Annotated in this window: 72 protein-coding genes, 1 tRNA gene and 2 pseudogenes (1 of these 75 only partly in view); 41 read left to right on the top strand and 34 right to left on the bottom strand. The window is 46.6% G+C overall.

Translation table 11 applies throughout. The annotated features are described in order from the left end of the window. Positions 1-340 precede the first annotated feature (340 nt). The 4 genes from VNN20_15740 to VNN20_15725 all read right to left on the bottom strand — a co-directional run bounded on the left by VNN20_15740 (position 341) and on the right by VNN20_15725 (position 3502). Positions 341-1192, bottom strand: a complete 852-nt coding sequence (locus VNN20_15740; GenBank protein HWP93643.1) for an HAD family hydrolase — start codon at positions 1190-1192, stop codon at positions 341-343. Positions 1193-1663: 471 nt separating this feature from the next. Next, positions 1664-1735, bottom strand: a tRNA-Met gene (locus VNN20_15735). Positions 1736-2245: 510 nt separating this feature from the next. Then, a complete protein-coding gene (locus tag VNN20_15730; protein HWP93642.1) occupies positions 2246-2665 on the bottom strand; it encodes a polymer-forming cytoskeletal protein in 420 nt (139 codons plus the stop codon). A gap of 6 nt (positions 2666-2671) precedes the next feature. Further along, positions 2672-3502 carry a M23 family metallopeptidase gene (locus VNN20_15725; GenBank protein ID HWP93641.1) on the bottom strand — a complete coding sequence of 277 codons (831 nt, stop codon included), beginning with the start codon at positions 3500-3502 and terminating at the stop codon, positions 2672-2674. A gap of 505 nt (positions 3503-4007) precedes the next feature. Between VNN20_15725 and VNN20_15720 the strand changes: the two genes are divergently transcribed. Further along, a complete protein-coding gene (locus tag VNN20_15720) occupies positions 4008-4661 on the top strand; it encodes a response regulator (protein HWP93640.1) in 654 nt (217 codons plus the stop codon). A gap of 230 nt (positions 4662-4891) precedes the next feature. Further along, positions 4892-8221, top strand: a complete 3330-nt coding sequence (locus VNN20_15715) for a response regulator (GenBank protein HWP93639.1) — start codon at positions 4892-4894, stop codon at positions 8219-8221. Positions 8222-8271: 50 nt separating this feature from the next. On the opposite strand, the gene VNN20_15710 is transcribed toward VNN20_15715, so the two are convergent. Together VNN20_15710 and VNN20_15705 are read right to left on the bottom strand one after the other, a co-directional pair. After that, the gene (locus VNN20_15710) at positions 8272-9423 is read right to left on the bottom strand and encodes an RNA polymerase sigma factor RpoD/SigA (GenBank protein HWP93638.1); all 1152 of its coding nucleotides are present in this window, start codon (positions 9421-9423) and stop codon (positions 8272-8274) included. 361 nt (positions 9424-9784) lie between these two features. Beyond that, positions 9785-10399, bottom strand: coding sequence for a superoxide dismutase (locus tag VNN20_15705; protein HWP93637.1), 615 nt, complete (start codon positions 10397-10399; stop codon positions 9785-9787). Between the two features lie 293 nt (positions 10400-10692). On the opposite strand from VNN20_15705, the gene VNN20_15700 reads away from it, so the two are divergent. Then, a complete protein-coding gene (locus VNN20_15700) occupies positions 10693-11448 on the top strand; it encodes an ABC transporter ATP-binding protein (protein ID HWP93636.1) in 756 nt (251 codons plus the stop codon). 14 nt (positions 11449-11462) lie between these two features. Here the strand turns inward: VNN20_15700 and VNN20_15695 are convergent, their stop codons facing one another. The 6 genes from VNN20_15695 to VNN20_15670 all read right to left on the bottom strand — a co-directional run bounded on the left by VNN20_15695 (position 11463) and on the right by VNN20_15670 (position 17718). Continuing rightward, positions 11463-11939, bottom strand: coding sequence for a hypothetical protein (locus VNN20_15695; protein HWP93635.1), 477 nt, complete (start codon positions 11937-11939; stop codon positions 11463-11465). Between the two features lie 27 nt (positions 11940-11966). Then, a complete protein-coding gene (locus VNN20_15690; protein HWP93634.1) occupies positions 11967-14300 on the bottom strand; it encodes a DNA internalization-related competence protein ComEC/Rec2 in 2334 nt (777 codons plus the stop codon). A gap of 101 nt (positions 14301-14401) precedes the next feature. After that, positions 14402-14884 carry a 2-C-methyl-D-erythritol 2,4-cyclodiphosphate synthase gene (gene ispF / locus VNN20_15685; GenBank protein ID HWP93633.1) on the bottom strand — a complete coding sequence of 161 codons (483 nt, stop codon included), beginning with the start codon at positions 14882-14884 and terminating at the stop codon, positions 14402-14404. A gap of 266 nt (positions 14885-15150) precedes the next feature. Further along, positions 15151-15867, bottom strand: a complete 717-nt coding sequence (ispD, locus tag VNN20_15680; GenBank protein HWP93632.1) for a 2-C-methyl-D-erythritol 4-phosphate cytidylyltransferase — start codon at positions 15865-15867, stop codon at positions 15151-15153. Between the two features lie 71 nt (positions 15868-15938). Further along, positions 15939-16946 carry a PIN domain-containing protein gene (locus VNN20_15675; protein HWP93631.1) on the bottom strand — a complete coding sequence of 336 codons (1008 nt, stop codon included), beginning with the start codon at positions 16944-16946 and terminating at the stop codon, positions 15939-15941. Between the two features lie 226 nt (positions 16947-17172). Beyond that, complete coding sequence (locus VNN20_15670) at positions 17173-17718, bottom strand: hypothetical protein (protein ID HWP93630.1); 546 nt, start codon at positions 17716-17718, stop codon at positions 17173-17175. A 144-nt stretch (positions 17719-17862) separates the two neighbouring features. On the opposite strand from VNN20_15670, the gene VNN20_15665 reads away from it, so the two are divergent. From VNN20_15665 to VNN20_15635, 7 genes are all read left to right on the top strand, one after another. Continuing rightward, positions 17863-18615 carry an MBL fold metallo-hydrolase gene (locus tag VNN20_15665; GenBank protein HWP93629.1) on the top strand — a complete coding sequence of 251 codons (753 nt, stop codon included), beginning with the start codon at positions 17863-17865 and terminating at the stop codon, positions 18613-18615. After that, positions 18612-19919, top strand: a complete 1308-nt coding sequence (gene purB, locus VNN20_15660) for an adenylosuccinate lyase (GenBank protein ID HWP93628.1) — start codon at positions 18612-18614, stop codon at positions 19917-19919. The genes VNN20_15665 and purB overlap by 4 nt, the downstream gene beginning before the upstream one ends. Before the next feature lie 88 nt (positions 19920-20007). After that, positions 20008-20457 (top strand): hypothetical protein, encoded by a 450-nt coding sequence (locus VNN20_15655; GenBank protein ID HWP93627.1) that lies wholly within the window; start codon positions 20008-20010, stop codon positions 20455-20457. A gap of 44 nt (positions 20458-20501) precedes the next feature. Next, positions 20502-21491, top strand: a complete 990-nt coding sequence (locus tag VNN20_15650) for a thioredoxin domain-containing protein (GenBank protein HWP93626.1) — start codon at positions 20502-20504, stop codon at positions 21489-21491. Positions 21492-22078: 587 nt separating this feature from the next. Further along, positions 22079-22762: an RDD family protein gene (locus VNN20_15645; GenBank protein ID HWP93625.1), complete on the top strand. Its 684-nt coding sequence runs from the start codon at positions 22079-22081 to the stop codon at positions 22760-22762. Next, positions 22763-24034 carry a glutamate--cysteine ligase gene (gene gshA / locus VNN20_15640; protein HWP93624.1) on the top strand — a complete coding sequence of 424 codons (1272 nt, stop codon included), beginning with the start codon at positions 22763-22765 and terminating at the stop codon, positions 24032-24034. Between the two features lie 145 nt (positions 24035-24179). Further along, positions 24180-25049, top strand: a complete 870-nt coding sequence (locus tag VNN20_15635; protein HWP93623.1) for a hypothetical protein — start codon at positions 24180-24182, stop codon at positions 25047-25049. A 34-nt stretch (positions 25050-25083) separates the two neighbouring features. Here the strand turns inward: VNN20_15635 and VNN20_15630 are convergent. The 5 genes and pseudogenes from VNN20_15630 to VNN20_15610 all read right to left on the bottom strand — a co-directional run bounded on the left by VNN20_15630 (position 25084) and on the right by VNN20_15610 (position 27720). After that, positions 25084-25407: pseudogene (locus tag VNN20_15630) on the bottom strand (site-specific DNA-methyltransferase). A gap of 565 nt (positions 25408-25972) precedes the next feature. Beyond that, positions 25973-26179, bottom strand: coding sequence for a CBS domain-containing protein (locus tag VNN20_15625; GenBank protein HWP93622.1), 207 nt, complete (start codon positions 26177-26179; stop codon positions 25973-25975). 15 nt (positions 26180-26194) lie between these two features. After that, positions 26195-26503, bottom strand: coding sequence for a CBS domain-containing protein (locus VNN20_15620; GenBank protein HWP93621.1), 309 nt, complete (start codon positions 26501-26503; stop codon positions 26195-26197). Between the two features lie 16 nt (positions 26504-26519). Then, positions 26520-27506, bottom strand: coding sequence for a chloride channel protein (locus tag VNN20_15615; protein HWP93620.1), 987 nt, complete (start codon positions 27504-27506; stop codon positions 26520-26522). Positions 27507-27552: 46 nt separating this feature from the next. Then, positions 27553-27720: a hypothetical protein gene (locus tag VNN20_15610; protein HWP93619.1), complete on the bottom strand. Its 168-nt coding sequence runs from the start codon at positions 27718-27720 to the stop codon at positions 27553-27555. Positions 27721-27950: 230 nt separating this feature from the next. Here VNN20_15610 and VNN20_15605 point away from each other — a divergent pair, with 230 nt between their 5' ends. From VNN20_15605 to VNN20_15560, 10 genes and pseudogenes are all read left to right on the top strand, one after another. Then, positions 27951-29252 (top strand): cation:proton antiporter, encoded by a 1302-nt coding sequence (locus VNN20_15605; protein HWP93618.1) that lies wholly within the window; start codon positions 27951-27953, stop codon positions 29250-29252. Next, complete coding sequence (locus VNN20_15600; GenBank protein HWP93617.1) at positions 29249-29743, top strand: ATP synthase F0 subunit B; 495 nt, start codon at positions 29249-29251, stop codon at positions 29741-29743. Before VNN20_15605 ends, VNN20_15600 begins: the two co-directional genes overlap by 4 nt. Before the next feature lie 5 nt (positions 29744-29748). After that, positions 29749-30297, top strand: a complete 549-nt coding sequence (gene atpF / locus VNN20_15595; GenBank protein HWP93616.1) for a F0F1 ATP synthase subunit B — start codon at positions 29749-29751, stop codon at positions 30295-30297. Next, positions 30285-30827: an ATP synthase F1 subunit delta gene (atpH, locus tag VNN20_15590; protein HWP93615.1), complete on the top strand. Its 543-nt coding sequence runs from the start codon at positions 30285-30287 to the stop codon at positions 30825-30827. The genes atpF and atpH overlap by 13 nt, the downstream gene beginning before the upstream one ends. 256 nt (positions 30828-31083) lie before the next feature. Continuing rightward, positions 31084-32601 carry a F0F1 ATP synthase subunit alpha gene (gene atpA / locus VNN20_15585; GenBank protein HWP93614.1) on the top strand — a complete coding sequence of 506 codons (1518 nt, stop codon included), beginning with the start codon at positions 31084-31086 and terminating at the stop codon, positions 32599-32601. A 54-nt stretch (positions 32602-32655) separates the two neighbouring features. Beyond that, on the top strand, positions 32656-33540 hold the full coding sequence (gene atpG / locus VNN20_15580) for an ATP synthase F1 subunit gamma (GenBank protein ID HWP93613.1): 885 nt from the start codon (positions 32656-32658) through the stop codon (positions 33538-33540). A gap of 105 nt (positions 33541-33645) precedes the next feature. Continuing rightward, positions 33646-35070, top strand: a complete 1425-nt coding sequence (atpD, locus tag VNN20_15575; protein HWP93612.1) for a F0F1 ATP synthase subunit beta — start codon at positions 33646-33648, stop codon at positions 35068-35070. A 251-nt stretch (positions 35071-35321) separates the two neighbouring features. Then, positions 35322-35723, top strand: coding sequence for an ATP synthase F1 subunit epsilon (gene atpC, locus VNN20_15570; protein ID HWP93611.1), 402 nt, complete (start codon positions 35322-35324; stop codon positions 35721-35723). A gap of 286 nt (positions 35724-36009) precedes the next feature. After that, positions 36010-36207, top strand: coding sequence for a DNA-binding protein (locus VNN20_15565; protein ID HWP93610.1), 198 nt, complete (start codon positions 36010-36012; stop codon positions 36205-36207). Continuing rightward, positions 36207-36591, top strand: a pseudogene (locus VNN20_15560) (type II toxin-antitoxin system death-on-curing family toxin). Before VNN20_15565 ends, VNN20_15560 begins: the two are co-directional and overlap by 1 nt. A gap of 56 nt (positions 36592-36647) precedes the next feature. On the opposite strand, the gene VNN20_15555 reads toward VNN20_15560, so the two are convergent. From VNN20_15555 to VNN20_15540, 4 genes are all read right to left on the bottom strand, one after another. Beyond that, positions 36648-38003, bottom strand: a complete 1356-nt coding sequence (locus VNN20_15555; protein HWP93609.1) for an inositol-3-phosphate synthase — start codon at positions 38001-38003, stop codon at positions 36648-36650. A 74-nt stretch (positions 38004-38077) separates the two neighbouring features. Beyond that, positions 38078-38470 carry a 30S ribosomal protein S9 gene (gene rpsI / locus VNN20_15550; protein ID HWP93608.1) on the bottom strand — a complete coding sequence of 131 codons (393 nt, stop codon included), beginning with the start codon at positions 38468-38470 and terminating at the stop codon, positions 38078-38080. An 8-nt stretch (positions 38471-38478) separates the two neighbouring features. Further along, positions 38479-38907, bottom strand: coding sequence for a 50S ribosomal protein L13 (gene rplM, locus VNN20_15545; GenBank protein ID HWP93607.1), 429 nt, complete (start codon positions 38905-38907; stop codon positions 38479-38481). Positions 38908-39184: 277 nt separating this feature from the next. Continuing rightward, positions 39185-40510 (bottom strand): hypothetical protein, encoded by a 1326-nt coding sequence (locus tag VNN20_15540; protein ID HWP93606.1) that lies wholly within the window; start codon positions 40508-40510, stop codon positions 39185-39187. A gap of 216 nt (positions 40511-40726) precedes the next feature. On the opposite strand from VNN20_15540, the gene tsaD reads away from it, so the two are divergent. Beyond that, the gene (tsaD, locus tag VNN20_15535; protein ID HWP93605.1) at positions 40727-41761 is read left to right on the top strand and encodes a tRNA (adenosine(37)-N6)-threonylcarbamoyltransferase complex transferase subunit TsaD; all 1035 of its coding nucleotides are present in this window, start codon (positions 40727-40729) and stop codon (positions 41759-41761) included. Between the two features lie 37 nt (positions 41762-41798). On the opposite strand, the gene VNN20_15530 is transcribed toward tsaD, so the two are convergent. The 4 genes from VNN20_15530 to gltB all read right to left on the bottom strand — a co-directional run bounded on the left by VNN20_15530 (position 41799) and on the right by gltB (position 51965). Further along, entirely contained in the window at positions 41799-43613 is a 1815-nt protein-coding gene (locus VNN20_15530) for a sulfatase (protein HWP93604.1), read from the bottom strand. Between the two features lie 146 nt (positions 43614-43759). After that, positions 43760-45670 (bottom strand): sulfatase-like hydrolase/transferase, encoded by a 1911-nt coding sequence (locus tag VNN20_15525; GenBank protein ID HWP93603.1) that lies wholly within the window; start codon positions 45668-45670, stop codon positions 43760-43762. A gap of 42 nt (positions 45671-45712) precedes the next feature. Continuing rightward, positions 45713-47197 (bottom strand): glutamate synthase subunit beta, encoded by a 1485-nt coding sequence (locus VNN20_15520; protein ID HWP93602.1) that lies wholly within the window; start codon positions 47195-47197, stop codon positions 45713-45715. Between the two features lie 169 nt (positions 47198-47366). Further along, positions 47367-51965, bottom strand: coding sequence for a glutamate synthase large subunit (gene gltB, locus VNN20_15515; GenBank protein ID HWP93601.1), 4599 nt, complete (start codon positions 51963-51965; stop codon positions 47367-47369). Positions 51966-52181: 216 nt separating this feature from the next. Between gltB and VNN20_15510 the strand changes: the two genes are divergently transcribed. From VNN20_15510 to fmt, 3 genes are all read left to right on the top strand, one after another. After that, positions 52182-53297, top strand: a complete 1116-nt coding sequence (locus VNN20_15510) for an AAA family ATPase (GenBank protein HWP93600.1) — start codon at positions 52182-52184, stop codon at positions 53295-53297. Then, entirely contained in the window at positions 53297-54622 is a 1326-nt protein-coding gene (gene rimO / locus VNN20_15505; protein HWP93599.1) for a 30S ribosomal protein S12 methylthiotransferase RimO, read from the top strand. The genes VNN20_15510 and rimO overlap by 1 nt, the downstream gene beginning before the upstream one ends. Positions 54623-54772: 150 nt before the next feature. Beyond that, entirely contained in the window at positions 54773-55699 is a 927-nt protein-coding gene (gene fmt, locus VNN20_15500; protein HWP93598.1) for a methionyl-tRNA formyltransferase, read from the top strand. A 264-nt stretch (positions 55700-55963) separates the two neighbouring features. On the opposite strand, the gene VNN20_15495 is transcribed toward fmt, so the two are convergent. The 3 genes from VNN20_15495 to prfB form a co-directional block, all read right to left on the bottom strand. Further along, complete coding sequence (locus tag VNN20_15495; GenBank protein HWP93597.1) at positions 55964-56332, bottom strand: hypothetical protein; 369 nt, start codon at positions 56330-56332, stop codon at positions 55964-55966. Continuing rightward, on the bottom strand, positions 56313-57182 hold the full coding sequence (locus tag VNN20_15490; GenBank protein HWP93596.1) for an NAD(+)/NADH kinase: 870 nt from the start codon (positions 57180-57182) through the stop codon (positions 56313-56315). Before VNN20_15490 ends, VNN20_15495 begins: the two co-directional genes overlap by 20 nt. A gap of 669 nt (positions 57183-57851) precedes the next feature. Beyond that, positions 57852-58974, bottom strand: a protein-coding gene (prfB, locus tag VNN20_15485) for a peptide chain release factor 2 (protein ID HWP93595.1) whose coding sequence is annotated in 2 segments (ribosomal slippage) — positions 57852-58925 and positions 58927-58974 — 1122 coding nt in all. Because the reading frame shifts where the segments join, the coding sequence is not laid out codon by codon here. Positions 58975-59289: 315 nt separating this feature from the next. Here prfB and VNN20_15480 point away from each other — a divergent pair. Both VNN20_15480 and VNN20_15475 read left to right on the top strand, forming a co-directional pair. Then, a complete protein-coding gene (locus VNN20_15480; GenBank protein ID HWP93594.1) occupies positions 59290-60429 on the top strand; it encodes an alanine--glyoxylate aminotransferase family protein in 1140 nt (379 codons plus the stop codon). A 162-nt stretch (positions 60430-60591) separates the two neighbouring features. After that, positions 60592-61836: an exonuclease SbcCD subunit D gene (locus VNN20_15475; GenBank protein HWP93593.1), complete on the top strand. Its 1245-nt coding sequence runs from the start codon at positions 60592-60594 to the stop codon at positions 61834-61836. 134 nt (positions 61837-61970) lie between these two features. On the opposite strand, the gene VNN20_15470 is transcribed toward VNN20_15475, so the two are convergent. Further along, positions 61971-62888, bottom strand: a complete 918-nt coding sequence (locus VNN20_15470) for a cation diffusion facilitator family transporter (GenBank protein HWP93592.1) — start codon at positions 62886-62888, stop codon at positions 61971-61973. Positions 62889-62980: 92 nt separating this feature from the next. On the opposite strand from VNN20_15470, the gene amrB reads away from it, so the two are divergent. The 5 genes from amrB to VNN20_15445 all read left to right on the top strand — a co-directional run bounded on the left by amrB (position 62981) and on the right by VNN20_15445 (position 66761). Continuing rightward, complete coding sequence (amrB, locus tag VNN20_15465; protein HWP93591.1) at positions 62981-63793, top strand: AmmeMemoRadiSam system protein B; 813 nt, start codon at positions 62981-62983, stop codon at positions 63791-63793. 119 nt (positions 63794-63912) lie between these two features. Then, on the top strand, positions 63913-64536 hold the full coding sequence (locus VNN20_15460) for a PhoU domain-containing protein (GenBank protein ID HWP93590.1): 624 nt from the start codon (positions 63913-63915) through the stop codon (positions 64534-64536). 105 nt (positions 64537-64641) lie between these two features. Continuing rightward, the gene (locus VNN20_15455; GenBank protein HWP93589.1) at positions 64642-64833 is read left to right on the top strand and encodes a LapA family protein; all 192 of its coding nucleotides are present in this window, start codon (positions 64642-64644) and stop codon (positions 64831-64833) included. Positions 64834-64985: 152 nt separating this feature from the next. Then, positions 64986-66062: a cyclic dehypoxanthinyl futalosine synthase gene (gene mqnC, locus VNN20_15450; protein HWP93588.1), complete on the top strand. Its 1077-nt coding sequence runs from the start codon at positions 64986-64988 to the stop codon at positions 66060-66062. A gap of 174 nt (positions 66063-66236) precedes the next feature. Beyond that, positions 66237-66761, top strand: a complete 525-nt coding sequence (locus tag VNN20_15445) for a hypothetical protein (GenBank protein ID HWP93587.1) — start codon at positions 66237-66239, stop codon at positions 66759-66761. A 97-nt stretch (positions 66762-66858) separates the two neighbouring features. Here VNN20_15445 and VNN20_15440 read toward each other — a convergent pair whose 3' ends face one another. From VNN20_15440 to VNN20_15425, 4 genes are all read right to left on the bottom strand, one after another. Beyond that, positions 66859-67245: a hypothetical protein gene (locus tag VNN20_15440; protein HWP93586.1), complete on the bottom strand. Its 387-nt coding sequence runs from the start codon at positions 67243-67245 to the stop codon at positions 66859-66861. Positions 67246-67344: 99 nt separating this feature from the next. Beyond that, a complete protein-coding gene (locus tag VNN20_15435; GenBank protein ID HWP93585.1) occupies positions 67345-68772 on the bottom strand; it encodes a DUF6600 domain-containing protein in 1428 nt (475 codons plus the stop codon). A 115-nt stretch (positions 68773-68887) separates the two neighbouring features. Continuing rightward, positions 68888-70369, bottom strand: a complete 1482-nt coding sequence (gene glgA, locus VNN20_15430; protein HWP93584.1) for a glycogen synthase GlgA — start codon at positions 70367-70369, stop codon at positions 68888-68890. Between the two features lie 37 nt (positions 70370-70406). After that, entirely contained in the window at positions 70407-71015 is a 609-nt protein-coding gene (locus tag VNN20_15425) for a bifunctional 4-hydroxy-2-oxoglutarate aldolase/2-dehydro-3-deoxy-phosphogluconate aldolase (protein ID HWP93583.1), read from the bottom strand. Positions 71016-71136: 121 nt separating this feature from the next. On the opposite strand from VNN20_15425, the gene VNN20_15420 reads away from it, so the two are divergent. The 4 genes from VNN20_15420 to VNN20_15405 all read left to right on the top strand — a co-directional run bounded on the left by VNN20_15420 (position 71137) and on the right by VNN20_15405 (position 77184). Continuing rightward, entirely contained in the window at positions 71137-71589 is a 453-nt protein-coding gene (locus tag VNN20_15420; GenBank protein HWP93582.1) for a transcriptional repressor, read from the top strand. A 696-nt stretch (positions 71590-72285) separates the two neighbouring features. Beyond that, a complete protein-coding gene (locus VNN20_15415) occupies positions 72286-72885 on the top strand; it encodes a TetR/AcrR family transcriptional regulator (GenBank protein ID HWP93581.1) in 600 nt (199 codons plus the stop codon). A 185-nt stretch (positions 72886-73070) separates the two neighbouring features. Continuing rightward, positions 73071-75749 carry an AMP-binding protein gene (locus tag VNN20_15410; GenBank protein ID HWP93580.1) on the top strand — a complete coding sequence of 893 codons (2679 nt, stop codon included), beginning with the start codon at positions 73071-73073 and terminating at the stop codon, positions 75747-75749. A 97-nt stretch (positions 75750-75846) separates the two neighbouring features. Continuing rightward, positions 75847-77184 (top strand): MFS transporter, encoded by a 1338-nt coding sequence (locus VNN20_15405; protein ID HWP93579.1) that lies wholly within the window; start codon positions 75847-75849, stop codon positions 77182-77184. A gap of 51 nt (positions 77185-77235) precedes the next feature. On the opposite strand, the gene VNN20_15400 is transcribed toward VNN20_15405, so the two are convergent. Beyond that, positions 77236-77364 (bottom strand): hypothetical protein, encoded by a 129-nt coding sequence (locus VNN20_15400; GenBank protein HWP93578.1) that lies wholly within the window; start codon positions 77362-77364, stop codon positions 77236-77238. A gap of 558 nt (positions 77365-77922) precedes the next feature. On the opposite strand from VNN20_15400, the gene dnaA reads away from it, so the two are divergent. The 6 genes from dnaA to gspN form a co-directional block, all read left to right on the top strand. After that, complete coding sequence (gene dnaA, locus VNN20_15395; GenBank protein HWP93577.1) at positions 77923-79425, top strand: chromosomal replication initiator protein DnaA; 1503 nt, start codon at positions 77923-77925, stop codon at positions 79423-79425. 215 nt (positions 79426-79640) lie between these two features. After that, positions 79641-80741 (top strand): DNA polymerase III subunit beta, encoded by a 1101-nt coding sequence (gene dnaN / locus VNN20_15390; protein HWP93576.1) that lies wholly within the window; start codon positions 79641-79643, stop codon positions 80739-80741. A 219-nt stretch (positions 80742-80960) separates the two neighbouring features. After that, complete coding sequence (locus VNN20_15385) at positions 80961-81614, top strand: ComF family protein (GenBank protein ID HWP93575.1); 654 nt, start codon at positions 80961-80963, stop codon at positions 81612-81614. Positions 81615-81727: 113 nt separating this feature from the next. Further along, positions 81728-83221 (top strand): pilus assembly protein PilM, encoded by a 1494-nt coding sequence (pilM, locus tag VNN20_15380; protein ID HWP93574.1) that lies wholly within the window; start codon positions 81728-81730, stop codon positions 83219-83221. Beyond that, a complete protein-coding gene (locus tag VNN20_15375) occupies positions 83222-83812 on the top strand; it encodes a hypothetical protein (GenBank protein HWP93573.1) in 591 nt (196 codons plus the stop codon). It abuts the gene before it with no gap. Position 83813: 1 nt separating this feature from the next. Further along, positions 83814-84671, top strand: partial view of a type II secretion system protein GspN gene (gene gspN, locus VNN20_15370; GenBank protein ID HWP93572.1) — the 5' portion only. Its footprint extends 51 nt past the window's final position; the window shows 858 of its 909 coding nt (coding positions 1-858); it begins with the start codon at positions 83814-83816; its stop codon lies off the right edge, out of view.

Below are 84671 nucleotides of genomic sequence, written 5' to 3'. Positions count from 1 at the left end.
CCAGGTGAGGCTTTTTTGGTCGATTTGAACCCCTTCGCGCTCAAGTAAGGTTAGAATGGCGTCCACTGCTTCCTGTGCTGAATAATCCCCGTACTCTTGCCTGAAATTCATCTCTCCGTACCTCCTTAATTACCAACTCCGTGGCTCAAATACTTTAGGAACTATTATCCTAGGCCTATCTGTATATGCTTTATATAATTTATCGGCTTTTATGTCAAGTCTTATTTCTGCTTAAGACTTTTGCACAGTGATATTGGTAAAAAGAATGAAATGAGGTATATGTTTGGTTAAACGATTGGGTTGAACGATTTTAATCCCTACTGTAAAGCAAAAACTTTCATTATTCAGATTCAGCTTGAACTCTTTTGAGTTTCACTTGAGCGCACCTTTCAGCTACAGCGGCTCTAATAAACGATCCTAGTTCATCTTTTTTCCCGTATTTTGGGCTATGACTACTTATAACCCTAGAAGTTTTCAAAAATTGAATTAAAGCAGTCTTTGCTGATTTTTTCTTAGCAGGATCAAATACTCCAAAAGGCAAACCACCATTATTTTTTATTAAACTAAAACAGGGTATATCCGTAAGCCCATCACCAACGTATATCATATTTTTAAAAGGGATCGGTCGACTTTTTTCCGGAATATTCTTATTCACCAAATATGGGTTTTTAATAGTATCCTTTGGATCTATCCCTTTATTTATTTCAAAAAGATATCGTGTTTTTTCTGTAAAGGTCACGCATCTTTTAATATACTTTAGAATGCCACTATCTTTATCCCCAGCTAGTTGGCATCCATATACAGCTGTAAAATAATCTTGGATAATGCCACAACCCTCAATTATTTCTTGCAAGCCACCCGAAATCACGAAGAACTTAATTTCCATTCCTGTACGTTTGGCAATTTTAGTAAGGTCTTCGAAAAGTTTTGGTAGCCCAGAATAAAAAAGCTTATTTATCTTATTTTTACCAAAATCAGCAAGATCTCCGTTTGTTAATTCACCGAAAGGTTTATCTTTTCCTATATTCTTAATTAAAAGATTAAGATATGCGTGCGCAGGATCATATCCAGATAGAACTAACTTTTTTACTTCTTTCTTCCAAAAAACGTTTGGGTTAATGCCATATTCCTGCAGAAGCGAGGATGTTGTATCAGGAGCAAGAGTGTCATCAAAGTCAAAGATTAATGCCAATGTTGAGCACATCTAACAAATGCCCTTCACCATGATCAATTAAATTCCGCTTGGATTGAATGACCTAGAACTCAAATATCAGACTTCGATTCGATAAAATATCAAACTGAATGATTATTCATCTTGCTTGGAATGATTAGCGGCCTGCTTAGCTCTAGATTTGTCAATTTGGATTGTTAAACTAATAAGTTTTCTTGTGATTGAATTCAACATTTTAGGGGTTACTACACTTATTGTTCTAGCAGAAACTTTCCTAGAGGAGGCCTTTACAGATGCTTTCACAAGAGATGTTTTAGGCATAGATAACCCTCCTTACAGTTTTGAATGTGGATTGTATTACAAACAGGCAATTTCGTCAATAAATTTTTTCTTCTGCTATTATTACACGCTTAAGGTCAGTTTCTAGTAGTTATTGCAATACTGCTTTAAATTTCTTTAAAATATCTTGTTTAAGATATCTGCAAATAAGAATGGCGGCGGAGGGAATCGAACCCCCGACAAAGGCCTTATGAGAGCCCTGCTCTACCTCTGAGCTACGCCGCCGAATTTCGCCTGTTTAGTACATAGCTTAAAATTTTAAAATCTTGGGGTGAAATACATTAAGTACTAGTAGTGGAGATTATATCACGGAAGGTTCAAGCTTCAAGCTGGCCTAATAGCAAAAAGATGCAGGTTTAAGATACCTAAAAACTGGCGATTTGACTCGGCCGGTCTGACTATTAAAATTTTTAGAAGATAATCACTCTCATCAAACCTAAACTTGAAAGAATTTTTCGAATATAAAAAATTCCTCTTGACAATTTAAGTAGAATACTTTATTTTTATATTAAAAGTTAAATTTAGCACTTATAAATCATCCTCCATCCTCCTTTAAGATGGTGGGAATGTTCCCCGGAGCGGGGACATTCCCACTTATTTTTTTATTATAACTGTAATTGACTAAACACCCTTTCGATAGATTCTGTAAACTCGGCTTTTAGGCCGTCCTAGGAATATTTGGGCTTGGGTTAATTCTGACGCCTTTTTTGTGACAATAAAGGGCTTAAGCTTTATTTAGTTTGCCTGGGTAGATTCCAGCTCGGCCTTAGAATTGGCCCCTAACCTGATTTTCGAAGACGCCTCCATAGCACACTTTCCGTTGTAAGTTCCGCCGTCTTCTATAATCAGGGATTTAGTAGATACATCCCCGTAAACGCTTCCGCCTTTTTTAATCTCCATTCTCTCCGACTCGACGTTACCCTCTACTTTCCCATACACTATGACCTCGCTCGCCCTGACCTCGCCCGAAACCACCCCCTTATCCCCGATAATAAGACTTCCTTTTCCCTTGATGTTTCCTACTACATTCCCGTCCACCCTGGTGGATGAAGGAGAGGTGATATCTCCCTCGAATAAGCAGCCTTCGCCTATCAAGGTAGTAATCTCGTTTGATTTGGTAGTGGCATTTTTCATGTTCTTATCCTTTCCAAACATTTTCTGCTACCTCAAGGACAAATATTTCTCCGGGTTTAAATTTTTGCCGTTTCTTATCACCTCGTAGTGTACATGTGTACCTGTAGACCTCCCAGTAGAGCCGGCATAACCAATTATATCCCCGGATTTAACCTCTTGTCCTTTCTTTACCTCTATCTCCGATAGATGCCCATAGAGCGTTTCATACCCATCTTTATGCTTAACAATAACCGTTTTCCCGTAGCCCTTTTTCCAGTCGGCATGGCCCACCACCCCATCCGCAGTGGTAATTACGGCTTGTCCAGGCTTGGCTTCTATATCGATACCTGAATGAAAAGCCAACCTATGGTTAAATGGGTCTTTTCGATAGCCGTAAGTAGAGTTGACCTCTCCAGACAAGGGTTCGCCCACCGGGAAATTTGCCATCACGTCAAATAAATCGTCAATATCATCGTCTATAAAATCGACGTAGGACAAATTCAACCCATCAGCCGCTATATAGCTACCGCCGACTGATAATTCCCTTTTTATTCCCTTCTTGGCCAAGAGCTCTTGCATCTCTATAAGTTTTCCCTCTATCTCCATAAATTTTTCCTCTAACTCCTTCTTTGCGAGTTCGCTTTCGTCCAAATTCCGGCTTAAAAAGTCAATCTCGATTACAAGCCGTTTTGAAAGCTCTTTTTTCTGGCTTGCTTTCTTGTAAAAGATATAGCTGGTCATAAAAGAAGTCATAGAGAGTAAGGTTAACCCTATCAAAGTAAAAAAGGCTATCTTCACCTGAAAGAGCCTCACGGTGATCGATCTTACGTCCTTTCTATTCGGGGTAACCATCAGAATGGTCATGCGCTCCTTTTCCATAGCACCCTCCTTCAAGAAATCGGTTATTTGGTAGTAACTCTGCCGAGAAAGTTACTTCTTTTGGATTTAGAACTACGGGCGAAAGTAAAAAGCCGCATCCATAATGCCTAATTCCCTCGGAAAGTGCAATAGCCGGAGAAAAAGTACGGAACACGGCCTAAGTATGGTAATTATCCCCTTTTACGGTACCGATAAATGACTCAGGGAGTTTTTTCGCGGTGCAGACAAAATGCATAAGACTTTAGTTTGGTAATATATGGACCTAAGCCGAATGCTCGACAGGAGCCCAAAAAAGATAAGCTGATTGTTTAAGAGACCTAGCCCGGTTAATGCGGTATTCCTTCGGGCGTAATTGTATTCCAGCCCAAGGTCTAATAATATCTCTATTTATTTTTGGTATATTATGTTAAGTTTTGAGTCGATTAATAACTCGGTTTGAATTGAACTCACTAGACAGGGCAGGGGATAATTCGGTTAGAATATCTCTTGCTCAGGGGAGGAGATAATGTGCACTAAAAGGATTCTCATCGTAGAGGATGACGAAACCGTAGCCAATCTAGAAAAGGCGATTTTAGAGGGAGAGGGATTCAATGTAGAAATCGCCAGAGACGGTGTAGAAGGATTGGAGATGATTAACCACGATGGCTACGAGGTGATAATCTCTGACTTTACAATGCCAAGAATGATGGGAGACGAATTCTATCTCCGGGTAAAAGAACTGAACCAGGACCTGGCCAAAAGAATCATATTCGTCACGTCGGCCGCGAATGATTTCATGAGGTCAACCGGTAATAGATTACTGGAGAAACCTTTCTCAAACCAGCAACTGATTCAGACCGTAAAGGATTCCTTTGAATCCATGGTTAATCGACCGGAATCCACTAAAATCGACCTCTTACATTTTTTCCTCGGTGCTAAGGAGGCGACCATAGGGAAAGCCATAAAGGAATTTTCCTTCAAGACTCCAAAAGTAGAAATAATAGATGAAAAAGAAGACCTAATCAAAGCGTATGTAACCACCAGTGAAGGCAGCGATTTCCCGGTTACACTCTCTCCAAGAGCCCAGACCTGCGGCTGTAGGGATAGCTTTCAGAAGGGTGAGGTGTGTAAGCACGTTATAGTGCTGGTTTTTCACCTACTAAGGGAGAGGAACAACTAACTTCCTTGAGCCCTTAGCTTGCCCCACTAACCGAATATAGACATTCTCAATTTAAGGAATATTTGACAAATTTTGTTAAGTTTTTAATGCCCTAGGCAAGACTATTTTAAATTTAGCCTAAAAAGGTAGTGATTAAGGCGGATTAATTATAGAGAATGTGGCATCGTTTTTGCCAACATTTAACCCGGAGTTTGAATTACGCCATAGGAGCAAGCAGGAGAGATAACGAAATGTCCACCGAAAAAGTATTAGTCGTCGAGGATGAAGAAAACCTGGCTCAGTATATAAAGTTCACCCTTAATAACCTGGGATACGACGTCCCGGCAGTGGTATCCTCGGGTGAGGATGCTATTCAAAAAACAGGAGAGCTCAAGCCCGACCTGGTGCTGATGGATATTGTGCTCAAGGGAGAAATGGACGGCATCGAGGCGGCTGAGCGAATCCGCACCATTTTTGATATCCCGGTTATATATCTTACCGGCTATACCGACACCAAGACTTTAAAGCGGGCAAACATAGAAGAGCCATTCGGTTACCTCCTCAAGCCTTTCCAGAAAAGGGAGCTGCACACGGCCATAGAGACGGCAATCTATAAACACCGCATGGTGCGTAAATTAAACGAGAGCCAAATGCAGCTTGCGTCCATGCTCGAGATTCTGGAGGACGGAGTGATCGTAAGCGATAAAGGAGGGTATATAACTCTCGTCAATGCTGTCGCTGCATCGATGATCGGAGGGAACAAGAAAGACATCATCGGCAAAAATCTGGGAGAGATATTCCAGTTCCGTGACCAAATGGGCCGGGATATAGGCGATGGCTACCTTACATCCCTGGTCGATGATAATGAAGCGAACGGCGGGAAACTCAATCATGCCGTACTCACCAGATCTGACGGCCTGGAGAAAGAGATGAGATATAGAGCCCTATCGACTAAGGACGAGAAAGGCGATGTGACCGGATTTTTTATAGTACTGCCCAAGTTTGCCGAATCAAATCATTCGAGCGATGAACTATTTAGAGAACACGAAGAACTGAAAAGACGGCTTCAAGAATTATCCGCGGAGCTTGAAGAGGCTAAAGACGCTTTGCAACTCGAGATGAACGAACGTATTCGAGCCGAAGAGGTTTTCAGGCAACACTTTGCTGAATTGTCCAGAAAGAATAAATACCAAACCCTCATCAGTGCCATAACCCACAGCATCCATAAGTCGGTGAAAGTAGAAAAGGTTTTGGAGAGTACCGTAGAGGTCATCAGTAATAGCCTGGACAATGCGGATTATGTGGCAATTTTCCTGGTCGAGGGGCAAGACGCCGTCCTTAAGGCTCATAAAGGTTACCCCGATTCTTCCTTGGAAAGAATGAGCAGAATTACCTATCCCAAAGACACTACCTGGAAAACTATTATAGAGGGAAAGGCTCTATATCTTGCCGACCTGGAACAGGAAATGTTTTCCAATACCGAAAGAAAAGAGCTGGAAGCAAAAAGCCTTATATCTCTACCCATTTCCTCAAGGGGAACGGTCATCGGTTGCATTAATGTTCATTCCACAAGGGAGAACGCCTTCAACGGAGAAGAGCTAAAACTTCTCGAGGCCATATCCAAACAATTAGAAATAGCGATCGACGACGCGGAATGGGCCGAGGCTCTAAGGCAATCGGAAGAGCGCTACCGTATGTCGTTCAATCAGTCACCCATTGGGCTTCTACTTTTCGATAAAGAATTCAAGATAACCCACTGCAACGAACGGCTGTCGGAGATTATTCACTATCCCCAGGAAAAGATAATAGGACTTGATATGCGGAACCTAGAAGGGCTAAGCTCGCCCCCTGAAATGAATAGGATATTCGAGGGAGAGTCATCCCGGTTTGAAGCTATCTTTGAAGCAAACACGGCCTCAAAGTTGTGGCTATCGATGTCTCTATCCCCTCTACGCGGTAATGATGGAGAAATCATGGGCGGCTTAGCGGTTGTAGAGGACATTACCAACCGGAAGGTTATAGAAGATGCCTTTTCCCAGGAGAAGGAGCGCTTATCGGTGATCCTGCAGTCAATTGCAGACGGGCTAATAGTCACCGATACAAGAGGAAAGATTGTTATAATGAATAAAGTCGCCGAAGAGATCACCGGATGGAACAAAGAGGAGGCCCTTAATAAGTCCGTAGAAGGGATTTTTTTGATAATAAATAAGAGGACGCGCAAGCTCTCTGAGAATCCGGTAGACAAGACGATAAAAACAGGCTGGACTGGGGGGCTCAATAAGGATACGGTACTTATAACCCGGAATAAGGAAGAGAAATTCGTCTCCGCCAGCAGCTCTCCCATTCGAGATAAAGAAGGGAAAATTATCGGCGTGGTACTGGTATTTCGGGACATAACCGAACGGAAGAAAATAGATGAAGAACTACTTAAAAACCAGAAGATAGAATCCTTGAGCACGCTTGCCGAGGGTATAGCGCACGATTTCAATAACATCCTGACCGGTATTCTGGGAAACGTCTCCCTTGCCAAGATGTATGTCAATCCCAGCGATAAGATCTATAAAAGACTAACTGAAGCAGAAAGATCGTGCTTCAAGGCCGCGCACTTGACCAAACAGCTCATCACCTTTTCAACGGGTGGGACTTCTACTAGAAAAGTAACATCCGTGAAGGAACTTCTGAAAGTCTCGACCAGCTTTGCACTCAGGGGCTCCAACGTGAAGACTGAATTCTATCTGCCTGAAGACCTATGGTCGGCAGAAATAGACGAAAGGCAGATAAGCCAGGTCATATACAACCTGGTGATAAACGCCCAGCAGGCTATGGATGACGGAGGGATAATAAAGGTAACTGCGGAGAATTTTACCATGGTATCGGGGAGTGAACTCCCGGTAAGGGAAGGCAGATATGTGAAGATAACCATAGAAGATGAGGGAGTAGGGATATCAGAAGAGAATCTCTCCCGGGTCTTCGACCCATATTTCACCACAAAGCATAAGGGAAGCGGGCTGGGCTTGGCCACGGCATACTCCATAGTCCGGAACCACGACGGGTACATCGGCGTGGAGTCCAAACTGGGGGCAGGAACAAAGGTTTACGTCTATCTGCCGGCAACCGAGGAGGCCATACCGCTAGAAGAGGAGATAATACCGGAAGGCTCGACCGAAAAAGCACCATACGGTAACAAGGCAAAAATACTAGTGATGGACGACGACGAGATAATAAGAAAGGTAGCTGCAGAAATAATAAGCCATATCGGATATGAAGTAGAGTTGGCAAAAGAGGGCGGTGAAGCTGTAGAGCTATATCGTAAAGCCAAGGAGATGAACGAGCCTTTCGATTTGGTCATATTGGACCTTACAGTACCCGGCGGAATGGGGGGCAGGGAGACTATAAATAGGCTTTTGGACCTAGACCCGGGAATAAAAGCGATAGTCTCGAGCGGATATTCAAACGACCCGGTAATATCAGATTTCCAGAAATACGGGTTTATGGGAGTCGTCAACAAGCCGTATAGCATCGAGGAATTGGGCAAAAAGATACGCGGGGTGATCGGGAGAGAAGACTACATCACGAATTAAAAGGCTTTGATCCTTCTGGAACTATGCTCAGGTTTGCCGGGCTATAGTATTCAGGAATCACTAAGGAAACTCTTCAATATATCTTCCATACCCGAAGTGGCCATCTTCTTTAGAGCGCCTTTCTCGATCTGTCTTATCCGCTCACGCGTAAGATTAAACCTTTTGCCAATCTCGTCCAGGGTGTTTGTACCCTCCTGGTCAATCCCAAACCTTAACTTGATTATCTCTCTCTCCCTGGGCGTCAATAGTGATAAAGCCTCCCTAATCCTCCCTCCCAGTGCCGCCTTGGCCATTAAAGAATCAGGAGACACTGAATCCTCGTCCACTACGAAATCCAGGAGAGTCGCTTTCTCCCCTTCCAGTATGGGAGAGTCTAGACTGGTAGTGTCATTCTGCGCTTTAAGAATCCTGTTAACAATTTCTGGGGAGATCCCACACCTCCTAGCAATTTCTTCGGGCGTAGGCTTTCTCCCCAATTTTTTGCTGAGCACCGAGGCCACCCGGAAGACCTTATTTGACTGCTCCAGCAAATACACCGGTACTTTGATCGTCCTGGTCTGCTCCTGAAGCGCCCTAAGCACCGCCTGGTGTATCCACCACGAAGCATAGGTCGAAAACTTAAATCCTTTAGTATGGTCGAATCTATCCACCGCCTTCATCAACCCGGAATTCCCTTCCTGGATCAGGTCAGATAATGGCAGGGCTTGCCCTCTATATCTATTGGCTATGCTGACGACCAATCTCAAATTGGCCTTCACAAATCGGTCTTTTAACTCCTTCGCCCTGTCTGTGTAAGCCCTCATCAAGGCATTTAGCCTTTCTACTCGCTTTAGCGGGTATTTCCCCCTACCGTTCCGACCGGGCCTTCCCCCGCGCTTGCCGGTATCCATTTCTGATAATTTTTCCAGAAGAGAACTTATTTCCCTGGCCTTGGCCTCACACTTCTTTATCTTTGCAGAGATCTCTATTTCTTTTTTTGAGTTAAATAAGGGCTCTACCGCCATGTCCTTGAAATAGGCGTTGAGCAACCGGAAACTCTCATCAGGAACGTATTGTTCGTCCTCCCCCTCAACTCGATGTGCCTGCTCTTCAACAAGCCCGCCCCTCTCCTCATCAACTACCGGGTTGTCCTCTACATCAAGTGGGAAGTAAGACCCCTCCTCCAGCATTTCTTCATCAAATTCCATGTACTTTACTTCCATACCCTTTCCCTTTACTGATAATGTAAATTCTGATTGTTAGATAGATTTCAATCCATCTAAGATTCAGGTTATCAGTGTATCCATAATTGAATATTAAGAAATCTACCCGCCCCTTACTGTCTCTAAACCCTTCTCCGTGTTAAAATAATCATTCCGTTTATAGGTTTCAAGTAAAACGCCGTAATTGGTCTAGCTTTCAGATAATTAGAGCAAATTATCATAATCCGACCGGGCGATAATGGAAAAGTGGAAAAAAACAGCGGTACTCCGTATAGTCAAGTATCGAGCAACCCCAACTCCTTTTTACGAGCCAATTAACCCCCCTACCGGTTGCCACTGCTATAGGCGAGACTCGTAAGTACTACTTCTTGGCTGAGGAATAGTTTTTTGCTACCTGTTCCCAATTTACAACATTCCACCAGGCGGCTATATACTCCGGGCGGCGGTTCTGGTATTTAAGATAATAGGCGTGCTCCCAAACATCTATACCCAGAATAGGGCTGAGTCCATCGGAAACCGGGTTATCCTGATTGGGAGTAGAGGTAATAATCAACTTCCCTTCTTTATCCACACACAGCCAAGCCCATCCGCTCCCAAAGTGACCGGCTGCAGCTTTAGAAAACTGGTCTTTGAAACTTGCGAAACTGCTAAAAGCAGAATTAATAGCCTTGCCTAGCTCTCCGGAAGGCTCGCCTCCTCCATTCGGGCTCATCATGGGCCAAAACATGCTGTGATTAAGATGGCCACCGCCATTGTTTCGCACCGCGGTACGGATACCCTCCGGCACTGCGTTTAGGTTTTTTATCAGGTCCTCCACACTTTTCTTCTGCAGGTCGGGATACTTCTCCACCGCGGCATTAAGGTTATTTACATATGTTTGATGGTGTTTTGTGTAGTGAATTTCCATAGTGCGTGCATCAATGTGCGGTTCTAAAGCATCATAAGCATAAGGTAGTTTTGGCAATTCGTAAGCCATTTTTGCACCTCCTTCTAAATTTTCGTTGCCCAGAGAGTTGGTATCGACTCCTAAGACCCAAAAAGTAGTTACCGTGTAAATACCCAGTTTTAAAAACTCCCGTCTCCTGTCGCCCAAGCTCGATATGCCTTTGTATTCAGCCATAACTCTTAGAGAATCAAGAGAGTTTAAGTATAATGTATAAGACAAGTAAGTAGGCAAATAGCCAGTAACCAAAAAATATTATAACTTTTTAATACAGTAGTGTCAAAATAATAATAACTAACAGCCAGTTAGCTTATTCAAAATATTAAATGAAGGAAGACTACATAATAGAACTCAAGGATGTACACAAATCCTTTAACTCAAAAAAGGTACACACCGGCGTTAGCCTGTCCATTAAGAGGGGTGAGAATATAACCATACTCGGTGGCAGTGGTTCGGGAAAAAGCGTCCTTCTCAAAGAGATCACCGGACTCATAAAGGTGGATAGGGGAGAGGTTATCATAGAAGGTGAAAACATTGTCCCGATGAGTGAAGAGGAGCTTATCCACGTGAGAAAAAAAATAGGGATGCTTTTCCAGGGGGCGGCCCTTTTTGACTCACTCACCGTCGCCGAGAATATCGCCTATCCTATCCGGGAGCACTTCAAACACACCGAAGAGGAGATAAGGGATATCGTAGCAAAGAACCTGGAGCTTGTAGGACTCCCCGGAATCGAGGACAAATACCCCTCCGACCTGAGCGGCGGCATGAAAAAGCGGGTAGGACTGGCTAGGGCAATGGCTATGGAACCAAAGATTTTGCTCTATGACGAGCCTACTACCGGGCTAGACCCGCCAAACATAAGCAGGATCAATCATTTGATAAGGAATATGCAGGGGAGGTTTGGAATAACCGGTGTGGTTATCACCCACGACGTGGTGAATAGCGCTTTTCCGGTCTCAGATAGAATCGCCTTCCTTTACCGGGGGAAAATCGTATTCGTAGGAACTGTAGAGGAAGCCAAAAACACCAATATCAAGGAACTGAGCGATTTTATCCACGGAAGGCTGGACGAGGAAGACTGAGCCTTTTGTGAAATTCAAAATTCACCGCCCGCTTCTTCTAAACCTTCCACCTTTACAATCTTCCAGCCGGACAGCCTGGATTTTTTTAAAGTAACAGTAATATTAGAACTAGAGTCCAAGTCCCCCAGTATCGGCGTCGGGATACCCGACTTCATACCCCAAACTTGGATATCCAGGTTTGCTACCCCCTGCTTTTCTCCCCCTTCGGTTTCGTTAATCGAAGCCTTCAGCCGAGAATATTTGCCGTCAAAGCTGTCGAACTTATCAAAGTAGGTTTTAACGATGTTTTTCACTACTGGGTAACTAGCCCCGTATTCATCTCTATAGTTCAGGGAGAAATGCATCATTACCCCGTCCAGGTCCTTTTTCTTTCCGGACTCCAGGGCTTGGTCGAGGAGGGCCGCTACCTCTCGGGTATCATCGCCAGAGGGATAAAAAAGGTAGGTTAAAATTACCGCTACGACCGCTATGAAAATGAGGTACTTTTTCATGTCTATATTTGAGGGCTTATTCCTTAATCACATGAATGTCTTGACTCTAATGCCGCTTCCATCCGTAAGGACCGTTACATTGCCGTATATATCGGTCGGCATCACCCGCATCCCCTGGTTTTTAGCACCTCGAAACCGGGTTAAGAAGCTTGGATAACGGCTCGTCACCATAAACTTAGGAGAAACAGAATAGATGAAATCCACGGCCCTGATCCCGTATATTCCCGGCAAGTAAATAACGCTACTTGCTATCCTTTCCCTGTAAATTTCTAAAAGTTCGGTTTGGACAGCATCTTCGGCTATGCCTTCCCCAAAAATAAAACTTACCCGGCCAAAAGTCAACTTTAAAAGGAGCGGATAGGGTCTTGACGAGTCCTTAATCTCGAATTTCCCTCGCGGCTTTATGAAGTCTAAGCGTACCCCCTCTATCTCGAATGTTTCTACGTCATCGAGCATGTTTTTCCAACTTACCCTCTTTTCCCTTATTATTTCCCATAGCTTACCGTCAAGTCTTGACCCGTTAGTCCATATCCTCTCTATCTTCAACTTCTGAAGTAGGCTCTTAGCGCCCTCCAGATGCTCCTTATCCAGTGAGGTCAGGATCAGGTAGTCAATCCTGGTACTTCCCGACTCCAGGACAAAAGGGATAACGACGCTTCTTTCGATGTATCCCCCTCGTTCGTAATAGGAAAATCCACCGTCAATTAGGATCGTCCTTTCCTGGGGGAGCCTAGCAAACACTATATTTCTTTCCCCGGCGTCGAGGAAATTAACCTCCAGAAGCCCCCTGTTTGGTTTATTCAGAAACCCGTAGCCGGCAGTAGCAATAAAACCGACGATGCAAAGGGGCAAGATAAACCTGAGCCTCGGGTGAATCTTCCAAAGAAGAAGGGGTATTAATACCAGTGCGTAGAAAAACCAGCTCGACATCTTAACATACGGGATGGTCAAAGAGGAAAGGGGGATGCTTAAGAGCCGTTCCGTTCCCCAGAGGATCGACTTAATCAGCATGACATCCACGAACAGAAGCGCCTCGGCCAGTGCTCCAGATAAAAGAAAGGCCAAAAAAGAAAGAAGCCCGACCGGGACGACCAAAAACTCCACAACCGGTACGAAGATGAGATTTGCCGGTATAGACACGAGCGGAAGGACTCCAAACGAGTTTATGATCAAGGGAAGGGTGACGAAGGAAGCTGCAGCAGTCGTCTTCATGCTTGTTAAAAATTTATTTTTAAAGGTGTTCAACTTGAATGGGTAAAACCTGTGCATAAGGAGTATCCCTAGTACTGAACCAAAGGATAGTTGGAATGATAGCTCGAATAGCGCCCCTGGGTGCCAGAGGAGTATGATAAAGGCGGCAACGCCAAGGGTATTGAACTTATTCTCATCCCGGCCCGCAACTACCGAGACCAAGTACACCGACGCCATTATGAATGCCCTCACCACCGGGTGGTCAAACCCGGCTATAGCTGTATAGAGAAAGATGGGTATGATTGTGAACGCAGCGGCGAGCCTCGGAACCTGGAACCTTAGAAGAAGATAACGAGAGCGCTTTAGAACCCACTTGGTCAGTACATAGAAAACAAGGGCTACCGCCCCTACATGTAACCCGGATATGGACAAAAGATGAGCGATCCCTGCCTCGGAAAAGAGGTTTCTCAAATGGGGAGGCAACACCCCTTGGTCCCCAATTACCACCGCATTTATAATCTCGCTTTCTGGAAAGGCGGTTTTATCTCTCACAAACTGTCCGAATCGGCCCCGGAGTTTATCGAGGTAGTGTAGGAAGAAATTAGAAGAGTTATCCCTCCCGAATGATATAACCTGCTCATCTCCGGGGACGAACCCGGTAGCATAAATGCCCTGCCTTTCATAGTAGCCCTTGACGTCAAAACCTCCCGGGTTTTTAAAGTTCTTGATGGGACGAAGCTTGGTACCGATCACCCTTATCCTATCCCCGTAGCCTACCCCCACCATTCTTTCTTCCGAAGTTATTATTACCCTCCCGGATACCTCCTTCTCTTCTCCCTTGATAAAAACACTTTTGACATCGATAAAGAACCTCGACCCCCTCTCTCTGCTTTCTGGAGACCTGAACACCACACCCTCGACATCGATACGCTCTTCGGTAAAGTGAGATACATGATTTTCCGGAAGTACTGTTTTCGCAGAGAATAAAATGCCCAGCGGGATAAAAACTAAGAAAATAAGCTGTGGCCTAAAAATAGATATAGCCCCAAAGACGGGTGAAAGAATAGAGATAAGTAGCCACCCGTCTCCGACCCATTCTTCGAGCAGTATTCCCAGGATAAATCCAAGGAGAGGAGGAAGAATTTTATACTTTGAGAAAAGCAAATCCATGTCTTCACTGATTCGAGTTCGAAGCCAAGAGAAAAAGCTAAACCTAAAACCCATAGCCCTAGGCTGATTGCAACAACTTGCTTACAGCTATGCCCAACAGACTAGGGTTCCTCCCGCCTGACTAAAACCACGGCATAAGCGGCTATGCCTTCCCCTCTACCCGTAAATCCCATACCGTCCGTCGTGGTCGCTTTAATTCCCAGACATTCCTCTGGAAATTCAATCACCGAGGAGAGTTTCTTCTTAATTTGAGGAATGTAGGGTGAAAGCCTGGGCTTCTCACACACCAAAACGCTGTCTATATTTTCAATCTTAAGACCTTTAGAACCTGATAAAGCTAGGGTTTCCTTAAGAAGAACTAGACTCGATATTCCTTGATATCTGGGGTCGCTATCCGGAAAATGAGTGCCGATGTCTCCTTCTCCGATTGCTCCCAGCACAGCATCGCAAATTGCATGTGTCAGCACGTCGGCATCCGAATGCCCTTCCAGTCCTAGCTCATACGTAATCTCCATTCCTCCTAAAATGAGCTTTCGTCCTTTTGAGAATCTATGAGCATCAAACCCGATACCTACTCGGTACATTATCCCCCCTTGACCAGGCCTCTCATCCGTCATTGCAGGCAATTCACAGAGCCAGCAGCGAGAAGACCAAATGTGCTCAGTGTAAACTCTGCGAAGCAACCACTTTTTTCGCTCATTTGTCATGTCGAACGCACGTGAGACATCTAGATTTCTCGTTTCACTCGAAATGACTCCGCGTCGGATTGCTTTATCGCGGACCCTTCTCTGAGTCTCACGAAGGGCCCTGGCAATGACAACTATTGCCGGTTATGTAATTTCACTAAATTCTATTCGACTTCGTTTTTGTAGATTCCTTCTTTCAAAATCAATTCTCCCAATAACAGGTCCTCTTCGGTGGTGATTTTTATGTTAAGTAAAGAGCCCTTGACTAGTTTAACCCGTACGCCGACCTCCTCGACCAATGAAGATTCATCTGTAAATTTAGAGGCTCTACCTTTTATTCTCCCGTAGGCTTTCTTCAAAACGTCATACCGGAAGGCTTGAGGGGTTTGTGCAAGCCAGATGAATTCTCTGGGGATAGTACTCTCGATAAAGCCGTCTGCTGAAGTCTTTTTCACGGTATCCTTAGCCGGCATAGCGATTATTGCCGCACCCGACCTTGCTGCCTCTTTGATTACCGCATCTATCAATTGAAGGGTGACAAAAGGACGGACGCCGTCGTGAATTAATACCAGGTCAACATCCTCAGAAACAGAGTTAAATCCCTTCTCCACCGAATCCTGTCTTTCCTCTCCGCCCGGAACGACCTTGGTAACCTTTTTAAACCCAAATTTTTCCACTATCTCTTTTCGACAGTAATCGATGGAATCTTCGGGTGCCACGAGCACTATTTCCCCTACTGAGTCGGATTTTTCAAAACACCCTATCGAATGAGCGATGACCGGCTTTCCGGAGAGCAGTTGAAACTGCTTCTTTACCCCTACTCCAAATCTTTTTCCCTTGCCGGCGGCTACTATTATTGCCGTTGTTTTTAAACACGCCATAAATTGTCTTTCTGCCGGAGAGGGCACTGGGCTCAAGTCCATCAGTGTCACTCAGGAGGTATTAATGCCGTCTATCCAGCTATATCAGAAATGACCCCTTCTTCTTTAACCCGCGAGAATATCATCCTGCCCGTAGGGGTCTGAAGCACGCTGGTTACGGATACCTCGATATCCCTCCCCAGATATTTTTTGGCATCATCTACCACCACCATAGTGCCGTCTTCGAGGTAACCGATGCCCTGATTCTCTTCCTTGCCCTCTTTCACCACCCGTATATTCATAGTCTCGCCGGGAAGCACAACCGGTTTAAGCGCACTGGAGAGCTGGTTGAGATTCATAACTTTTACACCATGAAGGCCGGCAACCTTGTTCAAGTTGAAGTCGTTGGTTATGATGATTCCCTTGAGCCTTTTCGCCAGCTCGACCAGCTTCAGGTCCGCCTCCCTTATGTGAGAAAAATCATGGCTGGTGACTTTAACTACGACATTAGGTATGTCCTGCTGCATACGCTTGAGCACGTCGAGCCCTCTTCTTCCCCTCACCCGTTTTATCGGTTCTGGGGAATCGGCGATGTACTGGAGTTCCTTGATTATGAACTTGGGTACTATCATCACCCCCTCGATAAACCCGGCCTCGGCGACGTCTGCTATCCTCCCATCTATGATCACACTGGTGTCGAGTATCTTAGGATTGGCGTACTCACTCCTTGGGGTGGGTTTTCTGGCTGATTGATCCACTTCAAAACCGTTTTTTATCCCCAACGTTATTCCCAGATAAAAAAGGGCTATGAACACTATCAAATTTATATAGGGTATTGCATAGCTCGGAATATCGAAAACCTCTATCATCTCCTTGAACGCCAGGAATGAGAGAGAGGCCACACCTGCCCCTATCGCCCCTCCGATTATTGATTTCGTGGGAAGAGTACCGAACCGTGGTTCGAGCCCCCATAAAACCACCACGGCCACAGCCCCGAAAGCCACCCCCACCGCCGACGCAGTTATAACGTTGTAAAAAGGGTATGTTATGCAAAAGCCAAGAGCTGCCGTAAAGACCGATAAAATAATTTTAAGTTTCATAGCTACCTCTCCCCTTTCCCTACCCTTTGCTCGAAGTAATGTTAAGTATTAGGTTTTAGCTCGGTCCCGATTGTTTGAGCCACATCCATCTGTCCTTCTAATTCCGTTCCCGTTCTGAAATCTTCGATTAGCCATTTTCCTTCATCCTGTTACTGGGCCTAATAGATAACGACTACAAACCGGTATGGCAAAGGCGATAGGGTAATTTTATTTTTAACCTAATTTCTTATGATTTTTTTCCGTTCGCATTCTCTATAAGGTTCACTATCTCATCCACGACCCGGACATATCTGCTTTTTCCATATCCCGGCTTTGTAGCCCTTCCCTCTATGCCGGCATCGGTTATGGTATTGCCGGTAGCTTTATCAATTAACTTTACCCACACCGACACAGAGCCCTTTCCCTTATCGTTAATCCCGAGTGAAAACCACTCACAGAACTTGCAGCCCCGTTTGAACCCGGTCACAGTGCCTCTCACCAGAAGAACCCGGTTCGAGGATGTGTCGTCGGATTCCGAGCGGATGATTTCTCTGAATTGGTTCGTGCTCCTCAGCCTTTCCGCCAGCATATCCGGAATCTCCGTATAAGAATCATAAGGAACCCACTCCTTATCGGTCTTATCGAAGTTGGGAATCTCGATGGTATCATACCCGGTAACGGCGCCTTCCGGCTGTTTATAGATGATTGTATTAGTTGGTGCACAGGCGTTAAATATGAAAAAAAACAATATTAAAACAGGTACTAAACCCGCCTTTAACTCCGAGCGTATCATATTTATCCTCCTTTTTATTATTAGCCATAATTTTATACGAATTTTAAATTAACTAAAGTGCGCCATGGACAGCGCAATGGACAGGGTTGACAAGTAGAGTTCAGTCCACTCATACTACTATCCGTAAAGGCCTCGCCAGGACTGATGATAATATGCACTCTCGCCAGCGGTAGCTCGGGGAACTGTCTTCTGGTTGCCACGGAGAAGACCAGTATTCTTGTGGACGCCGGTATAAGCCTCAAACAGATTATAGCGAGGCTCGACACCCTAGACCTAAAGATGTCCGATATCGATGCAGTAATTATCACACACGAGCATACCGACCACGCTGTGGCGCTTCCCTTCATCGAGAAGCCAGTTTATGTAGCCTCGGCCACAGTGTCTATCTGGAAGGATAAAGTCAAAGACCTAAGGGAATTCGAGGCCGGTTCCCCCTTCTCTTTGAATGACCTTTTAATCTCTTCATTCCCGGTCCCGCACGACGCCCTAGACCCGGTGGGATTCACCGTCGAGACAGACCATAAAAAGTTGGGTATAGTAACCGATATCGGGTCTGTAACTTCATTGGTCAGAGAGAGGTTAAAGGGGTCGGATCTCCTTTTACTAGAGTTTAATCACGACGAGAGAATGCTCCTTTACAGCTCCTATCCCTGGGATTTAAAGCAGAGAATAAAGAGCCGCCTGGGCCATCTCTCGAACACCGAGGCGGCCGGACTACTCAAAAACCTGATACACGACGGACTATCCCATGTCATACTCGCTCACCTTAGCGAGGTAAACAACAGGCCTAACATCGCCCTTCAAGCCGCTTCATCCACACTGTCCGGTAACGGGGCGGTTGATGTAATGCTCTCAGTAGCCCCAAGAAAAACCCGGGGAGAGGTTATAAGGATTTGATTTCCAGATATTCACGACCAGAAATGTCAAAGATCTGGAGCGACCAGGCCAAGTATGAAAACTGGCTAAGGGTGGAGATCGCCGCGTGCGAGGCTTGGGCAAAACTAGGCAGAATACCACTCGACGCTTTAGAAAAAATTAAAAAAAGTGCGAGATTTGATTTAGAGCGCATCAACGAACTCGAGAGGACCTTGAAGCACGACCTGATAGCCTTTCTCACCGCAGTGTCCGAGCATGTAGGGAACGAAGCGCGATATATCCACCTTGGACTTACGTCCTCTGACGTTCTGGATACCGCTTTTGCACTGCAACTGAGAGATTCGGGAGACATAATAATCGATGATATAAAAGGAGTGATCAAAGTTCTAAAGGAACTGGCCTTTAAGTATAAACACACTCCCATGATTGGCAGGACACATGGGATCCATGCAGAGCCGACTACCTTGGGTCTGGTATTTGCCCTCTGGTACGACGAAATGAAAAGGAACTTGGACAGGATGGAAAGGGCACGGGAGGTTATAAGCGTGGGGAAGATTTCAGGAGCGGTGGGAACCTTCGCAAACATCACACCCCTTGTCGAGGAAGAAGTTTGCCAGCTCCTCGGACTCAAACCGGCCAAGATTTCTACCCAGATAGTCCAGCGGGATATACACGCCGAGTATTTCCTCACGCTTTCTATCATAGCCTCGACAATCGAGAAGATAGCCCTCCAGATCAGGCACTTTCAAAGAACCGAGGTGTTGGAGCTGGAAGAGCCTTTTACCGAAGGGCAGAAGGGTTCATCGGCCATGCCCCATAAGAGAAACCCTATACTTTCGGAGAACCTCTGCGGCCTCTCCAGGTTAGTACGTTCTTATGCCCTATCCGCGCTCGAAAACATAGCCCTCTGGCATGAACGGGACATAAGCCACTCCTCCGTGGAGAGGGTAATAGGGCCCGATGCCAATATCCTGGTAGACTTCATGCTGGATAGGCTAAAACATGTGCTCGAATCCCTGAATATTTATCCCGAAAACATGGAAAAGAACATCTGGCTTACCGGTGGTCTTATTTTCTCCCAGAAGGTGCTTCTTAAACTGGTGGACAAAGGGCTAACCCGGGAGGAAGCTTATGAGCTGGTGCAGAAAAACGCCATGAGAAGCTGGGAAAGAAAGGAGAACTTTAAGCAATTACTCTTGAATGACCAAAACATCCGGAATTTTATGTCTCCTGAGGAGGTAGAGGAGTGCTTTGACCTGTCCAATGATTTAAAAAGCGTTGATTATATCTTCGATAGGGTGTTCTCTAAAACCGGTAAAAGGTGAAAGGATTTTCCAATACGTTTATTTAAATCTTTTGATTTCCATAGCATCAGTGGTATAGTTTAAGCTTATAAATTTGAGGGTTGAATCAATGAGGATAATTTTAGCGCTTATAATGCTTTTTAGTTTTGCCGTTTTGCTGTCCGGAGTTAAGGCGGACGCCGAGACAATACCGGGCGAAGAAGCCAAAAGGCTTGAAGCCTTTTTCCGGAAAACCCTGGACACAAAGATGCCCAAAGATGCCAAGATTTCAGTAAACGGATACCAGGAAAGCCCTATTAACGGCTTTAAAAAGGGGGATTTTGTGATCGAGGCTTCCGGTAAATCCGGAAACATTCCGTTCCTCATTAGCCAGGACGGCAGGTACATAATCATCGCCGAGTCGATAGACACAAAAACCTTTACCGATACCGGGGTGGGAGGACTGAAGAAGGGGGCAATACCCATAGGACGTCAGCAAATTCCAGTGTTGATGAGCGCAGATGGGAGATACCTCATGCTTGGGGAATTAATCGACTTTAAAGCCAGTACACCTAATTAATTGTCAAAATTCCAAAACAAAATAAAATTCCAAGGAGGAAAGAAATGAGCTTAAGACATTTAAGTATAGCCTTTCTACTTTTATCGCTTTTCGCCGTGGATACCCAGGTATTCGCCCAGAAGGTATCGCCGGAGGAGTCTAAAAAACTCGAACTCTTCATAAAGAGGAGATTGGGGGCGCGCCTGCCCGCGGATGCTAAAATACAAATAAGCGGCTACGAACAAAGCCCGATCAAAGGATTCAGAAAAGGGCGCTTTGATATACAAACGAGCAGGGGCAACGCCGACATCCCTTTCATGGTCAGCCAGGACGGCAGATACGTGATCCTGGGAGAGCCGATAGACACTACAAAGTTTAAGGATACCCAGGTGGCCGACATAAAGACGGGGGAGCTGCCTTTCGGACGTCAACCCCTTCCTGTCCTCATGAGTAAAGACGGAAAGTATCTGATACTGGGCGAGTTGGTTGATTCTACGGTAAATCCTCTCGAAGAGACCATGAAAAAGATTTCTCTAAAAGACGTCCCGATTAAAGGGGAGGAAGAGGCAAAGGTTACTATTGTCGAGTATTCGGACTTTCAGTGTCCGTTCTGCAAAAGGGCCACGGATATGCTTCCGCAAATCTTAGAACAGTATAAGGGTAAGGTGAAGCTCGTTTTTAAACAGTTCCCACTGCCCAACCACCCTTGGGCCATGGACGCAGCCATAGCATCGGTATGTGCTTATCAGCAGGGAAACGACAATTTCTGGGAGTTTCACGATAAGGTGTTTGAGAAGCAAAAAGAGATCACAGTGGAAAAATCAAAGGAGCAATTCAAAACCTACGCCAAAGAAGTAGGGCTAGACCAGGGAAAGTTCGAGGCCTGCTTCAGCTCCCAGGAAATTGCTAGCCGGGTTCAGAGCGAGATTAAGGAGGGTCAGTCCGTCGGGGTGAACTCGACCCCTACCTTTATCGTCAACGGTATGCCGGTGCCCGGAGCTAATGCAGAGGGCCTAAAGGCGGCTATAGAGGCGAGCTTGGCCGGAGAATCCTGATAACTCACTTTTCTATACCTAGTTTATCTGCCACCTTAGCTAGTTTAACTTTTCGAGAGTAGGGGCAATTGGTGAATTGCCCCTACCAGTAAAATCGATATACGTCGATAATCGAGTCAATTAAGCAGGACTTTTTTGTAATACCCATCTCGACTTGTCCAAACTAAGAGATTGCTTCGCGGGATCTGGGGTAGCGATGAAGAGGGAGGGACTTCCGGGAACCACAACGCTCGCAATGACGGGAAGGGTAGGTAATCGCGAGTAGTGAGAGTTGAGAGTCGGGATACCTTTAGGTGTGGATTGCGAGGAAGTCCTTCGTCAGTTTATCGAAGGGCTCATGGTTCAACTGAGTTTATCTTAAGCGTAGCCGAAAGGCTCACCATGAAGAAGGAGGATAAAGCTCACAGTAACATCCCTTCACCCTGAGCGGAGACGAAGGGTGACCGGACCGAAGGGATAAATTCCACGACCGAAGCAATCCCATTTCTAGAAGCTTTCATATGTCATTTGAACATATATGATTTGGGCTCATACTAATTCTTTAATTGCCATTTTCACTAGGTTATACTTCTCAGTCAGTAAAAAAGATGAAGTGCCCAAAATGCGGTTACCATACATTTGATTACGCTGAGAGTTGCAAGAAATGTGGTCGCACCCTGAATGTAAAACCGAGATATAAAACCATCTACGAACATGCCCTGGAATCAGGCAGGGAGAAGACTGCTAGACGACAAAAGGAGGAAACTATCGACGATAGCATACAACAGCCGCCACTTTTTACATCTCCTAGTTACGAGACCCTTTTCGCCGAGCCTACAGAATCTCCAGTGGAGGAAGAAATACTCGACCTCGACTTGGCCGGATTTGCCTCGAGAGGGGCGGCGTTTTTAATCGACTTAATAATACTCTTCGGCATTACCACCGTCACTCTGGCGGCCGGGCTATACTTCGCCGACAGCGACGTAGAAACGGGCTTTGCCGGTTTTATTAACCTGGTGATGACCGTTTATCTGGTTTTGCTATTCCTGAGCTCTACCTACTTCGTTTTCCTCCAGGGGTTCGGGGGAAGAACTATTGGTAAAATGGTCTTGGGAATTCGGGTCATCCGGGAAGACGGAGAATCGATCGGATTAAGGGAATCTTTTATAAGGTGGGTCGGCTATATCGTATCCACTATTTTCCTTTTTATCGGGTTCATCTGGGCCCTTTTCGACCAAAAGGGCCAAACCTGGCACGATAAATTCGCCGGAACATATGTGGTGAGGGAATAAATGGTTATGGAATTTCTGGACAAGGTCAATCAAAGCATCGACGCAAAAAGTAACCAGATAGAAGAATGGATAGAGGGGCACTGCCAGAGAATTATCGTTCCGCTCTATACTTCGGTTGACCTCCGGGTCTCCGGGCACAAAATCACACCGGTCGATACGAACATATTTCCGGCCGGGTTTAACAACCTTTGCCCGATCTTTAGAGAGCGCACCGCCAGCCTCTTTCACGACTATTTCCTTCGCAAGTATCCCCGGGTGAAAAAGATACTCATAATCCCGGAGCTTCATACCAGGAACCTTCATTACTGGGAAAACATCCACGTGCTGAAAGGGATCCTGGAAAGCGTGGGATATAAGGTCGGTGTAGGACTGGTAAGCGACGAGCTATACCAAGAAGAAGTGAAATTCGATACAGCGAGCGGCCAGGAAGTTATCGGCTTCAAAGCGAAAATGGAGAGACACAAGGTCTTTATCTCCGGGTTTGTCCCGGATCTGCTTCTGATCAATAACGACTTCTCGTCGAAATGCCCGAAAATCCTCAAGGACATAATACAGCCGGTGGAGCCGCCGGTAGAGATAGGATGGCACACCAGGAGGAAAAACATTCACTTTGAGTTTTACAACAAGCTGGCTAAAGAGCTTGCCCAAATACTGGAGATCGACCCTTGGATAATCTCCATAGAAACCATGCCGGAGATAGACGTTGATTTTGACAACCCGGAAGACCGGGAGAGAGTAGCTTCATCCTTAGACATGATGCTTGAAAAACTCAGGAAAGAACATGAAAAGAGGGGAATCAAGGAAAAACCATTCGTATTCGTGAAAAGTAATTCGGGCACCTATGGGATGGCGGTGATAAGCGTTCCCAGTGGAGAAGAGATAAGGACGCTCAACGCCGAGGGAAGAAAGCGTATGAGGGTGTCCAAAAGCGGGAAGCCGGTAAGGGACGTGGTAATCCAGGAGGGAATACCCACCACACTCCGGTTTAAGGATAACATTGTAGGAGAACCGGTTGTTTATCTTATCGAAGCTAAGGTGGCGGGGGGTTTTCTACGGATAAACAGGGGAAAAAGTGAATTCGATAACTTAAACGCCAAGGGCATGGAATTCTCCTGCATCTCTTTCGAAGACAAAGAAGCTTGCCGGAATAAAGAATGTGATAGGTTCTTTCCACCCGCCTATCAACTGATCTCGCGCATCGCCAGCATCGCCGCCGGATACGAGATCGAGAAGATTCTCAAAGAGGGTGGCTGCAAGGAGGAAGCAAGTTAGCCTAATAAGTCACTACAGGTCCTTATGCTTAAATCCTACTAATGCCTATATCGAGACTTGACCTCAACATATAACTTGCCAAATCGATAACTATAACTGTTTATGATAATATGAAATTTAATTATCTAGCGATTTTTAGAAATAAATGTCAAAGAAGATAGAAGATTTATATCGACAAATTCAAAAAAATCTCATAAAAGATATCAAATCTACCAGGGTTAGCGATGTATTAACCGACATTTTTATTGAATCGACTAAATTTTTGGATAGTTTTAAACGCTGCGAGCTTAACTCTAAAATACCAGGTAAAAAATACTTCGCCTTTCAATATAAAAACAAGATTAGCAGAGCCATAAACAACACACTATACAACCCATCAATTGACGACTGGTTTGCCCTATTACGCGCTCTTAGAACCGGCGATTTTAGTTCGCTTTCCGTCAAAAGAATATCAAATGTCATATATTGCTTGGCGATAAGTTTTTCTGCTGCGATCGATCTTACAAAATCTGGTGATCAAAAAACTCCTGGTACTTTTTTCGAGTATTTAATTGGTCATCTTTTTGCAGCCCGCCTTGGAGTTAATCCGATTACTCGATTACCTGTACTAAATCTTGACATGAATACAAACTTGCCAACAGATTATGTTTTCGATCTAGGCCCTAATCAAGCTAAATTTCACCTTCCGATCAAAACATCCACGCGTGAGCGTGTTATCCAAGTATGGGCACACCAACGGGTTCTCGATGGTGTCTATGGCACAGGCAGATTTCTCGGAACTCCGGTAATTCTTGCAGAAACAAAGACTGATACTAAGAAAAGAGAAGTTATTGAAATATGCCTACCGGACCAGTGGCGAATTTATCAGATGCACATTGCGCAACTTAAGCGTATTTATTATCTCGACGTCCCCGCTTCTTATGCACGACTGAATGAGGTTTTCCCTCCTTTAAGTGTAAGGCCATTTGGTGAGTTCTTCCTTGAGGTTGATACTTTGATTTCATCGCCTTCCTAAAGACCAAGAAATAAGAATGGTTTTTGCGAGCGTGAACTTGCTTTAGGACCCGACTTACTCCGGGCTTATTCCTTCTAACAACAACGAATAAATCCTCAACTACGAAGCCTTTTCGTGTTAACTCATTTATGATTTCCACATGAGTAAGTCTTTGTCGGTTGGCGCAAACCTCATCTTGACACTTGATTATATAGACTCCATCCCCACGGAGAATCCTCCATGCCTCATTCGCGGCAGTGAAATAAAGGTCGAGTACTGCCTCATGATACTTTTTGGTTGAATTGCTGCTCCAATTATTCTTATAGTAATCCTCATAATTCTGATGACCATTATGAGCGGTTCCGCCGGGTGTATGCATGTAAGGGGGGTCAAAAACTACAGCATCAAAACTATTATTGTCATATGGTAATTCTCTACAATCGATTCCGTCCTTAATATCTGATGGATAAAAGTCATAATCTTTTGAGTTGACTCGCTTCCAAAATACCCCTTTGCCGAATGTAACATCAGCTACTTTACTGCCCTTTGGCACATAAAGGCATAGAATTTGTGGAAATACCTCGTCATTTGTACCCACATGAGCTGAAAAGATCAATTCGTTGGTGGTAACTCCCCTGGCAACCCTATTTGTTTTCTTTTGTCGAAGCTTTGCGTTGTTGGTTGCTACCATTATGCCTCCTATTCTTTCGTTCATAGGATTCGAGTCGAAGTTCTATAGCCTTGAGAATCCATTCGTGTAAAGTCTCATCAGCATCAAATGATGCATGCTTCATTCTTCGATGCATTTCAGGGGTTAGCTGTAGAGGAAAGGTCTTTTTCATGATTGATCTAATATTATACAAGTAAGTTCACTATGTCAAGACATAGTAGTAAGTTTACTAAGAATCGCAATTCCTAGATTTCTTGGAAAGAGATTCTAAATCCTAATCAAGTGTTTTCTTTGATAGGGCTTTATTGTAGGCGGCGATTACATCTTTTCGGGAAAGCACACCCACAATCTTTTTAGAACTACTTGACTCGACCACCGGAAGAATCTCCACAGGCTTCTTCTCCCACTTCTTAAAAACCTTATAGAGCGTATCTTCAGGCGTTACTGTTATGACGTTCAAGGTGGCCAGTTCCTTCACCACAACCAGGTCCCTGATTCATTCCTCGAATATCCACCCTCTAAAATCCTGTATCGAGATTATGCCCGTAAGATTCCCTTTCTCATCCACGAGCGGGAAAGTGGTGTAATGGCTCTGGGGAATATACTCTATCAGTTTTCGAAGGGTCATCCCCTCGGGTATAGTTTCCACGTCACCGGTCATTATATCTTTAGCCTGGATTAAATGTATAATGCGACCCTCCATCTCTTCCTCGATGTTTATCCCCGCTTTACTCAGTTCTAGGCTCTCAAGCGAGCCCCCCACGATAAGCCGAGACACCACGCTCCCCAGGACCGAGCTAATCATTATGGGGATAACCACCTTATAGTTTTGAGTCATCTCGAATATCAGAAATATGGAAGTGAGAGGTGCCTGGGTCACCGCCGCAAGAAAGGTGCCCATCCCAACCGTTGCGTATGCACTGCTTAAGGACACCGGCCTCGACAGTATAAAATCGACCAACTTTCCGAATGCGTTTCCGGCCACAGCCCCTATAAAAATAGCGGGTGCAAATATCCCTCCAGGCCATCCGGATCCGAGGGTTATTGATGTGGCCAAGGGCTTTAGGATAATTAATCCCAATATCACCAAAAGGGGAAGCTGGTCTTGAAGGGCCTTCTCCACTTGGTCGTAGCCGTTTCCAAGAACATAGGGGAAAAATATCGCCATAAAGCCGACTATTAATCCTCCCAGAAGCGGCTTTAACCGGGAATGGGGTTTTAAATCTGGAAAACCTCTCCTCAGCCAGCAAAAAAAGCTTGATAAACCCGGACGCAAAAACCCCTAAGAGCACCCCGAATGCGGCATAAAAGAAAAGCTCGTTGATATTCACAAACTCATAGGGCGGTACCCGGAATACAGGCTCGTTTCCCCTTAAAGCGTGGGAAACGACTGTGCCGACCGCCGAGGATATTACGATCGGGAGAAAGCTCCCGACCTTGAAATCCCTAAGAAGGGCAATTTCCTCGGCAAAGAGTACGCCGGCCACCGGAGCGTTAAAGGTTGCCGCTATCCCTGCAGCAAACCCGCAGGCCACAAATACACGTATCTTACCCCTCGAAACCTTGAATATCTGCCCTATAAAGCTGCCTACTGCGCCCCCTAGCTGGGCAATCGGGCCCTCCTGACCTGCTGACCCCCCAAACCCCAGGGTCACACAGGAGCCTAGCGCCTTGGCTATTGTTTCCTTGGGTCTTAGTATGCCGCCCCTCAGGTTTATTTTTTCTAAAAACTTTGGAAAGCCGTAGCCGATAACCTCGTCATGGAAAAGGAAGGAGAGAACAACGAGCAGCACGCCGCCGCTTAACACCGGAATTATTACGTAGGGAGAGCCCCAAAAAGGCAGAATTACTCTTTTATATATAGCGATAGACTTCTACGAAGGCAAAGTTCGCCAGCCCGGCAAAAAATCCAATAAAAATGGCTATGATTATAAAAGACGTGTACTCATTGGAGAAAAACGAATAAATTGAATTCTTGATAGAATGAGAAACGGGGCCGGGGTCTTTGTGTGAGTCTTCCATAATAGCCTAAGTACCGGTCATGAGGGGGTTTCGTTCATGACAAAGAGGACCAGGAGAAACGGTACTGGAAATGAAATCCTTTTCTCGTCTTGCTATTATAAAGTAGCTTTAAACATACCTCAAATTAATAATTCTAAGAGCCCTTGGTCGGTTTGACAGCTCTGGGTTTTCATGTTAAAAACTTGAGTTTTCTTTTTAGATTTTCTATCCTAAGGATACTCTAATCGTAAATGACGGTTGAAGAAGTAGGCGGGTTTTCAGTTGAAAGGCTTCTCCTTGCCCTGGCCTTAGTTCTTATTGCATCAAAAGCATTTGGAGAGTTGGCAGAGCGCATAAAGCAGCCTGCTGTATTAGGAGAGCTACTTGCCGGGGTCGTTCTTGGAGGGAGCGTCCTGGCCATAGTGCCGTCGGTGGCCGGGCAGCCCGGTTACGAGACATTTCATCTCCTTGCCGAGGTCGGGGTGGCTATTCTACTCTTTGAAATCGGGCTAGAGACAAACCTGAAGGACCTGATCCGAGTGGGAATCGCCTCCACTATGGTAGCAGTGGTCGGCGTGGCTGTTCCTTTTTTTCTCGGCTTTGTAAGTGTGATGGCATTCGAGAAATTTGGTCTCATCGGGAATATTAACCCCGCTTTTACTACACTAATAGCCATAACCGCCGGAGCCACCCTTACCGCAACCAGTGTGGGAATCACGGCCCGGGTGCTCTCGGATATGAATCGCCTCCAGAGCGAGGAGGCCAGGATAGTGCTGGGCGCGGCGGTGATCGACGACGTATTGGGCTTAATAATATTGGCCGTGGTAAGCGGCCTCATTCAAGCAACCAAAGAAGGAGCGGAAGGCGGTATCTCGGCTGTCAATGTGGTCATAATAACGCTAAAGGCATTTGGATTTCTTTTTATCGCTATTTTAATAGGTAACCTGGCTTCTCGAAGATTATTCGACCTGGTCGACAAAATGCGCGTCCGCGGCGTGCTTCTCCTAAGCGCTCTCTCCTTTGCTTTCATCTTCGCCTACCTGGCAAAATTAGTGGGACTCGCCCCTATAGTGGGCGCCTTTGCCGCCGGCCTGGTGCTGGCAAGGATAAACCAGTTCAAACTGGTCGAAGAGCGCATTAAGCCGGTATCCGACTTTTTCACCCCGATTTTTTTTATAATGGTAGGCGCCGCCGTGGATGTACGCGTATTCAACCCATTCATCGAAGAGAATATCCCCATTCTCCTCATCGCCTTGGTGCTCTTCGTCGTGGCTGTGGCCGGTAAAGTGGTGAGCGGCTGGGCGGTTTATAAAAAAGACATAAAGAAGATCGTTATCGGGGTGGGCATGATTCCCCGGGGTGAAGTAGGGCTTATCTTCGCCCAGATGGGGCTTATATCCGGTGTTTTTGACACGAGGCTATTTTCAGCTATAACAGTAATGGTGATGCTCACCACCTTCATCGCTCCTCCGCTCCTTAAGATGGCTTTTTCTTACGGTGAAGTGGAACCTTTGGAAGCCGAGGTCAAGACTTCGGGAGGTCACAGCAAGTGAAAACCCTAGCCCTTACCCTGATAACCGTCATCCTGTCTATCCACCAGGCCAATGCTGCCGAGGATATATTAAGCGTGGATAAAACCGTTGTAATTCAGATGGTTATATTCTTAGCCTCTATATTCATACTGAATTCGCTACTTTTTAAGCCCCTTCTCGGGCTTGTAGATAAGAGAGAACAGCTTACCACCGGGACGATCGAGGAAGCCAAAAAGCTCGAAGAAAAGGTAGGCCAGATAATAGAGGAATACAATTCTAAACTAAATGAAGCACGGGCCCGTGCCTTGGAAGAAAGAAACGAGACCAGGCGTCAAGCGCAGGTCCTGCATGAGGAGATGATAAAAAAGGCACGGGAGGAAGCCCAGGCGCTATTGGAAGAAGCCAAGCATAAGCTCGAGTTAGAAACGAGTGAGATTAAAGGGAAAATCCGGTCCGATGTAGAGACAATCGCCCGGGACATGGCTTCACGTATTCTGGGCAAGGAGGTATAGTTTTTGTGAATTTAGACTTTTTAAGGCTCGTAATCATAACCGCCACCGAAAAGGGACAGGGTTTTAACTGGACCTTTGTGGGCGAACACACGGTGAATTTGATAATACTGCTCGCGGTGCTCGCCTATTATCTTAAAGACCCCATAAGGAATTTTATGGTCGAGAGAAGAGGTATTATTGGAAATGAGATAGAGGAAGCCAGAAAGACCATAGAAGAAGCCAGAAAAAAGTACCAGGAATATTCCGAGAAGATCAGCAAGATGGAAGATGAGATTAAATCCCTAGAGGAGACGCTTCGCAAAGAAGGGGAGGTGGAAAGGGAAGAAATAGTGAGACAAGCCCAAGCTGTTTCCCAGAAGATAGGGGAAGAAGCTAGGGAGACCATAAAGCTGGAAACAGCCAAGGCCAGGAGGGAGATACAGGCCGAAGCCGCTTCGCTGGCTGTCGAACTTGCCGAAAGTATAATAAAGCAAAATTTTAAGGACTCTGATGAGAGACGTTTCATGGAGGACTTTATTAAAAAGGTAGAGGAAGAGGGAAAATGGCATCAGTAGCAACACTTAGGGATTTAACCGAGGCGCTCATCCAGTCAGCAAAGGACGAAGGGAAGCTCGAAAAAGTCACGGCCGACCTGGAGGCATTTTTCAAGATCAATCACGACCAGGAACAGGTCAAAAGCATACTGGCGAGCCCGGTTTATGATCTGGCCGAGAAAAAAGCTATAGCTGATGATATTGGAGAGAGAACAGGCTTTGATAAACTAACCATAAATTTCATAGCCTTGGTAATCGAGCTTGGAAAACTCAAGGCCCTCGTCAAGTCCGAAGAGCCCTTCATGAGCAAACTCAGAAAAGCATCTGGCAAAGTCAGAGCAGAGATAACCACCGCTTCAAGCCCTTCGGAGTCAGACCTGAATAGAATTAAGGAAGTTCTCAAGAGGCTAACTAAGAAAGACGTTGAGGTCATCATAAAGATCGATCCATCAATAATAGGGGGAATAGTAGCAAAGGTTGAGGATAGGGTGTTTGACGGGAGCGTTAAAAATCAACTGGAGAGAATACGCCATATCCTCTCCGTAACCTGAACACTTTTTCAGCCACGAATTGACACTGACACGAGCAGTATTTCATCCGCAGTGTGGATGAAATGGAAATAAATAGGCACGAATGAATATAAGTAGGATAGAAGATGCACGATGCAAGACGCATGATAAACATGACTTTATGAATCATGCATCGCTCGACTGAGCTCACTACTAAGTCTTGGATCGTTTTTTGTGCATATTCGTGTTCATTAGTGGCTAATAAATAAAGAATTCTAAAGAAGGAGTCGGTGAAAAGATGGAAGGACTAAGGATAGAAGAAATCGGCGAGATTTTAAGAAACAGAATCAAAGGATTCGAGCAGAAGATCGAGACGGCTGAGGTGGGGACCCTGATCTCGGTTGGCGACGGTATTGCCCGCGCCTACGGACTGGACCAGGCTATGGCCGGCGAGCTGGTGGAATTCCAGAGCGGGGTCATGGGCCTCGTTTTAAACCTGGAAGAGGACAACGTGGGTATAGCTATATTCGGCGAAGACACACACGTCCACGAAGGGGACATAGTGAAGAGAACGGGCCGTATCGCCGAAGTGCCTGTGGGAAATGACATGAGAGGAAGAGTGGTTAACTCCCTGGGGCAGCCCATAGACGGCAAGGGTGAGGTCAAAACGGATGAGTACAGAAAGATCGAGATAAAAGCACCGGGCGTAGTTTTTCGTCAGCCCGTTCGTGAGCCGCTTCAGACCGGAATCAAATCCATCGACGGGATGATCCCCATAGGAAGGGGACAGAGAGAGTTGATTCTGGGGGACCGCCAGACCGGAAAAACCGCCATCGCTATCGATACCATTATTAACCAGAGGGACCAGGACGTCTACTGCATCTACGTAGCCATAGGCCAGAAGCAGTCAACCGTGGCCCAGGTGGTAGATAAATTAAAAGAGTTCGGAGCTATGGACTATACCACCGTCGTAGCCGCTACGGCCAGCGACCCGGCACCATTTCAATTCATCGCCCCCTATGCCGGATGCGCTCTCGGTGAATACTTCCGGGACACCGGCAGGCACGCCCTGGTAATTTACGATGACCTGACAAAACACGCCTGGGCATACCGACAACTTTCCCTGCTCTTAAGACGCCCCCCCGGACGAGAGGCTTACCCGGGCGATGTATTCTATCTTCACTCTCGGCTACTAGAGCGAGCGGCAAAGATGAGAGATGAAGAGGGCGGCGGGTCATTAACCGCCCTTCCCATAATCGAGACACAGGCCGGAGACGTTTCCGCGTACATACCCACGAACGTTATATCCATCACCGACGGTCAGATCTATCTCGAAAGCGACCTCTTCTATGCTGGCGTGAGGCCCGCTATTAACGTCGGCCTCTCCGTTTCCCGAGTCGGCGGCTCCGCGCAGATCCGGGCGATGAAGCGGGTTGCCGGAAGGCTGAGGCTCGAACTGGCCCAGTATAGAGAGGTAGAGGCCTTTGCCCAGTTCGCCTCAGACCTGGATAAGGTCACCCAAGCCCAGCTTGCCAGAGGAAGCAGGCTGGTTGAGGCTCTGAAGCAAGACCAGTACCAGCCGCTACCGGTGGAGAAACAGGTGCTCCTGATATTCGCCGTCACCAACGGATATGTTGACAGATATCCAACAGAAGCGGTTAAAAAATACGAGAAAGAACTCTACGTCTTCTTCGAGGCAAAATATCAAAACCTCCTCGACGAAATAAAAACCAAAAAGGACATTTCGGATGACCTAGCTCAGAAGATAAGGAAGGCTCTTGATGAGCTTGAAGAAAAGCTAGGAGAACTGGCATAGAACGATAGGGCGACAGAGCGGGTCGCCCCTACATATGATAAATACGGAGAGCACATGCCCAGTCTGAGACAAATAAGAGGAAAGATAAGCAGTGTCAAGGGAACCCGAAGGATTATGAGTGCGATGAAGCTGATCTCCGCGGTCAAGCTTCAGCGTGCTCAGGGACTTCTTATTAACTACCGTCCCTATTCCAACGCATTCCAAGAGATTGCCAGGAGCTTGGCTACAAAATGCGACTCAAAGTGGCATCCTCTTCTTAGAAACCCCGAAGAGAGAAAGAAGCTTCATCTGGTGTTCATGACCTCGGACCGGGGTCTATGCGGAAGCTTTAACAGCAACCTCATCCGTAAAATCGAAACATACCTGGTCACGGAAGCGAAGGTGTACGAACAGGTCGTATTCAGCTTTCTGGGAAGGAGGGGCCGGGATCATTTCGCCAAGCGAAAGGTTCAGGTTGCAGGTAGTTACATCGGTATAAACGAAAGAAATTTCAGTCAAATAGCCGGTGAGATTGCCCCTAATTTGGTGAAGGAATTCACCAAGGGCGAAAGCGACGAGGTAGTCCTGGTTTATAATTACTTCAAATCAGCGCTTTCCCAGGTCCTTACCTTTGAAAGGCTACTTCCCATCGAGCGGGATGAAACCGGAGACAAAGATTCCGCTGCTATTGACTATATCTACGAGCCGGAAAGAGAGGATGTGCTCAAGTATGTTTTACCCAAATACGTCGAGGTGCGCCTGGAGAGAGCTGTTCTTGAATCGATAACCAGCGAGCACGGGGCGCGGATGACAGCCATGGAAAATGCTACTCGGAACGCCGAGGATGTGATAAGGAGACTCACCCTTTTATTCAACAAGACCAGACAGGCAATCATTACCAAGGAACTAATGGACATTGTAAACGGAACCGAGGCATTAAGAAAAGGAGACACCGATTAAAAACGATGTATGATACAAGATGCAAGATACAAGATACATAACGAGAATCATGAATCGTGCATCATGCATCCTGTATCCTGAATTAAGAAGGAGGTATCGATTAGGATGGAAGCAAGTAACGGAAAGATAGGCAAAATCGTTCAGGTGATGGGACCGGTCGTTGACGTCGAGTTCAAGGATGGTGAGCTGCCTTCGATCTATACCGCGGTCAAACTGACCAACCCGCTCTTGAACGATAAAAAGTGGAACCTGGTGCTAGAAGTAGCCCAGCAGCTAGGTGGGAAACGGGTTCGCTGTATTGCTATGGATTCTACCGATGGTATTAAAAGAGGAGAAGACGCGCTGAATACCGGAGAGGGAATAACCGTGCCGGTCGGAAAGGAAGCCCTGGGAAGGCTGATCAACGTCGTAGGAGAGCCGATAGACGAAGCGGGTCCTATAGACACGAAGGAGCGCTGGCCTATTCATCGTCCCGCCCCTGAGTTTGTGGAGCAGAGCACACAGCTTGAGGTATTCGAGACCGGAATTAAAGTGATTGACCTTCTGGCCCCTTTCCTCAAGGGCGGAAAAATCGGTCTATTCGGTGGCGCAGGCGTGGGAAAGACGGTTCTCCTGATGGAGCTAATCCACAACGTGGCCAAAGAGCACGGCGGTGTTTCTGTCTTCGGTGGAGTCGGAGAGAGAACCCGTGAGGGGAACGACCTTTGGCTTGAAATGAAAGAGTCAGGAGTCATCAAGAACACCGGAATGGTTTTCGGACAGATGAACGAGCCGCCGGGGGCCAGGGCACGCGTGGGTCTTACCGCCCTTACCCTTGCCGAATACTTTAGAGACGTAGGCGGGCAGGACGTACTTCTATTCATCGATAACATATTCCGGTTTACCCAAGCCGGTTCGGAAGTATCCGCCCTTCTCGGAAGAATCCCATCGGCGGTCGGTTATCAGCCTACCCTGGCCACAGACTTAGGAGAGTTACAGGAGAGAATTACCTCCACTGTCAAAGGCTCGATCACATCGGTGCAGGCCATATACGTTCCGGCGGACGACCTTACCGACCCGGCACCGGCCACGACCTTCGCCCACCTGGACGGAACTATCGTTCTTTCACGACAGCTAACCGAGCTTGGCATATACCCGGCCGTAGATCCCCTCGATTCCACCTCTCGAATCCTGGACCCCAGGATCGTTGGAGATGAGCATTACAAGATCGCCCGCGAGGTTCAAAGGATACTCCAGCGCTATAAGCAACTCCAGGAGATCATAGCCATTCTGGGGATGGACGAGCTTTCCGAAGAGGACAAGCTCATAGTAGCCAGAGCAAGAAAGGTGCAGAGGCTTCTTTCACAGCCATTCAGCGTTGCCGAGCAATTCACCGGGACACCTGGTAAATACGTGCCAATCAAGGAAACCATCGAGGCATTCAAAGAGGTAATAGCCGGAAACATGGACGAGGTCCCGGAGCAGGCATTTTACATGGCTGGAAATTTGGAGGAGGTTTACGCCAAGGCCAAACAGCTTATATCGGGATAAGATTAACCACAGAGAACACAGAAGCTGGCGAGAATTAATTGAATCAAATTTTTAAATTTTTATCTCTTTGTACTCTGTGCCCTCCGTGGCTAAAGTTAAACTTGAAAATGCCGTTTCCTCTCCCCCCTGCGGGGGTGCGGTATACGAAGTGTGCATCATATGGAAATAAAAGGTCGGGATAGGGGGTAAATAATCCCCCCACCTTAATCCTCCCCCACAAGGGGGAAGGAAATTCCGAAGGGAGAAAAGAATTGGCGGAAAGACTGGAACTCAAAGTGATCACCCCATCAAGGGTAGTAATAAGCGAAGAGGTGGATGAAGTCATAGCGCCCGGAGAGTTGGGAGAGTTCGGAGTCCTTCCCGGGCATGTCCCTTTTATCACCCTTCTTATGCCCGGTGAGCTTAAGTACAGGAAGGATGGAACTGAAAGAAGGTTTATAGTTTGGGGTGGTCTTTCCGAGGTCAGAGACGACAAGGTCACCGTCCTCACCGATAACGTCGAAGACCCCAGGTTTGTAGATTCCGAAGCTGCGCAAAGAGAGGCCGAGGCCCTGCTAGAAGAGCTTAAGAGCTTCAGCGGTAAGACCAGAGAATTAAAAGAGATAAACAAGAAACTGAGACTGGCACAGTTAAAAGCAGGTATCAAGGAATAAAAATAGAGCCTACTTTTAATCCCGTAGAACGTCCTTGCTGAGTTAATTTCTCCATATTAGAAATTAACTCATTCAACTAAAATGTCCCCAAATTTGATTGAAATAATGTAAGGAACGCATACCCGTACTGAGCCCTTCGACTCCTCAGGATAAACTCCGTCGAAGTATATGCGTTCACTACGAAACAAAGGGTTTCTTTAATTTCGTAAGCGGTATGTAGAGAACTTCTAGTAGTTCATCTAATCGGATGGTAATCTTATCTTAATCCAAAACATACGGTGAGACTATGACCAACCTTACGATCGCAATTCCCGATGACCGTTTGCTAAAACTAAAAGAAATGGCTGCCCGCTTTAATCTAACGCCGGAAGAGTTAGTGTCTATAAGCATTGAAGATCTGCTCGCCCGTCCTGAAGATTCCTTTCGACTCGCTGTAGAGCATGTTCTCAAAAAGAATGCTGAACTCTACAGACGGTTGGCTTAATGCGCTATATTACTCTCGGCGAAATGCTGGAACTTTATGTTCAGATATTGCACCAGTCTGGAGGCGCTGTAGGCATCCATAATTTAGGCGCTTTAGAGTCGGCCCTCATTCAGCCGCGTATGACTTTTGGCGGTGAAGATTTACCCCACAATTGTCGAAAAGGCCTCGGCTCTGGGCTATTCAATCATTAAAAACCATCCCTTCATCAATGGCAACAAACGTGCTGGCCATGCTGCAATGGAAGTCTTTCTTGTCTTGAATGGCTTTGAGATATCCGCCTCTATATATGAGCAAGAGAAAATCATTCTTCAAGTAGCGTCTGGCGCGTTGGGGCGAGACGAGCTCACTGATTGGCTTCGTGCCCATATCATAGAAAAGACTTGATAATGCACTCGGCTGCTAGATCGCTAGACGTACACTCGCTTTTTTTTGATCAAAAATCACTCCGGGGTGTAATAATCGTAATAATCCAATCCCAGGTGGGTAATAAGCTCTTCGCCCTTGAGGTAACGGAGGGTGTTTTTAAGCTTCATAAGCTGGATGAAAAGGTCGTGTTCCGGGTATAGACCCTCTCCATGCATCGGGCTCTTGAAATAGAAGGAGAGCCACTCCTGAATGCCGTACAAACCGGCCCTTTCCGCTAAGTCCAGAAAGAGAACCAGGTCGAGAACAATTGGGGCCGCCAGTATGCTGTCACGACAGAGGAAGTTAACCTTAATCTGCATCGGATAGCCGAGCCATCCGAATATGTCGATGTTGTCCCAGGCTTCTTTGGCATCTCCCCTGGGAGGGTAGTAATTGATCCTAACTTTGTGGTAGTAGTCAGAGTAGAGGTCCGGATACAAGTCCGGCTGGAATATATATTCGAGGACGCTTAGCTTGCTTTCCTCTTTAGTCTTGAAAGAATAAGGGTCGTCCAAGACCTCGCCGTCCCTGTTGCCCAGAATGTTGGTAGAGAACCAGCCGTTAAGCCCGATCATCCTGGCCTTGAGGCCGGGAGCGATTATTGTCTTCATAAGGGTCTGGCCGGTCTTAAAATCCTTCCCGGCGATTGGCACCTTTTTCTTTTGCGCCAAGCTCATCAGCGCCGGAAAATCAACCGAAAGATTAGGAGCGCCGTTTGCATAGGGCACGCCGCACTGAATCGCCGCATAGGCATATATCATGCTTGGCGAAATCTCCGGGTGGTTGTCTTTCAGACCGTCCTCAAACTTCTTTATAGAGCTATGAACCTCGGAAGGCTTTATATACACCTCGGTGCTTCCACACCACACCATAACCAAACGGTCGAGCTGGTTTTCACTCTTGAAATTGATGATGTCGTCCATGAGCTGCTCGGCAAGGTCCATCTTTGTTTTCCCGGACTTGAGATGCTTGCCGTTCAGGTTTTTGACGTACCTTCTATCAAAAACAGCGGGCATAGGCTCGGTATAGTAGAGTACGTCTTTTAACTCATCGAGGAGATTTTTATCCAGTACCCCAGCTTTGAGGGCGGCATCGTAACAATTCTCAGAGAATATATCCCAGCCGCCGAACACCAGGGCGTCCGGGTTAACCAGTGGAATGAAATCCTTTATGAGAGGGAATCTTTTCTCGGTCCTCTTGCCCAGCCGGATAGTACCCATTTGGGTAAGGGAGCCGATGGGCTTGCCGAGCCCCCTTTTTATGGCTTCAACGCCGGCAATGAACGTAGTACTAACCGCACCACCTATCCCCGGAAGTAACACTCCCAGCCGGCCACTGGGCGGAACGATCCTCGCTTTTCTTTTGACTGTTTTTCTGGTTTTGTTAGGCAAGTGATTCCCTGACTTCCTCTTCCTTCGACTCTGCTCTGAACAGACTAGATTGCTCCCCCAGACCCCAGTGGATATTACCTCTTCGAGAACTGCTGGCCTCTTCTGGCCTTTCTCTTTCCGTATTTTTTGCTTTCCACCATTCTGGGGTCGCGGGTTAGAAGGCCGGCGCTCTTAAGCGTCTTTTTGAACGAATCGCTCACCCGCAGAAGGGCTCTGGCCAGCCCGTGCCTTACGGCATCCGATTGCCCGGTTAGCCCGCCTCCGCTCACATCCACGAAAACGTCATACTTATTCAATGTCTGGGTTAACTTAAGTGCCTCAAGCGCCCTTATTCTCCATGTTTCGCGGGGGAAATACGATTCAACCGGCTTGTCGTTTATGGAGATTTTGCCCCCACCATCGCGTAACCACACCTTCGCTATCGATGTCTTTCGCCTTCCTGTTCCATAATATGTAACATCAGCCATTGCTACTCTTAAACCTCCAACGCCTCTGGTTTTTGGGCTTCATGAGGATGCTCGCTGCCAGAATATATCTTTAGCCTGGTTATCAGCCTGTTTTGCCACTTGCTTTTGGGAAGCATTCCCCATACCGCTTTTTTCAGTATCTCTTCCGGCTTATCTTTAAACAGCTTCTCCGCGGTAATTGACTTAAGTCCACCCGGATAAGGCGTGTGCCAGTAATAGGTTTTCTGAGTCCACTTTTTCCCGGTGAAATTTACCTTGTCCGCATTGATTACTATAACGAAATCTCCGGTATCCGCATGTGGTGTAAACCCTGGTTTGTCCTTCCCTCTCAGAATTTTTGCAATCTTAGTGGCAATCCGGCCTACTGTCCTTCCACTAGCGTCAATCAAATACCATTTCCTCTCTATATCCTCATTCCTGGCCATGTATGTCTTCATTTTACCTATTCCTAGCTTTTTGGTTGAATGAACAATGTACCAAATCCCCTTTGATTGTCAAGAATAACATATATGCCCCCCGCGTTGGTCATCGGCAAGAGAACCATCCCTTCCCCGATTAAATTGGCGACCCGCTCAGGACAGGCCCTTCGACCCTTTGGCATGGCTCAAGGCAGGCTTGTTCACTACCCAAACACCGCCGACCCTATGCGAGCCGGGCTGGCACCTACCATGAATGATTACCGAGTTACTTATAATCAACTAACTGAACCAACCATCAAAAGAAGGATGAGAACTGGTCAAAGAAAAAGGGTGACCCGAAAGCGAACGGATTACAAAATGAAGGGAAGAATAGATTTGGACATACAAAAGTATTGAATAGGAAAGGAGACGGAACTATAGGATGGAAAGTGAAGAAGGCGAAAGGAAAGAAAAAAGGACGAAAGGCAAAGGGTGATAGCACAAGCGCCTTGAACACAAAAGGGTTAAACCCGAAGAAAAAAGTGGAGGTTGGGAAAGTGAAGAACGGGTTGAAAAAGAAGAAAAAATTTATGGTATCGTGATGGTGGCGATGACGGTGGTGGTCAAAATCCCTATGATGCGGCTTATGATGATATTTTTTGGCAGGCTCCGAGGTGGTGTATCTCAGCCCGTTATTAGAGCCTGTTTCTTTACCGAATTGCTTGATTGCCGGTTTTGTCGCCGTCTTGGTAAATGTAATAGCATCTCCAAAACCCTCACTACCGTCCACCAGGGAATCACCTGATTTTAATCTGCCGATTTTGGAAACTACCTTTTTTCCGCCGACAAAGGTTATCGTTTCTCTGCCGTCTCGATACGAGCTGATGTTATTGGAGAAGTGTCTGACCCCGCTTTTTTTATCAACCCAGTGAGCTATCTCTGTCCTGGTAGAGGAGTCAGAAACTACACCTGGAGCCGTGCCTATTTCTTCCACGGTGATTGGAGTAATACTGGAAGAAGAGGTATTAGTAAAATTTCTAGTTCTTATGGGAGCGGTGGTGCTGTTTAAACTCGAACCCGATTTAAAAACCGGTCCTTTGCTATTAATAAAACCGGTAGTTACTTCGTTTCTCTCGAAAGTTGAGCCCACATTGCTTATTAATTGGTTACCATCTCCTCCACCCGTACCTATTTTATTATTGTAATCAAGGTTATTTTTAGCGGACGTCCTGTAAGTAGAACCGCTGGACAAGCCATTATAAGATTTCCTGGGCATCACCCCTGAGTTAATCAGGTTCTGTTTTTGATTTGTGAGGGTGTTGCTAAGGGTGGTGGAACGCGTTAAGCTTGACCCCCTGCCGAAAGTAGTCCTGTTGGTATTAGAAAAACCCGGGTGCTTGACCAAGCTGCTACCGAGGCCCCCATTCCTTAATCCGGCTGCTCTATTAGTCGAGAATGAGCTTCTATTGAATCCTCCTCTCAAACTGTAGCCGGAACTGCCGGCAGTAAAACCCCTGGCCCCGAAACCGGTCTTGCCAAATCCGCTTCTTGTTCCACCTCCCCGGAAATTTTGCGCTTGGGACAAAACAGGAAGTAATACAATTGAAATGAATATTATCAGGCTTAATCTTAGTATTCCCATCCGCTCACCACTCCTTAAACTAGTAATTAGCTCCCTACTACACCATATTATAACAAATCTGATATAACAAACCCAAATTGTTTTTATCGATCCGATTAAACAATAATAATTACAATTTACCCCGCGTTTACTTTACTAAATCCCATAGACTCGAAGAAGCGATTCAGGATGGCCCTAATCTTGCACACACAAAACAATCCAGTAAAATAAACCACCGTGCCATCCCTTATACTGGGTATAGAATCCTCTTGCGATGAGACGGCGGTAGCGGTCATCAAAGACGGTAAGACTGCGCTCTCCAGCGTGGTGTCTTCTCAGGTTGAAATCCATAAAAAATACGGTGGGGTGGTACCAGAACTCGCTTCGAGAAAGCATGTCGAGAACATAATTCCCGTACTGGAAAAAGCCCTTTCCGACGCCGGAGTATCGCTCTCAGAGATCGAAGGTATTTCTGTAACACGCGGGCCGGGCCTGGTCGGATGCCTTATGGTTGGGGTTTCAACGGCAAAAGCAATGGCCTTCTCCCTCGAGGTTCCCCTCATCGGCGTAGACCACCTTGAGTCTCATCTGGCCGCCATTCACCTGGAGTACGACGTTCCTTTTCCGTTCATAGGCCTTGTGGTTTCAGGGGGGCATACCAGTCTATACCTGGTCAATAACCATACCGATATCAAATTAATGGGGAAAACCAGGGACGATGCAGCCGGCGAGGCGTTTGACAAGGCAGCCAAACTTCTCGGCTTAAGCTATCCGGGCGGTGTAGAGATTGACAGACTCTCAAAAGAGGGAGACCGGAAAGCTATTTCATTCCCTCGACCTTTCTTAACATCTTCGTCCTTTGATTTCAGCTTCAGCGGTTTAAAGACTGCACTCGTCTACTACCTCAAGAAAAACCCTGCTCCCGATGGAATAAAGCTTAAGAATATCTGCGCCAGCTACCAGGAAGCCATAGTCGAGACCCTGGTAGAAAAAACCCTGGCCGCTACGAAACTACACCAGGTAAGAGCGGTAGTTATTGCCGGAGGGGTTGCCTGCAACTCCCGCTTGAGAGAACTGGCTAAAGATAGGTTTGAGAATGAAGGGATTTCCTTTTATATTCCCTCCCCCAAATATTGCACCGACAATGCGGCAATGGTGGGGGCGCTTGGGTTTTATAAGCTAGCTGAGGGGGATTACTCGGGGCTCGACCTAAACCCCTATTCTACCTCCCGCCCGAAGTACGTAAGGGGAAGAGGACTGATTGCAAATTAGCTTGACCCAATTTTACCTATACTATTTCGACATAAAGTTAATTCACATAGCCTAGAGCTTTTAATTGTTCGGTTAACTCATCGTCGATCTTTATTTTATCTGCAGAGATGACGTTGGACTTTTCTGCCTGGGCATCCATCCAAGCCTGAAGCTCTACAAATAGGGATTTGCCAATTTCCAGCTTCTCATCAAAAAGGTTAATCTGCTCCCTGGGGTCATTAATAAGATCATATAATTCCAGATGGCTTTGGGACCGGTGTAATAGCTTCCAATCCTTACTCCTGATCATTTTATATTCATGGTCTTTTTCGCTGAATGCAAAAGCGCTGTCATATGACCCCTTCTTCGCTACTTCAACCAAACTATCGCCGTCTATTCCTGCTGGAACAGGAAGGCCCAGAAGCTCGAGTACCGTTGGCATAATGTCTATGCTCTCCACCTGCGCATCAACAATACGGCTCTGGGGAAACGCGGGAGCTTTTATAATCAGCGGCACTCTAATAACTTCGTCGTAAAGCTCAAAATGACCAATTTCAAGAGCCTTATGGTCTAAAAAATTTTCCCCGTGGTCTGAGGTGAGAATGATAATACTGCTGTCATAGAGTCCTAGATCCCTCAGTTCCTCGAACAGCTTTCCCAGGAAATCGTCGGTATAATAGATATCGCCGTCGTACTTATCAATTAAATAAACATAATCTTCTTCTTTCATTTTGTCTTGAATACTATGATAGTCGGTTGCCACTTTTTTCTCCGTTTCCTCCAACATGCCTCGATAGCTTTTGTCACTATAAACATCATATTGAGGTGAAGGGCTATAGGGAGCGTGGACTTGGTAGGTATGCAGGAAAAGAAAAAAGGGGTTCGAATTGTTCTTTCTTAACCAATTAACCGCTTTTGTGTAGGTCACTTCTATGCTACCCCAGGTTTGCACCGGTTTATCATCAAAGAAATCAAACCCTTGGTAGCCAAACCTGTGATTCACGTTGCCACCGTCCGTAATAGCGGCAGTCTCATACCCGACGTTTTGTAGCAATTCTCCAAGAGTCGATTGTCCATCGCTAAGCTTCTTATCTGTCGACAATACACCATGGCCGGATGGATAGAGGCCAGTCAGCATGGACATATGTGAGGGCAATGTCCACGAGGATTGGGCAATGGTGTTTAAAAATAGAACACCACCTTCTGCAAAGCGGTCTATGTTAGGACTGGTATTACGGCTGTAACCATAGCAACTGATATGGTCTGCTCTAAGCGTATCTATAGAAATTAGTATTACACTAGGCCTACCCTTATCCAAAGACTGAAAATACAAATAGCGGCCCAAATTCAGGCCAATAACTAAGCAAAATATGACAACTAGAATCTTGAGGTTTTGTATTTTTAGACAAGCGCTAAATTTGGTCCGAGATATCTTCAAGATTAGCCATCCCACAAACACACTGGTAAGAAGCCATAGAGCGTTTCCAACTATACTCTTTAACTCATAAAATCCAGGTAGGTACCGCTTATTTATCCAATACCCAGCTATAATAAAAAGCAATAATGCCGGAATTATTCCGTCGATGATTAGATTGCTATGTTTTCTATCAATGCCGCTGAAGTTAAGAAAAGCCAGTACCACGACCAGAACAACCAAAACAAACAGTCCAACCATCAATGCAATAAACAAGTATTTGTTGATGATCGAGGTAAACCAATAAACGGCTAAATAATACATCCCCTGCCCCAGGTACCCATTAGCAACAATGAAATCTATGCTCTTTATGACCCCAAGTAGAAATCCCAACACACCTGCCAACAAAAGAGCAACAACGAATTTGGTCTCGTATTGGCTTATATTTTCAAATTTCATCTCTTGTTGCCGGCTTTAACCGATTTAATTTTTAACAACTCTAATCAGGGCACATTAAAAACCCGTAGTAGCGGTTCCAAGACCACAAATCAGCCCGGGTAAAGGCTGCCTCGAACCGTAAAACCGGAAAATAATGTTAATCCAAATTAGTTGATATAGCCGAGAGCCTTTAGCTGGTCGGTTAGTTCCTTATCCAGCTCGATTTTGTTATCCGTGGAATTTGACTTGGATAGCTGTTTCTGGGTGTCGGACCAAATATTAAGTGCTTCAAATAACGACTTGACCACTTCGGTCTCTTGGGCAAAGATATTTAGTTGTTCCTTGGGATCTTTTATGAGATCAAATAGTTCGAATTCGCTCTGGGATCGCTGTAATAGCTTCCAATCTTTACTCCTGATCATTTTATATTCATGGTCTGTTTGGCTGAAGGCGAACACGCCGTCGTATGATCCTATTCTGACCAATTCAACTAAACTCTCCCCATCAACCCTGACTGGAATAGATATATCCAGGAGTTCGAGCACGGTGGGCATGATATCTATGCTCTCGACCTGGGCCTCGATAACTTGATTTTTAGGAAACGAAGGGGCTTTGATAATCAACGGCACTTTGACTATTTCGTCGTATAGTTCGCCATGACCCACATTGTAGGCCTTATGGTCCAAAAAATTTTCTCCATGGTCAGATGTAAGGACGATTATACTATCGTCGTATAACCCCAAATCTTTCAGTTTCTGGAACAGCTTTCCGAGGAAAAAGTCTGTATAGTAGATCTCACCGTCATACTTGTCGATTAAATACAGAAAATCCTCTAAAGTCATTTGGTCATGAATTTTGTTGTAATGAGCATACTTAACGTATCCATACGTAATGCCCCGATAGCTCTTATCGCTATAGATATCGTAACCGGGTAAAGGGTCATACGGAGCGTGGACTTGATAGGTGTGCAGGAAAAGGAAAAAAGGCCTGGAATGGCCCTTTCTCAACCATTTAACTGCCCTTTTGTAAGTTTTTTTAATTGCGCCCCGGCACTTTAAACAACCCTTGTCGTGATAAAAGTCAAAACCCTGATAGCCATACCCCTGACTCAAGTAGACTCTATCGGTAATAGCGGCAGTCTCATATCCGGCGTTTTGTAGTATTTCGGCAATAGTCAAATGCCCATCACTTAGCTTGTTGTGTTTGGATAAAACACCATGACCGGTCGGGTAGTGTCCTGTCAACATGGACATATGCGAGGGCAGCGTCCATGAGGACTGGGCAATAGTATTCGTGAATAAAACTCCATCCCGAGCAAAGCGATCGATGTTGGGGCTGGTGTTACGTTCGTAGCCATAGCAGCTTAGATGATCCGCCCTCAAAGTATCGATGGAGATGAGAATAAGATTAGGACGGTCTGACTTAGCAGACCGTGAATAGACAAAGTAAGCCAGGTTAAGCATCGCAACCAAACTCACCAGACAGATCAAGGTTCTAGCGCCATACATTTTCCCAGGGAAATTAATCTTCTTATGGGATACTTTTACAATTAACAGCCCAAGCACCCAGACCAGAACCACACAAACCGTGGCCCATATGAGGTTTGCAACAATGCTCTTTAAATCAAAAAACCCTGGAAGATACTTCCTGTTTATCAAATAACCTCCAATGATAAATACCGATGCCGAGGGTGCTATTCCATATACGATTACATCGCCGGTTCTCTTACTTAAACCAGTAAACCGGAGAAGGGCTTTCATAGCATAAAGCCCTATGAAAAAGAGCACTGTCGTTCCCAAAGGGATCAACACACACTTATCAACGCTCGATACCAAAGAACGAAGCGATATATAATACATCCCGTACTGCAGGTAATTATTGGAGATAACAAAGGCCATAGCCTTCAAAATCCCGAATAAAAGTCCAAGGCTTATGGCCACAAATACGGCTATTTTAAACTTGAATGCACATTGGTTTGATCCCTTATTATTTGCTGGAAAGGAAAAGGCAAAAGTGGATATCAACACCCCTTGAGCAACTAACAGGAGTATTGCGGTATTACTAAAGATGTAGGACAATTCAACCCCCCTCATGCAAAAATGAGTGGTTTTCGGTCTATTTTAAGGCAGGTTGGTTGAACCCATTAGATATCGGTCGCATTCACGAGCAGCTCCTCGCCCCTCGTTTATGGCCCACACTACAAGGCTCTGGCCACGGCGCATGTCTCCAGCTACGAAAACACCTTCCACGTTCGTAGCAAACTTGCCATGCTCGGCCTTGGCGTTCGAGCGCTCATCCCTGTCAATACCCAGTTGCTCAAGAATTGTGTCCTCGGGCCCAAGGAAGCCCAGGGCTAATAGCACAAGCTGTGCCGGCCAAACCTTTTCAGTCCCGGGGATTTCTTTAAGCACTGGACGGCCATTGTCGCCCTTTTGCCAATCTACCCGTATGGTGTGTAATTCTTTGACCTGGCCTCTTTCATCCCCTACGAACCTTTTGGTCAAAACCCGGTACTTTCTGGGATCCTGTCCGAATATGGCGGCGGCCTCTTCTTGCCCGTAGTCTAGCTTATACACCCTGGGCCACTGAGGCCAGGGGTTATCCGGGGCACGACTAAGAGGGGGCTTAGGAAGTATTTCAAATTGCAAGAGGCTCCTGCACCCGTGCCGCATCGCCGTTGCGACGCAGTCCGTACCCGTATCGCCTCCGCCCAGGATGATTACGTCCTTGTCCTTTGCCGATATATATTTTCCGTCCATAAGATTGCTGTCGAGTAAACTCTTCGTGTTGGCCCGGAGGAACTCCATCGCAAAATGAATACCCTGGAGATTTCTACCCTCGATAGGCAGGTCCCGCGGTTTAGTGGCTCCACAACAAAGGACGACGGCATCAAATTCCTTGAGCAGCATGTCAGAAGGATAGTTCTTACCTACTTCTATACCAGTAACAAACTCGACCCCTTCTTCTACCATCAGGTTTATCCGGCGCTGAACCACTTTCTTGTCCAGGTGGGGATTGGGTATGCCATACATGAGTAGACCCCCGATTCGGTCGTCACGCTCGAATACGGTCACCCAATGCCCTGCCTTGTTGAGCTGGGCGGCGCATGCCAGCCCGGCTGGACCAGAACCAACCACGGCTACTTTTTTACCCGTACGCACAGGAGGCGGCTCCGGAACCACCCATCCTTCTTCAAATCCCTTATCGATTATAGCACATTCTATAGCTTTGATCGTAACCGGAGGCTCGTTGATTCCGAGAACACAAGCTGCCTCGCAGGGGGCGGGACAGATCCGGCCGGTAAACTCGGGGAAATTGTTGGTCTTATGTAACCGTTCTAGCGCTTCTCTCCAAAGCCCGCGGTATACCAGGTCATTCCATTCAGGAATGAGGTTATTTACGGGACAGCCCGAGGTCATGCCCTCTAATATGATCCCGGTATGGCAAAATGGCACCCCACAATCCATACACCGTGCCCCCTGCACCTTGAGTTTTTCATCAGGGAAGTGTTGATGAAACTCGCCCCAATCACGAACCCGCTCGGCTGGGGAACGCTCCTCAGGGAGTTCGCGTGTATATTCTAAGAATCCGGTAGGCTTACCCATTTCATTTTCTCTCGAGTTATTGTAGCCAATACCCTATCGGGAACACCGAGATATTGTTCTATAACTCCGTGTCCCTGTCAACCACTGACCTGTGAACCAGTTAGCTGAATAGAGGGTGCGATTTGCTTATCCTGAATCGAGACCGAAAGTGCAAATCGCTTATGGCAACCTAGTTTCCGCTGACTCGGGCCAGGTCGCGCTTATTCTCCTCGAAGGCGGCCATGACTGCTTCCTCGCCGCTCAAGCCCGCTTCCTGAACCCGCTTCATTGCCTGAAGCATACGTTTATAATCTCTAGGCATTACCTTTACAAACTTTGGTACCACCTCATCCCAAATCGCTAATAAGTTTCGAGCCCGGCTACTCCTAGTATAATCAGCGTGCTTACGTATAAGCTCCCTTATCTCCTCGATCTCCTTTACATCTTCCAGCCGCTCAAGATAAACCATCTCTTTGTTACATCGCCGGTCGAAGTCGTCGGTTTCGTCGAGCACGTAAGCAACACCACCGGACATACCCGCTGCAAAATTCCTCCCGGTCGGACCCAACACTACGACCAGTCCTCCAGTCATGTATTCACACCCGTGGTCCCCTACCGCTTCCACTACTGCTTTCACACCGCTATTACGCACACAGAATCTTTCCCCGGCCATGCCTCTAATATAGGCTTCGCCAGACGTAGCGCCGTAAAACGCCACATTGCCGATGATTATGTTTTCCTCGGGAACGAATGTCGAGCCTTTGGGGGGATAGACGATGATCTTACCCCCGCAAAGCCCCTTTCCGATGTAGTCGTTGGAATCACCCTCGAGGGTTAGTGTGATACCTCGTGGTATAAAAGCCCCAAAGCTCTGTCCTGCCGACCCGCGGAAGTGGAGCCGAATCGTATCCTCCGGAAGTCCCTCCGCACCATAACGCTTGGTAAGTTCGCTTCCCAATATGGTTCCTACCACCCGGTTAGTATTGTGAATAGGAAGTATTGCTTCTACCGGCTCGCGTCTCTCCAGGGCAGGTTTACAGAGGTCTAGAAGCACCAGATTGTCCAGCGCTTTTTCGAGCCCGTGGTCTTGGGGAATCTGGCAGTATCTTCCCACCTCCGGCGGCACATCGGGTTGATAAAGAATAGCTGAAAAATCCAGGCCCTTAGCCTTCCAGTGGTCTACGGCCTTTTTAACCTCCAACTTGTCTGTTCGTCCTATCATCTCGTTGACCGTACGGAATCCAAGCTTGGCCATCAGTTCTCTCATCTCCTGGGCGATGAAATGCATGAAATTCACCACATGTGCTGGGTCTCCCTGGAATTTCTTTCGGAGTTCCGGATTCTGAGTGGCCACACCGACGGGGCAAGTATCTAGATGACAGACACGCATCATGATGCAGCCCAATGCAATAAGAGGTGCTGTTGCAAATCCAAATTCCTCTGCTCCAAGTAGTGCTGCAACCACAACATCTCGACCGGTCTTAAGCTGACCATCGGCCTCTACCACAATCCGGCTTCTCAGGTCATTCAGTAAAAGTGTCTGATGAGTTTCTGCCAGTCCTAGCTCCAAGGGAAGTCCGGCGTGATGGATACTAGTCTGAGGTGATGCACCAGTTCCACCCTCATATCCGCTAATTAACACAACATCCGCATGACCCTTCGCCACTCCCGCAGCGATAGTGCCCACACCTACCTCGGACACCAGCTTTACACTGATTCGAGCCCCTGGATTAGCATTCTTTAGGTCATGGATTAATTCTGCCAAATCCTCGATTGAATAGATATCGTGATGGGGAGGAGGTGAAATCAATCCCACACCCGGGACGGAGAATCGTACCTTAGCGATCCAAGGATAAACCTTCGCTCCGGGGAGTTGTCCTCCTTCACCCGGCTTTGCGCCCTGCGCCATTTTTATCTGAATTTCTTTTGCATTGACCAGGTATTGACTGGTGACACCAAATCTCCCGGATGCGACCTGTTTTATCGCACTATTGCGAGAATCACCATTAACATCCGGTATAAAGCGAGAAGGATCTTCCCCTCCCTCTCCCGTGTTGCTCTTTCCACCGATACGGTTCATTGCAATCGCTAGAGCTTCATGGGCTTCCAGACTGATAGCCCCATAGGATATAGCCCCAGTTTTGAATCTTTTGACTATCGATTCGACAGGCTCGACTTCCTGGATGGGGATTGGTTTATCTGCGAACTTAAACTCTAGTAACCCCCGCAAGGTACTGAGCTTTTTGTTGTGATTATTCACCAGCCCGGAATACTCTTTAAATGCCTCGTAGTCGTTGGTACGGCAAGCACGCTGAAGCTTATGCACCGTCTGTGGATTGAACATATGGTACTCGCCATCATGCCGCCATTGGTATTTCCCGCCTACATCCAGCGTCTTACAATCAACCGGCCGATCCGGGAATGCACGCTCATGCCTCATGCGCGCCTCCTCGGCGATGACATCGATTCCCACGCCTCCCACCCGCGATGCGGTCCAGGTGAAATATTTGTCTATGAATTTCTGGTCCAGTCCTACTGCCTCAAATATCTGGGCACCCCGGTAGCTTTGAATCGTGGAGATGCCCATCTTGGACATCACCTTGACCACTCCCTTTACCGTAGCCTTTATGTACTTCTCCACCGCTTTTTCGTAGGTTATATCCTTAAGCATCCCCTCACTGATCATATCATCTAACGTTTCATAAGCCAGGTAAGGATTGATTGCTCCGACGCCATACCCAATTAGAAGGGAAAAATGATGCACCTCTCTAGGCTCGCCGGATTCCAGCACCAACCCCACCTTAGTGCGGGTTCCCTCTCGAATCAAGTGATGATGAAGGCCGGATACGGCCAGTAAAGCCGGGATTGGGGCGCTCTCACGGTCAACCCCCTTGTCAGAAAGTATGAGTATATTGGCTCCTTCGGAGATAGCCCGGTCCGCCTGGCTGTAAAGCTCGTCCATAGCCTTTTCCAATCCTCTTCCCCCTTCTGAAACCTTGAATAGGATCGGCAGTGTGACAGACCTGAATCCAGGAATGTTGACGTGGCGAAGCTTTTCCAGTTCTTCGTTGGTCAGTATGGGCGTTTTGAGCTTGATTTGACGGCAGCTCTCCGGTTCTGGCACCAGGAGATTTCTTTCCGGGCCGATGGTGGTTTCCGTCGCTGTGATTATCTCCTCACGAATGGAGTCAATTGGAGGGTTGGTTACCTGAGCGAACAACTGCTTGAAATAATTGTAAAGAAGCTGGGGCCTGTCCGAAAGAACGGCTAGCGGCACGTCGTTTCCCATAGACCCAACCGGGTCAACCCCGTCCTTTGCCATCGGCGCCATCATGATTCTCAAGTCTTCAAATGTGTATCCGAAAGCCTGTTGCCGCTGAAGCACCGTTTCGTGATCATGCTCCGGGATATGAGGTGCTTCAGGTAAGTCTTCGAGTGACACCAAATGTTCGTTTAACCAGAGCCGGTAAGGATGCTCGGTAGCTATTCTATGCTTTAACTCCTCGTCATCCACTATTCGTCCCTCTTCGGTGTCAATCATGAACATTCGGCCCGGCTGAAGTCGTCCCTTGTATAGCACGCGCTCTGGGGGTACGTCTAGTACACCGACCTCTGAAGCCATTATTACCAGGTCGTCCTTTGTGACATAGTAACGAGAAGGACGAAGCCCATTTCTATCCAATACCGCGCCGACCCTGATGCCGTCGGTGAACGCAATCGAGGCGGGTCCATCCCAGGGTTCCATTAAGCAACTGTGATACTCATAAAACGCCTTCTTCTCATCACTCATGCTCTCGTGGTTAGACCAAGGCTCCGGGATCATCATCATTACCGCATGGGGCAAGGACCTTCCAGCCAGGACAAGAAACTCCAGACAGTTATCAAACATCGCCGAGTCGCTTCCGTCCGGAAAAATGACCGGAAGTACCTTGGGCAGGTCCTCGCCAAATAGGGTGGATTCAAACATGGCCTGCCGCGTGTGCATCCAGTTTATATTTCCCCGTAGGGTATTTATCTCTCCGTTATGTATCAGATAACGATAGGGGTGCGAGCGCTCCCAACTGGGAAAGGTGTTCGTGCTGAATCGTGAATGAACCAGGGCAAGCGCCGTCTCCATGTTCGGATCTAGGAGGTCTGGATAATACTCCTCAACCTGCTCTGCGGTGAGCATCCCCTTGTAAACTATGGTCTTGTAAGAGAGGCTGGGAATGTAAAAATACGCTCCTCCATTCATTCCGGAGTAGCGTATGGCTTTGGTAGTGCGTTTGCGAATAACATAGAGCTTTCGCTCGAAGGCCATATCATCTTCGATCCGGGGGCTTCGCTTTATAAAAACCTGGCGTATGAACGGCTCGCAGGACCTAGCCGTCTTTCCGACAGAGACATTGTTCGTGGGTACGGTTCGCCACCCCAGAACCTGTTGACCTTCTTCCTCGATAATTTTCTCGAAAAGTTCCTCACAGCTTCGTCTCAGAGCCGGGTCGGGAGGTAAATACACCATACCTATCCCATAACGTCCATATTCTGGTAGGTCGATACCGTTCTCCGCGCACACCTTACTCAAGAATTTATGGGGCGTCTGCATGAGGATACCGCCACCGTCGCCGGTATTTGGTTCGCAGCCACAACCACCGCGATGGTTGAGGTTTACCAGTATGGTGAGCGCCTGATGCACAATCTCATGAGATTTCCTCCCTTTAATGTTTACAATGAATCCTATACCACAGGAATCTCGCTCGAATTGTGGATCATAGAGACCCTGCTTTGGTGGGAACCCAAGAAGTTCCATTAAGCCTCCTTCCCCAATATGCTTTGAGTCAGAAGTAGAGTTTAACTATGTTTAAAACAACAATCAAGAGTGAGACCTGCTAAAACAAGGTGTGACAAAACCTCTTTTATTAAATGTTAACAGCCTATCATATCTTCATTTTGAATGATTCGGCAAATACACTTGAAAATAACCAGTATAATTTATACAATAATAATTCCACGGAGGTTACACCAGATGAGAAGAGGAGATAGAGTGTATTACGTCAAAGACTTTATTCAGTCTGTCCCTCTTCACTCTCCCAAAATAATATTCGAAGAACTGGAAAGGCTCGGTTACCGAGGACAACCCAATGCCAGAAGAGCGGTGTCGCTCGCCGCTTACCGACACGTAAAAAGGTTAAAACTCCTCCACATTAAAAAGAATCCCCGGGCGGAACTACCACCCAGGCCGAACTCGATTCTAATGGGTCCGACCGGATGCGGCAAAACTTATCTTATCGAACTCCTTTTTGGAGAAATCTTCAAACTTCCCTTCATTATAGTGGATATGACCAAATTTACCGAATCTGGCTACGTGGGTGATGACGTAGTAAATATTCTGGTACAACTGGTCTACGCCGCAAACGAGAGCATTGATATAGCCGAGTGCGGTGTAGTGGTGCTAGACGAATTCGATAAAATAGCCGGGGCTTACAGCAGCGCCCGGTTTGCCGGACAGGGGACTACAAAAGACGTTTCCGGCTACGGCGTCCAGAGAGAGCTTCTTAAAATTTTGGAGGGTACTGATATCCAGATACCACTCGACTTCGGTTTCTCTAGTAGGGGTCCCCGGGCTTTAATCTCCACGAGAGACATCACATTCTTCTCCGTGGGTGCATTCTCCGGCATAAGGAACCTGTTTGAGAAAAGCGGGATGGGTTTCCTGCAAAAGCTGGAGGAGAATGACGGAGAAGAATCAATCGCCTACAAACTGAGCGAAGAAGAGGCCGATGACATAACCAGATTTCACCTTTTCGGCTTCCTTCCCGAACTGATCGCCCGATTCAACAGAATCGTGCCCTTCGCCCCGCTCGATAACGACACCCTGAAGGAGATACTCTTCCTCAAGATCCAAAAATACAAGAAGGAATTCGAGGAAGAAGGTTTCAAACTCCAGGTAGACCCAAGGGTCGCAGATTTTATCATAAGAGAAGCCGTCAAGAGACAAACCGGCGCCAGGGGGCTTGATGTCCTTATATCCAAGCATCTGGAGGAAGTAGCCTTTGAAATATTCGGAAAGGGCGATGAAGGTGAGGTTATATTGACGGTTTCCTCCGGCAAGGTTTCCCACATAGTAAAGAAGCGGGCATGATGGATTCGACAAGCTCACCACGGAAGGTATCCATAGTAAGCCTAGGATGTTCCAAAAATCTCGTCGATAGCGAGCTTATGCTCGGTTCATTAAAGAATGCAGGCTACGAAATCTCCTCCGAAGAAGAAGCAGATGTGCTCATAGTGAACACCTGCGGATTTATCGGCGACGCAAAGAAAGAATCCATAAACACCATAATCGAGCTTTCGGAGCATAAACGCCAAGGAAGATGTAAAAAGTTGATCGTCACCGGCTGTCTGGTGGAGAGATACGCCGAAGAGCTTAGTCGGGAGCTTCCGGAAGTGGATTCATTCTGGGGCACAGGCAACCTTCTTAAAATCGGCGAGGTTCTTAAGAAAGAGAGAATAAAAAAATTCTATAAAGCACCTCCCGGCACCATATATGACCCGGACACACCAAGGGTTCTGACGACCCTTTCCCACACCGCTTATGTAAAGGTCTCGGAAGGCTGCTCCAGAACCTGCTCCTTTTGCATAATTCCCAGGATGAGGGGGCTTATGAGAAGTAGACCGATTGAGTCTATAGTTGAAGAGGCGAAGAATCTTTCCGTTCTCGGTATAAAAGAAATAAATCTTATTGCACAGGACATGACCAGCTACGGAAGGGATATCGGGACTAATCTAGAGTCCATGCTCCGAGAACTGGTAAAAGTTGATGGGATAAAATGGATTAGAATCCATTACTGCTATCCCTGGGGATTCACCGATTCTCTGGTCAAGCTGATAGCCGAGGAAGAAAAAATCCTTCCCTACATCGACATGCCCCTTCAGCACATAAACGACCGAATCCTGAAGCTCATGGACAGAAAAACTACCAGCACACGCATCAGAGAGATCATCCAAAAACTCCGCACCGAGGTTGATAACCTGGCACTCCGTACCACATTCATCGTAGGATTCCCCGGTGAAACGGATGAAGAGTTTGCTGAGCTTCTCGATTTTGTCGAGGAGACGGAGTTCGACAGAGCCGGGGCGTTTAAGTACTCACAGGAAGAAGGGACAAAAGCGGGGGAGATGCCAGGGCAAATCCCCGAGGATGTGAAGGAAGACCGATATGAAAGACTGCTCGAAGTTCAATCCGAAGTTTCCTTGAAGAAAAACCAAGCTTTAATCGGAAAAACATACGAGGGTTTCATCGAAGGCACAGAAAACGGAAACTACATAGCCAGGATCCCCTCTCAGGCACCGGAAGTCGATGGGGTGACTTATGTGAAGAGAGAGAGGCAACTCAAAACCGGTGACCTTATTAACATAAGGATTACAGGCGCTGATATTTATGACCTGTTTGGGGAAGTGGTAGGCTGAGACTGTCAGACATGAATGTCTGACCCACCATATCAAAATCTCAGTTATTGGGTAGAACAGACATTCTTGTCTGTTTCATCTTACACCTTTGCTCCTTGGTCGTTAATAATCGGTTGAATACCTTTTATTTTGGCCATATACTCCATTTCTATGAAAATAATATTCATGGGAACACCGGAATTTGCGGTGCCCTCACTTCAAGCCTTGATCGATTCAGGAGATGAAATTGTAGCTGTTGTCTGCCAACCGGATAAACCCAAAGGACGAGGACTTGATGTGACTGCACCTCCGACCAAGGTTATTGCCGAAAAACAGGGCATACCAGTATTACAACCACAAAAGATAAAAACCGAGGAGTTTTTTAACGAGCTTAAAAAGCTTAGTCCCGACCTGATCTGCGTCGCCGCATACGGGAAGATCCTACCCAAGAATATACTTGACCTTCCTCCCCACGGTTGCATCAACGTTCACGCTTCTATTCTTCCCAAATACCGAGGCGCGGCACCGATCAACTGGGCGATAATAAGAGGAGAAAAAGTCACCGGAATTACCACGATGAAGATGGACGAGGGAATGGACACGGGCGACATGCTTCTCAAGAAAGAAATCCCGATTGAAGACGAAGACACCGGAGAAACTTTATCCCAAAAGCTCTCTCTTATAGGAGCCGAGCTTCTGATTGAAACTATAAAACTCTTGAAAGAGGGAAGACTCAATCCAACTCCTCAAGACCATTCACAGGCCACCTATGCTCCTATGCTTAAGAAAGAAGACGGAAAGATAATCTGGAGTAAATCGGCCGAGGAGGTCAGAAACTTGATTCGCGGCACCCTTCCCTGGCCCGGCGCATACACAACCCTCGATGGGAAGCTTCTCAAAATATACAAAGCAAGAGTAAGCGACGGCGTCGGAAACCCCGGAGAAGTGATAAAATCCGACTCTGGAATTTTAAGAGTTGCAACAGGAAATGATTCACTTGATATTTTAGAGCTTCAAATCGAAGGTGGAAAAAGATTAAAGGCTGAGGAGTTTTTGAGGGGGAGAAGAATTAGAGATGGATCGGTATTGGGAAGTTAGGATTAGCTGTCAACCGCAAGGGAGAGAATCGACCGTGGCAACCTGTCATATTGTTGTCTTCCCGCGTAAGCGGGAATCCATATCTTTAAATCAAAATAAGTAAGGGCTGGATTCCCGGCTGATCCCACGGTTTAACCGGGGAAAGGGAATGACAGAAAAGAGAAAGACGAGATTGCCGTGCTTCTGGCTTTGCCAAAGGCTACGCCGGACAAGCCGCTCCAATGACAATTACGGAAAGATGTACGGTTAAATCCGATATTATCTCTAAACATTCAACATCACATCAAAGAAGCCAATTTTCACCTTAGCGGCAATTCCGTTCTTCCAGCATATATCCCGAGCCGTATTCTGTAATTCTTTAGGGACTAGAAGCACAAGCTGAACTCCGAGACTAGATAGCTCTTTCCACTCATTGACCTCTTCTTCATTGATCGTATTCTCAGTCTCTACTTCGGCTATCAATACAACCTGGCCGTAATTGACAAATACTACATCAGGATAAGATCCCTTGAATTCATAATTCTTATCCTCTCCCGGATTTGTTTGCACCTCTTTGTAAAGCTTCGAGTACTTTTCCTTGACCTTATTAATAACCCAGTCGTGAAGAAATTGCTCATCCTTCGACCTTGGCATATCTCTCTCCCCAGAGAAGTTTGGTCTTGAGGATGGTAAAGTAATCCCGGAAAGGAGACTTGATTAACTTCACCGTAGTATCAGCTTTTTTAAGCTCAATCACATCCCCCATCTTCAAGTTAACCCCCACCTGTCCGTCGAGAGTAAGGTAAACATCGTGGGTATCGGTCAGAACTTTGACCCTTATGGTGGTCTCGCTCGAAACAACCAGGGGACGGTTGGAAAGGGTGTGAGGGCATATAGGAGTAATTATCGTAAGAGGCAGGGTCGGGTAAACAATGGGGCCTCCCGCAGAGAGCGAGTAAGCCGTAGAACCTGTAGGAGTGGCCAGGATTAAGCCATCCGCTCTGAAGGTAGTTATGTGAGAATCGTTTATGTATATGGCCAGGTCGACTATCCGGGCAACTGCTCCCTTGTTCACCACAATGTCGTTGAGTACGATATAGTCCCCCATTCTATCGGTTCCCCGGTGAATCGTGGCATTGAGCATATCCCTTTTTTCAACGTTATAGTCTCCAGAAATAATACGCTCCATCATGGGATAAAGCTCGTCCATTGTAAGCTCGGTGAGAAATCCTAACCCGCCCAGATTCACACCTAATATCGGGATGTCGTATCTACAAACAAGGCGGGCGACCCGAAGGAATGTGCCGTCTCCACCGAATACCAGAATTACATCAACAAATTCAGGCAGTTCGGCGCTGGGAACGGAATCAGGATGCCCTATACCCCTGCCTAGCTCTTCTTCGACATAAACTTGGATCTTTCTCTCTTTAAGCCAGCCGCATAGCTCTCTAGTAAGCTCGAAGACCCTCCTTATATTGGTCTTTCCTATGATGCCGACTTTCAATGCTTTTTGCCTCCATGCCGACTGGCCACTTTACGGCTTTCCGGGTTAGGCCTGGATATAATATACCTCGGTTGTTAAAGAATCCAATTAAAGAAGGGAGCTTAACTCTAATAGACACGAGTGGACACGAATTAAAACCGTCAGAATATAGAGACTGCTTCGCGGGGATTTGGGATATTGATTTGGGGGGGCAGGGGTAGAACCGAAGGAATCTAAATATGAGATTGCCACGCCGCCAAAAGAAGGCGGCTGGCAATGACGAGCATGATAAGCAGTGCCTGGTGAGAGTTCATATTCGCCCTACCCGTCATTGCGAGGGTGTCCTTCTGCAAGCTCAGAGCCTGTCCTGAGCGGAGCGTAGGAATAAATTCCACGACCGCAGCAATCTCATTTTTAGACGTTTAGGTTATTGGTCTTTGCATCGGTTATTTGAACTGTTTCATATGCTATAAACATTTGGTCCAATTTTTAGAGACAGGCCGTGGCATGTCTCTACAGTATTAAAGGACATAAATTACGTTTAAAGTACAGGTTGATAAACATATGCTCGACTTTCTTGGCTTGCACTCATCGAGTTAGTATGAGGAACGCATGTATGCGTCCACTACAATAATCTGGATAGACAATGCGGAATTAAATAAATGCTCACTCTCAATATTACAGAAGAGATTAATTGGAACTGGGCTTTGTTTTATCTCCTGCGGAATAGAGGAGATAACTCTTTATGAATTCGCTCAGGTCGCCGTCGAGGACGGATTCTACGTTTCCCGTCTGGTATTCGGTCCTGTGATCCTTAATCATCCTGTATGGATGAAGCACATAGGAGCGAATCTGGCTCCCCCACCCTATCTCCTTCTTGGCCGATTGAAGCTCCTCGATCTTTTCCTTTTGCTTCTCCTTCTCCAGCTCGTAAAGCCTGGCTCTAAGCACCTTCATGGCGACGGCGCGGTTTTGATGCTGGGAGCGCTCGTTCTGGCAGCTTACCACTATCCCCGTAGGGATATGGGTTATCCTCACAGCGGAGTCGGTTTTATTGACGTGCTGACCGCCCTTGCCGCCTGCGCGAAAGGTGTCAACCCTTAAATCCTTTTCGTCAATTTCAACCTGGATATCCTCGTCTATCTCCGGAGAAACAAACACAGAAGCAAACGAGGTGTGCCTCCTCTTGTTGGCATCAAAGGGAGAAATGCGGACCAGGCGATGTACCCCGCTTTCCGCCTTCAGATAGCCATAGGCATAGGGGCCTTTGACAAAGAAGGTGGCGCTTTTTATTCCGGCCTCTTCGCCGGGTTGATGGTCGAGCATTTCTATTTCAAATCCATTTCTCTCCCCATAACGGAGATACATCCGGAGTAGCATCTCCGCCCAATCCTGAGCCTCGGTTCCCCCGGCCCCGGCGTTGATCGATACTATAGCGTTCCTCCCGTCATCCGGCTCTCCCAGTATCCTCTTGAATTCAAGACTCTCTACCTTCCCCTCGATCTCTGCTATCTTTGCCTGGGCCTCTTTGGCCGTCTCTTCGTCTTCTTCTTCCAGCGAAAGCTCCGCCAACACCTCGGTATCTTCGAGGTCTCGGTATAACTTTTCCCATTCGTCTATAGAAGCTCTTGTCTGGGACTGCTCTTTTAATAACTGCTGAGCCCTTTCGTTGTCGTCCCAGAAATCGGGCTTACCTATGATAGTGTCTAATTCTTCCAGGCGTGACCTCTTCTTAGGCAGGTCAAAGAAAGTCTCCAAGGATTCTTAGTCTCTTCTTCAGGTCCTGTATCTTTTCTTTATTCTCTCCAAACATTGAGTTAGGCCCTCCAATTCGGTTAAAAATAATATAAGGTTCAAAACCGACAAAAGCAAACCAAGTTGAATTATCCAGAGTTTTGGGTAGTGTTTTTGTCATTATTCAGCCACAAATTGACACGCGCAGTATTTCATCCGCAGTGTGGATGAAATGGAAATAAATAGGCACGAATGAAGAGATCAATTACATGTACGTATGGGAAGTATGGGCGTATAAGCGTGTAACTCCCCACATACATCCAAACAATAAGGATTATTCGTGTAAATCCGTGTTCATCTGTGGCTAAATTATTAATACAAAGGGAGAATTGAAGTGAAAAAGTATCTATTTACACCCGGTCCAGTGCCGGTTCCTGACGAAATACTCCTGGAGATGGCCAGGCCAATAATACACCATAGAACTGCCGAGTTTGAGCGGCTATTCGCCGAAGTTAGAGAAGGGCTAAAGTACGTATTCGGGACAAAGGAAGAGGTCTTCGTTCTCGCCTCCTCTGGTACAGGAGCTATGGAAGGTGCGGTAGCAAATACCCTATCCCGTGGAGACAAGGCACTGGTCGTGAATGGCGGCAAGTTCGGCGAAAGATGGGGCAAAATCTGTCAAGCATTCGGCGTCCAGGTTGAAGAGATAAAAGTGGAGTGGGGAGAGGCAGTTGACCCCAACCTGATTGAAGATATTCTGGCAAAGGACGCCTCAATCAGAGCGGTGCTCATTCAAGCGAGCGAGACATCGACCGGCGTAATGCACCCTACCAGGGAAATTGCCCATATTACCAGGAAAAGAGACGATGTAGTACTGATAGTTGACGGTATTACCGCTGTCGGCGTCTTTCCGCTTCCGTTTGATGAATGGGGAATAGACGTTCTCGTAGCCGGTTCCCAAAAGGCCTTTATGCTGCCTCCGGGACTGGCATTTGCAGCCATGAGCGAGAAGGCGTGGAAGTTTAGAGAGAGATCAAACCTTCCCAAGTTTTATTTTGATTTCAAAAGGTATCTTAAGGATGCAAAAGATAATACCGTTCCATGGACACCAGCCATAACCCTTATAATCGGTCTAGCCGAAGTGCTGAGAAGGTTTAAAGAAGAGGGTCTTGAGAAATTGCACAAGCGGCATGCGCTGCTCGCTCAAGGAACTAGGGAAGCGATAGAAGCAATAGGCCTCGAGCTATACGCTAAGCGCTCTCCCAGCACCGCTCTAACCGTTGCCTTGTCGCCTCCGGACATAGGCGCGGGAAAGATTATAAGCGGATTAAGAGACCGATTCGGGATGACCGTTGCCGGCGGCCAGGACCAGGCCAAGGGAAAGATATTCAGGATCTCTCACATGGGGTTCATAGACAGGGCCGACATAATCGCCGTTATCTCCGCAGTCGAGTGTGTCCTCAAGGACTTGGGATACAAATTCGATTTCGGCGCCGGGTCGAGAAAGGCGTCGGAGGTCCTGGGAGCGGAATAATTCCCCAGTTATTCAGCCACGAATTGACACTAATAGATGCGAATGAAAATAAATGGGATACAAGATGCATGATTCATGATTCACCTTGCATCCTGTATCATGCATCTTGTATTGTTTTATCCCGATAAATTCGTGTTCATTAGTGGCTAAATACTTACAAAATTGAGAAACGCTCTCAAGTTCATCCATCTCTCCGACATCCATATCGGAATCGAGACCCATGGAAGGCTCAATCCCGCTACAGGATGGAACACCCGCTTTGAAGATGTGCTCCGTTCTTTAGATTTTGTCGTTGATGCTGCAATCAGGGAGTCCGTCGATTTAGTTTTGATAGCCGGGGATGTTTTCCACAGAGAAAACCCTCATCCAACTGAGGAAACGGAGTTCGCCAAAAGAATTGTCAGGCTCGTTTCCGAAATTGAGGCGAAAGTGGTAATAGTGCTGGGCAACCATGATTACCCGGCTATTCTTGGAAAAACTTCAGCAGTAGAAATATTCCCGGCTATCAATCTCGACGGCGTTTACGTCGCTAGAAAGCCGGATATTTTGTTCGTTCCGATCAAGGAGGGAAGGCTTCAAGTCGCATGCTTGCCCTGGGCCGGGAGGAGCACTTTGCTTGCCAAAGAAGAATATAAATCCCTATCTCCGGAAGCCCTTCAGGTAGAGATAGAAAAAAGACTCATCAACATAATCAGGGATTTTGTTAATAGGTTAGACCAATCTCTTCCGACTGTATTTCTAGGCCATGTGGCCGTGAGAGACGCTCAACTCTCCGGGACGGAAATTACTACGCTTCTTATCTCTGAGCCCTCGATCCCCCGGACGGAACTGGCTAACCCAGTATTCAGCTACGCGGCATTAGGACACATCCACAAATTTCAGAATTTGAATGAAAATAGCACCCCTCCGGTTGTCTATTCCGGAAGCATAGAGAGAATCGATTTTACAGAGGAGAAGGAAAAAAAGGGGTTTGTGTTGGGCGAGATATTCAAAGATGAAAACGGCTGGAGATGCGATTTTAAATTCGTGGAAACCCCGGCAAGAAGATTCCTCACCGTGGAAGTCAAGGGAAAAGTGGAAAACATGGACGAAGCCAAGGTACTGGAACATCTGCCAAGAGAGGACATCAAAGACGCCGTAATAAGGGTGAGGTGTGTAGTATCAAGGCCTGAGGACAGGATCAACGAAAAGATGATCAGGGAAGCACTTTCTGAAGCCTACTCGGTTAAGATAGAAAAAATCTTCGAGAAGCCGGAGAGGGTCATTAGACAGTCAGAGCTATCAAGAACGACAGACGTAATGGATGCACTAGATAGATACATCCGGTCCAAACCGGAGCTTAAAAACATATCCGAGGATATGAAGAAATACGCAAAGGAGCTTATCAGGGAATCGGAAGAGGCTTAGTCCGGTAGTTATCTACTCATAAAGAGCATTTCGCTAACTGTCCCTAAATCTAACTTGTACCAGCTATCGATGATAAAAACATAACAAACCGTGAGTACGCATTTATGCGTCCACCACAAAAGCTATAATGATTTTCATGTCCCATAACAGTTCTTTTCCCCGGTCTCACACTCTCCGGTCTCCAATTGAAGGGTTACATGGTTAATCCTGAATTTATCATGCAAGTGGCTCTTTATGTCTTTGATGAGACTCTCACTTTGTTTTATATCCTCTATAACCAGATGTGCACTCAGTGCCTCAAAACCCTGGGTAAGTGACCAGGCATGAAGGTCATGCACGCTCAAAACACCGCTATGCGAGCAAATAGCGTTTTCAACCGCCTTAAGGTCAATTCCCTTAGGGGTTCCTTCGAGAAGAATATGAAGAGATTCGCTAAACAATCCCCAAGCACCCCTCAATATCAAAAAAGAAATAACAATACTGGTAATTGGGTCGGCATAATACCATTTGGTCTTTAGCATTATTAAGCCTGCTATTATTGCCCCGACTGAGCCGAGAGCATCGCTCAGGACGTGGAAAAACACCCCACGGGCATTCAAGCTTTTCCCTTGAAACTTAGAAAGAAGAAAAACTCCGACCAGGTTTACGGAGAGCCCGATAGCCGCAACCACGGTCATTACCAGGCTTTTCACCTCACTGGGTTCTCTGAGCCGTTCGTACGCCTCCATAAATATCCCTATAGAAATTGCAAATAGAAGTAAGCTATTCAGGAAGGCGGCCAGTATCTCCGCTCTATAAAACCCAAAGGTTTTTTTAGAAGTGGGTGGCTTGAGAGAAAACCAAAGGGCAAATAGCGCTAAAGAAACAGCAAAAACGTCGACGAACATATGTGCTGCATCGGAGAGTAAGGCCAGACTTCCGGTATATAATCCGGCCGCAATCTCTACCAGCATAAAGCCCGCGGTAAGGCAGAGCACCAGGGTCAGAGTGTTCTTTTCACTGGAGTCCTTGCCCGAAATAACGTCGTCTCTGTTACCAGTTTCTTCAGCCACTTCCTTAAAAAAATACATACGCAGGAAAAAAGAGTCAAAAGTCTATGCTACAATCTTTAACTGGAAAATAATAACCGGGGCGAGGTGTAAAAATGGTGAAGAGGAAACCAGCCGTAGCCGGAAGATTTTACAAGGAAAACCCCTCTGAACTCACCCAGGAGCTAGGCGAATTAGTAAAACACTCACCCGGTGAAGAAAAGAAGAAAATCCTGGGAGCAGTCTCTCCACACGCCGGATATATGTATTCTGGCAGCGTCGCCGGAGAGCTTTATTCTCGAATAAAGATTCCCAGAAGAATCATCATCCTCTCTCCCAATCACACCGGATACGGTGCTCGAATATCTATGTTCCCGGATGGGTTTTGGGAGACACCCCTTGGAGACGTAGAGGTCGATTCCGAGCTTTGCTCTCTTATTCAGTCAAAACACCAGTTTGTAGAAAGGGAGACCTACGCTCATCTTTTTGAGCACTCGATTGAAGTTCAATTACCTTTTCTTCAGTATCTTAAAGACGATTTTATTTTTGTCCCTATTACGCTTATGCACCTTACCTATGGCGAATGTGAAACCATGGCCAGGGTAATTTCCGATTCCGTCACAGAATTGGGAGAAGATGTTCTAATATTAGCCAGCTCCGACCTAAACCATTACGAGGAACAGACAGTGACCGAGAAAAAAGACTTGATGGCGATAGGTAAAATGACCTCATTAGACCCTATAGGGCTACTGGACGTCACGTCGAAGCACAACATTTCTATGTGCGGCGTCATTCCGGCAACGGTTATGCTTCTAGCATGTCTAGAGCTTGGTGCCCGTAATGCCGAACTCTTAAAACACGCCACTTCAGGGGATGTTAGCGGTGATTACATCCGGGTCGTAGGCTATGCGGCGGTATCGGTGTACTAGATTTCCAGAGTTGCATCAAACCAATTCTGGCGTAAGATCAACCACCTCCGACCTAAAAAATAAATTTACATACGCATAATCTTGGTGCTATAATCCTTATTGGGGAGGCAAATAATTCTATGTCCACAAATGTCTCAGTGGAAATCTCTAAGAATCTAGAAGAAGAAATTATCGCCATGTGCGATTCGACCAAGGAAATGCTGGCTGCGACTTGGGAAGGTTTTAGGCGGCATGACCGGGAAAAATTAAATCAAGCGGAGGTGCTCGGACGACAAATACACAACAAGGAAAAGGAGTTGATACAACTAATCATCTCTAATGTATCAAAAGGGGGCGCAACGCCCGAAATAAAAGAGGGGCTTAGTTTTATCCCCGCCCACTTTGAGAGAATAGGAGATAATATAGAGCTTCTGGTAAGGTGTATAAGAACCATGAATCAGGAAGGCACGCTATTCAGCGAAAGAGCGATAAGAGAGGTAAACACGCTTTTCGCCAAAGCCATAGAGCTTCTTGAATGCGTGCGTGATGCTTTGAAGACCAAGAATAAGGTTCTGATAAGGTACATCAAGGAAGAGGGGATAGGGTTTCAGGATAAGGTCAACGAATATGCCCTTGCCCACCAGGAGCGTTTGATCGAGGGCACCTGTTTATCCAAGGCTTCTTCCGTTTACCTGGCCATACTGGACTATCTTGCCAACGTGGAAAGGCATATTAGAAAGATGTCCGATTTTATTCCTGTATAACTATATATTCCTCAATTAATCCAGAATAATCCAAATTCGAGATTCCACTCGAAATCTGTATAATAGGGGAAAACCTGACCGGGAAAGAACTATGGAGATGATATCATGAAACCAAAAACAATCGTGGTCATGCTGATAGTACTTATAGTGGTAATAGCGCTTTTCCAGAATGCCGAGTCTATATATGTTAAATTCCTCTTCTGGCAGTTTTCGGCCTCAGCGTTTATCATGTATCTCGTCTTTTACGTTCTTGGTGCGATTTCGGCCATTATTTGGCTGCTCTGGAGAAAGATATAACTATTTTATCGGAGCGCTATTTCGCCAATATCAATGATTTTAGACCAGAGTGGTTCTATATACCCGCGACCGAAAGAGGGCCGGTTGGAAAGCAGGTTATTAAAAAAGTAAAGATTGACAGTGATTACCTAATAAGGTTGAATTAAAAAGAAATGCAGGTTCCAGCCATATTTAACAAGGTTTTAAGGAGTGAAAGGTTAACTCCGGACGAAGCGCTCCTACTCCTTCGCCAGGCCGACCTGCTCGAGCTTGGGGCGGTGGCCGATATGGTAAAAACCAGATTCAACCCGGAAGGATTCGTTACCTTTGTCGCCGACACTAACCCAAACTATACAAACGTTTGTGACACCGAGTGCCTATTCTGCGCCTTCTGGAGACCGGCCGGGGCCTCGGATGCATACACCCTCACCATCGACGAGCTACTCCAGATTATGAAGACATCCTTCCATAACGGGGCTACTACCGTTCTTCTTCAGGGCGGTCACAACCCGGATATCAAGCTCGACTACTATCTAGAGCTAGTGAGACGGGTGAGAGAAGAGATACCAGATTTACACCTTCACGCCTTTTCCGCCCCGGAGATAAGTGCCATTGCGAAGTATTCGGGAATCAGCACCAAAGAGGTTCTGGAGAGGCTCTGGGAAGCCGGGCTGAGGACCATACCCGGAGGAGGCGCCGAGGTATTGAGCAACAGGGTAAGAAAAAAAATAAGCCCCCTCAAAATCGACGCCGACCAGTGGATAAAGGTTACAAGGGAGGCTCACCAAACCGGGTTCAAAACCACGGCCACCATGATGTTTGGCCATTTCGAGGAAGACGAAGACATAATCGAACACCTGGATAGGATTAGAAGCCTCCAGGATGAGACCGGAGGGTTTCTGGCTTTCATACCCTGGACTTTCAAACCCAGAAACACATTCTTGGAGAAGAAACTCCCCCAGGAAATAGGGGGAGAAAGATATCTACGCGTGCTTGCCGTTTCCAGGATATATCTGGATAACTTCACCCACCTTCAGGGCTCCTGGTTTACCCAGGGTAAAAAGATGGGTTCCATTTCCCTTCACTATGGAGCGAGCGACTTAGGGGGTACTCTCTACGATGAAAACGTGCTCGGCTGTGCCGAGAATAAACTTCGAGCATCGATTGATGAACTCATCCAAATGATAAGAACGGCCGGGTTCAAACCGGCACAGCGGGATACCTTTTATAGAATCATCAAGCACTTCTAATTTATATTGGTTAAACCCATCCTGCCTAGCTTAAAAATTGCTCGAATTAACTTAGTCTCGGTGATTTTTGCTACCATTAATAATTCTTTATTTTTCAGCATGTAAGAGGTATTTTAATATTGACTTTAAACCTATTTACGAGAATATTTTCTAAACTCGGTACGGAGGAAGAATATGCACAGAAAAAATTCTATATCTACCTTCTTTCAACTTTGCCTTTTGCTCGGACCGGTCATTTTCATTATTTCATGCGGGGCGCAGAGGACCTACCAGACAGCGCCACCCACCGAGGGGCTGGCCAGGTTCGTGATTATCGAGATTCCGGACTTTAAAACGACCCTTACCTATGTACCCCCGGATTCCCTCTGGAGCATTCCCAACGAAATTGCGGACAAGCTAAAAAGAGACCAGACATTCGTCGGCGTCAGCCGTTCTCCCTTAGACGTCACCGAGGGGGTCATGGTTATGGAGGGGACCATAACCAAACTCGAACCCAAAGAATGGTACGAGCAAGCGGTCAGGACAGTAAAGGTTGCGGCGGAGGTGCGTTTTCTGGATAAGAGAGACAACAGGGTTATAGCCGAGGCCACTTTCGAAGGAACCTCCAAGGCCGGAGCGGTAAGCGGCGGAGTACCGTTTGCCTACTCACGCCTGGCTGACGAGATTGTCCGATACATCAATGCCAACTACACTCCTTAGTGTTGCTCTTTTGGATAGATTATTGCCTAGCTACCCGATTGGGTTCAAAGTTAAAAACCAAGATAGGTTTAAGACGTGTGGTCGTGAAGAAACCTTATCATCTTTCATGGACAGTGGACTTTAAAATTTTTATTTTCCAAGCATTCCCGGTGAAATCCACGAGACACTCAAAGGAGTCTAAAAACAGCAGCACAAAATCGAAGAACTCGTATGCAGAGCTTGTGAAGACCGGTTTTATGAGGAAATCGGAAACCTCCAAGCCCTCAAGACCGGCACATTCGCAGGATGATAGCTCAAAATCTATACCCTCTTTTTCCATACCTTCTTCAGTATCGAGAAGAAGTGCGGATATAAAGCCCGGGTCCCCGTCTTTATGAATAAGAAATTTAAGCGGCTTTTCCTCTTTCCCGAGGACGTTGTCTGCGAAAAATTCGTCCAGGCCGCTCAGGTGAATCTTCTTCCTGGTCTGAGACCGGCTATTCATGGGAATATAATATCAGAACGAGATGAGTAAAGGAATTACATGGTAATTGTAGGAGCGCATGGCCATGCACCCCTACTGATAAATTTAAAGATAACCTCTCTAATGTCTTAAACCCCTTTGACCCTTCCTAAGACTACCCTGATTGTTGAAGGTTCGCTTACTAGGCTGGTATCCGCGAGATTCCGAGTTCCAGTTCATTTCTGAATTCTTTTTAATGTCGTTTTTATAGACTCTATCGTCCTTCACATTCCCTCTTTTATATTCATTAGATTCGTTAAACTTAGCCGGCTTGTACGAGGCTTTCTCAACCTTTTTACCTCTTATTAGGTCCCCGGTTTTCATCGGATCTTTCTTCCCTTTTCTGTACGCCGGATAACTAGCGTTTGAATAGATGTGATCGTGGTCCGTTATCGCCTTATTCTCGCCTACAAAGGCAGTCCCTGCTTTAATACTCGGCTTTCTCGAATAATCTCGTTCGATAGATTTTTTGTTCTTGGGAATTCTCTTTTCCTGGCCGTGTGTCTGCAATAAATTGCCCTTTTTAGCCGGATTTATTCTATATTCCTGGCCGTCCGGCTCCTTGAATGAATGGTTGCTCGGGAGGGTTTCCTTCTTCTTCAACGACTTCTCTTGATCTTTATAAGGGGCAATATTTCCTCTTTTTTTGTCTATCTGTACAGTGCCCCCGTTAATATCCTTTTTAATTACGGGTGCTTCCTTTCCCTCTTTAACTATCTTTGGGCGAAACACCCGGTATTCCCGGCCTTCCAGTTTATTCACACTCGCGCCGCCTCGGATAACCCTCAAATCGCCATCCACCACGTTTACCTTTCTTATTTTCGCCCTGGTGCTCTTCTCGACCAGGCTGACGCTGGGGCCATAGTTCACCAACTTGTTATTCACCAGTTTTATGTTTGTCACCTTATTTGTATTCTTAATTATAGTGACGTTTTTTGAGGGACTTAAGGCCACTGAATGCACGTTATGGTGCAGGAAATGGTGTGAAGGAACGAACACACAGTGACTTGGTTTGATGTAATGGTGGTGGTAGTGATAATGATGATGATGGTGGTGTTTGTAAGGGTGGCCGTAGTAGCCGTAGTCGGAATAGAAAAAATCGTAATCGGGTGGAAGAGGTGCCCATCCTATATAACTCGGCCCGGTAAACCAGGTAACCCAAGCCGGTGCCCAAACCGTGCCCGGCAGCCATAACCAGCCGTAGTAATCGTCAAAGACCCACCTCCCGTAATGATAGGTAGCCCATCCCCAAGGCTCATCGGATATCCATATCCAACCGTAATCAGACCACGACCACCGGCCGTAGCTATAGGGTCTCCAGCTCGACCCAACGCTATACGGATACCAGGCGTATCCGTATTCGGGAACGAATACCCAGTTGCCATAGGGGGCTAGGGCATCAAAGAATACACTGAAGCTAACTTTGGTATCCGCTTCGGCACGATTTCTGAATCCCATTCCAAATAACAGTGCAAATGCCAATCCTAATACTAATATTTTATTCTTCATTTCCTTTGAACCCCTCTTACCATAATCTTACCGTAATATATAAACCGGCGAGACCCTGGTACGGTTTCAAGCAGTGTAACTTTACCCAAGAACCCAAAATATCCGGTTGGTTATACTATTGACGCTCTCTCGAGGCCAGCTTTTCATACATCTCCAGATACTTTTCACTCGACCTTTTCCAGGAGAAATCCTCTCTCATCGCCCTGTTAACCAGTGCCATCCACTCATTACGATTCTCATATACGGAAATAGCTCGCACTAGTGCATCGAGAAAACTCACCTTCGAAAACTCATAGAATACGAATCCATTCCCTTTTTCTTTATCGGCATTGTAATCCCTTATGGTATCCAAGAGTCCGCCCGTCCCCCTTACTACCGGGATACTGCCATACCGCAAGGCGATCATCTGCCCAAGACCACACGGCTCGAAACGAGAGGGCATGAGGAACATGTCTGAGCCGGCATAAATCCTCCTGGCCAACTCATCGCTGAATCCTGAGGAAAAAGACACATTTTCTCTGTGTACCTGCTTGGCATTCTCCAGCATCCGTTCGTATCTTTCCTCGCCAGTGCCGAGAATGGCCAGTTGAAAGCCCAGGTCTATGATTTGACGAAGGGATTCTACCACCAAGTCTATTCCCTTCTGTTCGGTCAGCCTAGACACCATTCCTATTAGCGGCTTCGACTCGTCTGTATTGAGACCGAGCTCCTCCTTGAGCTTGGATTTATTCTTGAGCCTGCCGTCGATATCCCCGGTGGCGTAATTCAGATAGAGCGCTTTATCCTTCTCCGGGTTCCAGAGCTCGTAATCTATCCCGTTCAAGATCCCCACTAGGCTGTTGGAGTTCTGGGAGACCCATCTAAGAACCCCGTCGAGGCCATACCCGTATTGCGGTGTCTTTATCTCTTCAGCATAGGTAGGGCTTACCGTGGTGACCAGGTCAGAATAGGCTATGCCCCCCTTTAACAGATTCACCTTCCCATAAAATTCAATCCCCTGTGGTGTGTATATATACCAAGGTAGTCCAAACTCATCCAAAATTTCCTTAGGGAATAAGCCCTGATAGGCGATATTATGAATCGTAAAAACGATCCTTGCGTCCTTGAAAAATGGGTCGTCCCGGAGATGTTTTCTCCACCTTAGGGAGATAGGAACCATTGCCGTTTGCCAGTCGTGGCAGTGTATTATATCCGGGTTGAAGCCTAGCGCCCTTGCCGTCTCCAGCGCCGCCAGGGAAAGAAATCCGAACCGCAAATAATTATCCGGATAATCCCCTTTTGGCGTCGAGTATATATACTCACGGTCGAAGAGACGGTCATTGCCGAGTAGATAGACCGTAACCTGGTCTAAGGTGACCTCGGTGACATTACCCCTGAAAGGAAGCCAGTCTATGGCTACAACCACCTCCTTTCCTGACTCCCTGGGCTTAAGCCCAATTTTATCGATGTTTTCCTTAACGTGCTGATAATAGGGAATAACTACTCTAACGTCACAGCCCAACCGTTTGAGTTCCCGGGGAAGTGCGCCGACTACATCGGCAAGCCCGCCTACTTTTGCCAGCGGTTCCATCTCCGGCGAGATAAAAAGCACCTTCATTACCTAGTCCTCCTAATTTTGACCCTTTCATCAAACCTTAGTTAATTTCCTGAGTAACCCGTTTGGCCCTTTCGTAAATAATCTCGGGCTCAAAGGAGCCGTTTTTTCCGAGGAGCGCACTAGAGAGACCGACGGCCGTCGCTCCGGCATCGAGAAATTCCTTAAAATTTTCCAAAGTAACTCCGCCCGTAGTCATAACTTCTACAAAGGGAAGAGGTTCTTTTATGGCCCTTATATAGGATGCTCCACCCACAGCTTTAACCGGGAAGATCTTGACCATGTCTGCTCCCAATCTCCATGCATTAACTATCTCTGAGGACGTGAGAGCCCCGGCTACAACCAGCAAGTCCCTCGATTTGGCGTAATGGATAAGCTCCCTGTCCGTGTGTGGAGAGACTATGAAATTCGCGCCTGCGGCAGCGGCAGCCCTGGCCATGTCCATATTCAACACCGTTCCGGCACCAACCACCACATCGTATCCTTTACTCAATTCTGAAATGACCTTATCTGCACCGGAGAAGGAAAAAGTTATCTCTATCAACTTAAGCCCACCCTCAATACAAGCCTGGGCAGACCGAAGCGCAGTCTCCGGCCCCACGGCACGTATTACCGCGATAACCTTAGAGCTTCTTACTAAATCGACCAAACCCATCTCCATGCCTTTATAACCTTAACTAACTCATACTCCAGTTTTCAAGTACTTCAGCATAATTCCCGGACTGGATATTTAGTTTTAACTAGTATAATATATACATGGGTTTACCGAGATGCGGCTGGATAGCGCAGTTATCGAAAAACGCGTAAGCAATTTCATAGATCAATGCAAGGAGCTCGGTATCAAAGTGACTCCTCAAAGGGTAGCCATATACCGGGAGTTAGCCAACACCGACCAACACCCCAGCGCCGAATCCATTTACAAAAAAATAAGGAACTACTACCCAAATATATCCCTCACCACTATCTACAGGACATTGGAAACGTTCGAGAAGCTGGGGCTTGTATCTGTAGTAAACATACTTTATAACGCCGCCCGTTACGATGCCAACTTAGAACCGCACCATCACTTGGTTTGCGTCGAGTGCAAGAAGGTGGAAGATTACTACGACCACACGTTGGGAGAACTAGACTTCTCCAAAAAGACGCTGGCTAATTACACGGTGCTTGGTTACACCATATTACTAAACGGCATCTGCCGAGACTGTCGAAGGAAAAAAACCTAGCTTAGCTAACTTCCAAGCAACTACTTTAAGCCAATACTCTCCTATGGTGATGAACTTCTCCGCTCAAGTAGTGTAAGAAGTCACAGCGAGGAGTCACTGGATTTTACCCAGTGTGAACTTAGCGAAGGAATCCCATACGTGGTGTCATTTTGAACCTGTCCCAACTCTGCCCCCACCGACTTAACCGAGGACCACAGCTCAGAGCTTGTCCTGAAGCACCTAAACTACACTCTGTATAAACTCTAGCGCAGTAATAAACTCTGCAGGACTGGAAGTGTTCATTCTTCCCCGGTTTAACCGGGGGACCGGAGCTCAGAATGAACGGGTATTTTTTATTTCATAAAGCTTTTTCAGCAGATGAGCATCCGCTCATCCTGAGTCCCATCGAAGGATGGTATTTTAAGCAGTGATTCATCAAGTTATTAAGATTTTCTCCGTTTTGTAACGTTGTCATTCCGAATGAATATGAGGAATCCTAAAAATATTTCGTCACTAAGATTTCTCCTTCCATGAGATATGAAATTATCTTACCGGGCTGAAGTGACGGGAAAAATGGTCTAAACACCCGTCCCTAGAAAACTCCTGGCAATCTAATGGAAATTCTTAATTAAGGAAACTGGACAAATTACACCGGACAAATTACAATGCATAAGTAAGTGAATGTTCACTTATTCATATCGAGAGTGGCAGTATAAAATGGCTAAGCCAACCACTAAACTAGAATCCATCGAGAAAACGGCGATAAGACTCTTTGCTTCGAGGGGCATCAACCAGGTAACCATTAAGGACATAGCCAGTGAGGCGAGGTGTTCGGAGGGCGCGCTTTACCGCCATTACACCAGTAAAGAGGAAATGGCTCTCATTCTCTACAAAAACGAACTGGAAAAATTCGGTGCTCTGCTCAAGTCTATTCTCCAAGGCGGCGGAACATTCTCCGAGCGTATAAAGTCCGCAGTCGAGTTTTTCTATTCCTTCTTCGACGAGGACCCCATCACCTTCAAATTTATACTGTTATCCGAGCATCACTTTCCCCAGAAGGATAAGCTTAATCCAAAGTTAAATCCTCATAACCTGGTGTTCGATTTCGTGAGAGCCGGATTTAAAAGCGGCGAGTTTAAAATCCATGACCCCGAACTGAGCGCCTCGATCCTTCTGGGAATCGTCCTTCAGCCGGCAACGCTTAGAGCAACCGGGAGACTAAGGGGAAAAATGAGTGGCAAGACAAAAGAGGTGGTAGAAGCCAGTCTCCGGGCTCTTAATTCAAAGGTCAATTTATCACCAGGAAGGCACAAATAGGAAATAAGGGGTTAAAACGAAATGCAGAGGTTAGGAGTTAGAAACCAGAATGCTGGAGATAAAATTTTATTCTGAATCCTGACTACTTACTTTTATATACTATATTTTTGCTTAGTGTCTTTGTGCTGTCTCGACTAAGCTCGACACAGGCTTTGTGGTTAAATGCATTACCTAATAAAAATGAAATGATTGCGGAAAAACTTAATCATTGGGCAGAAAAAGAGCCGGAAAAGACCGCTCTTCAAATAAAACTCCCCGACGGCTACCAGCGGATTACCTACCTTGAGCTAAGGAGGCTTTGTCTACGGGCAGCTTCTCAACTCCGAGAGCAAGGTCTCAATCGGGGAGACCACATCTCGCTATACGGTACAAATACTCCGGGATGGGCAATAGCTTATCTGGCAATTCATCTCTTGGGAGGAGTGGTTATACCGCTAGATGCACAGCTAAACTCGGAAGACATTCTATCCCTGTTGAAGTTTTCGGATTCGAAGGCCGTTATCGCAGATAAAAAACAGCTCGATGAACTGGCAAGGCTCCTTACCAATGATAAAGCCCCAATTCGATTGATTTCAATCGAGTCCCTGAGCTCCTTTGCGGAGCGGACCAACGGATTCAAAGCAGCTACTCTAAACCCGGATGACCTGATGTCCATAATATTCACTTCGGGTACTACCGGGTCTCCAAAGGGTGTTCAACTTACCTGTAAAAACATATTGAACAATGTCGAGGCCATCTTGAGCCAGATTAAGGTCTCATCCAAGGACAACGTGCTCAACATCCTACCCCTTCATCACGTCTTTTCCTGCACCGTTGGGTTTCTGGCTCCGCTGATTGCCGGGGCAACGATTACCTTTTCCTACTCCCTAAAGAGCACCGACCTGTTGAGTGCAATGAGAGAAACCGGTGTTACCATCTTCCCCGCTGTACCAAAGCTCTTCGCCCTGCTCGACCGGGAGATCTTCAGAAAGGTCGATTCCCTGGGCTTAGTATGGAGAATGCTTTTCTGGTCTCTCTATGCGGTCTCAAGATGGGTCAGGGAGAAAACCGGTTTTCGGCTCGGAAGTATATTTTTTAGAAAGATTCATGAACCTTTCGGAAGAAAGCTTCGTTTCTTCGCCAGTGGCGGGGCTAAGCTTGACGCCGGTATATCCGAGCGTTTCTTAAACCTGGGATTTGTCATTCTCGAGGGCTATGGACTCACCGAAACATCACCGGTTATATCCATCACCCGTCCGAATAACCCCATGCCCGGCACCGCCGGGAGGCCCGTGCCCGGGGTCGAAGTGCGAATAGATTCCCCAGGCCCGGACGGCGTCGGGGAGATATGTGTCCGCGGCCCCAACGTTATGAGAGGCTACTACAAGAACGAAACCGCTACCGGTGAGGTGCTAAGGCACGGATGGCTTCATACCGGCGACCTGGGTATGGTCGACCCAAAAGGGAATATAACCATTATCGGTAGAGCCAAGGAGGTCATAGTGCTTCCCTCGGGAAAAAACATATACCCCGAGGACGTGGAAAGGCACTACGAAAAGATCCCTCTGGTGAAGGAAATCTGCGTCCTTCCCTCGCTAACTGACCATGGCGAAGTAAGGGGACTTTTGATGGTAGTGGTGCCGGAGAAAAAAGAAATTGCCGCACGTGGAGTTTTCAATACCCGCGAACGAATACGTTCTGAAGTGGCCAACACCGGGTCTAGCCTACCCTCCTACATGCAGGTTACAGAACTCCAGATCCTCTACGATGAGCTCCCCAAAACCAGGCTTGGAAAACTAAAGAGAGGAGAGATTGAAAAGTTAGTGAGGGACCAAAAGTACCTGTCAAGAGAAGAAGAAATACCCCTTTCTCCCGAAGAAAAAGCGCTCTTAGAGGCGCCGTACTCGGCCCGTTTTCTTAAAAGGCTTCAAGAAATTGCGGATATCAAAGGACCTTTTTACCCCTCTCAAGACCTCTCTATTGACCTGGGGCTTGACTCGCTCACTCTAATCGAGGTCACCGTTCTTCTGGAAAAAGAGTTCGAGGTTAAATTGAAAGAGGATGAATTACCCAGAGTGCGTACGATCGGCGATATGCTGAACCTAATAGAAGAAGTTAGGCAGGCCAGGCCGGACGAAGTGATTAACACCCACATCGAAGAAGAAAAAGATTTATTGGTAAAGAACCTGTTTGACACTCCACCTTCGCCGCCGCTAGAAGATGTTTTTAACCTCAATCGAGGCTTGGTTAAACGCTTACTGGTGAGAACACTTCAGTTAATTACATCTATCATTTTGAGAGTCGCTTTTCGAATCAGAATCGAGGGTCTAAATAAAATACCCAGGGAAGGTGCCGTCCTTATCTGCCCAAACCATCAGAGCTTCATCGACCCGATTCTAATCTATGCCTTGATGCCCGGACGGATGCTCGACCGGCTTATGTTCCTCGCTTTTGGCGAATTTTTTAGGAGGCCCCCTATCTCATGGATTATCAAACTGGCGCGCGTAGTCCTCACCGGCAGCAGTCAAACGCTTGGCGAATCTCTCCGGCTTTGCTACGCCGGGCTTAAGCGGGATATGGTAGTATGTATATTCCCTGAAGGGGGAAGAACGAATACCGGTACAATTATGCCTCCGCGGCTCGGAGCCGGAATCTTGAGCGTGGAGACCGGGGCACCCATAGTGCCGATCCTCATAGAAGGTGCCATAGACACGCTCTCCCACCTTCACCCGGAATTCCGGTTTGCCAAGATTAGAATCACCGTGGGAGACCCGATAAAGCCACCACCCAAAGAGGATAACAACAATAAGAAGAACCTTTATCAAGATATGGTGGACAAATGGAAAGAAGCCGTGCTGGGGCTTGAAAAAAAACAGGATGAATGATGGAAGATGCACGATTCATGACATCTTTATCCTGCATCATGTATCATGCATCGCCTTATTCACTAAACTCATGTATGTACGCGGCTAAGTGCTCAAAATGAACAAACCAAATCCTCCTAAAAACGACCCCAAGACGATTTTCGGCTGGTGTATGTACGACTGGGCCAACTCGGCATACGCTACGACCGTTGCCGTAGGACTTTTACCGGTCTATTTTGCCTCAGTCGTTGTCGGCCCCGACGGGATAAGTATCGGCGGTACGGTCTACAAAGCCACCACCCTCTGGGGAATTGCTATTGGCGTAGCCGCTATCATCACATTTCTCCTGGCACCGCTCCTAGGCGCCGTGGCCGACTTTGCAAACGCCAAAAAGCGTTTTTTGCTACTCTTAGCCTACACCGGCTCACTCTTCACCATATTACTTTTCTTCTCAAAGTCAGGGGATGTGTGGAGCACACTCACATTTTTTGTCATCGCTCAGATTTGCTTTATTGGCGCAAACGTCTTCTACGATGCGTTTCTACCGGTTATAGCCACCGATGAGAAAATGGACATGGTCTCGGGTAAGGGGTTTTCCTACGGCTACGTCGGCGGGGGGCTTCAGCTCGCCCTATCTTTCGGCCTCGTTGCTTTTCATCACATATTCGGGATTTCCCAAACCCAAGCGGTAAGGATCGGCATTCTTGGCGCCGGGCTCTGGTGGGCCGGATTTACATTATTTGCCGCAAAAGCCCTTACCGAAGATAACCGCCCCGGGTCTCTTCCTAAAGGCTATGAGGGCTTTAGGTTCATCCCTGCCGCATACGCCGCCGTCGGTTTATCCAGGCTTATAGAAACCACAAGGCGCGTCCGAAAGTTTAGACACCTGGTCCTCTTTCTTCTCTCCTTCATGCTGTATAACGACGGTATTCAGACGGTGCTCAACATGGCCACCATCTATGGGAAGGAAGAGCTCAAGCTCTCTACTACACACCTTCTCATCACCGTTCTCATCATTCAGGCCGTTGCCTCGGTCGGGGCGATTGCGTTCAGCAAGCTGGCAGAACTTGCCGGCACGAAAAAGACGATTATGGCGACACTTCTGCTCTGGTCGTTTATCGTCGTATACGCCTACTTCATTAACACGACCGCCCAATTCTTTGCCGCCGGGGTTATGGCCGGGCTGGTGATGGGCGGCTCACAAGCGTTAAGCCGCTCGTTCTACGGCTCTATGATCCCGGAGAGAGCGAGCGCAGAGTTTTATGGTTTTTATACCGTTTTCAGCAAGTTCTCCGCAATCTGGGGCCCTTTTGTGTTTGCTGGAATAAACCAGATGACCGGAAGTGCCAGAAATTCCATTCTCTCTGTCATCATATTCTTCATACTAGGCCTTGTTCTACTACAATTCGTCGACGAAAGAAAGGCGCGGCAGGCTAGGAACTCGGACGTTTTTTAGCGCAGAAGGATACTAGCAATTTTTCTCTCTTTGTTATTGTGGGCGCCGGCACTATCCCTCCTCCTCGTCATTGCTATAGCGAAGAAATCTCGTCTTTCTTTCAACGGGCTGCTTCATCTCCTTCGCTTTCCTCAGGGTCCTCGCATTGATACCCAATGTTGCAATCTGCCTCACCTTCATTTATTCCCCTCATCCTATTTTATTCCGTCATTGCGAGCCGCCGTCTTTTGGCGGCGTGGCAATCGCGTATTTAGATTGCTTCGGTCGTGGAATTTATTCCTACGCTCCGCTCAGGACAGGCTCTGAGTTTACCAAAGGACTCCCTCGCAATGACGTGCCGGAGAGGGACTGCCTCGTCACGAGTTTGCCCTGAGACTGCTGAAGGGTTCCTCGCAATTGACCTGAAACCATAACTGCGACAACGAAGGGTTTCAATCAAAATCTGGGTATTTTTCAAATAACAAAATAGATTTTTTGCAATTATATCAGTAAGTTAAATAGCATCTATGTTACAATGTGCTCCTTTTTAAATTCAAAAATAGTCAGCCCCTACCATCCTAACCTCCTGCCAATATTGGACTTAAAAATAGACCTTGACAATCTCTTTTGGTATCTGTTAGATTTAGATTCACAAGCTTAGGGGGGAAGCTTACCAACCTATCTACCTTAAAAAGTTATCCACAATCTGTTGATAAGCTGTGGAAGAGTTGTTTTCTGTTTTGGAGGATTCGGAGAGTCTTGGCTACTAGCAAAAGGGTGACATTAGGCCGCAATCTCAAGTCCCTATTCTCTGACCAGTATGGAGAACCCGCAGGAAAAGGAGAAACAAGCTTTATAGCTCCAGTACTATCCCAGGGCCATACATCCCACAGCCCTAAGGAGACAAACAGGCTAGAGAAGGTGGCCTGGGAGGATGTGCTCGAAAGAATAAAGAAAAAGTCGAACCCCCAGGTGCTTTTCTGGTTTACCCCTCTCAAATTAATCTCACAAAACGAAGACTCTATTACCCTAAAGGCCAATAGCCAATTCGACACTGACTGGATAAACAACCATTACCTGGATTTTATCACCGACACGGTAAAAGAGGTTTACCAGAGGAAATACCAGGTAAAGATTGTATCGGAAGCCGCAGGGGCCGTGCAGGCTCAGGAGGAAGAGGAAGACTCGGCGCCGAGAGGACCATACAAGGAAGCCCTGTTCACCGGCATCCTTAACCCGAATTACGTTTTTGAGCGCTTTATCGTGGGACCCAGCAACCAATTTGCCCACGCTGCTTCCACTGCCGTGGCCGGAAGGCCGGGAGAAATCTACAACCCACTTTTTATTTACGGCGGCGTAGGCCTGGGGAAGAGCCATTTAATCAATGCCATCGGTAACTACGTACTCAGGAACACGTCCAGAATGGCCCGGGTGTGCTGCATATCCGCTGAACACTTCACCAACCAGGTTATTAACAGCATCAAGTCCAACAAGATGGAGCACTTTCGGAATACTTACCGGTTCGGCTGCGATGTACTGCTGATAGACGACATACAATTCATCGCTGGTAAGGAAAGCACTCAAGAGGAGTTTTTCCATACCTTCAACACGCTATACGAATCAAAAAAGCAGATAGTAATTACTTGTGATAAATCCCCTAAGGACATGACCTATCTGGAAGAAAGACTGAAATCGAGGTTTGAGTGGGGATTGATAGCGGATATTCAACCTCCGGAGATAGAAACGAAGGTGGCGATACTCAAAAACAGGGCCGAATCCGCTGGGGTATCGCTTCCCAACGACGTGGCCATATTCTTGGCCGAGAGCATTACATCAAACGTCCGGGAACTAGAAGGAACCCTAAATAATATAATTGCCTACACCAGACTCCTTAACACAGAAATCAACACAGACCTGGCCAAAGAGGCGCTCAAAAACATAATAAAGGAACAGGGTAGAAGAATACTGAGTATAGAGTCCATCCAAAAAGAGGTAGCTAACTTCTTCGGGATTAAAATTCAAGACTTAAAATCGGAGAGGAAACAGAAAAACATCGCCGAACCTAGGCAAATTGCCATGTATCTAGCCAGAAGATATACCGGGGCATCCTTCCCGGAGATAGGAGAAAAATTCGGCGGCAAAGACCACTCTACGGTAATCCACGCCGTCAGAAAAATAGAGACACAGATGGGCCAAAACTCAACCCTCAAGAGCAGAGTAGATTTGGTATCCAGAAAAATCGAGGCTTTGAGAAGTGGATAATGCGTGGAAAAAGCTGTGGGAAAAACTGTGGAAGAAATTGTGCGTAAAAAAACTGTGGATGGATGTGGATGCAATAATGAGCTTGTCAACAGGCTAATCAACACCAAAAATGTCGTGATATAGGCAGGTTAAAATACTTATCCACAATATCACAGCCACTACTACTGCTACTACGATCTTTTAATATAATAGCTAAATCAGCAGAGGTAGAAAAAATGAAATTCAAAGTAGATGCGTCGAGATTTTCAGAAAGGCTTGGACTAATTCAAGGAATCACGGAAAGAAGGGCAACCATGCCTGTTCTCTCGCATGTCTTGGTCGATGCATCCAAGAATAAGCTAGGGCTTACTGCTACCGACCTAGAAACAACCATGTGCGCCTGGTGCAATGCCGAAGTTACCAAGACAGGCAGCATTGCTTTACCGGCGAAAAAGCTCTACGAGATTGTGAAGGAGATACCGCACGGCGAGGTTGAAGTCGAGGAAGTCGGAAACCACTGGGCCCGCTTAAGTACGTCATCGGCGATGTTTAAAATAGCCGGTCTACCCAGCGAAGATTTCCCGTCGATTCCATCGGTTTCCTCTGAACATCTTTTCTCTATCGAGAGTTCTGTTATTGACGATATGGTAAATAAGACCATTTTTGCTGTTTCCCCTGATGACCTCAGAAGGAATCTAGCCGGGATTTATTTTCAAAAGATCGGTAAAAAGAGTCTGAGATTAGTGGCTACCGATGGCCACAGGCTTTCACTTGTCGATAGAAACACCAAAAGCGATATCCGGCCGGATTGTAATGCGGTAGTTCCTAAAAAAGGGGTGGCAGAGCTTAGAAAGATAGTGAAGCTATCTGAAACCATGCAGATAGGTTTTGCCAAGAACTTTTTTGTGGCAGAGAGCGACGAAATAATACTCATTGTCAGGCTTATAGACGCTGAATTTCCGGACTATAAGCAGGTTATTCCTGAGGCTACCAAGAGTACAATTACGGTAAAACAAGCTGAGTTTTTGAGTGCGTTGAGGAGGGTTTCCTTACTTTCTTCAGATAAAACAAAGAGTGTAAAGCTCAGCCTAAGCGACGACGAGATGACATTGGCGTCGGTATCTCCAGAGATAGGCGAGGCCAAGGAGGTCGTCCCGGTAGGGTTTAAGGGCGACCAAATCGAAGTAGGATTTAACGCTCGATACTTGATGGACGTTTTAGAAGTCATTGGGCAAGAGGAAGTTCTTCTGGGAATTACCGATGACTTAAGCCCGGCGGTAATCAAGCCGGTTGGAGAAGAGAATTATATATCCGTGATTATGCCAATGAGGGTATAATTGATTTTAGATTTCGGATTGCGGAATACGGATTAAAAAATTTAAATCCGAAATTCCAAATCCGAAATCCGCAATTAAATGCTGGACCTCATCTTCCCAAATGTCTGTCCATTTTGTGAATACCCTTCAGGAGACAGAGAAGTATGCAAGAGATGCAAGGGCCTTATAGTTTACATAAACGAGAGATCCGTCTGTCTAAGCTGCGGGGTTCCATTCCGCGTGGCCGAACCATCCAACGTGGATCACTTTACCGGTTCGAGCCCCGGTGATTGTCCGGCAGATGGGCAACCACACCGGGTTGACGCAGTGATCCCTAGAGATATAGCCGATAGACATTTTTGCGGAAGATGTCTTCGGGGAGAGTTTAATTTTCTAAAGGCCCGTTCGGTAGCCTACTATGATGGATTGTTACGGGATATGCTCCACAAGTTTAAATACAATGGAAAGCTAAGCTTGGGACGAGTTCTTTCACGTTTGATGAGCGAAAACTATCCAAAAGACATGGAGGAGGTGGAGTTAATAGTCACCGTTCCCCTTCATGTAAGCAAACTGAGAAAAAGAGAGTTCAATCAATCGGTGATTCTAGCCTCAGGCTTAACCAGGAAGCTGGGTGTACCCCTTGACCCGTTCGTAATGGTAAAACTCAGGGAAACAAGGCCTCAGGTCGAGGTTTCTGACGAAGGGGAGAGAAGGAGAAACGTTAAGGGTGTTTTCTCCGTGGTAAATCCGGTTGCGATTAATAGAAAATCTTTACTGCTGGTAGACGACATATTCACTACCGGTTCCACCGTGAACGAATGTGCCCGGGTGCTTCTTCAAGGAGGGGCTTCTAAAGTACAAGTCTTAACTCTCTTGAGGGCTTCCCAGAGATAATTTACTTTATTGACTTTAAAAACTATTTGCTTTAGAGTTATTTGCTATAATTAAGTTATTTACTTAAATTGAATTGTTCGACCTAAAAATTGGAATATTAATTAATATAATAGATGTATGGTAAATACCTAGGACTGGACATTGGAAGCGACTCTATAAAAATCGCTCTCGTTAAAAGGGGACTCCGGGAAACAAAACTACTCACCAGGGTGAAGATTAAGACCCCAGAGTCACCTAACCAGGTATCGGAACTAGTCGACGCCATATTCACGCAAAATTCTTTTCCCCGGGGAGATATTGCCACTTCCATCCTCAATCACCCCATATCTATCCGGGTGCTAAACTTTCCCTTTTCCGACCCCAGGAAAATCGACCAGGTATACCAGTTTGAGCTAGAAAACGTGACCACATTTGACCCTCTGGATAAGGTCCACGGATATCAAATTGTCAAAACCGAGAAGGGTAGCGAAGTCATAGTCTGTATGTTCGAGAAGGAAAGCCTGAAAGGACTAATGGAATTTTTTGACCGGGGAGGGATTGACCCGAGGGTAGTGACTTATGCCCCGGTTGCTTTTAGCTCGCTGGACAGTTTTCTTGTGCAGGAGAGGCCTCTGGTCTTGATAGATATTGGGGCCAGCGACATGAACTTTACTCTTTTTGATAAGGGCGGGGTTAAACGGGTAAGGTCTTCTTCAAAGGCTGGAAATGCAGTCACAGAGACAATAAGCAAGACACTCCGAGTCCCTTTGGAAGAGGCAGAGTCCATAAAGCTAGGCGGGCTTGAGGGGTATAACCCGGAGGTGGTTAGGGAAGCGCTTACTCCCTTGCTCGGCGAGGTAAAAAAGACCATTCAATTTTTTGAAGTTGAGCTTAGGGAAGAGGTTAAAACTATCCTTCTATCCGGGGGAACGTCGCTAATGCCTGGTATCACCAACTTCATGGGGAAGGAACTTAAGAAGGATGTGAAGAAGCTCTTCATCCCGGAGCTGGGTGATGATTCCACCGTTTTTGCCGAGTCCTTCGCCCTCGCTCTATACGGATGCACATTCAGCAAGGGTAACCTGGACTTGAGAAAGGGGGAATTCAAATACACGGGTAAGAATGAAGAGCTCAGAAAAACCTTCTTGGCGCCAGCCGTGCTCTTTCTAGTTTTATTGTTGTTGTCCATGTACCAATCGGGCGCTGGCTATTTTGAGCTTAAGGACAGGATAAGCAAGATGGAAGCACAGATCGAACAAAACGTGAGAGAGACCTTTCCCGATGTAAAGATAATTCCGAAGCCGGCGGCGTTCATGGAGAGCGAGGTCAAGAAGGTGAGGGAACAGTTGGGGTTGATCGAAGGGATACAGGGAAGCTCCACCCCGCTGAATATTCTAAGGGACATATCGGCAAATATTCCACAAAGAGTGAAATTGACGGTGGACGAGGTCAATTTTCTGGATGATTCGACGGTGAAGGTTCAAGGCAAGTGCAATTCATACGATGAGGTTGCTCGGATAGAGAAGGCTCTTTCCGACTCAGGCTTGTTCAAAAAAGTGAATAGGGACTCCACCGAGACTGCGGTGAATAATACGATAAAATTTCAAATATCCCTGGTATTGAGATAAATGGACATAAATAATTTTTTTGAATCTATTAAAAATCTTTCAAATCAGTGGAGTGAAAGGATACAGCGTCTGCTGGCATCGGAGAGGGACAGAAAGGCGGTACTTTTAGGCGCGGGAGTACTCTTCATATTAATCATCTACATAATCTTTCAGTCTTTTTCATCGGGAAAAGCGAGGCTGGAGAAGAAGGCAATTGCGCTGGAAGCGGACTTAAAAAGAATCCAGTCACTCCGGCAGGAATACGTCGAGTCTAAGCGCAGGCTAGAAGAGGTTACAAGCAAGATAAAAACGGAGGATGTGGCTTTAATATCGGTCGTGGAGAAGGTTTTGGTGGATGTCCAGGTCGACAGAAGCAACTTTTCCATTAGTTCCCGTACCGACACTTCCGGTGATTTATACGACGAAAAAAGCGTAGACGTGGATATAAAGAAAATACCCCTCAACAAGGCGGTGGAGCTGCTCTACAAGATTCAGACAAATCCCAATTTTCTAAAAGTGTCCAAATTTCGAATACGGACCAGGTTTGATAACCCCAATTTGCTCGATGCTTCTTTCCGAGTGTCTACTTTTAAATTCAAACAGGTAAGCTAAGATGAAAGAAAAATTATTAAAATCCAGATACCTTGGCCGTTCATTATACGCCCTATTCTTCCTGTTTGCATTTTTGGTGTCCTTTTACCTGACTATACCCTTAGAAGACCTGAAGGATAGAATCGCTGGTGAAATAGAGGCCAGGACCAGTCTCGAAGCCCAGATAGATAGGGTAAGCGTTTCCCCCATTTTCAACATGAAAATCCATAACATTACGCTCTACAAGGCCGAAAAACCTGTCCTGGGCATTGAGGAGTTGAAACTTGCCCCGTCACTTTTCGGTCTTCTCATCTCTGATAAATTAAAGCTTCCTTTTGAGGCTCATCTTTTGGGAGGGAAGACCATCGGGACGATAGTTTATAATCCAAAAACAAACAAGTTAGAGGAGGCTCAGGCAAGGATAACCGGTATTAATGTAGAAACGATTCCCTCTATAATTGCGATTGATTTTGGCAGGGAGACACCGTCCTTCCATGGCCTTCTGGAGGGGGATTTTTCTGTCACATTCCTGCCTCCGGCAGATGGGGAATTCGCCTTCAAAGTCAGTAGCCTGGGGATTAAAAAATTGAGGATTAAAGGCCTAGTGCTCCCCGATTTTGATGATATCCAGTCCAACTTGAGGGGTAGCATAGAGGGTAACATTACTAAAATTGAGGAGTTAAGGTTCAAGGGAGACGGCGTTGACCTCATGCTTACCGGGACTGCGCCTATTCTTTGGAGCATAGAGAAGGGGGGCAAGGTCGATCTCTGGATGCAACTTCAGCTAACCGGGCCCAAGCAGGAGGTCTTCAAGAAGTTTCTAGCATCGTACCTGGCTCCGCAGGACGATGGAAGTCTTGGAGCCAAGATCGCCGGTACC

The sequence above is a fragment of the Thermodesulfobacteriota bacterium genome, from assembly GCA_035559815.1.
Classification (GTDB): Bacteria; Desulfobacterota_D; UBA1144; order Nemesobacterales; family CSP1-2; genus DATMAT01.
The sequence above is the reverse complement of the archived record's forward strand: the minus strand, read 5'-3'. Positions and strand labels throughout refer to the sequence as shown.

Coding starts and splice junctions, on each gene's coding strand:
- VNN20_15730 (HWP93642.1), bottom strand. CDS start 2,665: ATGTTTGGAAAGGATAAGAACATGAAAAATGCCACTACCAAATCAAAC.
- VNN20_15725 (HWP93641.1), bottom strand. CDS start 3,502: ATGGAAAAGGAGCGCATGACCATTCTGATGGTTACCCCGAATAGAAAG.
- VNN20_15720 (HWP93640.1), top strand. CDS start 4,008: ATGTGCACTAAAAGGATTCTCATCGTAGAGGATGACGAAACCGTAGCC.
- VNN20_15715 (HWP93639.1), top strand. CDS start 4,892: ATGTCCACCGAAAAAGTATTAGTCGTCGAGGATGAAGAAAACCTGGCT.
- VNN20_15710 (HWP93638.1), bottom strand. CDS start 9,423: ATGGAAGTAAAGTACATGGAATTTGATGAAGAAATGCTGGAGGAGGGG.
- VNN20_15705 (HWP93637.1), bottom strand. CDS start 10,399: ATGGCTTACGAATTGCCAAAACTACCTTATGCTTATGATGCTTTAGAA.
- VNN20_15700 (HWP93636.1), top strand. CDS start 10,693: ATGAAGGAAGACTACATAATAGAACTCAAGGATGTACACAAATCCTTT.
- VNN20_15695 (HWP93635.1), bottom strand. CDS start 11,939: ATGAAAAAGTACCTCATTTTCATAGCGGTCGTAGCGGTAATTTTAACC.
- VNN20_15690 (HWP93634.1), bottom strand. CDS start 14,300: ATGGATTTGCTTTTCTCAAAGTATAAAATTCTTCCTCCTCTCCTTGGA.
- ispF (HWP93633.1), bottom strand. CDS start 14,884: ATGTACCGAGTAGGTATCGGGTTTGATGCTCATAGATTCTCAAAAGGA.
- ispD (HWP93632.1), bottom strand. CDS start 15,867: ATGGCGTGTTTAAAAACAACGGCAATAATAGTAGCCGCCGGCAAGGGA.
- VNN20_15675 (HWP93631.1), bottom strand. CDS start 16,946: ATGAAACTTAAAATTATTTTATCGGTCTTTACGGCAGCTCTTGGCTTT.
- VNN20_15670 (HWP93630.1), bottom strand. CDS start 17,718: ATGATACGCTCGGAGTTAAAGGCGGGTTTAGTACCTGTTTTAATATTG.
- VNN20_15665 (HWP93629.1), top strand. CDS start 17,863: ATGATAATATGCACTCTCGCCAGCGGTAGCTCGGGGAACTGTCTTCTG.
- VNN20_15655 (HWP93627.1), top strand. CDS start 20,008: ATGAGGATAATTTTAGCGCTTATAATGCTTTTTAGTTTTGCCGTTTTG.
- VNN20_15650 (HWP93626.1), top strand. CDS start 20,502: ATGAGCTTAAGACATTTAAGTATAGCCTTTCTACTTTTATCGCTTTTC.
- VNN20_15645 (HWP93625.1), top strand. CDS start 22,079: ATGAAGTGCCCAAAATGCGGTTACCATACATTTGATTACGCTGAGAGT.
- gshA (HWP93624.1), top strand. CDS start 22,763: ATGGTTATGGAATTTCTGGACAAGGTCAATCAAAGCATCGACGCAAAA.
- VNN20_15635 (HWP93623.1), top strand. CDS start 24,180: ATGTCAAAGAAGATAGAAGATTTATATCGACAAATTCAAAAAAATCTC.
- VNN20_15620 (HWP93621.1), bottom strand. CDS start 26,503: ATGATTAGCTCGGTCCTGGGGAGCGTGGTGTCTCGGCTTATCGTGGGG.
- VNN20_15610 (HWP93619.1), bottom strand. CDS start 27,720: ATGGAAGACTCACACAAAGACCCCGGCCCCGTTTCTCATTCTATCAAG.
- VNN20_15605 (HWP93618.1), top strand. CDS start 27,951: ATGACGGTTGAAGAAGTAGGCGGGTTTTCAGTTGAAAGGCTTCTCCTT.
- atpH (HWP93615.1), top strand. CDS start 30,285: ATGGCATCAGTAGCAACACTTAGGGATTTAACCGAGGCGCTCATCCAG.
- atpA (HWP93614.1), top strand. CDS start 31,084: ATGGAAGGACTAAGGATAGAAGAAATCGGCGAGATTTTAAGAAACAGA.
- atpG (HWP93613.1), top strand. CDS start 32,656: ATGCCCAGTCTGAGACAAATAAGAGGAAAGATAAGCAGTGTCAAGGGA.
- atpD (HWP93612.1), top strand. CDS start 33,646: ATGGAAGCAAGTAACGGAAAGATAGGCAAAATCGTTCAGGTGATGGGA.
- VNN20_15565 (HWP93610.1), top strand. CDS start 36,010: ATGACCAACCTTACGATCGCAATTCCCGATGACCGTTTGCTAAAACTA.
- rpsI (HWP93608.1), bottom strand. CDS start 38,470: ATGGCTGATGTTACATATTATGGAACAGGAAGGCGAAAGACATCGATA.
- rplM (HWP93607.1), bottom strand. CDS start 38,907: ATGAAGACATACATGGCCAGGAATGAGGATATAGAGAGGAAATGGTAT.
- VNN20_15540 (HWP93606.1), bottom strand. CDS start 40,510: ATGGGAATACTAAGATTAAGCCTGATAATATTCATTTCAATTGTATTA.
- VNN20_15530 (HWP93604.1), bottom strand. CDS start 43,613: ATGAAATTTGAAAATATAAGCCAATACGAGACCAAATTCGTTGTTGCT.
- VNN20_15520 (HWP93602.1), bottom strand. CDS start 47,197: ATGGGTAAGCCTACCGGATTCTTAGAATATACACGCGAACTCCCTGAG.
- gltB (HWP93601.1), bottom strand. CDS start 51,965: ATGGAACTTCTTGGGTTCCCACCAAAGCAGGGTCTCTATGATCCACAA.
- VNN20_15510 (HWP93600.1), top strand. CDS start 52,182: ATGAGAAGAGGAGATAGAGTGTATTACGTCAAAGACTTTATTCAGTCT.
- rimO (HWP93599.1), top strand. CDS start 53,297: ATGGATTCGACAAGCTCACCACGGAAGGTATCCATAGTAAGCCTAGGA.
- fmt (HWP93598.1), top strand. CDS start 54,773: ATGAAAATAATATTCATGGGAACACCGGAATTTGCGGTGCCCTCACTT.
- VNN20_15495 (HWP93597.1), bottom strand. CDS start 56,332: ATGCCAAGGTCGAAGGATGAGCAATTTCTTCACGACTGGGTTATTAAT.
- amrB (HWP93591.1), top strand. CDS start 62,981: ATGGTGAAGAGGAAACCAGCCGTAGCCGGAAGATTTTACAAGGAAAAC.
- VNN20_15460 (HWP93590.1), top strand. CDS start 63,913: ATGTCCACAAATGTCTCAGTGGAAATCTCTAAGAATCTAGAAGAAGAA.
- VNN20_15455 (HWP93589.1), top strand. CDS start 64,642: ATGAAACCAAAAACAATCGTGGTCATGCTGATAGTACTTATAGTGGTA.
- mqnC (HWP93588.1), top strand. CDS start 64,986: ATGCAGGTTCCAGCCATATTTAACAAGGTTTTAAGGAGTGAAAGGTTA.
- VNN20_15445 (HWP93587.1), top strand. CDS start 66,237: ATGCACAGAAAAAATTCTATATCTACCTTCTTTCAACTTTGCCTTTTG.
- VNN20_15440 (HWP93586.1), bottom strand. CDS start 67,245: ATGAATAGCCGGTCTCAGACCAGGAAGAAGATTCACCTGAGCGGCCTG.
- VNN20_15435 (HWP93585.1), bottom strand. CDS start 68,772: ATGAAGAATAAAATATTAGTATTAGGATTGGCATTTGCACTGTTATTT.
- glgA (HWP93584.1), bottom strand. CDS start 70,369: ATGAAGGTGCTTTTTATCTCGCCGGAGATGGAACCGCTGGCAAAAGTA.
- VNN20_15420 (HWP93582.1), top strand. CDS start 71,137: ATGCGGCTGGATAGCGCAGTTATCGAAAAACGCGTAAGCAATTTCATA.
- VNN20_15415 (HWP93581.1), top strand. CDS start 72,286: ATGGCTAAGCCAACCACTAAACTAGAATCCATCGAGAAAACGGCGATA.
- VNN20_15410 (HWP93580.1), top strand. CDS start 73,071: ATGATTGCGGAAAAACTTAATCATTGGGCAGAAAAAGAGCCGGAAAAG.
- VNN20_15405 (HWP93579.1), top strand. CDS start 75,847: ATGAACAAACCAAATCCTCCTAAAAACGACCCCAAGACGATTTTCGGC.
- VNN20_15400 (HWP93578.1), bottom strand. CDS start 77,364: ATGAAGGTGAGGCAGATTGCAACATTGGGTATCAATGCGAGGACCCTG.
- dnaN (HWP93576.1), top strand. CDS start 79,641: ATGAAATTCAAAGTAGATGCGTCGAGATTTTCAGAAAGGCTTGGACTA.
- pilM (HWP93574.1), top strand. CDS start 81,728: ATGTATGGTAAATACCTAGGACTGGACATTGGAAGCGACTCTATAAAA.
- VNN20_15375 (HWP93573.1), top strand. CDS start 83,222: ATGGACATAAATAATTTTTTTGAATCTATTAAAAATCTTTCAAATCAG.